Here is a 112728-nt window from a genome sequence, read left to right as displayed (position 1 = left end):
GAAGATGCCGAGCAGATGATCTGGTATCAGGGCGACTATGTGAAGGAACTGCTCGCCGAAACCGATTATCCCTCCTTCGACATCGAGGGGACCAACCAGACTTTCATGGAGTGGGAACATCACAAGGCCCACAACATCATGGGCTTCCGCGACCATGCCTACCGATCGCTGATGACCGGCAACCTGTCGCCGACGCACCACACGCCCTGGGTCGAGGCGCTCGACGATTCCATGGAAGAATATCTGCGCAACTGATGAGGCGGGCCTGCATTGCCGGAGGAGTGTGTTCGCGCTCTCTTCCGGCATTGTGACATGCGCCTTTCATCTGCAACTCTTCTCTTCGAATGTGGCCTTCATGGATTTTCAAACGAGCATTCTCGGGCGCATGAGCGGTTTTCTCTATCGCTGCCGTGCCGATGAAAACTATACGATGCTTGAGATGACCAATGGAATCGAGCGCATCTTCGGTTATCCCGTCGACGAAATCATCGGCAATCGCACGCGGACCTTTACCTCGATCATGTACGAGGAAGACGTGCCTCTGATGGACGAGATCGTCGGACGGGCGCTGGAGAAGCGCACAGACTGGACGATGGAATACCGCATCCGCCATGCCATGGGTCATCTCATCTGGGTCACCGAGACCGGCGGCGGCATCTGGGACGAGAAGGGTGAGCTTCTCTATCTCGAAGGCAGCATCATCAACATCGAATCACTCTACCAGCGAATCGATGACCAGACTGCCGACATGCGCATCACCGCCTCGAAGACCAATGAAATCCTGCAATCGCTGCGTTACCTGAAGCTGCTGGCCGTCAATGCCGGCATCGAGGCCGCCCGCGCCGGCACGGCCGGATCGGGATTTGCCGTGCTGGCCGCCGAGATGCGCACGCTCGCCAACTCCTCGGAAGAGGCCGCGCGCGCCATTTCCAACGCACAACGCAAGGCGGAAGGCTGAGCGTTAACCCGATTTGCGGCCCAAGTTCAAAGCCGCATTATTAACCGTTCCGTTCTTCCGGAGATTGCATCGCTTTTCCAATGGCTTACGGCAGTCCGGCGCTTGAAGAATCGGCTGTGATTGTGGGGAATATTAAGGCCGCGTTAACTTATTGTTAACCATAGCAGCGGTAGACATGGTCAACGATTTCTTCACATAGATGACCAAAGTGCTAACAGACGCTCGCTCCATCCGCATCAAGGGCCGCTCTTTCCTCGCGGTCATGCTGTCTCCGGATCTTCCGATCGATGATTGGTTGATCCGGCTGGACGATCTGGCCGCGCGTTCGGCCGGCTTCTTCCTCGGACGGCCTGTCGTGCTCGACCTCACGGACCTGCAAATCGACCGACCGCAGCTGAAGGACCTGATTGCCGAACTTGCCAAGCGCAATGTCAGCATCATGGGCATCGAGGGCGCACGGCCTTCGATCCTCGGGTCCGGCATGCCGCCGGCACTCAAAGGCGGTCGTTCGGTTTCCGATATCGAGGTTCAGGCAAAGGAGCCTGCCGATCAGCCCGGCAAACCGGTAGTGGCAGAGACCCGCCCAACCATGCAATCGATCGTCATCAGGGAGCCGGTGCGCTCCGGGCAATCGGTGATCTTTCCGGAAGGCGACGTCACCGTCATCGGTTCGGTCGCCTCGGGTGCCGAGGTCATCGCCGGCGGGTCCGTCCATATCTACGGCGCCTTGCGTGGCCGAGCCATGGCGGGGTCCATCGGAAACGCATCGGCGCGGATCTTTTGCCGCAAGCTCGAGGCCGAGCTGGTTGCAATCGACGGTATCTACAAGATGGCGGAAGACATGGCGCCCAATCTTCGCGGACAGGCTGTTCAGCTCTGGCTCGAAGACGACGCGATCATGGCAGAGAAACTGATCTGACAACAGCGCCGCGCGTCTCATCGAGAGCCGCAAAGGACGCTTCAACACTTCGAATTACTGGGGCCACGGCAAAGGAGAGACAATGATGGGGAAAGTGATCGTCGTCACGTCAGGCAAGGGTGGGGTTGGCAAGACGACCTCGACCGCCGCATTGGGAGCGGCGCTGGCGCAACGCAATGAAAAAGTCGTCGTCGTCGATTTCGACGTGGGCCTGCGCAATCTCGACCTCGTGATGGGCGCCGAGCGCAGGGTCGTCTACGACCTGATCAATGTCATCCAGGGCGACGCCAAGCTTACCCAGGCGCTGATCCGCGACAAGCGGCTGGAGACCCTGTTCCTGCTGCCGGCCTCGCAGACGCGAGACAAGGACAACCTGACGGCCGAGGGCGTCGAGCGCGTCATCAACGACCTGAAGCGCTATTTCGACTGGATCATCTGCGATAGCCCCGCCGGGATCGAGCGCGGTGCGACGCTTGCCATGCGCCACGCCGATGTTGCCGTGGTCGTCACAAATCCCGAGGTCTCGTCGGTGCGCGATTCGGATCGCATCATCGGCCTGCTGGATGCCAAGACCGCCAAGGCCGAACGCGGCGAACGGATGGAAAAGCACCTGCTGCTCACCCGCTACGACGCCAACCGCGCCGAACGCGGCGACATGCTCAAGGTCGACGACGTCCTGGAAATCCTGTCCATCCCGCTGCTCGGCATCATACCCGAAAGCATGGATGTTCTGCGTGCATCCAATATCGGTGCGCCGGTCACGCTGGCAGACAGCCGCAGCGCGGCTGCGATGGCCTATTTCGACGCCGCTCGCCGGCTCGCTGGTGAAGTCGTGCCGATCGCCATCCCAGAGGAAAAGCGCAATATCTTCGGTAAGATCTTCGGACGGAGGGCGGCATGAATATTTTCCGTCTTTTCAACAAGCAGAGAACCGCACCGGCCGCCCGCGAACGGTTGCAGGTCCTTCTCGCCCATGAACGTTCCTCGGCGGGGTCGGACCTGGTCTCCCTGCTGCGCGAGGAAATCCTTGCGGTGATCGCAAAGCACGTGCAGCTCGATCACGACAAGGTGCAGGTGACGATCGATCGCAACGAGTACGTTTCGACGCTCGAAATCGACGTCGAAATCCCGCTGAATGCAGCCGTGCAGGCTGCCTGAAAGACAGCGCTGCCTGTCCTGACGACAGGCGGCGCTGACGATCAGGACTGTCTGGCTTTGCGATTGGCGTAGCGCCGGTCGCGCTCGGCCTTTCGGGCGGCTTCGTCGGCAATCACGCGAGCGATCCGGTCTTTGTCAGCCGCTTCGCGGGCATCGGCATCGGCGCGTGCTGCGGCTTCGGCGGCAGCCTGACGTTCGGCTTCCGCGGCCCGTGCCCGCTCCTGCTCTTCGAGCTTGACCCGTTCTCGCTGAGCGCGACGTTCTTCCCTGGCCGCGGCAATGGCTTGACGCTCCGCCTGCTTTGCCAGCCTTGTGGGTTCGGCTGAATCCTTGGCGTTACGATACGCGTTGAGGAGAGCCGCCTTGGCTTCGGCAGCGGCGCTGCGGCGATCGGAAAGCTCGTTGTTTTTGGCGTTTTTCAAATCTGTTTCCTGACTGTTTGACTTCGACCCTAGAGCATGATGCCGAAAAATCTGCGCGGTTTTCGGACGAAATCATGTTCTAACTCTTTAATTTAGGACAAGATTCAGAGTTTAGGCCGATCCGGCGTAAACTCATCTTGTTCCGTGGCGCCGCACGCCATCAGACGCGCAAAGGCGCTGTAATACCTTGAACTGCACATGGCTTTATCCTGAAATCGAATCCGATTTAAGGAATTATGCCATAGGGGTCAGATTTTCTTTTTTCGCTTCGCGACAGGAGCAGTAACCCCTGTCAAGCGATCCTGCAATTCCTTGGCCTCACGCGCTTCGCGTAACCGCAAGGTTTTTTCCTCGCGGGCACGTACGGTCGGATCGATCTCTTCGACCGCGCGGCTTCGCGCCAGGAACTGCGATTGCACGTTTCCGAAGGCAATCTCCGCCTGCTTGCGTGATTTGCTATGTGACTCTGTCATATCAATCCTGGATTTTGTCACAGCGCCGCACGTCTTTCAGACGCGCAAAGGACGCTGTAACGCTTTGAATTACTGCACAATTCGTTAAACGGATTCCGCGTTTAAGAAATTGTGCAGCAGCCCGCTGGCCGACTCAGCAAAAAAGGCCAGGCAACGTGCCTGACCTTGATAGTATCATACTTTCGACAGTGCCGGTACATCCGCGGTCAAAGGAAAGCAGATTTCAGTTTAAGCAGCTTGGAGATTGCAAGCGGACATTTTGCCCGACTTGTTATCGCGCTCAAGCTCGTAGCCGATCTTCTGGCCTTCGACGATTTCGCGCATGCCAGCGCGTTCGACGGCAGAAATGTGAACGAAGGCGTCAGCGCCGCCGTCGTCAGGCTGAATGAAGCCGAAGCCCTTGGTGGAATTGAACCATTTAACTGTGCCAGTGGTCATAACAAACCCTTTCATAGCAATTGAACGACCGCACGTGCGGAAGCACGACGGATGATGATCTCGATTTTGAAGAGGGAAGTTCGTCCAGGGCACGTTGCCAGCGTGCGATAACAAAAGTCAAACAAGCAATATCGACTACCGAGATATAGTCACTCAACCCGAATTTGTCAACTTTTAGTTTTTCAGGGCCGTTCACTCATCATCAGGTTGCATCTCGGCCGCCTTGCATGCCGGGACGCCGATCGCCGGCCTCGACCTCAAAAGCAGGCATTACGAGCGCGGCCGCGTCTTCTGCGGGTCATAATGCGAAAGCGGCACGACCGTCGCCGGCAGGCGCTTCTGGTGGCCGTCAAGCTTGCCGATCTCGACCTCGGTGCCGGGGCTCGCATGCATCACGTCGATGCGGGCGAGCGCGATCGTCTTGCCGAGGATCGGCGAGCGCGTGGCGCTGGTGACAACGCCCACTTGGGCCCGGCCGATATGGATGCAATCGCCATGGCCGACGGCCTCGTTGGCCTTGATGTCGAGCCCGACGAGCAGATGGCGCGGATGCTCCTTGCGCCGGATCAGCGCCTCGCGGCCGATGAATTCGTCCTGCTTGGATTTCAGCGGCACCGTGAAGCCGATCCCGGCCTCGAACGGGTCGGTCTGATCGGTGAATTCGTGATGGGCAAAGATCAGACCCGCCTCGATGCGGACCATGTCGAGCGCCTCCAGCCCCATCGGCTTCAATCCGTGCGGCTGGCCCGCCTTCCAGACGGCGTCGAACACCGTCAGCGCATCCTTCGGATGACAGAAAATCTCGTAGCCGAGTTCGCCGGTGTAACCAGTACGCGAGACGACGATCGGGGTACCCTCGAAGCCGCCGATGCGGCCGACAGTGAAGCGAAACCATTCGAGCTCGCCGATGTCAGGCTGGCGCGGCGCCGTCCAGACGATTTCCTTGAGGATATCGCGGCTCTTCGGACCTTGCAGAGCGATATTGTGCATCTGGTCGGTCGAAGAGCGGACCCAAGCCTTGAAGCCCTTCTTCTCCGCCTGCTGACGCAGCCATATGCCGCTGAAATCATCGCCGCCGATCCAGCGGAAGTTCTTGTCGCCGAGCCGGAACAGCGTGCCATCATCGATCATGCCGCCGTTTTCGTAGCACATGGCGGAATAGACGACCTGGCCGGTCGACAGCTTGCGCACATCGCGCGTCAGGCAATATTGCAGCAACTCCTCGGCATCCGGCCCCGTCACCTCGAATTTCCGCAAGGGTGAGAGATCGATGACGGCGGCGCGCTCGCGGCAGGCCCAGTATTCCTCGACCGGCCCTTCGCTGGAAAAGCGGTTCGGCAGCCAGAAGCCGCGATATTCGGTGTAGTCCCGCGTCAACGCGGAGAGGCGAGGATGGAAGGCGGTTTCGCGTGTCAGTTCGGCGTCGGCATCTGGGGTCATGCGATAGGCTACCGCTCGTGAGAATTTCTCTTTTCCGGAAAAGGTGCGGACGTGGATATCCGTCGGATCCCAGCCGTTCGCCGCGTCGATATCGTCAGGGCAGGACGAGGAGACGCAGACGAGGTCGGTCAGCGCCCGCATCAGCACGTAATCGCCCGGGCGCGACCAGGGCTCGTCGAGATAGAGCTGGTTGTTGTGGTCGATATTGGTGTTGTAGAAATAGTTCAGCGCTTCCCACCCCTTGCGGCTGGCAATGCCGTAAGGTGCCAGCGCCGCGTTGAAATTATCCGTGCAATTGACGTGGCCGGGATAACCCATGTCGTCGTAATAGCGCGAATTGCAGGCGGTCGCGAAAGCGTCGTGACGTCCGACCGTATCCTGGACGATTTCGACCAGCGGCTCGAAGTCGCGGTCGAAGGCCTTGGAGGGGAGACCCGGCATTGGATAGCTGCGGCCGAGCAGCGTGCGGGTGACGGTGGAATCAAGCGCGAGGTCGAGACCCTTGTCGACCTTGCGGGCGGCAAAAGCCTGGAAATCGGTGCACTGGCGTCCATAGACGTCGATGATCTGGATGAATTCGCCGGCCCGCACGAAATAGGCTGCCGCGCTCGCCGCCCGGATGCGGATATCCTCGATCGGATCGGCGGCCGGTTCCGGCAAAGCGGAGGCATAATCGCGGATCAGCAGGCTGCGCTTGATCCTGATCTCGATCGGCGTCGCCGTATCCTGCGCCTCCGGCGACATGGCGCTGGCCGGTGCTGCGACGATCAACAGGCCCTTCATGGAAATCGTGAAATCCGCCTGGCTGCCCGGGGTCGATCCCGCCCCGAAGATGCAGAGCCCGCCGGCAACTGCCAGATCGGCGCCGCGACGCTGAAGCGCAGCACGCGTGCGGGCAGCACTCTCATCCTCCGCTTGAAGAATGGCCTTCAAACCATCGGCTGAATTGCTGAATGCGGTCCCGAGACCGGCCGCCAGGAAGCGACCTTTCTCGTCGAGGAAGGAGATCTCGCAGACCTGCCCGCCCTCGCTGTCGATGACGCTGACCCGGTCGCCCGGCTCGACGCGCATAACGACCGATCCGCCGCCCTTTGCCCTGTAGCGCTCAGTTCCCTCCGGCAGGGTGGGAATGCCGGGATAATGCACGAGGCTCGGAGCGGCCGGCCGCAGGCCTGTCATAGCAGGATGAAGTTCTCGCATTCTGCCCTCATGGGGATCGGGCATGCCCTCCGGCATGCGGACACAGGTTTACAAAATGGCTGTGGAAAGTAAAGCGATGTTGACTAAAAAGAAAATATCTTCACTATGCATAAAGAGTTGAGACTCGGGAATCCGTCGGGAACACGGATCGTCAAAATTATCCGGGCGGGCTTGAGACTGTCAGGGAGACACGTTCAGGGAGACGTACAAAGATACGTCCGGAACAAATAGAATGGGGAATTTCACTGATGACAGATATTGTGGAGGCCGGGATTGCATCCGGCACCGAAGGTAAGCTTGTACGCGCGCTCGACTGGAAGGGCGCATTCTGGGTGGCTGCGGGCGTGCCGCCGCTTGTTCTTTTCTCCATCGGCGGGATTGCGGGCACGACGGGCAAGCTCGCCTTCGTCGTCTGGATCATCTCGATGGTGATGGGTTTCCTGCAATCCTTCACCTATGCCGAGATCGCCGGCATGTTCGCCAACAAATCCGGCGGCGCCTCGGTCTATGGCGCCACCGCCTGGTTGCGTTATTCGAAATTCATCGCGCCGCTGTCCGTCTGGTGCAACTGGTTTGCCTGGTCGCCGGTGCTGTCGCTCGGCTGCGCCATCGCCGCCGGTTACATCCTCAACGCATTCTATCCGATTCCCGCGGCGGATTCACAAATGGTCCTCGACTGGATCTCAGCGCATGCCGCTTCCATCACGGCCGACAGCCCCCGCGTCGCCGAATATATTGCAGCCCATGCCGGCACGACGCCGGATGACGCCGTCAAGGCATTGCTCGGCACCGACGGTGTCGCCGCCCTGACGCCGGCGATCCGCAGCTGGTCGCTCTTGAGCTTCAACATTCCCTTCCTTGCCACCGCCAATATCAACGCCACCTTCTTCATCGGCGGCATCCTGATGCTGGTCATCTTCGCGATCCAGCATCGCGGCATTTCCGAAACGGCAAGCGTGCAGAAGTGGCTGGCCATCATTGTGCTGGTGCCGCTGCTCATCATCGGCCTCTATCCGATCGTCAGCGGCCATATCCTTGCCACCAACGTCACCGGTCTCGTGCCGCCGACAGCCGCCTATGCCGCTGTCGACGGCACCTGGAGCAACGGCGGCTGGACACTCTTCCTCGGCGGCCTCTATATCGCCGCCTGGTCGACCTACGGCTTCGAGACGGCCGTCTGCTACACCCGCGAACTCAAGAACCCGAAGACCGACACCTTCAAGGCGATCTTCTATTCCGGCCTTGCCTGCTGCCTGTTCTTCTTCCTCGTGCCCTTCGCCTTCCAGGGCGTTCTTGGCCACGCAGGCATGCTGGCCCCCGGCATCGTCGATGGCACCGGTGTTGCCGAAGCGCTCGGCGGCCTGATCGGCGCCGGCCGCGTGGTTACCCAATTGCTTGTCGTACTGATGATCATGGCACTCTTCCTCGCCATCATGACGGCGATGGCCGGTTCCTCGCGCACGCTCTACCAGGGCTCGAAAGATGGCTGGCTGCCGAAATATCTCGACCACGTCAACGAGCACGGCGCGCCGACCCGGGCGATGTGGACCGATTTCGCCTTCAATCTCTTCCTGCTGGCGATCGCCTCGGATGCCGGCGGCTACTTCTTCGTGCTCGCCGTCTCGAATGTCGGCTACATTATCTTCAACTTCCTGAACCTCAATTCCGGCTGGATCCACCGGATGGATTCCGGTCATATCGAACGCCCCTGGAAGGCGCCGACCTGGCTGATCGGCCTCAACACCGTGCTGGCCTTCGTCAACGCGCTCTTCCTCGGTGCGGGTGCCAAGGTCTGGGGTTATTCCAATGCCCTCTGGGTCGGCTTCATCTTCGCCGCCCTGATCCTGCCGGTCTTCGCCTATCGCCACTATGTGCGCGACGGCGGCAAATTCCCCGCAGGCGCGATGGAGGATCTCGGACTCGTCGGCCAGGATCTCGGCATCAAGAAAGCCGGCATCCTGCCCTATCTCGCACTCGCCGGCGGCCTGGCGATCGTTCTGATCGCCAACGTGATCTTCCAGCTTCCGGCCTAAAATCGCCTCCCAAGCAGATAGGCCGCCAAGCCGCCATGGAAACATGGCGGCTTTTTGCGTGGAAGCGGGGATCGAGCGATCGTCTCGCCGCCATCAACGGAGATCTGTCCGCTTCGGCGAGAAGCGGACAGGGTTTGTTCGGAGACAGAAGGAGGGCTCAGCGGCCGCCCTCGATCTTGCGATGGCGCTGGTTGATGCCACCCTTGCCATAGGGATAGTCGAAAGGCTGGGGCGCACTCACCTCGTTGAGCCGCGCCATGTCGTCGTCGGAGAGCTTCAGTTTCATCGCGCCGAGGTTGTCGGCGAGCTGTTCCGTCGTGCGGGCGCCGAGGATGACGGATGTGACCGCCGGCCGTGCCGCCGTCCAGCCGAGCGCCACCTGCGCCATGCTGACGCCATGCGCCTTGGCGATCTCCTCGACGACGGCGATGATCGCCCAGGTTCGTTCCAGCGCATTGCGCGGCGCATAGGATTCGCCGCCGCGATTGGGGTTTTCGCCGAGGCGGGTGGCGCCGGTCGGCATCTCATCGCGCTTGTACTTGCCGGTCAGCCAGCCGCCGCCGAGCGGCGACCACGGCAGCAGGCCCATGCCGGCATCCTGGCAGGCCGCGACAATCTCAAGCTCGATATCGCGCACCAGCAGGTTATATTGCGGCTGCAGCGTCACCGGACGGGTATAACCGCGCGCCTTGGCGATCTCCGAGGCCTTGGCAATATGCCAGCCGACATAGTTGGAGAAGCCGTAATAGCCGATCTTGCCGGAGGAAACCGCATCGTCGAGAAAACGCAGCGTCTCCTCGATCGGCGTCAGCGCGTCCCAGGCATGCATCTGGTAGAGGTCGATCTGCTCGAGACCGAGGCGGCGGAGCGAATCGTCGAGCGCCTGGCTAAGATGCCGGCGCGACAGGCCGATATCGTTGGGGCCGTTGCCCATCGGGAACCGCCCCTTGGTGGCAACGATCGCCTGGCGGGCCTCAGTCGGACGCGCCTTCAGCCAGCGTCCGATGATCTCTTCCGACTTGCCGGCACTATAGACATCCGCGGTGTCGATGAAATTGCCGCCCCAGGCGAAATAATCGTCGAGCAGCTTGTGTGAGGCGGCCTCATCGGCCTCTGCGCCAAAGGTCATGGTGCCGAGGCAATAGGCGGTGACGACGGTCCCGCTGGGACCGAGCTTGCGATAATCCATTTCTTCCTCCTCATGCGGATACCCGTAGCCGACACGCAAACGTCGGGGTAGAAGCCGGGGCTCCTGCAATCAATGACAATGACAATATTGTGCTTGAGGCGGCCGCTCGCCGCCGGATGACGTATAGCGCCCTGGGCTGGGAGCACAGGGGCGAGGGGGAGCATAACCAATCCCGTTCGCGCGACCAAGTGAGAAAAAAATATTCCTGCCTGCCATCGCGGCCGGCGAAGGTTACGGACTTTGCGAAAAAGACGCTGCGATCAGCTCGGCTGCAGCAACGCCGGTCTCGTAGGCGCCGTGCGCCGTCGAATAACGCGATGTCGAACAGGCTTCGCCGGCAAAGAAGATCCGCCCGTCATGCGGCGCAGCGAGACGGCCGCGTTGATCGGAGGCGCCGGGTTCGGCGTAGGAATAGGAGCCGCCGATATGGGGCGCTGCTGCCCAGGCCGACATCGCGGCGACCGACAGCTCCTTGCGGATGTCCGCGCCGAAATGTGCCGCCAGTTCTTCTCCAGCGAAGGAGAAGGCAGCCTCTCTACCTTGCCCCTCCAGATCATGTGCGAGGTCGCCGGCAAAATAAGCCTCGACGACGGGAGCGCCGAACGGCCGGAGCTGATAGGTGCCGGTCGCACCACGACGGGTAGAGCCCAACATATGCGTGTCCGCCGGCAGCACCTCCTGATTTGCGAGCTTCAAGAACAGCTTGTCGGCGAGCCCGAGCGGCAAACGGGCCGCTGCCTCGATCTTGTCAGGCAAAGGCGGGTCGAAGGCGATTTTGCCGGCGGCAAGCACGTTCGTCGAAACCGTCACCAGAACCGCACGGGCACTGAGCACACCCTGGTTCGTCTCGATGGCAATACGGCCGGCATGACGATGGTCGATGCGCATGACCTCGGTGCTGAGCCTTGCCCGAACCGGCTTGCCGTAAAGCGAGACCAGCGTTCCATAGCCCTCGCGCACCCGCCAGTCAGGGCCAGGGCCGGGATCGTATCTGTTGTAATCGACGACCGACGACCGCTCCAGTTCGGCGCCGGTGATATAGGTGCCGACCGCCCGGATCTGGCGGTTCCAGGGATTGCCGGGCTCGAGCATATCGGCCATGGCTGCGTCATTCCCCTCATGGCTCTCGAGACGCTCGAAATAGGCGCCCATCGCCTGCCTTGCGGCGCGCGCCGCCGCGTCATCCCGCAGAAGCCGCCGTCCGCCATCGTTCCAGGGCGCGGGCGTGCGGTCGACCGTCAGTCCGACCTCGCCGGCGATCGCAGTCCAGGCATTGGTCCTTGCGCCATGCAGCCAGCCGCAGCCGAGATCGAGCCCGATATCGGCGGCTTCAGGCAGTGCGACCGTCCAGGCGCGACCGCCGAGACGATCGCCGGCTTCAAGCAGGAGGATGGAAAGATCCGGGCGGATTGCCTGCAGGCGGCGGGCGGCGGCAATGCCGGCGGCACCGGCGCCGATGACGACGACATCCTCGTCGGCACCTTTGCTGTTGTCACCAGGCATACATTCTCCTTCGGTCGCGCGACGGTTAAGTGGAATGGGTCGCTCTCATGCCAGCCCCGCTTCGCTATTGCAGCTGTTCCAGCAGCCGCCGGAGTGCTGTTCGCAAATCGTCCATCTGCTGCTGGCTGGTCAGGGCCGCCCAGCTTTCATCGACGCGCCGGCCCGCCGCCATCGCTATCGGCCTGACCCCCTGGCCTTTTTCCGTCAGAAACACCAGCCGGCCACGCCGGTCATTCGGATCGGGCCGACGCTCGACATAACCCAAGCGCTCGAGTTCTTCCACGGCCTGCGTCATCGTCTGCTTGCGAACACGGGCGAGCCTGGTCAGCTCGCTGACCTGGATGCCCTCCGGCCGCGCGAAGGTGAAGACGTTGGCGTGCGGCGGGCGGATATCGCCGTAGCCGGCCTCATCGAGTGCCGCTTCGACGGCCTGCGTCCAATGCTGATGGACCAGACGCAACAACAGGCCAAGGGAAGAAGACGGCATGAAACCCCGCGCAGCGATATAGACAGCTACCTGTCTATATGATAAATGGACGTTACCTGTCTATATGATAAATGGACAGTCACCTGCCTATATAGCACGAAAGCGTGGAGCTCCATATGCCGACCATCGATATTCTCACCTCGTTCATCTCCTACGAGGAACTGGGGGAGGGCGACCCGATCGTCTTCCTTCACGGCAATCCCACCTCATCGCATCTCTGGCGGAACATCATGCCCGGCATCGGGCCTGGCCGCTGCCTGGCGCCCGATCTCATCGGCATGGGACGCTCCGGCAAACCCGATATCGGCTACCGCTATGGCGATCACATCGCCTATCTCGACGCCTGGTTCGATGCGCTTGACCTCGACGACGTCGTGCTCGTCGGCCACGACTGGGGCGGCGCCCTGGCATTCGACTGGGCCTCGCGCCACGCCGAGCGGGTGCGTGGCATCGCCTTCATGGAAACCATCCTGCGGCCGATGGACTGGGAGGATCTGCCGGGTGGAGGAAAGGCGCGTTATGAACTGTTGCGGAGTGCGGGAACCGGCGAGGCCAAGGTCCTCGACGAAAATTTCTTCATCGAACAGGCCTTGCGCGCGACCACGCTGAAAGGGCTCGGCGATTTCGACTGGGATGTCTACCGCGCACCCTATCCCGACCGTAACAGCCGACGCCCGCTGCTGGAATGGCCGCGCGCCATGCCGATCAACGGCGAGCCGGCCGACGTGGTCGCCAGGATCGAGGCCTATGACCGCTGGCTTTCCGCCAGTCCTGAGGTCCCCAAGCTGTTGCTGACCTTCGACGGTCCCTCCGAAACGCTGTTGATCGGCAGCGAGATGATTTCGTGGTGCCGCGACAACGTCGCCAGCCTGGAGATCAGAGGGTGCGGGCCGGCGCGCCACATTGCCCCCGAGGACCAGCCCGAGGCGATTGCCGCCGAAATCAAAAGCTGGATCGACAGGAGGGGGCTGAGAGCAACGCAGCGGAAGGTCGCGTCTCAGGCATAAAAATCTGTGTCTGCGTCACCGTGACTGCGACATGACAGACTGTTGCAATGTTGAGCCGGTTCATGGGCGGGATCAATCAGCCACCGTGAAGGTCCCATGCCACGTTTCGATCGCCGACCGAGCAGCGCCGTGCGTGACGATGAAATTATCCTCGGCCATGAGGGGGCGATCTTGCATTCGACGAACGACTGGCACCGCGGACATGCTTAGGTGATATGGTCCGCCTACGGACCGACCGTCGATAGGAATGGAGATGCGCATATTACTGATCGAGGATGAACCTCAAATGGCCGTGGCGCTCCGGGGTGCCCTGACCAGGCACGACATGGTGATGGACCACGTCTCGACCCTATGCGACGCCGAGCTAGTGATCGGCGACGGCGCTTACGACGCCGTGCTTCTGGATCGGCAACTGCCCGACGGCGATGGCCTCGAACTCATTCCGAAGATCCGTAAAGAGGGGCTGACGCTGCCGATCATCGTCATCACCGCCAAGGGAGAGGTTCCAGACAGGATCACCGGCCTTGAGACCGGCGCAGACGATTACCTCGCCAAACCCTTTGTCTTCGACGAACTTCTGGCGCGGTTGCGTGCCGTCATGCGCCGCTCCGAAACCTTGCGCCCGGCGCTGATCTCGATCGGCCGTCTTTCGTTCGATCCGACCTATTGCGACATCATCGTCTCCGGCCTGCGTCTGGAAATGCCGCGCCGGGAGGCGCTGGTGCTCGAATGCCTCATGCGCCGTGCCGGTCGTATGGTGCCGCGACCGGCCTTGATGGAAGCAGTTTTCGGCTTCGACGACGAGATCCAGTCGAATGCGCTCGATTCCCATATATCGCGGCTGCGTCGCAAGCTGCAAGCGTCGCAGGCGGGCGTGGTCATCAACGTTATCCGGGGCGTGGGTTATCTCCTGCGTGAAGCATCATGAGCAAACGATGCTCCTATTCGCTGCGCAAGCGCCTGTTCTGGCGGCTTCTTGCCGTGCAATCGGTCGTGCTCATCCTGGTGATGATCGTGCTGATTTCGGTTGGCAAGATATCCGAATTCAGATCGACGGAGGGCACGATCGAGATCCTGCGCCAGGCCGTCTTCCGCCAGCCCACCGGAGAGTTGAGCCTGAGGGAGACCGAGGATCTGCGACAGCTGCGGAAAGATGCGCCCGATCTCTGGTACACCATTCGCGACATGCAGGGACATGTTTTGACCGAGGGCCGGATTCCGGAAGAATATGCCACCATCGGCAATACGCTCGATCATGTCGGCCAGGCAAAGTTCGGCTCGGATCTCGGCGATCACGACCGTCCGGCTGCCCGGATGAAGTGGATTGCGACGGATTGGGGACGGGTGCAGTTTCTGACGGGCACCGACGGCCCGAACTCACTCGCCTTCATCCTGTTCCGCGTCTCATTGATCCTTGTGAAAATTGTTATCCCCATCGTCGCGGTGATGGCACTGGGCGCGCTGATCGCAACGCCGCTCGTCGTGCGACGATCGCTGGTCGGGATCGACCAGGCCGCGCTTCAGGCCGATACGATCGATATCGACCAGCGTGGCGGCCGGCTGTCGGAAAACGATATTCCCGAAGAGATCGCGCCGCTGGTGCACGCCGTCAACCGCGCGCTCGGCCGTCTCGACGAGGGTTATGAGCGGCAGGAACGGTTTCTGACCGATGCCGCCCATGAGTTGCGCACGCCGATCGCCATTCTGAATACGAGAATTGGATCCCTGCCGCACAGTTCGATCAAGACCGACCTCTTGGAAGATGCGGCGAGGCTTGCCGTTCTCACCGAGCAGATGCTCGACCTTCAGCGGCTGAAACAGGGCAAGGTCCAGTTCACCAAGGTCGATCTCGGCCAGCTGGCGAGGAAGGTCATCATCGAGATGGCGCCGCTGGCCTTTGCCGCCGGTTATACGGTGCAGTTCGATGTCGACGGCGCCGGCGAGATCGAGGGCGATCCTCTGGCGCTGCAGCGCGCCCTGATGAACATCCTGCAGAACGCAATCAACCACGGCGGCAGGAAAGGCACCATCTCGCTGACATCAGGCTGCAACTGGATCGAGGTCAGGGACGAGGGACCGGGCATCTCCGCCGATATGCGAGATCGCATATTCGAGCCGTTCTTCAAGCGCCATCACGACGGACGCGGCGCCGGCCTCGGCCTCAATCTCGTTCGCGACATCCTGCGCATGCACGGCGGCGAGGTGACCATCGACAACCACAGTCGCGGGGCGGTCTGCCGGCTGAGCTTCCCGACGGATAGGGCCGCAGGCGAGGATAGTCCACAGCGCCCGGCGCGAGTGATGGATTCAATCGCGTCTCCGTGACATATAGATTCGATGAGCGTGCACAGAGATTTGCAACTCGACATGTTTGCCAAAGCATCGCCCGCGACGCCCAAGGCCCGCGGTCCATCGCATCGGCGGCCGTCGCAGCCGGTCGTCCATTCCGATGAAGACATGGCGCGGGCGCTCGAAGAGAGCGGCAACTATCGCATCTTGAGAAAGCTGGCTGCCCGGCCGGTTGCGTCAGTCAGACGGCCGGGGTTTTCGCAACTCGGCGTCATTCTCGACACGGAGACCACCGGTCTCAACCACCGCAGCGACGAGATCATCGAAATCGGCGCTGTCGCCTTTACCTTCGACGATGACGGCGCGATCGGCGATATCGTCGGCATTTACGGCGGCCTGCAACAGCCGTCCCGGCCGATCCCGCCCGAGATCACCCGGCTGACTGGTATTACCGATGCGATGGTCGAAGGACAGCTTATCGATATCCAATCGCTGCGTACGCTGATCGAGCCGGCGGATCTGATCATTGCCCACAATGCCGGTTTCGACCGGCCGTTCTGCGAGGCCTTCTCGACGATTTTCACCGGCAAGGCCTGGGCATGCTCGGTTTCGGAGATCGACTGGAGCGCCCGCGGCTTCGAGGGTACGAAGCTCGGCTATCTCGTCGGCCAGGCCGGGTATTTCCACGAAGGCCATCGCGCCGTGGACGACTGCCACGCGCTGCTGGAAATCCTCGATCGAGAGCAGCGCGACGGTGAAAGCCCGTTCACCGAACTCTACCGTGCCAGCCAGCGCTCGCGCATCCGTATCTTTGCCGAACACAGCCCGTTCGAGATGAAGGATCATCTGAAGGCGAGGGGTTATCGCTGGTCGGACGGAAGCGACGGTCGCCTGAAGTCCTGGTGGATCGAAGTCGGCGAAGAGGATCTCGGCGACGAGCTTTCCTATCTGCGCTCGGATATTTACCGGTGGGCCGAGGCGGAGCCGCCGATGGTGCGGCTGACGGCCTTCGATCGTTTCAAACTCTGACCGCGAAGCGGTTCGGATCCAAAACATCGCGACCCATGCAAGCGCCGCATAGGTGCACTGATGCATTGGCGCTGCAATAATCGGCGGTCTCATATTATATACACCTCATCGAAGCGAACGAAGCGCCAAGGACTGGCAGCTAAGCTTCGAAAGCCCACGAAAGGGGATCATCATGAACGTAGCACGCTCTTTCAATAACTGGCGCAAGTATCGTCAGACGGTCGCTGAACTGGGTCGTATGTCCGCACGCGAACTGGACGACCTCGGCATCGGCCGCGGCGACATCCGCAACGTCGCCCGCGCAGCCATCGCCCGCTAACGGCAGCTTAGACCAAGCATCTTCAAGACCATGCCAGCGCCTGCTTCCTCCCGAGCGGGCGCTTTGCTTTTGTGCTTCCGGCAGATGGACCAGGTGAATCGAGCCTCCCGCTTTTCGCATAACGCATAGCTGCCCTGCAAAGAAATGCCTATCAACTGAGCAAGAAATAAGTATGATTATTTCTATCGAAGCGATGCACCTCCTCCCGCGTCCCTTCGATGTACAGGCGCCCCGTCCTCCTCCCAGGGTCGTCTGTGGAATGACAGCACTCCTCCTCCCAGCTGTCGTTCGGTTTTTTACGAAAGCCTGCCGCACCTCCTCCCGCGGCAGGCTTTTTCGTTTTGGCCAATAGCACTGCCGGATCGCGCCAAGAACGACCGCTTGCGATCCATTGCTTGGATGATGGCGTCATCATTTCCAGAAATTCTCCTGTCTATTCCCAGATTTTCTTTCGTGCTCTTGCGGACCTTGCGTCTCCTCGAGCGCCCACCGACAAACCTGTTGACACCAAACTTGTCGTACAACTATGTAACCAACTGGATACCGCCGCGGCGGGACCGGCCGGACAAGACTGGCTCCCGAGATAGAGACGACCCCTGGCGACAATGAAGCGGAAGGAAAATTGACATGCAGATCGACGTGAGGCACGCCTCCCATCCCGAGGCCGTGCGCAATTTCGACACGGAGACGCTGCGGCGTCATTTTCTGGTGGAAACCGTCTTCGCGAGTGGCGAGATCCGGCTCACCTATTCGCATTACGACCGGATGGTCATCGGCGGCGCGACGCCGCTCGGCCCCGGGCTAACGCTGACGGCTCCGACAGCGATCGGACAGGAAACCTTCCTTGCTGAGCGTGAACTCGGCGCCCTGAACATCGGCGGTGCCGGCCGCATCATCGTCGACGGCACGAATTACGATCTTGCCAAATATGATTGCCTCTATGTCGGCAAGGGCGCCAAGGACATCAGGTTCGAGAGCGCGGATGCTGCCAATCCGGCAAAATTCTATCTGGTCTCGACGCCGGCGCATCAAGCGCACCCGACCGTGTTGCTCACCCGCGAAAAGGCCCGTCACCTGACGCCGGGCGAAGCCGCAACGGCCAACAAGCGGTCGATCTACCAGTTCATCCATCCGGACGTCTGCCAGTCTTGCCAACTCACGCTGGGCTTCACCATGATCGAACCGGGCAGCGTTTGGAACACTATGCCTGCCCATACGCATGACCGCCGCATGGAAGCCTATCTCTATTTCGATCTGGAAGCGGAGCAGCGTGTGTTCCACTTCATGGGCGAGCCGCAACAGACCCGGCATATGCTTGTCGCCAACGAACAGGCGGTCATCTCGCCGCCCTGGTCGATCCATTCGGGCGCCGGCACCAAGAATTACAGCTTCATCTGGGCGATGGCCGGCGACAATAAGAGCTTCACCGACATGGACCATATCGCCATTGCGGATCTGAGGTGAGCGTCGTGGCAAATCCCTTCGACCTTTCCGGCCGGGTTGCCGTCGTCACCGGCGCCAATACCGGTATCGGCCAAGCCATCGCGGCCGCACTGGCAGAGGCTGGTGCGTCGATCGTCGCCGTCGGACGCTCCTCGATGGACGAAACCGAGGCGCTGGTGAAGGAAGCGGGAAGCCGCTTCCATGTCATCAAGGCCGATCTTGCCAGCATCGAACCGGTCAAGCGGATTGTCACTGAGACCATCCAGACCTTCGGCGGCCTCGACATCCTCGTCAACAATGCCGGCATCATCCGCCGCGCCGATGCGCTCGACTTCACCGAGGAAGACTGGGACGCGGTGATCGACGTCAACCTGAAGACGGCTTTCTTCCTGTCGCAGGCGGCCGGCCGCCACATGGTCGACAAGGGCAGGGGCAAGATCATCAACATCGCCTCGCTGCTCTCCTTCCAGGGCGGCATCCGCATTCCCTCCTATACCGCCTCGAAAAGCGGCCTCGCGGGACTGACGAAGCTGCTTGCTTGCGAATGGGCCGGCAAGGGCGTCAACGTCAATGCCATCGCCCCCGGTTATTTCGTCACCAACAACACCACGGCGCTGCGCGAGGATGCCGACCGCAATGCCGCCATCCTTGGCCGCATCCCGGCCGGTCGCTGGGGAACGCCTGATGAACTCGGCGGCGCGGCCGTATTCCTGGCATCATCGGCATCCGACTACGTGCATGGAACGGTGCTGCCCGTCGATGGCGGTTGGCTGGCGCGATAATCGCTCTTGGCGCAGCCGCCTCGACACCAGGATTTCGAAACAGGATGGAAAATAAGGACAACGCAGTCTTCAATACCATTCAGCAGGCGCCGAACCTGCGCAGCAACCTTGCCGATATGTTGACGGCGCAAATCGAGTCCGGCGACCTGAAGCCCGGCCAGCGTCTGCCGACCGAACAGGCGATCATGGCAACGACCGGCGTCAGCCGGACGATCGTTCGCGAAGCGCTCGCCGCGCTGCGGGCAAAGGGTTTGATCACCACGCGGCAAGGCCTTGGAGCTTTCGTCTCGAACGATCCGACGCCCAGATCCTTCTCCATCATTCCAGACGACCTGCAGTCGATCGACGAGGTTCTGCGCGTGCTGGAGCTGCGCATGGGGATCGAATACGAAGCCGCCGGCCTTGCGGCGCTGCGGCGCACGCAGGAGGACATCGACCGCATGCAGGACCGTCTCGATGCCCTCGACAAGGCGCTCGAGGAGGGCGGATACGGTGCGCAAGAGGATTACGCCTTCCACAGATCCATTCTGGTCGCGACGCACAACTCCTATTACGGCCGCCTCTTCGATACGTTCGGCAACATCATGGTGCCGCGGCAATGGGCGCGCTTGGACAAGATGACATCAGCCGAGCGCAAGCGCCATGCGGCGCGCATGCGCAGGGAACACCATGCCATCTTCGCGGCGATCCGCGACCGTGACGAGCCCGCCGCGCGCCGCGCCATCCGAAGCCACCTGTCGAAGAGCGCCGCGCGCTTCGAGGAGCTGCGCGACGCTACTGCATAGACAGCGCCTCGTCCTGAACTGTTACGCCTTGGGTTTCGGCTTCATCAGCCGCCGCCAGGCGGCGTGGTCGGTGTGCAGATCGGCCGAGGCATGGATTGCGGGCAGAAGCGGTTTGTGTTTGCGCCGGCCGAAGCGCCTTTTGAAGCCCAGGATATTTTCGACGAAGCTTCTGGTATAGAGCCCCGGGCCGCTTGAATAGATGCGCCATCCGCCGTCGACGGCGATCTCTCCCGCCTTGACGTGCTCCCATTCGGCCGCCGCCTGATAACGGTCATGAAAAGCCGCATCGCTGCTGCTGAAATAGGTATTGCGCTGGCGCAGCGATGCATGCGGCAGCGCTGATGTGACTGAAATCGGATTGACGACGGCGATCGCCTTCCAGAGCTCTTCCGCCTCGGCTTGGAGCGCCAACGTCTCGCAATAACGTAGATGCGCGTGCACATACATCAGCCCGATCTCGCGGCCGAAGAAGGAGGAGGATTCGGCGCGGCGAAACAGCGTCTCAGGCCCGCCGGCATAGGTCGCGGGCTTCTCCATCAGCCGCACGCCGTCGGGGAAGAGCAGATGCTCTCTAATCAGCTTCATATGATCGCGTCTCTGCGTCGGCGTGAACAGCCCGCCAAGCATCGCCTGCGTCATCGAGATCAGCGAGAAATGCAGGCCGGTGCGCTGGTCGCTCGGGTGCAACAGCAATTCGACGCCGTCATGGCTGGGATCGAAGATACCGTAGCCGGCAACGACGCCGCCACGCACGAGATGGCGGTTGAAATCCCGGCGCATCGCCGTTGCGATCTTCCTCAAGCCCTTGGCCTTGTTGCCATGACCGAGGCGGCGCAGGATCGCGGAATAACGGACGATCTGCTCGTAGAGCAGGGCAACGGTCCAACTGCTGACCATCCAATCGCGCAGATGCGGATCGGCCGGCTGCAGGGAATCGTTCCAGTCTCCCTCGCCATAACGGATCAGATGCGTTCCAGGGATGAAAGCTTCGCGAACGGTATCAAGCAGCTTCTCGACGTGGATGGCGATGGTGTCGGCCTGCAGCGTCCTGGCCTTCGTCTTTTCGTCGCGCCAGGAGACCTTCTCGTCGAGGATGGCGAGATCGCCGGTCGCTTCGATATAGTCGCAGAGCGCCTTCAGCGGCCAGACGACGATGTCGCCGTGCCTATCGCCCGCCCGGATGTTGGCATAGGGCTCCAGCATGAACCATTGCGGCCAGTCGCCTTTCTCCAGGTATTGTTCGCTGAAGACGGTCTTCAGCACCTCCTTGGCTTCGCGATCATGCTCATAGGCGAGCAGGAATTCGATCGGTCCTTGGCAGGCGTCGCGTGTGCCCCAGGCCGCACCGGTATATTGCTCGAGGCCGTGCGGCACGCTCAGATGCACGATCGCGTCATGCGCCAGCCACGGCAGCAAGGTCGTCTGCGCGGCAAGGTCGGGCGAGGTGCTGCCGATCGTCAGGCCGCGCACGGCGTTCCGCCAGAATTTCGATGCCGGGGCAAGCATGGCTTCATCGGTGACGCCGGCCTCATAACGCTGCGCCAGTCGGTCGGCCTCCGCCGCATCGGTCATCGAGCCGACGACAGCGAAGCAGAGCACCTGCGTCGGGCGGGATCTAAGCGCGACGAAGGGGCCGTTGCGCGCAATCCCATCACTGTAGAGCAGTTCGTCGCCGCCGATCTCATCGATGGCATCGGGCGTCGAACTCACCAGCCAATAGCCGGCATCGGGATAGCGCTCGCCCCAGAGCCAGGCCGGGTCCGGCCGGAAAAGCATGCGTTTGCCCGACGGATGGAATTCGATCTGCCCGCCCGCGTCATATTCGCGCTCGCCGAGGACGACGTGACCGAACACCAGAAAGCGGCACGGCTTGCCCTCGACGGAGACGGTCCACTGCATCGCTGCATCGTCGCCGGAGGCGACCGCCGACACGATGATCGTGCGTCCCGCGCAATGATAGATCCAGCGGCAATCGCTGAGCCCCATTTCGAAAGCCGACGGCACCGCCAGAAGCTGCCAGCCAACGCCGACATCCGCCATGATGCGCAGCCCGCTGGCGCGCGTCAGATTGTAGGGGTCGCGGGAGACGGAAAAGAGCTTGTGAAAGGACGTATTGCCAATCGTCAACTGGGCCGCGAAAATGCCCTGCATCCAGCAGGTCGCGGCAAGCGTCGCGTCGTCGAGCAGCATATTCTCACCGCTTCTGACGATCGCACCGTGGCGGCGCGCCACCAGGAGCTCCTTGTCGCGCAGGACCACGTGGCGGTTCAGAACGCCGTCCGGCACGAAAAACGAAAGAAGCTTTCCGTCGACGCGCTCTTCCAGGCTCCGCTCCGGATAGAGCTTGCCCATCGCCTTCTTTTTCAGCGCCTCGGCCTTCAGCAGGGCGGCATCCTGGAGCAGGCTGCGGACCGGCGCCGCCTCTGCTATGTCGGCTGCCGCACCTTTTATCGTTGCCAGCCCGTCGAGCCGCGAAAGGTCGGCATCGCTCGACGCTTCGGGATGATCGGCTGCGAAGACGGCAAAGAAAGTCGCGGTCGCGCCGCTTGCCAGGACGGAGATCGGTCTCGACTGGATGGCGGGACAGGCGGTCTCCTGCTGGCGCCGTTTGCTCGGCAGGCTGGTGCCGAAGGGGCCGACCAGCAGGTCGTCGAGGCGGTCGCTCGCCTGCACCAGCTGGATCGCGTCCGTGGCATAGGCCGCCGCCCCGTCGAGACAGCCCTGCACGAGCCAGGGGTTGCGGGCGCCCGACTGCTTCAGATTTTGACGGTGCATCACGACAGGGCCGAATGTCCCGTGATCGGCGATATGGTGGTCGACATATTGCGAGGCATAGGCTTCGCTGTTCATCAGGAAGCCGCGATCGCCGAGACCGACGTCCTGGACCAGCACCAGATCGGCCGGCAGCGTTCCATGCTTTCGATGCCGGATGGAGACACGCCAGAACCAAGCCGTTTCGGAAGGATGAAGCTCGAGGCGGACATTGTAGCCGATATCGCCTCTCTTGCCGCTCCAGGAGAAGCTCGTCGCATCGTGCCCGAAGCTGCCATCGGCACGAGGCCCGACGATCTCGACGACATCAGGTGCCGCACCGCCGATGCGCAGATAAAGGCGACTGACGCCGCCGGTGAGCGGCGAGCCCTGGATCTGGTTGATCTGCACCGATCCCTTGTCGTCGGCATATTCGATGGCAAACAGCGTGCCGTTCGGCAGGGCCGCTATCGACAGGCCGGACCCGTTGCTGATGGTGAAGAGGCCAAGCTCTTCGCGTCGTGGCATTTGAAAACTGCGCTTGAGGACCGGGGCCATTAAGATCTCGTCGATTGGCTTCAGAGGGGAACTGGAGGATGACGCAAAATGATTGAGAGAAATCTTACCGGCGACCGGAAGATCGGCAACTTGTCACCATGGCTTTCACGTTGACGCCGGCCGCCTGGCGAAGGGCACTGAGAGCAGGGCGCAGCCGGTCAGGGCGGCGACGATCATCCAGGCTTCGTTGATCGCCTGGACGCTGGCCGCGGTCTGGACCAGCGGATCGAGCATCGCCGTGGTATCCGCATCGAAGCCGCCACTATGCCCCGATATGGTTTGAAGAGGGGCGCCGACGAATGTCGCAGCCTCGATGTCGCCGGCTTGAAGGCGGGTCCAGAGGGTTTGTCCAAGCGGTTCCGAGCGCGTGTAGATAATGGTATCGATGAGGGCGATGCCGATCGCCCCGCCGAGATTGCGCATCAGGTTGAAAAGCCCGCTCGCATCGGGAATGCGCTCTGGCGGAAGTGTGCCGAGCGCCAGCCGCGTCGGCGGCAATAGGCAGAACATGATGGCGACGCCGCGCACGACCTGCGGCCAGAACATCGCGTCATAATCCGTACGAGGATCCTGAAAGGCGCTCATTCCGACACCGATCGCAAAGAGCGCGAAACCGACGGCCGACAGCAGGCGAGCATCCAAGCGCTTTTCCAGCGCGACCGCGATCGGCGCGGTGACCAGCTGCGCGATGCCGGTGACCAGCATCGTCATGCCGATTTCGAGGGCGTCGTGTCCCCTGATGAAAGCGAGAAAGACCGGCATGAGATAGACCGAGCCGAAGAGGCCGATGCCAAGGACAAAGCTCAGAACCGAGCCGACGAGAAAGTTCCGGTCGCCGAAATTGCCGAGATCGACGACGGGCCGGCGGCGGCGAAGCGTTCGCCAGACGAAGACGCCTCCCGCTGCAAGGCAAACCGTTAGCAGGCTGAGCACATAGGCCGAGATCCAGCCGCTCGTCGGCGCCTCTTTCAGGCTGAGTTCCAGGCTCGTCAGCGCAGTTGCCATCAGCAGAAGCGACAGCCCGTCAAGATGCTTGAGTTCGGACGGATCGGACGCCTGCCGCGGCAGGAACCGCGCAGCGACGATTGCCGAGACGATGCCCGGGATGACGTTGATCAGAAACAGCCAGTGCCAGGAATAGGTCTGCGTCAACCACCCGCCAACGATCGGTCCGACGGTCGGCGCCAGCACCGCCAGCACACCGGCGATCGTCGTCGCAAGCGCCTGCCGCTCGTTCGGGAACAGGATGAAGACGGCTGAAAACACCGATGGGATCAGGGTCCCGCCGGAAAAACCTTGCAGCACCCGCCAGGCCACCAACTCGCCGAAGCTGCCGCTCGCCGCACAGCCGGCGGAGGCCGCGACGAACAGGCCGATGGCGGTAACGAACAGCCATCGCATCGTCAGAAGTCGCGTCAAGAAGCCGGTGAGCGGGATCGCCACCACTTCGGCGATGAGATAGGCCGTTTGTATCCAGCTCATCTGATCCGGATCGATATCGAGCGCCGACTGGATGGTCGGCAGCGATGTCGCCACCACCTGGACGTCGAGGATCGCCATGAACATGCCGACGCACATCGCCATGAAGCCGAGCCAGACGATGGCGGGCGTTTCATCAGGGCGGGCAGATTCAAGTCGTTCCGACATGCGATATCCCGCGCGCTGCGTTCTCCGCCTCGGCTGCGAAGACTAAGGCCGATCGTGGTTGCGATCGAGACGACGGACAGCATGGCTCGGAAGTGAACCGCGATTTCGCCGATTGCGACACCATAGTTCGGATGAGGATGGAAGCGATAGGGACCCGCCGGCACAAATTTGCAGGAGTGAGTTGAACGCGATCGAGCCTGACCGGGAAGGCCAGGCTCGATCGTGATCAAAGGACTTGGTCCGGAAGAGCATGCCTAGCTAATGTCTGCCGAGAGCCGATCCGGAGGGCGCTACAGAAATTTCCAATCGGCAATTGACCTGTCGGCGGGAAACTGACTATCACTCTTAAATCAATTTGATTGACTTCAAAAACGATGGAATCGCGGGCGGCCTTCGACCAAAAGGCGGTTTGCGCCATGCTTACCCAAAATTGCGCTCCCGGTTATTACGCCGGGATACTCGTGATCCGATCTCCAAGAGGAATGAGCGACCATGTCCATACCGCGACCAAAAGCCCTGCGGCTTGAAACCCTTTGGAACCCGCCTGCGGACGGCAAGGAGTTTTCCTACGTCCTGCGCCTCAAGAACCTCGGCACCGAGTCGCTTTCGAATTTCTCGCTGTGCGTCAGTGGCCCGGGTCGTGTCGATCCGGCCGGGCGCGTCGACGGCGCCACAGTTTCGCAGCGGCTGTCGAATTTCACCGAGTTCCAGCCACCTGCCAATTTCGTTCTCGGCGCGGGCGAGACGTGGACGATCGCGGTCTATGCGTTGAGTTGGCAGTTTCGTCACTGGACGGACGGCGCAACCAGCGGCTATCTCGCGCTTTCCGACGGCAGCACGATCGTGCTCACCATAGAGCCGACGCGATCTTCGGTCAGCAACGCGCCATTGAAGCGTGGCGCGGAGATCTATCCGGTTCCCGTCAATGCGCCTGTTCAAGTGTCGATCATCCCCTGGCCGAACCATGTGTCCGTCACTTCCCGACGGCCGCTGCCGGCCGGTTTTGCGCCGCAGGCGCAGAGCGTGGAAGGAGAGGCGGCATCAAGAAGTTTCGCAACGCTGGTCGGGCATCTCTTCGCCGTCGAAGGCATCGTGCGGAGCGAGGCGGAAGGCGCGGTTCCGGTTGCCCTGAAGGATGCCGCCGGCCTCGGGTCGGAGGCCTATCGACTGAGCTTCGAGGGTGAGACGATCGTGATCGAAGCCAGCAGCCAGACCGGCTTCCTCTACGGCCTCGTCACGCTCGGCCAGATCTGGCGCGGTGCAAGGCTGCATCCCGAGGTCTTCCAGTTTCCGGCCGCAGGCGAGATCGTCGATGAGCCGTCGATGGGTTGGCGCGGCCTGCATCTCGACGTCGCCCGCCAGTTCTACGGCGCTGCCGAGGTCAAGAAATTGCTGGCGGTGCTGGCTTGGAACAAGCTCAACCGATTCCACTGGCACCTTTCCGACGACGAAGCATGGCGCGTCGAGATCGACGCCTATCCTGATTTGACCGCTGTCGGCGCCTGGCGCGGTCACGGTCTTGCCGTTCCGCCGCTGCTCGGTTCGAGCCCGGCCCGCACCGGCGGTTATTACACCAAGGCTGCGATCCGCGAGATCGTCGCGCATGCCAAGAGCTTCGGCGTGGAGATCGTGCCGGAGATTGATGTTCCAGGCCATTGCTACGCCATGCTGCAGGCGATCCCGGAGCTGCGCGATCCGGCCGAGGTCGGCAGCTACTATTCGGTTCAGGGCTTTCCCGACAATTGCATCAATCCGGCCCGCGAGAAGACCTATGAGATCATCGAGACGATCCTCTTAGAACTCATCGAGCTCTTTCCGTTCAAGACCGTCCATCTCGGCGCCGATGAAGTTCCGCTCGGCGCGTGGTCCGGTTCGCCGGAAGCGCTCGAGCGCCTGCGTAGGGTGGCGGGGACCGAGGTTGCCGATGCGCATGCCAAGCGGCTGAACGTCGTCACCAATACCCATGGCGCCGACGACATCCACGGCTCCGGCGCCGCCATCCTGCAAGCGGAGTTCCTGAACCGCGTCCAGCGCTTCCTTGCCAGCAAGGGCTGCATCACCGGCGGCTGGGAAGAGGCGGCCCACGGCGATGTCATCGACAAATCGAAGAGCTATCTCTGCAGCTGGCGCAATGTCGAGGTCTCGGCCGAACTCGCCGAGCGCGGCTATGACATGGTCGTCTGCCCCGGACAGGTCTATTACCTCGACATGGCGCTCAGGCCCGACTGGGACGAGCCCGGAGCCAGCTGGGCGGGGACTTCGGATGCCGAGAAGCTCTACAAATTCGATCCCATCGGCGGCTGGACGGCAGCTCAGAAACAGAAACTCCTCGGCATCCAGGCCTGCATCTGGTCCGAGCCGATGACGGATCGTACCGTTTTCGACCGCCTCGTCTTTCCCCGCCTTTCCGCGCTTGCCGAAACCGGCTGGACGAAGCCGTCATCCAAGTCGTGGGAGCGCTTCAGGGCGCTGGCAGGGCTGATGCCGCTGCTCTACGGGCTGCAGCAGTCGTAAGGTTCGGATCGGAACCCACAGGGTTGATCTGAGCATCATCTCTGCCATCGCTGGGCGGCGATGGCAGACAATGCTCAATCCGAGTTGGGAGCGGCGCTAGAGACCCTTGCCATTATCCTCGATTGCCAAAGCTTCATTTCTGAATGGGAGTTGCAGCGTTTGATTATATGGCGGCAAAACACGATCCAGCTTTTGCAAAAAGTCATACCATCCATCACTAAGCTGCATAACCGCAACATTTTTTGAAATCACGTCCCGAAGTCGGGGGTCTCCAACGTCGCTAGTTAGGAATCTATGCAGATGTGGTCTGCTAATTTCTGTTCCACTAGCTTTTACCTTCTTCTTCAACTCTGCCCATACGCCTGGAGCTAGTCGGTGATAGATAATGCTATTCGTAAGATGTCCGAAGTATGCTGGTCTTTTGACCGATGTCGGATCGTATGGAATGTCGCGGAGACGGCAGATTTCCTTGTAAAACTCTGGCGGGAATTTTGGAATATAAGGCTGCATTTCCTTGGCTACAAATTGCTCCAGTATGTGCCCAAAATCACGGGCCTTCTTTAGATCGTCGTAGCCTGTGACCCTATCTACAAGCTGGATAATTCCAAGTGTCGCGAAGCCGTGTTGAAGCATCGCTGCCTTTTCGGCAACATGTGCGTATCGCCTATCAAGTTTGCGCTTCCGGTCAGCGTGGATAAGAACTGCGCATATGTCGGGAAGAACGGTAGCATCATAGCCGTCCGCGATTACGCCGCTGGGCGTAATAAATCTAGTTGGTTCATTTGCGCGCACATCTAAGCCCATGATATCTATTCCACTTTGGGCCAATCTTGCCATCAATGCGGGGATTTTGCGCACGCCTCCCTTTCCCCCACCTTCCGACATTCCAATGCCCGATTGCAGCGATCTCAGGCTCAACACGCGCGTTTCATCGTCAAGCACGTAACACTGGATCTCTATTTGCCCTAGTACAAGCTTACGATCGTCTGATCCGCAAATAGCCTTGGGAAGCGCAGCCCTCTCTCTTTGGCCTGGACAGCACGCAACGAAATCTCTTTTCGCCGTTCAGCTGTTAGAGACTCGGCGCGCGCGTTAGCGCCGATTGCCTTTCCTGTCGCGTTCTTTCCGGATTTCATAACGAATCTCCTTGCAATCCGCATTTTGCAAGTAATTACCTTGCAAAATCTACGAATGCAAGCGCCATCTTATGAAGCCCCGCTGCCAATAACCTTTCCATATACGGCTGACTGGATGAGCAAGCGAACCGCCAAGCAGTGAGAAGGCATTCGCGCCATTCGAGCGGCGGCGGTGGTCTTCCATCCAAGCTGCGTGGTTTGGGTACTGGTGAAGGTATTTGTGCGTCTTTCGGCGCTTGCCGAAACGGGCTGGACAAACAAGTCATGGGAACGCTTCAAGGCACTCGCGGGACTGATGCCGCTGCTCTACGGCTGCCACAGTCGTAGGTTTGATCTGAGGACGATCTTGGCCATCGCCGGAGGCGGCGATGGCTGCGGGCGCGCCAGCTTTCAATGAGAGCTGTCAGGTGCTGCTTCATCGGCCGCGGGCAGCGCACATTCGGGTGCAGCGATACGAATAGGACGAGTTCCAATCGGCGCGCCGGTTGCGCGGTCGATGGTGACGGGATCGACCTCGGTTCCGGTCTCTGCGTCGAAGAAACGAGTGACTGCGCCGCCGCCGCGGTGCTTGCGGCCCCAGGCGCCGATTGCAAACAGCACCGGCAGAAAGTCGCGGCCGGCTTCCGTCAGCAGATATTCGTCGCGCGGCGGACGCTCGGAATAGCGGCGTTTCTCCAGCAATCCTTCCTCGGTCAGCGATGACAGCCGCCCCGTCAGCATTGTCGGGACGATGCCGAGGCTTTTGCGAAATTCATCGAAGCGGGTCAGCCCCGCATGGGCGTCGCGCATGATCAGCATGCTCCACGCGTCGCCGACGAGCGCTAGGCTGCGGGCGATCAGGCAGGGCTGTTCGGAAAGATTCTTCATGTCGATATCTTTTTAGTAGTGACTTGCTATCTTTTTGATAGTAACAGAATGCGCATGGATGTTCCACGACAAAAACGCAGGCAGACGTCAATGAGCAAGAAAGAACGCGGCATTGCCCTGGTCACCGGGGCTTCCTCCGGCATCGGGCTGGTAACGGCCAAGGCGCTGCGGCGGGATGGTTACCGGGTGTTCGGCACGAGCCGAAAGCCGATGGCCGACACCGCCGACGGCATCACCATGCTGGTCTGCGACGTCATCGACGATCAATCGGTGCAGAGCGTCGTCGACGAGGTTCTGAAACGCACGGGGCGGATCGATCTTCTCGTCAACAATGCCGGGATCGGCCTGCTCGGCGGCGCCGAGGAATCGACGACGGCACAGGCCAAAGCCATATTCGACGTCAACGTCTTCGGCACGATGCGTATGACCAATGCCGTGCTGCCGGTGATGCGGCGGCAGCGCAGCGGCCGGATCATCAACCTGAGCTCGATCCTCGGGCTGATCCCGGCGCCCTTCAACGCGCTTTACGCGGCGACCAAGCACGCGATCGAAGGCTATTCGGAATCCCTCGATCATGAGGTCCGCACGCAGGGCATCCGTGTCGTGCTCGTGGAACCGGGCATCACCCGCACCTCCTTCGAGGAGAACATCACGCGGCCGGACCGGCCGCTTGCCGTCTATGATGCGGTGCGCGCCGACGCGGAGAAGCTGATGCGCGAGATCATCTCGACGGGCGATGCGCCCGAGGTGGTCGCCGCAACCGTCATCCGGGCTGCCAATGCGGCCTCGCCCAAGAGACGTTACACAGCCGGGAAAGCAGCAGGGCAGATCCGTTTCATCCGCCGCTTCCTGCCCGAGTCCTTCGTCGACAAGAGCCTCCGGAAATTCAACAAACTTCCCGGTTAAGCCAGCGCCGGCGTTATCGGCCAAGAGATCAAGGCTGCCGTCCCGCCCGCCCAAAGCGAACAAACACGTGCCGAGCGAAGGCGCTTCACTGCCGTTGCCGGTAGGCGGAGGGTGTGACGCCTGTGCCCAATCTAAATGCCCGTGTCATATGGCTCTGGCTGCTGAAGCCGCAGGCCGAAGCGATCTGCGCGATCGGGTCACTGCCTGATAACATCGATTTGGCGCGCTCGATACGCCGGTGAGCCACCCAGCCATGTGGGGACACACCGTAGCTTGCCCGGAACATCCGCTGAAAATGAAAGGCGCTGAGCTGCCCGATCGCCGCCAGATCCTGCAAGCGGATTGTCTCACCGAGATGGCACTCGATATATTCCAGGATCCGGCGCCGCACGTGAGGAGCGAGCCCGCCGCTGATCGCACAGGGACGCATCCCTCCGTAACGTGGATCCACGAAGAAATCGTCGATCGTCTGCATCATGGCTTCTTCAGCCAGCAGATGATCACCCGCCAACATCGCTTCGGTCAGTTGCCGAAGCGTATGCGCCAAGACGGGTGCATCGGCGAAGGTCGCTTCGGCAAGAGCCATAAGCCTGGAATCGCGGTCGAACGTCTCGGCAAACATCCGGCGCATCTGGTCATCGGGAACGTAGAGATGGACGAATTCGAACGGATCGGTGATTTCCCATTCGGACGAGTGCCCCTGCGGCATGACGCACAAGGCGCCGGGCCGGCCTCGAGCGGTGGGGCTGCCATCCAGACGGCGGGTTCCGGCGCCACCGTTGAGATAAAGGCTGAACGTATGTCCGTCCGGGCGCTCATAGCTCATCCTGTCGCTGCCATTGCTCCAGAGGGCCGCAGATCGCCCGAACCCCAAATCGATGGTTTGCGACATCCGTGCAGAGGGAGATGCGGACAAAAATCTGAAAACCGAGAGACGGCTATCTTGCACCAATTCTTCCCCGCACCTGGCCACGCCTTGCGAACAATACCGGTGGGTGGCCCGCATGGCGAGCAGGGAAGTCCGGGCAAATCAATTTCATAGCAAGAATCTGCAAGAGACCTGTTCACGGTTCGCCTATCGGTCGGGAAAACGAGGATCACGCCATGGCAAATGCCGCTCTCTTCATCGCCACCGTCCTGATATGGGGAACGACTTGGATCGCCATTGCGATGCAGGTCGGTCCCGTGCCGGTCCTGGTCTCGGTCTTTTACAGATTTGCGGCCGCAGCAGTGATCCTCGTCGCCATCCTGGCTGTCATGCGGCGGCTCAAGCTCCCTGCCTTGCGCGATCAACCTTTCATCCTTGCCCAAGCGCTCTGCCTGTTCAGCCTCAATTTCATCTGTTTCTACAACGCCGCCGCCTCTATCCCGTCCGGGCTGATCTCGGTGATCTTCTCGCTCGCAACGATCTACAATGCGGTCAATGCGCGCCTCTTCTTCGGCGACCGCATTACCGGCCGCACGCTTCTCGCAGCGGCGCTCGGAGCAACCGGGCTCCTCCTCCTTTTTGGACAGGACGTTGTCGTCGATTTCGATATCGGCACGTTGAAAGGGATCGGACTCGCAGCACTTGGCACGCTGTTCTTCTCGCTGGGCAACATGGCATCGCGTCGAAACAGCGCGGCCGGAATCTCACCGCTGACCGCCAATGCCTGGGGCATGACCTATGGCACGATCATCCTCCTCTTCCTGATTGCCGTGACGCAAACGCCGATCGTGGCGCCGCCTGACATCACCTATCTTGCCGCGCTGCTCTATCTCGCGGCAATCGGATCGGTGATCGGCTTCACCACCTATCTCATGCTGGTGTCGCGCATCGGCTCCTCACGCGCGGCCTATGCCACCGTCCTGTTCCCGATCGTCGCCCTGTCATTGTCGACGGTCTTCGAGGGCTACCATTGGAGTGGTCTGGGCCTGATCGGCCTGGCGCTGACGCTTCTCGGCAACGTGGTCATCTTTGCGCGACCTCTAGCCCGTCGCCCGCCACAAGCAGAGGCGCGATTGCCGGCGCGCGGCTCAAGGATGGGCGAGGTTCGCTAAAGCGCGTCGCGATCTTTCAGATGGATCGCGCGGTCTTCGACCTTCTTCTTCCTGCGCATCTCAGGGCTTCCCGAAACCGGGTGGACGAAGCCGTCGGCAAAGTCATGGCTGCAACAGTCTTGAGGGCGATGATGCTGGTGTGGGAGTCTTAGACGAGTTGACTCTTCTGACGATCCGTTAACCACCTTCAATGGCGTAGAAGAGGAAGCAGAGGAAAACGCCTCATTCCACTTGCACGAGGATAAATTCGCGAGAAGGTGGGGGTATAAATGGACTGTTTTCTGGGGGCTGGGGCAAGGAATGACGCACGGTGAAATCAATTTTGCGATCCGCGTCACGCTGGGAATTGATTGTGTAATCATCTGCGCGCTGACCGCTTACTTTTATATGCGTAACGAAATGCTCGCGGCACGCGCTGCCCGCGTAGCGTACATAACTTACTACGCCGGAACTATTTTCACGGGAATCGCCTATGGTCATCCCGATTGCCCGCCCGAGATTTCCACAGAGTATCTATCACTAAGGCGTAAATTTCTCATAATAACTACAATCGCTTCTTCCCCAATAATACTCTACATCATTTTTCTTCCGCAATACTTTCACTAAATCAAATTTTCCGCGACCGTTGACCGACTCGCTAAGTTAATAGTTGAACTATCGGCCAACCTTTTAGCCCAGCGGCTTTTGCAGGACGTCGAAGCGCGGATTGGTTTCGGAAAAGATCGGCAGGGCAGCGGCGCCGAGGATCGCGGTATCTTTGCCGGTCATGCCGATCATCACGCGGGGGATGGTGCGCTGCTGGCTGGGGTCGATCGGAACGTGCAGCGGCTCCAGCCGTTCCGCAAGCCGAAGCATCAGCGATGTCGATATGCTGCCGCCGAGCACGATGGTCTGCGGATCGAAGGCCAGTTCCAGAAAATCGATGGTCTGCCGCAGCGGCTGCATGGCCTGATCCAGCCAGGCACCGAGTCCTTCGCCGCCCTTGGCTATCAGTGCATCGAGATCGTCGGGCGACAGCTCCTCGGCATTGGCAATGCCCATGAATTCGTAGGCGACCGCCGGTGACACATAGCGATCCAGACAGCCGCGCTTGCCGCAGCTGCAGAGCTTGCCATGCGGTTCGACGATGATGTGCCCGATCTCGCCGGCATTGTTGCGGCTGCCCTTGTAGAGGTGGCCGTCAAGGAATATCCCGGCACCGATGCCGCCGCCGCCGGCGAGGAACAGATAGACGAAGCTGCCCAAACCGCGGGCGACGCCATGCAGGCGCTCGCCGATCGCCGCTGCCGTCGCGTCGTTTTCGACGAGCACCGGCACCTTTACCCGCTGTTCCAGCTCATGCCCTACAGGAAAACCCTGCCAGCCGGGCAGGTTCAGCGGACCGAGCGACGTGGTGCCGCCATCGGCATAGCGGCCGGGCAGGGCCATGCCGACGCCGAGCAGCCTGTTCCGGTCGAAGGTGAAGGCCTGCTGAAGATCCTCGACGATGGACTGGAGAGCCGGAAGGGCCTGTTGCGGATCGGGATGTTCGACATGGCGCTCGATGCGCGCGCAAACGGCGCCGGAGAGATCCGTCAAGACCCCGCTTGCGCGCTGCCGGCCAAGTTCGAGGCCTATCGAATAGGCGCCGCGCGGATTGATGGTGTAAGGGATGATTGGTTGGCCGCGCGCCAGCTTCTGCGCCTCGGACGGAACGAGAAGGTGCGATCTCTCCAGTTCCTCGACGATGTTCGATACCGTCTGGGCGGTCAGCGCCGTCATCCGGGCGATCGCCGCGCGCGACAAGGGACCGTGCGTGCGGACAGCCTCGATCACCACACGCCGGTTGTGAGACTTGGCCTGCTCGAGATTCGTGCCGGAGATCGCCTTCATGTCGCCTTCAAAGGAAATGCAGCGTCACCCTTGTCACAAGACGAACACCGATGAAAGCTCCATTCTTCGCAACGTCTTATTTGCTCAATGGGCGCTGCGTTTTTGCAGGAGCCCGAGCAGCGTTATGCCCGACAATCCGGTGACGGCGCTGAGGATCGCGGTTCCCGAATAGCCAGTCACATAGGTGCCGGCGGCAAAGACCAGCGCGCCGATCCCGGCGCTGGCAAAGATATTGACGGAGATCAGTGCACTGCCGAGCCCCGGCCGGTCGGCGATGAGATCCTGCAGATAGGTGATGGGAAAGCTGATGATCGCCGCCGCACCGATGCCCGCGAGCATGGTGAGGGAATAGAGGTGCCAGGGCTCGGAGGCAAAGCCGAGCAGGCTGAGGAACACGGCGTAGATGATGGTGCCGGCGGCAAGTGCCGTCATCTGGCCGGTCTTCCGGGCGATCCGAGACCAGACGATGATGAAGACGACCTCGAGCAATGCGACGATGCCGACCAGAATGCCGACATCGCTCAGCCTGCCATGCGCAGCACCGGTGGCGATCAACGGCAGCAGGGCGTCATTGAGATGCAGCGTGCTGGTGATCAGCGCCACGCCGCAAATATGCGCCGATATGCGCGGCGAAACCACCTGGCGAAGCGCGCCGAGATAGGTGAGATGATGAACTGCAGCCATCTCCGTCGCCGCCCGCTTCGGCAGGGCGAAGATGATGATGCCTTGGCAGAGCAGACATGAGAGGCCGGCAAAGAGGTAGGCCGGCAGCATGCTCGATGCGCCGGACAGCAGCAGGCCGGTGATGCCGGGGATCAGCACCCAGGACAATGAGATCATGGCGCGCACGCCGGAGTTGGCCATCACCATGTCGCTTCGGCTCATGCCCTGCATCGCCGCACGCGCATTGGCAAACAGCAGCGAGTTCAGCGCCCCGTAGATCGGCAGGGGAAGCAAGCCGGCGATGACGAAGACGGCGGCGCTGGGAAAGGCGTAGACCATGCCGTAGCCGACGATGCCGAACAGGCAGGCGCCGATCATCGTCGACCGGTACTCGCCCAACCGGTCGGCGAGATTGCCGAGCAGGATGCTGATGACGACGTTCACCGCTGCGGAGAGGAAACTCAGGAAGGAATAGAGGCCATCGCTCAAGCCCAATTCGCGGATACCCACGACCGAACGATAGGGTGCAGTCATCGCCCCCGCCATGCCGAAGGTGAAAATGGCGATCATGCTGGCGCGGATCGCCGGATTGCGGAAGACGTCGGGGAAAAGGCGGCTCATGCGGGCATCTGAAGGTCAGTAGTGCTCCGATTGGGAGAAGGTCCGCGCGAGCTCGGCCTGGCCTGCCGTGAGGCCGCAATCGACGGGCAGGCAGACGCCGGTGATGGAAGCGGCCTGGGGACCGGCAAGGAAGGCCACGGCATTGGCAACATCTTTCGGATCGACGACCCGCTGCAGCGGATACCAGCGGCGTGCTTCCTCGAAAACGTTGGGGTTGACTGCCGCGCGCGCTTCCCAGGCCTGCGTCTTCACCGTGCCGGGTGCAACCGCGTTGGAGCGGATGCCGAACTTGCCGTATTCCACGGCGACCAGCCGGGTGAAATGCAGAAGGCCGGCCTTGGCGGCGCTATAGGCCGGATGCCCGAAGACATGCATGCCGTTGACCGAGGCGATGTTGACGACGGACCCCTTCGAAACCGTCAGCATCGGCTCGAACGCGCGGAAACATAAGAATGCCGCCTCGAGATTAAGCGCATTGTCCGCCCGCCAGATCTCGGGCGTCGTCTCGTGCAGGCTGGTGGCGCGGGCAGCACCCGCATTGTTGACCAGGGTTCGAACGACGCCGACGTCGGCGGCGCGTCTTGCCAATGCCGCAATGCTCGTCTCGCTGGTCACATCGCATTGGACGGCGACGAAGCGGTTGCCCGGTCCGAGCTTCGACGCCACCGCAGCCGCGGCCTTCGCATCGATATCGGCGAGCAACACGACGTCGTGGTCATCGGCGAGCCGTGCGGCGATCGCCGCGCCGATATCACCTGCAGCGCCGGTAACGATGGCTATCGACTGCGTCATTTTCCGTCGCTCCCATTCATGAACCTCAATCTCCAAGCAATTGCCGGTCATCGCCGTCGCGGTGAATGACCAGCTGCTGCTTGATGCGCCGAAGCGTGGTCGTCGCCTTCGGCTGAACGGCATAGGCGACCAGGCTCGACAGGATATCGACCGTGGCGATGTAGGCGATGCGCGTCGAGGTCGGGCGATAGATATTGCTGCCTTCGGGTAGATCGATCGGCACGACGATTTCGGCAGCCTTGGCGACCGGGCTTGCCGTCTGTGTCAAAGCGATCGTCTTCACCTTCGCGTGGCGGGCAAGCTCGAAAGCCCGCACCAGCTCCGTATTGCGCCCGGAGAAGGACGAACCGATCAACACGTCGCCCGGCCTTGCCGCGGCCGCCATCATCAGCTGCATGCTGTGGTCGGAACTTGCCGTGATGCGAAGCCCAAGACGGAAGAGGCGGTTCTGGAGCTCGTCGGCGATCATCGACGAATTGCCGCCTGACCCGAACGCATAGATCATATCGGCCTTGGCGATATGCGAAACGGCAGCTTCGATCGCGGCAAGATCGAGCGACCGATGCAGCAGGAAGAGCGCGTTCTGGGCCTTGGTGATGATATCCTGGGCGACATCGGCCGGATCGGTGCTTTTCGACTCTGGTTTCAGATAACGCACGCCGATATGGGCAGTGCGGGCGAGTTGCACCTTGAAGTCGGAAAAGCTCTCGCAACCGAGCCGCCGGCAAAAACGGGTGACGGTCGGCGGCGATACCTCGGCCCGTTCAGCGAGCTCGATGATCGAGGCATTCACGGCAAACTCGAAGTCGTTGACGATGATTTCCGCGATGCGGCTCTCGGAGGGAGAGAGCCGGCCCCTATCTTCCTGCAACGTCGAAAAGATATCCAAACCCGTCCCCCCGATGGCTCGCTATGCGTCCTTCTTCTTATAGGCCACGCAATCGATCTCAACCTTGCAATCGACCATCATCGACGATTGCACACAGGCGCGTGCCGGCGGATGTTCGCCGAAATACTCCTGATAGATTTTGTTGAAGGTCCAGAAGTCGCGCGAATCGTCGAGCCAGACGCCGACGCGCACCACATCCTCGACGCCGTATCCGGCCTCATCGAGAATCGAAAGGACATTGGCGATCGTCTTGTGGGTCTGGGCAATGATGTTGCCGTCGATGATTTCGCCATCCTCCATCGCAACCTGGCCGGAAACATACAGCCATCCGTCGGCCTCGACCGCACGCGCGAAAGGCAGCGCCTTGCCGCCGGCGCCCGTTTGAACAGTGCCATAGCGCTTGATCGGCATGCTGAAGTCCTTGCAAATTATTTTCTTGATAAGTTGACAAGTGACCATAGAAAGCAGAATTTGGCCAGTGAAAAACGCCGTTTATGAAAAGAATTTCAATCCGGGGCTGATATGCGCGATCCTTTCCAGAATCCTTTCCCGTCAGACAGCGCCCGGCATGCCATCTGGGAAATGCTCGTTCCGCGCGATGTCGATGCGTTTCTGGCCGCCGACTGGTCGAAGGTGGAGCATGACTTCGTCGAAGAGGGCTTCATCGGTATCGATGCCCAGAAGCAGGTCAGCCCCGACAGGTGGCGTCTGGCATTTCCGACGCTGTCGGCTTATCGCCAGGAATGGCTGAGGCAGGCAAAGGATTTCGCCGAGCAGAGTTTCGCAGAAGATGCGCGCACGGCGATCTTCACCACGACGACGCTTGAGGATATCGAGATCGAAGGCGACATGGCGCTGGTTCGCAAGAAATTCGACGGCAGCATTTCCAAGCCTGACGGCACCCGGGATGTCCTGCAATGGCAGACGCTCTATTATTGCAGGCTTCACCAAGGACGCTGGAAAATCTCAGGTTTCACCGGCTACCTGCCGAACCCGATGGGTTGACGCGGGGTCGACATCACGAAGGCCACTTTCTTGCGCATTTTCACGGCAGCATTGGCGACCGAGACCAACACCTTTTCCCCGATCTGCGTGGATCGTCGCGCATTCGAAGCCTCTCTTTATGCCCCGCCTGGCCAGCATCCCGAAACACCAACGCTTTGCACCGCGCCGATCACCGTGGGAAGACGCGTCACCCGAGAAAAGGGTTGGGAACTGATTGAGGGAACGGCCACCTGGGCCGACCCAGCAGGCCTCGTCAACCGGGCAACCTACGAGGAGTTACGTGACGAAATCCTCGAGCAACTCAGCGGGGCAATGCCTGTCGACGCCGTCGTCATGGGCCTGCATGGCGCCATGGTGGCTGCCGGATACGAGGATACCGAAGGCGATCTTCTCTCACGCATCCGCGAGATCGTCGGGCCCGAGGTCCTCATCTGCGCTGAGCTCGATCCGCACAGCCATCTCACCGCAAAACGCGTCGCTGCGCTCGATTTCGCTGTCTATTTCAAGGAGTTTCCGCATACGGACTTCGTCGACCGCGCCGAGGATCTCTGGCGCATTGCGGTCGAGACGCTCGAAGGCCGCATCAAGCCTGATATGTCGGCGTTCGACTGCAAGATGATCGACGTCTTCCCGACATCGCGCGAACCGATGCGTTCCTTCGTCGACAAGATCATGCGGATAGAAAAGGATGATCCGGACGTCTTGTCGATCTCGGTGATCCACGGTTTCATGGTCGGCGACGTTCCCGAAATGGGAACGAAGCTGCTTGTCGTGACGGATAATAAGCCCGAAAAGGGCGCGGCTTTGGCGCGCGAACTCGGCCTCGAGCTGTTTTCCAAGCGCGGTACCTTCATGGTTCCTCAGATCGACGAGAAGGAAGCCGTCACGCGCGCGCTTGCCGCAACCGCATGGCCGGTAGTCATCGCCGATGTCTGGGATAATCCGGGCGGCGGCACGGCAGGGGACGCGACCGTCATTCTCGCGGAGCTGATCGCCCGCGGCGTCACCAGTGCTGCGATCGGCACCATCTGGGATCCGGTGGCCGTCCAGATTTGTTTTGCGGCGGGCGAGGGGGCAGAAATTCCGTTGCGCTTCGGCGCCAAGTCGGCGCCTGGCACCGGCAATCCCGTCGATGGCACCGTGAAAATCGTCAAGCTGGTCAAGAATGCCGAGATGCAGTTCGGCGAGAGCCTCGCGCCTTTCGGCGATGCCGCCCATATCGTGCTTGACGGCATCGACATCATCCTCAATTCGACGCGCGCTCAAAGCTTCGATCCCAGCCTGTTTTCGGCGATGGGCATCGATCCCGCCCGGCAGAAGATCCTGGTGATCAAATCCACCAACCACTTCTTCGCGTCCTTCTCGAAGATCGCGGCCGAGATCCTTTACTGCTCGGCCGGAACGCCATATCCCAATAATCCGGCGACGACGCCGTACCGGCGGGCACCGAAGACCATATGGCCGATCGTCGCCGATCCACATGGGTTAGAACGCGGAGCCGCCTAGATGCATGACAACAGGTTTGCCGTCATCGCCAAGGCAGGCGACAGGATCGCCGATCTCTCGACGCCGCGTCCCGTGATCGACGAAGACCGGCTGGCTGCAAACATCAACCGCGTTCAATCCTATATGGATCAGCACGGGCTGAATTTTCGCCCGCATATCAAGACGCACAAGATCTCGGCCTTGGCCGTCGCGCAGATTGCCGCCGGCGCCAAGGGCATCAATTGCCAGAAGGTCACGGAAGCCGAAGTCTTTGCCGAAGCCGGCTTCGAGGACATCCTCATCACCTTCAATATCCTCGGACAGCAGAAGCTCGAGCGGCTGGGAAAATTGAACGAGAGAATTTCGGCCCTCAAGGTCGTCGCCGACAGCGAAGTGACGGTCGACGGGCTCGCGGCACATTTCTCCGGCCACAAGCCCCTGAACGTGCTTGTGGAATGCGATACCGGCGGCGGCCGCTGCGGCGTGCAGACGCCTGAGGAGGCCGCCTCGCTCGCCAAACGCATCGCCGCTGCCGACGGCCTCACCTTCGGCGGCATCGTCACCTATCCGAAGCCGCATTCGGCCGCCGCCGTCGAAGCTTTCATCACAGAGGCGCTCGCACAGCTGACATCGGAAGGCATAAGCTGCCCGATCGTCAGCAATGGCGGAACGCCAAGCCTCTTCGAGGCGCATCTCGTCAAATCGGCCACCGAGCACCGCGCCGGCACCTATATCTACAACGACCGCCAGATGGTGCGCATGGGCCATTGCACCGAGGACGATTGCGCCATGCACGTGCTGGCAACCGTCGTCTCCCGCCCCAACGCCGGCCGCGCCGTCATCGATGCCGGCTCGAAGGCGCTGACATCGGATCTTCAGGGTTTCAGCGATTACGGCCTGGTCGTCGGCTATCCCGAAGCGCGGATCAGCAGCCTCTCGGAAGAACATGGCGTGATCGACCTGTCGAACTGCACCGGCCCCCGGCCGCAAATTGGCGAGAAGCTCTTCATCATTCCGAACCACACCTGCGTGGTCTCCAACCTGTTCGATACGATGGTCTTTCATCGGGGCGGCATCGTCACCCGCGTCGAGAACGTCGCGGCCCGCGGTCTCGTCTGGTAGGGGCTGGTTCCGGTTGAGGGCGAAATGGCCTGACCGCCGAAGGCCACGATTGTCGGTGGATTGCTCGCGATCACCTATCAGCACGAATGCAGTCGCTGATATCGCACGACGTGCGTGAGGGGTGGCTCCCTTGCGCCAATCGCGCACATAGGCTCTATGGCGAACGTCCTCTTTGGGCCGAGCAGACGGAAGCGAATCCGGAACCGTTGAGCCAGCAGCAACCGGTATCGCTCCCACGCCATCCGGGTTACGATGGTAGCTGAGAATGGGCGCGGGCGCCCCGTCGGACCACCTGCGTCAGGAGGGCAGAATGAAATCTCCAACAGTGAGAGTGATGGCCGCGGCCGAGGAAGATCTGGCGATCGAAACGGTCATGCTAGCGTTTGCAGCGGATCCTATGGCGCGATGGACCTGGCCGCATGCACACCAGTACCTTGCGGCCATGGCGCGAATGATCCGAGCGTTTGGGAGCAGCGCATTTTCTAACGGAAGCGCCTTTTGCACCGACGACTACGCCGGAACGGCGCTATGGCTATCGCCCGGGGTGCATTCCGACGAGGAAGGGCTTGGTGCGGTGCTCGAGAGCACGGTTGTGGGCGCTCTTGCCCCCGAAACCACGGCCATATTCGAGCAGATGGCCGCGTACCACCCGACCGAACCACATTGGTACCTGCCCCTGATCGGCGTCGACCCGGCACATCAAGGCAAAGGACACGGCGACGCCTTGATGGCGTACGCACTCGCACGGTGCGATCGCGATCACGCACCAGCCTATTTGGTATCCTCGAACCCGCGTAACATTCCGTTCTACCGACGCTACGATTTCGAACCGCTCGGCGCGATCCAGGCCGGTTCGTCGCCGACGCTCGTCCCGATGCTGCGGCGGCCGCGTTGAGCAACTGACCCAAAGTCTGTCGTTCGGCGTGTGTCCGCACCGGAAAACAGGCGTGCTCGCCGTGTTCAGTGCGCTGCTGTGCCGAGCGCTGCGGCTAATACGTCGGCCAGGCCGCGCCCAGCGCTGCCGTCCTCATCAAGGCGCGGATTGTAGATGGTGATCTCGATACCGACTGCCTTGCCGCTCGCCAAGGCAACCCGAAGCGCGGTTCCTAGCTCGTCCCATGACAACCCGTCCGGCACGCGGAAATCGACAGCCGGCATGATGACGTCGTCGAGGCAATCGACGTCGAGATGGATGAAGAAGCCGTCCAATTCCTCTCGCGTCAGGTGGTCGACCGCTTCGCGCGCGGCGGCCTCGATGCCGATTGCGCGCACGGCGGGAAGGTCAATCGCCCTGAGTTCTTTGGGAAGCGACTGGCTTCCGTACTCCTCCTGATCCTTATGATCGCGATATGCGAACGCGACAGCGTCTTCGGGACGGACCAGAGGACCTCCACCTTCGAGGTCGGTCAGGAGCGACGGGCCGTGGCCGGTGACCAAGGCAAGATCCATCGAGGCGCCTTCACCATTGGGTTCCGCCTCGGGTTGAAAGAAATCGGCGTTGCCGTCGATGAAGAACAGGCCGTAGCGACCGCGCCGTCGAAACGCGAGCATCGAGCCCATTAGGATCGTGCAATCGCCGCCGAGTACAACCGGAAAACTGCCCGAGTCAAGCACCGCTTCTACCGCGTCGGCGAGCTTGGGCGACCACGTCGCGATTGCCCTGGCATTCAGGATGCCGGTCTCGGGATCGGGCACAGGGTCCTTCGGAGGCACCGCCAGCCGCTCGGCTCGGTGCGCATGGATGCGCTCCGCAAGTCCGAGGCCCAACAGTTGGTTGGGCAAGCGCTCCACACCATCGGTCGCCAAGCCCAGCGTAGATGGGGCTTCGAGAATTGCATAGGGAAGGGTCGGCATGAGCGCCTCCGTTAGCGGGTCATTTTGCGGAGTAGGTCACGGCCTCGATCTTGTGACCGTCCGGATCGCGGACGAACGCTCCATAATAGTTCGCATCGTAATTCGTCCGCAGCCCCGGAGCGCCATCGTCGCTGCCACCATATTTTAGTGCTGCTGCGTAAAATCGATTGACCATCGAACGGTCCTCGACGGCAAAGGCGATATGAGTGCCATTGCCCACGGTCGCTGGTTTTCCATCAATCGGAACCTGGACACTGAAATGAAACGTACCACTGCCGTAACCAAGTCCACCCTCGTCCTCGGCCATCGGCACAATTCCGACGATGGGTAAAACGGCGTCGTAGAAGCGCTTCGAACGCGCAACATCATTCGTCCCAACCGAGACATGGTGGATCACAACTACCTCCGAGCTTTGTCCCCCTAGAGCGGGATTGTTTTAGTCGGAATCGGAACAGGGATTCCCTTTCTGGTGCAAATCAGATTCACCATTCTGGCCGGTGCAGGAGGCCGGTCTGGATGGCGAAACCTTTTTCGGATGATCTTCGGGAACGCGTTGTTGGCGCAGTAACGCGCGAGGGCCTGTCGTGTCGAGCGGCGGCAAAGCGCTTCGGCATTGGCATCAGCACCGCGATCGACTGGGTCCGGCGCTTGCGTGAGACGGGCAGCGCGGCTCCCGGCCAGATGGGCGGGCACAAGCCACGGGCGATCTCAGGTAAACATCGGGTCTGGTTGATCGATCGCTGCCACATGCAGGCGTTCACCTTGCGCGGGTTGGTGGCGGAACTCGGAGAGCGCGGCCTGAAAGTGGATTACAGCGCCGTCCGGACCTTCGTGCATGAGGAAGGGCTGAGTTATAAAAAAAGACGTTGGTCGCCAGCGAGCGCGAGCGGCCCGATGTTGCCGCCCGGCGGGCGCGCTGGCTGAAGCATCGCCATCGCATCGATCCATCTCGCCTTGTCTTTATCGACGAAACCTGGACGAAGACGAATATGACGCCGCTCAGGGGCTGGGCGCCGCGCGGCGAACGGCTGTTGGGCCATGCGCCCTTCGGCCACTGGAATACCATGACTTTTGTCGCAGCCCTCAGGGCCGACCGCGTCAGCGCACCGTGGATCATCGACGGCCCGATCAATGGCGAACGCTTTCGCATCTATGTCGAGAGGGTGCTGGTACCGGAGCTCAAACCCGGCGACATCGTCGTCATGGATAATCTCGGCTCGCACAAGGCCGGCGCTATCCGTGCCGCCATCCGCAAGGCCGGCGCCAGATTGTTCTTCCTGCCGCAGTATTCCCCCGATCTCAATCCGATCGAAAAACTCTTCGCCAAGATCAAGCACGAGCTGCGCAAGGCGCAGGCTCGAACCCGACAGGCCATCGACGACGCGCTGGCAGCCACCCTTCAAACCGTCTCGCCGAAAGAGTGCCAAAACTACTTCAAGGAAGCCGGATATGAACGGACATAAAACAATCCCGCTCTAACGGCAGCTTTTGGTCATTGTTCCCTCAAAGCCAACCGTTGTTTGTTCGGAAACTGGTGGCACCGACAACCAACATGAGGACGCAATGGGCCGGACTCTGGTATCTGGAGAGATGATTGCCCAACGACGTTCGTTGACTGAAAATTACCCGAACTCTACTGGCGGGCGGGCGCAATCGCTTCGCGTGGCATGTCGCCCCATGGAACCGACCCTGGCAGGACGAACCGCTGAAACGGAGCAGGTCGGTTCAAGCCGCCGTCGGGTTGATCACGTTCATATCGATTTCGGTCAGTTCGACGCGCCGCTCAAACGCCATGCCCGCCTCGTCGAAGAGATGGCAGTCCGCAGCATTGATGCCGGTCGCGACAGGCGCGTCCGCGCGGATGCCGACGCTGCCAGGCAGCATGGCGCAGAAATTCTCGGCCTCTCCGTTGAGCGAGGCGTAAGCGACCGTATTGGCCCCGAGCCGCTCGATCACCGTCGGCGTCACGGTAAAGACGATATCGCCGCCGCCAAGCTGGATATGCTCCGGCCGGATGCCGAGCGTCAAAGCCTTGCCGACGATGCCGTCGCGTGGTGTCACGGGCAAAAGGCCTGTCTGGCCCTGATAATCCACCTCGACGCCATTGGCGCTGACGCTTTTACAGGTCACAGGCAGAAAATTCATTTTCGGATTGCCGATGAAGCCGGCGACGAACTGGTTCGCGGGCTTGTGGTAAAGCTCCAGCGGCGCGCCCGTCTGGGAGATATCGCCGGCGTCAAGCACGACGATACGGTCGGCCATGGTCATCGCCTCGACCTGGTCGTGCGTTACATAGATCATCGTCGCCTTCAGCTGCCGGTGCAGCTTGGCAAGCTCGATGCGCATGTCGGCTCGGAGTGCTGCGTCAAGGTTGGACAGCGGCTCATCGAACAGGAAGATCTTCGGCTCGCGCACGATGGCGCGGCCGATCGCGACGCGCTGGCGCTGGCCGCCGGACAACATGCCGGGTTTCTGCTGCAGCCGCTGTTCGAGATGCAGGATGCGCGCCGCGTTTTCGACCTTGGCCTTGAGCTTTTCCTCTTCCATCTTTTCGACGCGAAGCGGGAAGGCAATGTTCTCGAAGACTGTCATATGCGGATAGAGCGCGTAGGACTGGAAAACCATAGCGATGCCGCGCTTGACCGGCGGTAGGTCGTTGACCCTGACGCCATTAATGACGATGTCGCCGGCGGTCGTCGCGTCGAGACCGGCGATCATCCGCAGCAGGGTGGATTTGCCGCAGCCCGACGGGCCGACGAAGACGACGAATTCGCCGTTCCTCACTTCGAGCTGCACGCCCTTCAGAACTTCGTAGTCGCCGTAGAATTTCTGAACTTTGTTGAGAAGGAGCTGTCCCAAAAATCTGTCTCCGCCGGCGGTCTTCGCACATTCGATATAGGGGAGGGGTCGCAGCTTATGCCGCGACCCCAGGAGCCTCGGGAGAGTTTACTTGAAGGCCTCGATTTCGCCGGCAGCCTTCTTGAGTGCGGCTTCTGGCTCGGCCTTGCCTGTTACAACCGACTGGATCATTTCGATCATCGAATTCTGGAAGCCCTTATAGTCGGTGAAGAGCGGCTCGGGACCACCATAGCTGATGCCGTCGATCAAGGGCTTCCAGTAGGGATCCTTGGCGACGAACTCGTCGACCTTTGCCGAGGGGCGCAACGGGGTGAGGCCGGCGCCGCCCTGCAACTCGTATTCCGACTGGACATCCGGAGAGGTGATGAACTTGGCGAATTCCGTCGCCTTGTCCTCGACGCCCGAACCCTTGAAGATCGCCAGGCTGTCGGTGATCAGCAGCGTGCCCGGACCCTTGGCGTTCGGACCGAGCGGCAGCGTCGTAATACCCCAGCTGATCTGCGTCTTCTTCAGACGGTCGGCGGCACCCGAACCGGCCTGGATCATGGCGACCTTGCCATCGAGGAAGATGGCGCGGACTTCGTTCTGCTCATAGGCCGTCGGGCCTTCTTCAGCGTAGGGGACGATGTCCTTGTAGGCCTTCAGCGCAGCGAGGATTTCGGGGCTATCCAGCGTGACCTTGCCTTCAGCATCGGTCACCGCACCATTATTGGTGTAAACCCAATGCATGAACTGGTGCATCGTGTTGTCGAAGGTCTTGGCGGAGAGACCGAAGCCCGGAATGCCGGTCTTTTCCTTGATGGTCTTTGCCATCTGGATTTCTTCGGCCCAGGTCTTCGGCGGCGTCTCGGGGTCGAGGCCGGCCTTCTTGAAGAGATCCTTGTTCCAATAAAGCGCCTTGGTGGAGAAGGCGATCGGAACGCCCCACTGGTTGCCCTCGAAGGTCACCGTGTCGACGATGTGGGGGTAATAGGTCTTCTTTTCATCGTCGGTCATCGGCACCGGGACGATAAGATCGTTCTGGGCGAATTCCTTCAGCGTGCGCGAGCCGACATAGGCCATCGCCACCGGCGTGCCGGCGGCGGCGAGCGTCGTTGCCTTGTCCTGGCACTGTGCCCATCCGACGACCTCAGGAGTGATCTTCCAGCCTGTGTTCTTTTCTTCCCACTGCTTGATATATTTCGTGTGGACCGGGTCGATCGTGTCGCCGCAATAGATCCAGCTGATTTCCTTGTCGGCCGCCTGGACAGTGACCGTGGTCAGTGCCGTCGAACCGAGCAGGGCGAGCGCCATAAGGCCTGTCTTGATTGATATGCTCACGTCGTGACTCCCATTCTTGTGTTAGCTGTTCACTCGTTTTTTGGTCTTATTGTTTCACCGCACCGGCGGTCAGTCCGCCGACAAGGTAGCGCTGAAGGAAGAAGATGACGACCATAGCCGGCGCGATACCGACGAAGGAAGCCGCCATCAGTTCGTTCCAGATGACCTCCTGCTTGCCGAAGTAAGCAAAGAGCCCCACCGGCAAGGGCATGTATTCGGTCTTCGAGTTGAACGTCAGCGCGAAGATGAATTGCTGGGCGTAGGCGCCGATGAAGGTGGTGATGGCGACGACGATGATCCCCGGCATCGCAATCGGCAGGATGACCCGGCGCAGCGTGTAGAAATGGCTGGCGCCGTCCATGTAGGCCGCTTCGTTGAGTTCCTGCGGAATACGGATCATGTAGGTGCGCAGCAGCCAGATCGCCGAAGGGATCAGGAAGGCGACGCCAGGCACGATCATGGCGAGATAGGTATTGAGCACGCCGATGCTGCGCATCAGCCGGAAGAGCGGGATCAACAGCACCGCGCCGGAGAACATGTTCACCGTCAGGAAGGCGCCGAGCAGGATGCCCATGCCCTTGAATTCGAACTTCGCGAAGGCATAGGCCGCCGGAATGACCAGACCGAGCACGATCAGCGTGACGATGACCGAGATGAAGAACGAGTTGAAGATATAACGCCCGAAGCCCGGCACGCTGATCCACATCGTCCGATAGGCTTCGAACGAGCCGTTCTCCGGCCAGAAGCGGTAGGGCGAGGAGAAGAGTTGGCTGAGCGGCTTCAGCGACACCAGGAAACCTTCGACGAAGGGCGACAGCACGAAAAAAAGAAACAGCGCGATGCCGCAATAGATCAGGATGATTTCCCACCAGCGGTAACGGTCGATCATGGCTGCATTGCTCATGCGCGCTTCTCCGGGTTGAGACGGCGGGTGACGCGGAAATAGGCGAAGCAGAAGAGCGACAGGAAGATGCAGATCAAAACGGCGCGCGCTGCACCTTCACCGTATTTCTTCGAGCCGATCGCGGTCTGGTAGGTATCGATGATCATCGTCGTCGTCTCGCCGCTCGGTCCGCCCTGCGTCAGGATCCAGATGATGTCGAACGAGTTGAAGGTGGCGATCAGCGACAGCATCGACATGGTGATGATCGCCGGAACCATCAGCGGCAGCGTGATGCGGCGGAAGCGGTACCAGCGGCCGGCGCCGTCGGTCCAGGCGGCCTCGTAGAGATCCTTCGGAATGGATTGGATCGCCGCCAGGAAGTAGATCGTCACCAGCGGCACGCCGATCCACACGTCGGTGACGATCGTGGCCCAGAAGGCGGTGCTTCCATAAGCGAGGAAGGCGACCGGGCCGTCGACCAGACCGAAGCGCTGCAACATGCCGGAGATCATCCCGAACTGGCCGTTATACATCCAGCCCCACATGAAGATGCCGATCGCCATCGGCACGATCCATGGCGGCATGGTCAGCAGCCGAAACAATGAGCGGCCGGGGACCGCGGCGTTCAGCATCGTCGCCCCGAAGGTGCCGATCACCATTTTCAGGGCGACCGAGAAGAAAGTCCAGATGAAGGTGCGGATGATGACTTCCGCAAACCGCTCGTTGAAGATCTTCTCGTAATTGACCCAGCCGACCCAATTTGTGGTCTTCCTGAGGGACGCGTCGGTGAAGGAGAGAATGAAGGTATCGACCAGCGGATAGGCGACGATCGCCAGAACATAGAGCACAGCCGGAAGAAGAAGGATGCAAGCGAAGATGAAGGTGCTTCTTTGAACACTCATCCTGCCGCCCTCCTCAAGCCGCTCTTGCGTGAAGGGCTTCGTCGAAGCGGTCCCAGATGGGTCTGAGATCGACGACCGCCTTCTTCATCCTCGCTTCGTCCATCGCCAAGGCGAGGATGCCGGCTTCGAGCGCATTCAGCGTGGACACGGGAAGTTCGAGCCCGGTGCGCACGCTTTCAAGCAGGTCGCTCGCCATCTGTTCGTCGGCGCCGTAATGCTGGGAGAGCTCGGTGGCGGCATATTTGTTTTCGACAATCTTGCTGCCGGTCAGTTGTTCGTGCACATCGAGATAACCGCGAACGAAATCGCCTTCGGCCATGCCGCGCGAGCCCATGATGGCGAAGCGGCGGAATTGGTCGGGCACATTCAGATTGGTGTGGAAGTTCATGCCGACGCCATTGGCATATTCGACGATCGCCACCTGATAATCGATAATATCGGCGTCGCTGTCGAACACCTTGTCCGAGCCCATCCAGCCGCTTGGCTTGCGATGGAAAAGCTCGAGGTCGTTGATGCCTTCGCGTGCTGGATCGTTCGCAGGAATGAAGCTCTTGCGGCCGCCGAAACTTGCGACCCGCTCCGGCCGCGCACCGACGACGCCATTATAGAGGTCGAGGTCGTGGCAGCATTTTTCCAGCATGAAGCTGCCGGAATAGCGTTCATAGCGGCGCCAGTCGCGCATGAAGAAGGCACCGTGATAAGGCTCGATATGTTCGGAGGCCTCGATCGATACGATCTGACCAAGCTTGCCCTCGGCCTGGATGGCGCGCAGATCCTTGTAGAGCGGAGAATAACGCAAGACGAGACCGACCATCAGTCGCTCGTGGCCGAATTTCGCCATGAGATGGGCAAGTTCGATGCTTTCAGCGATCGTCGTGACGATCGGCTTTTCGCAGAAGACCTTGAGACCGGCTTGAAGTCCGAGCCTGATATGGTCGAGATGCATGTGATTGGGGGAGCCGATCATCAGCAGATCGAGCTTTTCGGAGGCGAGCAATTCTTCCGGCGAACCATAGGCCTTGCCGACTGAAATGCCCTTTTCCGTCAATCCAGGAAGTCCGGCGGGTTCCGGATCCACATAGCCGACAATGTCGAAGCTGCTATCGATTGCCTTGAAAACATAGCCGAGATAGCCGAGCCGGAATCCTAGCCCGATGATTCCCACTTTCATGCCGATCAAGTTCCCATTTAGTAATTTATTTTCTTTAAGTTGGGACAAAAATCGGGAGGCGTCAATAGAAAACGGGCCTCGAAGCGCCAGTATGAAATTAATTTTCATAGATCGGTAGCCGGCGGTCGATTGCTGGCTGCGACCGGCCGGACGCCGATTGCAAAAGGGAAGAAGGCGCATCTCTTGACGCCGGGGCAGCGAATTCAGCGACTGTTGGCGCAGCCAATGATCGCCCCGGCAAGCTCACGCAGAACTCGCGAAATGTTGAAAAGAGCCGCGAGTTTACGTGTGTAGGATAGTGCGAGACCCGAAGGCAAGGAGGAGCCATCATGACCCGCATGACAGCCAAGGATTTCCCTCAGGAACTTCTCGAACTCTACGATTATTACGCGCACGGGAAAATTACCAAGCGCGAGTTTCTCGACCGAGCCGGCAAATTCGCTGTCGGCGGCGTGACGGCAGCCACCATTCTTTCTTCGCTGAGCCCTGATTATGCGCTGGCGACACAGGTCGAGTTCACCGATCCCGATATATTAGCCGAATACATCACCTATCCCTCTCCAAAGGGAAATGGCGATGTCCGCGGCTATCTCGTCCGCCCCGCAAAAGCGGCCGGCAAAGTCGCGGCCGTGGTGGTCGTTCACGAGAATAGAGGTCTGAACCCCTACATCGAGGATGTGGCGCGGCGCGTGGCAAAGGCAGGTTTCATTGCACTTGCGCCGGATGGACTGACGTCGGTCGGAGGCTACCCTGGCAACGATGAAAAGGGGCGGGAACTCCAGCAAAAGGTCGACCCGGAAAAGCTGATGAACGATTTCTTCGCAGCCGTGGAATTCCTGATGCATAGCGAACTCACCACCGGCAAAGTCGGCATCACCGGCTTCTGCTATGGCGGCGGCGTGGCCAACGCGGCGGCAGTGGCCTATCCGGAACTTGCCGCGGCCGTGCCCTTTTACGGCAGGCAGCCGCGCTCCGAAGACGTGCCGAAGATCAAGGCGCCGCTGCTTCTCCATTATGCCGGGCTGGACAAGGACATCAACGAAGGCTGGCCGGCCTATGAAGCTGCACTGAAGTCAGCGGGAAAGACATTCGAGGCCTACATCTACCCTAACGTCAATCACGGCTTCCACAATGATTCCACGCCCCGCTACGACGAAGCAGCAGCCAAGCTCGCCTGGCAGCGAACGGTCGACTGGTTTACGAAATACCTCGCCTGAGATTGCAGTTAACGGGGGCCGGGGGTGATCACCGCCGACGGGCAAATGTCCTGTCCGGCTATTGCGAGCGGCCGGTTTTGCGTCGTCCCCGACTGACCATCATTCCGCCGACGATGAGAACAATTCCGGCCGCGTTCGCCCAAAATGATGCTGGAACGGCGCTGATATAATCAAACGCCACCCCTGTCACCATCTGGCCACCGATGATCAGCAGAGCCGAATTGACCGCGCCTATTCGAGCAATGACCCAACTGCCCGCCGCCACGAAGATGACGCCGATGGGACCACCCAGATAGGCATACCAAGGCGCATCGGCAGCGCCTGCAGGAAGCAGGCCCCCGACAAAGAGACCAAGGCAGGTGAGGACGGCAAAGCCCACGGCATGGTTCCAGAAGGATGCGATCAGCGGTGTGGTGGATATGCTCAACCGCCCATTGAGCTGACGACTGAGACCGACGAGCACACCGCCCAGGCAAGCCAGGAGAATGAACACCGTCATGCCGCACCTCGCCCAAGCAGGATAATCAGCGCAGCCCCCATGACGACCAAGCCGAGTGCTACGATGTCTCGTCTATCTGGACGGCGCCTTGGCAGACCAAACAATCCCCAACTGTCGGCTGCGACGCTGAAGGCGACCTGGCCTGCCAAACCCAAAGCCAAGGTGCCTGAGAGCCCGAGCGGTGAGTTGACCGCGGTCGAGGTCAGCATGACCGTTGCCGCGCCGGATATCCCACCGAAATAGGCCCATAAAGGCGCGCGCAAGGTTTGTTCCGGCTTAGGTCTGCGGCGCCGGTGGATCAGCAAAAGAAGAATGACGGCTGCGATGATGCCCGTGCCGTGGGCGGTCCAAGATGAGAACAGGGGATTCCCATAACGGGCCAACTCGCCGTTGAGGTGCACCATAAAAGTCAGGAGCCCGCCCGTGGCAAAAGCTCCGGCAAAATAGATCGGATGCGGATTTCGTGAGGCTTCGATGGTCATGAAGATCCCGTCAAAGAATCGATTGCAGCGGATATTTTCAGATTGTCACTACCGCATCGCGCGTCTTTTGAGAGCCGCAAAAGACGCTGTGCACTTTGAATGGCCGCATAATTCCTGAAATCGATTCCGATTTCAGGAATTGTCCGGTAAGACCATTCATCGACATTTCCAGCAACATGATTAGCACTGCGTGTCTGTTAGACCGGCCTCTTCTTGACGGTGTTCAGGAAGCTCGTTTCGATCGACGCACGGTTGGTATATTTGACAGGCTTAATTCGAGCGATATCCCATAATGCAAGATGATGCCACATCCGCAAACCTCAACGGCCCAGGCGACCCCATGATGCCAAAAGCCGAATTGTCGGAAATCCTCACTCCTGGCCTTTCCGTGGTATTCTGCGGATTGAATCCTGCTCTGTCCGCGGTTCGCGACGGCCATAATTTCTCGAACCCGAGCAACCGTTTTTGGCGCGTCCTGCATCTGGCCGGATTTACACCGCGCCTGCTGCGGGCGGATGAAGAGCGCGCGTTGTTGCAATATGGCTGTGGTCTGACATCCGCGGTTTCACGTCCGACAAAAAGCGCAAGCGAGCTTAAGAAGCAGGATTACCTTAGCGCCGCGCCCGTCCTGGAAACCAAGATACGAAAGTTCGCGCCAGCCAATCTGGCTTTTCTTGGAAAGGCGGCATACGCGGCTATCAGTCTTCGAGCCAATGTTGAATGGGGTCGACAGCCGGAGGAATTTGCCGGCGCAGGTGTCTGGCTGTTGCCAAATCCGAGCGGCCTCAACAGAGCCTTCACCTTGACGACTTTGACCGAACACTATCTCGAACTGAGATTGACGCTGTAGTCATCCTGCGCCGATCTGGAAATTGCGATCATCGTCATTCGGGAGAAATGTCATGGTACGCTTGCTTTCGGTCAATGTGGGCCTGCCGCGCGACGTCACCTGGCAAGGCAAGATCGTCAACACTGCCATTTGGAAGACGCCGGTCGACGGCCCGCGCATGGTGCGGCGCCTGAACGTCGACGGCGATGGACAGGGCGATCTGGCTGGCCACGGCGGCGAACGCCGCGCAGTCTTTGTCTATCAGATCGATTCCTATCGGTACTGGCAGGAGCAATTGCGCCGAGACGACTTCGTTTACGGTCAGTTCGGCGAGAATTTCACCGTCGATGGGTTGCCGGATGCAGAGGTTTGCATTGGAGACCGTTACAGGATCGGCGGCGCTTTGTTCGAGGCGACGCAACCGCGCGTCACCTGCTACCGGCTCGGCATACGCATGGACGAGCCAGAGATGGCCGCGCTGGTGGTCAAACATGGTCGACCTGGTTTCTATTTCCGTGTGCTGGAGGAAGGCGAAGTGCAGGCCGGCGACGAGATCACGAAGGTGGCGTCCGGGCCCGAGGGCATGAGCGTTTTCGAGATCAACGCGCTGCTTTATATGCCGGGTCACCCGCGCGATCAGTTGGAGCGAGCGCTGCGCGTCCCAGCGCTGAGCCCAGGCTGGCGTCATTCTTTCGAGGCCCTGCTCAAGCAGGAGCGGAAGGAGGGCGCGACGACAGGAAATGCCGGGCTGACAGCCGCGCCCGGCCCACCTCCGGCATGGCGCGGGTTCCGCCCGCTGCGCGTGTCGCGCAAAGTGCGCGAAAGCGGCAGTGTGGTCTCCCTCGTGCTCGAACCGGCAGATGGCCAGCCTGTTGCCGCCGCACTCCCCGGGCAGTTCGTGGTGCTGCGGCTCGGACTGGATTCGGCGCCTGCGCTGATGCGCAGCTATTCGCTGTCGGGCGAGCCCAGCGCCACGCATTATCGCGTCAGCGTCAAGCGGGAGGTCCATGGCGCAGCCAGCGGCTACATCGACGACGAGCTACAGGTCGGCGACATCGTGCAGGCAAGTGCGGCGCGCGGCAGTTTCATATTGCGGCCGGGCGATACACCGGTTGTTCTGTTGAGTGCCGGGATCGGAGTGACGCCGGTGCTGGCGATGCTTCATGTTTTGGCGGCCGAAGCATCGCCCCGGGAAGTCTGGTGGTTGTATGGAACCCGCAATGGCCGCGAGCATCCCTTTGCCGAGGAGGCGCGCGGGCTGCTTAAGGCGCTCGCTCACCATCACAGCCACATTTGCTACAGCTCTCCCGACCCCAAGGATCGGCCCGATATCGATTTCGACGCTCGCGGCCATCTGGATGCGGAGGCGCTCAAATCGCTCAACCTACCGCGCAATTGTGACGTCTATGTCTGCGGACCATCGAGCTTCATGGGCGATCTCACCGTCGGCCTTGCAGGCTTGGGCATCGCGCCGGATCGCATCCACACCGAGATGTTCGGCGCCGGTCCGTCGATCACACCCGGCATAGCTGCCTCGCCCCGCCGGCCACCACATTTGCCGGCAGGGCTTCCAGGCTCGGGGCCGCTGGTGTCGTTTGCCCGCACCGGTCTCAATGTGCGCTGGGAGCCGACATTCCAGAGCTTGCTCGAACTGGCCGAGGCCTGCGACGTGCCGGTGCGATGGTCGTGCCGAACCGGCGTCTGTCACACTTGCGAGACCGGACTTGTGGAAGGAAACGTCGGCTACCGGCCGGACCCTGTCGATGCGCCGGCGGATGGCAATGTGCTGATTTGCTGCGCAAAACCTGAGGGCGATATCGTGATTGATTTGTAATGCCTGGACGAACGCGCCGACGGTGATTCTTGCTCACCACGCACGGCGCGGTGATGGCTTGGAGGCGAGCAGGGGCTGCATTTATTGGATGACAAGCTCGAAGTAGAGGCGCAGAGTGCAAGCACGTTGGTCGCGTTTCTGCTCGACCCGAACGCATCTATCACCAGACAGGGGACTGTCGGCGACCACAAGAAGATCCCGCCGGCAATTATCATTCGCGCGTTCCTGCGATGGAGGAAATTTCGCCATATATGTGGCGTCATTCTTTCGCTTGGCCGCTCGAAGACCGAAAAGGCGATATGAATGGAACAAGGATGCCCCTAACGGGTTTCGAACCTTAGCGTTCAATAGGAGGAGCATTTCATGCCTACGGTTGCCGCCACACCCATCACCCCACCAGACCAGCACGTTGTAACAGCGCGCGAAGCCATCGAGCCGCTTTATGAGAAGCTCGAGCTTCAAACGGAATCGCTGGTCCTGTCTGCGGCGTTGGAAGCGGGATGGTCTTCGGATGAGGCAACCGAAGCATTGGCGGCACTCAGACTGCAGGATGCACTTTCGACGCTTGGACGAACGACCTGACCGAGAAAGCTCCGAGAAACCGGTGCGCGGGGCAGATTCACCTGAATTCGGTGAATGTCTGGGCGCCTCCGGCAACGCGTGGCATCATTGCAGACAACGTGCCATCATGAATGATTGGCGGGGTTTATTAGAGAGGCGGTTCTCGGTGGTTGTAAAGCACCTTTTTGTTCCATAATGTTGATTACGCCACTTTTACAATCATAAGTTGCTCAACTATAAACGCGCCCTCACGGTTGGTGCCGATGCGTGGGAGGTCAAATACCGTTTGATGACCGCAGTTCATAGAGCACGTGATGGCGCAACGGATGCCCTTCGGCGAAATTGGGATGGTCGAACTCACCGATCCGGTTCATCCCCAGTCGTCTCATCAAACCCCAGGAATTGCTGTTTGCGGGCACCGTGAAGCTGACGATGCGGTCAAGCTTCAGATCGTTGAATGCAAAATCGAGAGAGCGTTCCGCGGCCTCGCGCGCATATCCGGCGCCGTGCCGCGACGCTGAAAGCCGCCAACCGATTTCGACTGCAGGCGCAAACGGCAAAGCCGGCGAAACCTTGGCGAGGCCGCACATACCGATCAACGCGCCGCTTTCCTTCTCCTCCAGCGCCCAAAACCCCCAGCCATGGTCCTCGAAGTGCCGGTCGATGCGGTCGAGCATCGCATTCGACTGTTCGTCGGTCAGAGGATTGAGATATCTGACGACGTCGGGCTCGGCATTGATCGCAGCGAAGGGTTTGCGATCCTGCTGTCGCCAGGGTCTCAAAATCAGACGTTCGCTTTCGAGCTTCATCGTTCCTTCGCCCAAGCAATTCCAGGAAGAGTGCAAAGCGGTTTTCCGTCCGGAATTGCGATAAAACAAAAGGTTAGAGCGGTTCTGCATTTCCATGAAAAGCTGAACCGCTCCAGATCCTACCAGAGCGTCATGTGACGGTTGACGTCCTTGTAGAGCAGGTAGCGGAAACGGCCGGGGCCACCGGCGTAACATGCCTGCGGGCAGAAGGAGCGCAGCCACATGAAGTCGCCGGCCTCGACCTCGACCCAATCCTGGTTCAGCCGATAGACCGCCTTGCCCTCCAGCACATAGAGACCATGCTCCATGACATGGGTTTCCATGAAGGGGATCACGGCGCCCGGCTCCAGAGTCACGATATTCACGTGCATGTCGTAGCGGACATCGGCTGGATCGATGAACCGGGTCGTCCCCCAGCGTCCATCGGTATCGGGCATTGCCGAGATGGGGTGCTGGTCCTCATGCGTGAAGATAGCCGGCGGCGGCTCCAGCCCCTCGACCTCCTGAAAGGCCTTTCGAATCCAGTGGAATTTTGCCGCCGTCGAGCCGCTATTTTTCAGGCGCCAGACCGAGCCCGCCGGAAGATAGGCGAACGAACCGGCGCGCAGCGCATGACTGTTGCCGTCGAGCTCCACCGTCATCTCGCCTTCGACGACGAACAGGACCGCTTCGGCCCGTTTGTTGGGCTCCGGCCGGTCGCTTCCGCCGCCGGGCTGGACCTCCATCACATATTGCGAGAAGGTCTCGGAGAAACCGGAGAGCGGCCGGGAGAGAACCCAAGCCCGCGTTCCCGTCCAGTGAGGAAGGACGCTGGTGACGATATCGGTCATGACGCTGCGCGGGATGACCGCGTAGGCTGTGGTGAAAACGGCTTTGCTGGAAAGCAGCTCGGTTTGCGGCGGCAGTCCGCCGAGTTTGGAATAATAATCTCTGTTCATTGGTCCAGATTTCGCGGCATGTAGCACTGCATCTGATTTATGCGCCGCTCACCTTGCAGGCAACTCTTAATTCGTCGCGTGAAAGTCGATGCGGAGCCGCACCGCCGCGTTCCGGTCAGAACTCGACTTCCAACTCGACGATCTCATCCGGCTCGACCATCGCTCCCTCCGTCCATTCACCCATCAGCGGCCAGGACAGCACCGTCTCGACATAGGCTTCGAGCTGCGGTTCGAGTTCCACCGCGTAGGTGCGGAATCGGGTGCAGACCGGCGCAAACATCGCATCGGCCACGGTCGGCGTGATCCCGAACAGCCACGGGCCGCCGCTTGCCTCGAGGCATTCGGTCCAGATCGCCTTGACACGCTCGACATCGGGCCGCGCGCCCGAAAATATCTTGAAGCTCGCATGCCGCGCCTTGAGGTTCATCGGCAATGCCGAGCGCAGATTGTGGAAACCCGAATGCATCTCGCCCGAAACCGACCGGCAGCGGGCGCGCGCCGCGCGCTCGGTGGGCCAGAGCCCGGCAGTGGGCGCGACCTCATGGAGATATTCGGCGATCGCCAACGTGTCCCAGACCGTCACATCGTCATGGGTCAGCCTCGGCACCAGAACCGACGGTGAAAGCAGAAGCAGTTCCTGGCGCGCCTCGTCATCCAGTTCCACAAGGACTTCGGCGAAGTCCAGCCCGGCCATCCGGCACAGCAGCCAGCCGCGCAGAGACCATGATGAGTAGTTTTTCGAGGAAATCGTCAGTGCCGCCTGCGACATCGGGCTCGTATCCTTGTCGGACAATGTTGCTTCTTCCTCGATAATCTTCTCGCATGGCAGGAGATATTCCACTAGCATTTTTTGCACTGCCGCATCGATGCGGCAGTGCGGGAGATTTCGGCCATGCTCTACCAGGCCTATCAGTTCCAGGATGATCTCATCGCGCCGCTCCGCGATCTGGCGCGCCGCCTGCAGATCTTCTCCGCGACAGCGCTCTGGGGATCCGGCAGCGAAATGGGACGGCACTTCGCCGCCGCGCTGGAGATGATCTCACGCTTCGAGATCACTCACCAACGTCCGGATTTCGCTATTACGTCGGTCATGATCGGCAATCGCGTGAGGCCCGTCACTGTCGAGACCGTGCTCGACATGCCCTTCGGCACGCTGCTGCGCTTTGCAACGGACACCGATGCAAAGCGGCCGCGGGTGCTGGTCGTCGCACCGCTGTCCGGCCATTTTTCGACGCTGCTGCGCGGCACCGTGCAGACCCTGCTGCGCGACCACGACGTCTATATCACCGACTGGGCCAACGCCCGTGACGTGCCGCTGTCGGCCGGACGCTTCGGCATGGACGACTATGTCGATTATATCATGCATTTCCTGGAGGAGATCGGTCCGGGCGCTCATATCCTTGCCGTCTGCCAACCCTGCGTGCAGGCGCTGGCCGCCGTCGCCGTGATGTCGGAAGAGCGGCATCCGGCCACCCCGCGGACCATGACGCTGATGGCCGGTCCGATCGATCCGCGCGAGAGCCCGACGAAGGTCAACGAGCTTGCCGTATCGCAATCGCTCGCCTGGTTCGAAAACTCGCTGATCACGGACGTCCCCTGGCGTTATCGGGGTGCGGGACGGCGCGTCTATCCCGGTTTCCTCCAGCTTGTCGCCTTCATGTCGATGAACATGCAGCGCCACCAGGACGCCCATCGCAAGCTCTACGACCATCTGGCGAAGGGCGAGACGGCCGAGGCCAGCAAGATCAAGAATTTCTACGACGAATATTTCGCCGTGCTCGACCTCACCGAAGAATTCTACATCGAAACCATCGAACGCGTCTTCCAGAAGGCGGAAATCGCGACCGGCGACCTGACCCATCATGGCCGCAAGGTCGATCCCGGCCAGATCCGCAACACGGCGCTTTTGACCGTCGAGGGCGGGCGCGACGATATCTGCGCACTCGGCCAGACCTCGGCCGCGCACGATCTCTGTCGGGCGCTACGCCCACATCTGAAGCGCCATCATCTTCAGGCCAATGTCGGACATTACGGCGTCTTCAGCGGCCGCCGCTGGGAGGGGGAAATCTACCCCGTCGTGCGCAACATGATCCTGGCGATGGAATAGCGCCCGTCAGATCCGAAACGCGATGGCAAGTCTAGCGATCCGCCATGACCAGGTGGCCCGGCCCGACTTCGCGATAAGACGTGCTTGCAGGCTGATAGTCGACCGGGCGCATTGGGCTCTTGATCTCGTCATTCGCCACCATCCGCTTTTCGTGGCGACGGTTGGGATCCGGCACCGGCACTGCCGCGATGAGTTTTTTCGTATAGGGATGCTGCGGATTTTCGAAGACCGCGGATCGCGGGCCGATCTCGACGATCTCGCCGAGATACATCACCGCTACGCGATGGCTGACGCGCTCGACCACCGCCATGTCGTGCGAGATGAACAGGAAGGCGAGGTTGAGGCTCTGCTGCAGGTCGAGCATCAGGTTGATGACCTGCGCCTTGATCGAGACGTCGAGCGCCGAGACGCTTTCGTCGGCGACAATGACCTTCGGCTGCAAGGCGAGCGCGCGGGCGATGCAGATGCGTTGGCGCTGGCCGCCGGAAAACTCATGCGGATAACGGGCGGCCATATCCGAGGACAGACCGACCTTCACCAGCAGATCGGCGACGACATCCTTTGCCTGTTTCGCGTTGCCCATCCTGTGCTCGAGATAGGGTTCGGCGATAGCTGCGCCGACCGTCATGCGCGGATTGAGGCTGGCAAAGGGATCCTGGAAGATCATCTGCACGGATTTGCGCATCTCGCGCAGGTCCTTCCGGTCGAGGCCGAGCACCTCCCTGCCCTCGACGAGAACGGAACCGGCCTGCGGCTCGATGAGGCGCATGATGGCGCGGCCGGTCGTCGATTTGCCGCAACCGGATTCGCCGACGAGCGACAGCGTCTCGCCAGCGTGAAGATCGAATGAGACGTTTTCGACGGCATGCACCCGGCTGGTCAGCCGGCCGAACAGGCCGGAATGAATATCGAAGCGCTTGGTGAGGTTCTTCACCTGCAGGACTGGCGTCAATGCCACCGTATCGGTGACCTCGGCGGGAATGTCCGATTCACCCGTTGAGGTATTGACCACGGGAAAGCGCAGCGGCCTTTGCCTGCCCTGCATCGAGCCGAGCACCGGCACGGCTGACAGTAGCGCTCTCGTATACGGATGTTTGCCGCGGTGGAAGATATCGGCGGTAACGCCGCTTTCCACCTGTTCGCCGCGATACATCACCACCGTCCGGTCGGCGATCTCGGCAACGACGCCCATGTCATGGGTGATGAACAGAACGGAGGTTCCCTCCTCGTCCTGCAGCATCTTGATGAGATCGAGGATCTGGCCCTGGATCGTCACATCCAGCGCCGTTGTCGGCTCGTCGGCGATCAACAGTTTCGGCCGGCTGGCAAGCGCCATGGCGATCATCACCCGCTGGCGCATGCCGCCGGAGAAACGATGCGGATATTCGCCGAAGCGCGAGGCGGCCGAGGGAATGCGGACCTTTTCCAGCAGCCTTATCGTCTCGGCTTTGGCATCGGCCCTGCTCATATCGGAATGGCAGAGCAGCGCTTCGGATATCTGGTCGCCGATGGTGAAGAGCGGATTGAGCGATGTCATCGGCTCCTGGAAGATCATCGCCACCTCGTTGCCGCGAACCTGCCGCATGGCATTTTCCGGCAATGCCAGAAGGTCGCGTCCACCGAGCATGACGCGGCCCTCGACGCGGCTCGTATCCGCCTGCAGCAGCCGCATGATCGAGAGCGAGGTGACGCTCTTGCCCGAGCCCGATTCGCCGACGATCGCCACCGTTTCCGCCGGAGCGACGGTGAAGGAGACGTCGCGCACCACCGGTTTCCAGACGCCGTCCACCAGGAAGGATGTCGTCAGCCCTTCGACGGAAAGAACGTCGGTGGTCGTCTGGATCGGTTGCGTTTGGGCGCTGGCCATGGTGGTTCCTCTTGCGGGTAAGCGGTGGTTCAATCCGGCCAGCGCAGCGCACCGTCGAAGCGGTGCCTGCTACGGTTCTCGATCGGCGTTGCGATGATCTCGTTGGAGGCGCGCGCCTTATCGAGTTCCTGCGCCAGGCGCTGCGCGACAATCGTCTCTTCGCCCGGGTGCAGATTGCACGGGTCGAGGTAGAAATAGCGGTGCTCCACCTCGTGATCGCGCGCGATGATCGGCGGGCTGCCCTTGGCGAGCGCATCGGCCAAATCCCAGGCGGTGATATGGGCTTGCTCAGGATCGACGATCAGGCGCAGCCGATCGAGCGGATTGTTGGTCGGGTCGGGCTCGATCAGCGCGGTGACGCCCGGGCGACCGTCGAGCGTGCGCTTCCACAGGTTGAGATAGCCGGTCTCGCGTTCCCGGATGCCGGCATGGTCGCGGTTTTCCCATGCTTCAAGTGCTGCCATGACTCCGAAGATGCTCTCCTTGCCGACCTTCATGCCGCGGCCGATGCCCATGTTCTGCAGGAAGGCGTGGCGCACCAGCTCCTTTCTGCCGGCAACGATGCCCGAGGTCGGGCCGCCGAGGAATTTGTGGCCGGAGTAAAGGGCGATGTCGGCCCCCTGCTCCAGGAAAATCCTGAGATCATATTCCGAGGCGGCATCGACGATGACGGGCACGCCCTTGGCATGGGCAATCTCGACGAATTCCTTGAGGTTCAGCAGGCCGTAATCGACAACATGGTGGGAGACGACATAGACGGCAGCGGCGGTCTTGTCGGTGATGGCGTTTTCCATGTGGAAGCGATGCGTCGAGGTCGCCTGCCCGACAAGCACGACCTTGCCGCCGGCAAGCCGGATCGCCTGGTCGACCGGGGCGCCGTAGCTGACCACATGGCCCATCTGCACCAGCACTTCGTTCTTCTCCGGCACGACATCCGGCAGCTTCTCGATCGCCAGCAGGTTATTGCCGGTGATCGCGCCGGCGACGGCGAGCGAAATACCGGCCGAGCAGGAGGCAGTGACGAAGCCCGCCTCGCCGCCGGTCAGCCTTGCGATGACGGCGCTTGCCTTGCGCTGCAGGTCGTTGATCTCGACGAAGTGCGGAAGGATCGATGCCATCGCGCTGATCGCTTCGGGAACGACGATCGAGGCGCCGAGGCTGGTCATGGTGCCCGATACATTGATGACAGGGCGAAGGCCAAGCGACGGGCGGATATCAGTGAACATGGAGATCTCCAGGATTCTGGGTCGAAAAACGAAACATGGGGCGGTCGATCAAATGTGTCGAGCTTCCATCAGCCGTGCAAGGCGACGATCGCCTCGATCTCGACGGTGATGTTGCCGGGCAGCGAGCCGAAGCCGACGGCCGAGCGGGCATGTTCGCCGGCCGGCCCGAAGACTGCGATCAGCAGATCCGAGCAGCCGTTGATGACGCTCGGATGATCCTCGAAATCAGGCACGGCATTGACCATGCCGAGCAGCTTGACCACCCGCTTGACCCGGGAGAGATCGCCGAGCGCATCCTGCATGACGGCAAGCAGGTTGATGCCGGTCAGCCGCGCATGGCCATAGGCCCCCTCGACACTGATGCCACCGCCGACCTTGCCGGCATGCAGGAAGCCGTCGGCCTCGCGCGGGCCCTGGCCGGAGAGGTAGAGCATATTGCCTTCGATCACGTGCGTGACGAAATTGGCGATCGGCGGCGGCGGCGGCGGAAGCGTTATGCCGAGGGCAGCAAGCCGTTCGTAAGGCGAGTTCTCGACCTTGCCGGCGGCGGTGGGAAACTGATTCACGCAAACTCCTGTCATGCAATTTTCGATTTAGCGAATTTCGATTGGGCCGACGCTTGGTCGGCGGATTAAAGATCCTTGCGAAGTCTCGGATCGAGCATGTCCCTGAGGCCGTCGCCGACCATCTGCAGCGACAGCACGGAGAGGATGATGGCGACGCCCGGAAACAGCGTCATCCAGTCGGCCTGGCCGATATACTGGCGGCCGGCGGCGATCATCGTTCCCCAGGTCGGGATTTCGGGGCTGACGCCGAGGCCGAGGAAAGACAGGCCGGCTTCGGCAAGCATGGCGCTGGCGAAAAGGAACGTCGCCTGCACCAGGATCGGCGACAGCAGATTGCGCAGCACATGCCGGGTCATGATATGGAAGGTCGAAATGCCAAGCGCCCTCGCCGCCTCGACATAGGGCAGCTCGCGAATGACCAGCGTCGAAGCGCGCACGATCCGGGCAAGGCGCGGCGCATAGACGATCGACAGCGCGATGATCACCGTCGTCAACGACGGGCCGAGGGCGGCGACGAGCGCGATCGCCAGCAGAATATCGGGGAATGCCATCATCGCATCGATCAGCCGGGCGATCGGCGTATCGAGCTTCTGGAAGAAGCCGGCAAGCAGACCGAGCGTTACGCCGATCACGGCCGACAAGGTCACGACCGCAACACCGACGAGCAGCGACAGGCGGCCGGCGAAGATCGTGCGCGAGAAGACGTCGCGGCCGAACTCGTCGGTGCCGAAGACAAAGGTGCCGCTCGGCGGTTTCAGCCGGTTGACGATGGAAAGCTTCGACGGCGAATAGGGCGCGACAAGAGCCGCCAAGATCGCCAGAAGCACGAAGATCGTCAGGATCAGCAGGCCCAAGGCGACCGTCTTGCGCTTCAGCAGCCGCCTGGCGAATTTGCTGCCCTCGCCTTCCGCGGGTTTGATTGCGATATCGGCCATCAGTAGCGCACCCTTGGATCGATCAGCAGATAGAGCATGTCGATCGCAAAATTGATCAGCACATAGAGGGCGGCGATGACGAGCAGCGCCCCCTGGATGACGGGATAGTCGCGGCGCAGGACCGCCGAGACGACGAGATTGCCGACACCCGGCAGGCCGAAGACGGTCTCGGTGACGACGGCGCCCGAAATCAGCACCGCTGCCGTCAGACCGATCACCGTCAGAATCGGGATCAGCGCATTCTTCAGAGCGTGCTTGAGAATGACCCGGCGCTCGATCAGCCCCTTGGCGCGGGCCGTGCGGATATAATCGTCGCCAAGCACATCGAGCATCGACGCGCGGGTGAAGCGCAGGATCAGCGCCGAAGAGACAATGCCGAGCGCAAAGGCAGGCAGCGTCAGGTGATACATGCGCTCGAAGAAGGTCGAGCCGGGACCGCCATAACCCGAGACCGGGAAGAGGTTCAGCCTGACGGCGAAGGACTGCATCAGGATCAGGCCGAGCCAGAAGCTTGGAATGCTGGCGGCAAACATCGCGAGCGTCGTTGCCGCCTGATCGATGAAGGAACCGCGCCGATAGGCGGCATAGATGCCGATCGGCAGGGCGATGATGCTGGCGATTGCGAGCGAAAACAAAGTCAGGAAGAAGGTCGGCTCGGCGCGGTCGAGCAAGGCCGAGGTGACGGGCATGTTGAGGAAGATCGACTGGCCGAGATCACCTCTCAGCATCTGGCCGATATAATAGACATATTGCAGGCCGAGCGACTGATCGAGGCCGAGCCGGGACCTGAGGTCGGCAATATCCTGCGGCGTCGCATCCGGCCCGAGCATGACGGCGGCCGGATCTCCCGGTGTCACACGCACGATGACGAAGACGATCGTGACGACGAGAAACATCACGACGATCATGCCGAACAGGCGCTGGAGGATGTAGCGTATCATGAACGTCTGGCAAACCCTTGCAGATGCTGCAAAAAGAAGACTGATACCGGCCACGACGGGCCGGTATCGCTGGCGATGTTTACTTCTTGATCGAAGCATTCCAGAAATACGGCCACGGAGCCGGATCGACGCCTTCGAGCTTGGTCGATTCCGCCGAAACCGCGTTGAAGTCGCCGATCTTCATGAAGGGTGCATCGGCATAGATCACCTTCTGGACATCGGCCCAGAGCGCCACGCGCTTCTTCGGATCGACTTCCGATGTAAAGGCATCGACGGCGGCCTTGCGGGCCGGCGTATCCCACCAGCCCGGCGAACTGGTCGAGAGCGAGCCGATCAGCGCCGGCTCCGGCAGGAAGGGGCTATGGGTGATGTAGATATCCCAGAGCTTCGGATCGGTGCGCCGCTGCGTCAGCGTCGCCCAATCCACAACCTGCATATCGACGGTGAAGCCGGCAAGCTTCAGATATTCGGCGGCGACCTGCGCCATCTTGTAATGGAATTCGTACTGGCGGCTGGTCAGGATGCGGATCGGCTCGCCATTATAGCCGGCCTTCTTGGCGGCGGCCGCCGCCCCTTCCGGATCGGCGACATTATAAGCGCCTTCGACGCCGGCATCGGTCGACCAGGCAAAGGTCTTCGGATAGATCGCGCCGTCGAGCGCATAGAAATCCTTGCTGCCGAAGGCGGCGGCCAGCATGTCTTCCATGCTGAGCGCCTGGCGGATCGCCTTGCGGACCTCGACATTCCCGGCAATACCTTCCTTCGTGTTGAAGACGAAGACCGGATAACCGAAGGGCTTGAGGATGATCGGCTGCGAGGCGGTCGAAGCCTTCAGCTTGTCGTAGGATTCGACGGGGATCGAGTCGACATAATCATACTGGCCGGAAACAGCGGCTTCGACGCGGGTGTTCGGATCCGGCACCGGCACGAAGCGGATCTCATCGAGATATTGATGACGGGCGCCGCCATAACCATTGCTGTCGCCTTCGCGTGACTTATAGGCATCGAAACGGACGAGCTGGATATACTGGTCGGCCTTGCGCTCCTTCAGCATGTAGGGACCGGTGCCGATGAAGTCCTTCATCGGCTCGTCCTGCTTTTCCGACGGGATGATGATCGCGGCCGAATTGTTGAAGGCAAGCAGCGAGGTCAGCGGCGCATAGGGCTGCTTCAGCGCAATCTTGACGGTCGCCGGATCGACGGCGGTGACGGATTCGATGAAGCCAGCCACCTGCTTGCCGCGCGAAGCGATCTTCATCCAGCGGCCAAGCGAGGCGACGACATCTTCCGAGGTCATATCGGTATTGTCGTGGAACTTGATGCCGGTTCTGAGCTTGATCGTATAGGTTTTGCCGTCGGCGCTGATCTCAGGCAGGCTTTCGGCCAGAAGCGGCGTGACGTTCCAGCTCTTGTCGAAGGTGTAGAGCGTTTCGAAAATGTGCTGCGTGACGATGCCGACCAGATCGGCCGTCGACGACATCGGATCGAGCGTCGGCGGTTCGCCAATCGTCGCGACGTTGATGACGCCACCCTTTTCCTGGGCAAGGAGTGTCGAAGGCAGGGCGACGAGTGCAGTGCCGAGAAGGAATGCGACCAGTCTTTTCATGTGAGAGCTCCCGTTTAGTTCCACAATTATGTAATTCATCTTTTTGTAACAGAATAGGAGATGGATCGATCCTGTCAAGCACGAGCGACGGATTATGCTAGGGCGGATAGCCGGACGCCGGAAAAACACACAATCTTCGGCTGCGCCGGCCTGCACCACGGCCGCGCATTATGCCAAGGTGAGGCGATCGCCCTGCGGTGAGGCTTCAACGGAACGGGAGAACAGGATGAGCATCGACTTCAATGACGGCAAATGGCTGAACGAGCCCGCACACTGGCAGGCGAACGAAGCCGGCCTTACCTTGACCACCGATGAGAAAACCGATTTCTGGCGAGAAACCCATTACGGCTTCACCCGCGACAGCGGCCATTTCCTCGCCTTTCCCACCACCGACGGCTTCACCGCGCAGATCCGCGTCCAGGGCGAATTCCGCACCCTCTACGACCAGGCCGGCCTGATGGTGCGCATCGACGAGAAACGCTGGATGAAAACAGGCGTCGAGTTCACCGACGGCGAAGCCTTCCTCAGCACCGTCGTCACCGACGGCAAATCCGACTGGTCCGTCGCTCAGCCCTTCCGCGAATTGGAAGATTTCCGCATCCGCGTGACGGTCGCCAACGGCGCGATGCGCATCCAGGCTTCACGCGACGGACGCCGCTGGCCGCTACTGCGGTTAGCGCCCCTCCCGGCTGCCGAGCGCTACGAAGTCGGCCCGACCGCCTGCACGCCGGAGCGCAGCGGGCTGAGGGTGCGGTTTTCGGAGTTTTCGATTGGGCCGGCGATTACCACCGATCTTCATGACTTGAGCTAGCGGATTTCGATGTCGTATTCTCGACGGCAATATACGAATCCAGATAGTGGAGTCCAAGAGGCACCCCGGCAGAGATTATCCGCGGGGTGCGCATCTCTTAAAATCGTTCATCGTCATCGCGCGGCGCAGCCGCAGGACTGTCATTTTCGAGATGACATCCGCCCCGTTCTCTGCGAAAAAGGGCGTGATGAGAGACAGGGGCGTTCGTCGACAGACGGGCTGAGAAGCACCCTTCGAACCTGAACCGGATAATGCCGGCGGAGGGAGTCGCTCGGGGCCGCGGCACCGTCCGCATGAACCGCCCCGTGCCCGCCCCCGCCTGAAAGGGGCCATATGCAGACCAGGACCACACCAGGAGCGATGCTGAAGGCGATGCGCGAGAAGCCGCCGCTCGTTCAGTGCATCACCAATTACGTCGCCATGAACATCGCCGCGAATGTCCTGCTTGCATCAGGCGCCTCGCCCGCCATGGTGCATGCCGCGGAAGAAGCCGGCGAATTCGCCGCGATCGCCAGCGCTGTGACAATCAATATCGGCACGCTGTCGACGCAATGGATCGACGGCATGCAGGCGGCTGCGAAGGCGGCGACATCAGCCGGCAAACCCTGGGTGCTCGATCCGGTCGCCCATTATGCCACCGCCTTCCGCCGCAATGCGGTCGCCGAACTGCTGGCGCTGCGCCCAACCATCATCCGCGGCAACGCGTCCGAGATCATCGCGCTTGCCGGCGGAGAAAGCCGCGGCCAGGGGGTCGACAGCCGCGACCCGGTCGAGCAAGCGGAAGGTTCGGCGCGATGGCTTGCCGAGCGGCAGCGGGCGGTCATCGCCGTAACCGGCGCCGTGGATTTCGTCACCGACGGCGAGCGGGCCGTGCGCATCGAAGGCGGATCGGTCCTGATGCCGCAGGTCACGGCACTCGGCTGCTCGCTCACCTGCCTCGTCGGCGCCTTTGCCGCGACGGCACCTCAGGATATCTTCGGCGCGACGGTCGCAGCCCTTGCAACCTTCGCCATCGCCGGCGAGGAGGCCGCCCTTGGGGCGGCCGGCCCCGGCTCCTTCTCCTGGCGCTTCCTCGATGCGCTGGCCGCGCTCGACGCCGAAACGCTGGATGCCCGGGCAAGGATATCAGCCGCATGAAGGCTTTCGACCTTTCGCTCTATCTCGTCCTCGACCCCGATCTCTGCGCCGGGATCGGCATGGTCGAAACAGCGCGCCTTGCCGTTGCCGGCGGCGCCACCATGGTGCAGTTGCGTGACAAAAATGCCGGCACCATCAGGATGATCGAGACCGGCCGCGCCTTGAAACAGGCGCTGGATGGGACGGGCGCGCTTCTCATCGTCAACGATGACGTCGAGGCGGCCATCGCCATCGGCGCCGATGGCCTGCACATCGGCCAGGAGGATATGGATGCGCGCAGAGCGCGGGCCATGGTCGGTGCCGAGATGATCCTTGGCCTGTCGGTCGAGAGCGAGGCGCTTGCGAACGCCGTCGATCCTGGCTTGGTCGACTATACCGGCGTCGGGCCGGTGTTTGCGACACCGACCAAGGCCGATCACAAGCAGCCGATCGGCTTTGACGGCCTTGCAAGGCTGGTCAAGGCCTCGCCGGTGCCATCCGTCGCGATCGGCGGGCTCAAGGTAGATCATGTCGGCCAGGTGTTCGCCGCCGGCGCCCGGGGGCTTGCCGTCGTCTCCGCCATCTGCGGTTCGCCCGACCCCGAAGCGGCCACCCGCCGCATCGCCGCAGAAATTCGAAAGGCCCGCGCATGATCCGCAACGTTCTCTCGATCGCCGGCTCCGATCCCTCCGGCGGCGCCGGCATCCAGGCCGACCTCAAGGCCTTTTCCGCCCGCGGCGTCTACGGCATGGCGGTGCTGACCGCGCTGACGGCGCAGAACACGCAAGGGGTGAGCGGCGTGCATCTGGTGCCGCCGCAATTCGTCGCCGATCAGATCAATGCCGTCTTTGCCGATGTGCGCGTCGATGCCGTCAAGATCGGCATGATCGCCAATGCCGGCATCGCCGACGCCGTTGCCGGTGCGCTGACCGACCACCGCGACATTCCGATCGTCATCGACCCTGTCATGATCGCCAAGGGTGGAGCCGCCCTACTGGCGCCCGAAGCGGTCGACGTCCTGACCCGCCGGCTGCTGCCGCTTGCCACGCTTCTGACCCCGAACCTGCCGGAAGCCGCCGCCCTGCTGCACCAGCCGGTCGCGACAAACCGCGCTGACATGGCGGCGCAGGCCGAGCGCCTGCTGGCGCTTGGCCCGGTCGCGGTGCTGGTCAAGGGCGGCCATCTCGACAGCGACGAGAGCCCTGACGTGCTTGCTACCGCCGCCGGTCTGCACTGGTTCGAAGCCAGGCGCGTGCCGACCAAGAACACCCACGGCACCGGCTGCACGCTGTCCAGCGCGCTGGCGGCCGAGCTTGCCAAGGGCGCTTCGGCGCGGGAGGCCGTCGCCATCGCCAAGGATTACCTCGCCGGCGCGGTCGCGGCTGCCGGCTACCTCACCGTCGGCTCCGGCCATGGACCTGTCCAGCATTTTCATGCACTCTGGAAAGGCGGCGAATAGGCACTCGCTCAACCAAACATGCCGACCGAAACGGCCGGCCATTGGGCGAGCTTTACAAGAGCTGGGCGGACCCGTCGGTGCGGATGATCTGAAGCCGGCTTGCTGGCCTCGTCGCCTGCCCTATGCTAGGGGACAGTCCCTTTCATAAGAGGCGAAGCCGTCATGCTGCCATGGATCCAGCTCGATTCCGCGACCATTCCCGGTGAATACGGCGAATTGCGGCTGAAGCGGCGCGGCAGCGAGTTCTCGATCATGCTCGGCGCCAACGAGCTGATGAACAGCCGTCTCAGCGGCTCGGAGGAGGCACTGGCGACCCTTTCCTGGGATCGGATCAAGGCGCACCCGAAGCCGCGGATCCTGATCGGCGGCCTCGGCATGGGCTTCACCCTGCGCGCCGCCCTCGCCGTCCTTCCCGAAGATGCCGGCGTCACCGTCGCCGAACTGGTGCCGGCCGTCGTCGCCTGGGCACGCGGGCCGATGACCGAGGTCTTCAAGGGCTGTCTCGACGATCCGCGGGTCGGCATCCATCAGGGCGATGTCGGCGACGCGATCCGCACCGGCAAGGCCGCCTATGACGCCATTCTGCTCGATGTCGATAACGGTCCTGATGGCCTGACCCGCAAATCCAACGACCGGCTCTACGATTTTGCCGGCCTTCGCGCCGCCGGCGACGCGTTGCGCCCAGGCGGCGTGCTCGCCGTTTGGTCGTCCGGTCCGGACCCGGATTTCACGCGGCGTCTCAAGGATAGCGGTTTTTCCGTCGATGCGGTCAACACGCGCGCCAACGGCAAACGCGGCGGCGCCCGCCACGTCATCTGGCTGGCCGTCAAATCGGTGAAATGACGCTCAAGCAGAAGCGATCCTGCGGGCGGCATTGATGGCGCGGCGGGCGCCGGAGCGCAACTGCGCGGTCTCGGCGCCGGCAATGACCAGATCGAAGCCGAACTTCAGCAGTTCGCCAGCCCGCTCGCCGTCACCGGCGAAGGCGCAGGCGAATTTGCCATGGGCACGGCAGCGCGAAACCGCATGCTGCATGGCGCTGTCGATCTCGGCGGCGTTCGGCGCCACCTGATCGCCGTTCGACAGCGCGATCGAAAGGTCGGAAGGGCCGATGAAAATGCCATCGATGCCGGCAACGCCGAGGATGCCGTCAATCGCCTCGAGGGCTGCCCGGGTCTCGATCATGGCGACGGCGACGGTGAGCGCATTGGCGTTCTTCAGATAATCATCGGCCGACAGGCCTGTATGGTTGAGCGCCAGCGACGGTCCCCAGCTGCGTTCGCCGAGAGGCGGGTATTTGGTGGTCTTGACGAAGGCTTGCGCGTCTTCGGCCGAATTGATCATTGGCGCGATGATGCCAGAGGCGCCGGCATCGAGCAGGCGCGAGGCGGACGCGAAATCACCGACCGGAATGCGCGCCAGCGCCGGCTTGCCGGCAAGGCGCACCTGGGCAACGGCGTTCGCTGCCGAGGGCATGTCCCACATGCCGTGCTGCATATCCAGCACGATGGTGTCGAAGGCCTCCTGCGCCAGGTGATTGGCGAGCGTAGCGTCGGGAATACCGATCCAGGCGGAGATCATGCCGCCCCGGTGCTGCCTGATCCTGTCCGCAAATCCGTCGATATCAGCTGCGCTCATGCCATTCTCCTCAATTCGACAGGCCGCCAGCGGCCAGATATTTCACCTCGAGGAACTCGTCGATGCCGAATTCCCTCAAAGCCGTGCACGGGTTGCCGGCTCATCCTCTCCGGCGCAGCCGTGAAATAATAATTGTCACAGCGAGCCCGGCGACGACCATGATGCTTCCCCAGAGAACCCAGATGCTTTGGTTGATCATGAAACTGGACGCGGGATAGGGAAAATAGCCGCTTCCCTGGGCGATCCAGATCAGTCCCAGGAGGATCATGAGCAGTCCAACGATGTATCCGACGGTTCGCGACATGTTTCGGCCCTTCCTTATGAATCGATGCCACAATGTCGATCGACGCCAGTCATGACAAGGCTTCTCTCCTGAGCGCTAGCATATTCGCGATGCAATGACGCGCCGGCCTCGGTCCGAATGTCATGTCCTGCCGACTTCATCCACCAGCCAGGTGCTGAGCCTCTCGCTGTGAATATTTGCCGATCGCGGCGGTATCAGCCAGTATCCGCGGTCGGGTGCCTCGAGCGGCCGCCCGGCTTCCACCAGCATATGTGTGGAGAGAAGCGTATCGACCAGGCCCATCCAGCCGATCGCCACGCCCTGCTCGCTGAGAGCGGCCTGGACGACCAGCGAATAGGTGTTGAAACTGACATCGCCGCGGCCGGCATGGAGATCGCGAATGACGGAGAATTCGGCAAAATAGCTTCGCCAGTCGAACCAGGGCGATGGCATTGGCGAGTCGAGATGGATCAGGATCGCTTTGGCAAGCTGCTGCGGATCGTCGAACGGGCCGTTGCGATCGAGAAAGCCTCGCGTGCAGACGGGCACGACCTTTTCCTGCAGCAGAAGCGATCCGATGGCGCCGAATTCCGCCCGCGTCCCGAAAACCACAACCACATCGGCGTCGTCACGAAGGCCGGGCTCAAGCCTCTGGGTGGCGACGATCTGTATATCCGTTTCGGGGTGAAGCAGGCGAAAGCCGTGCATGCGCGGGATCAGCCAAAGCGCTGAAAAAGCATAGTCGGTTCTCAGTCTGACGACCGGCCTTTGAGCCTCAGTGCGGAAACTGCGCGCCAGGGCATCGATGTCACCGACCGCCTTGGCCGCGACCTGGAAAAGCCGCTCCCCCTCCGCGGTCAACTCGACGCCGCGGTGTTGGCGGCGCAGCAGGGCAACGCCGAACTGCTCTTCCAGCCGCCGAATCTGATAGCTGACGGCCGGCTGCGTAAGGCCGAGACCTGCCGCTGCGGCCGAAAAGCTGCCGAGCCTTGCGACCTCCGTAAAGATGCGCATCGATCCCAGCTCAGGCGGGCGATCTCGCATAAAAATTCCTTTTGGCAACTATCGAAAAAAGCCAGCTTTACAGGCATGACAATACTGGCTTTGATAAGATCTGCAAATAGCAAGGGGCGACGTGCGCCTCAGCGGGACCTTCCCGGCCTTTGAGACCACAGGAGACAATTTCACATGGCGCGTCCGAATATTCTCATCCTGATGGTCGATCAGTTGAATGGCACTTTCTTTCCCGATGGCCCGGCCGATTTTCTGCATGCGCCGCATCTGAAATCATTGGCGGAGCGTTCCGTGCGTTTCACCAACGCCTATACCGCAAGCCCGCTCTGCGCACCGGCGCGGGCCTCCTTCATGTCCGGACAATTGCCAAGCCGAACCCGCGTCTATGACAATGCGGCGGAATTTGCCTCTGACATGCCGACCTATGCGCATCACCTGCGCGCGGCCGGGTACCAGACCGCACTTTCCGGCAAGATGCATTTCGTCGGCCCCGACCAGTTGCATGGTTTCGAGGAGCGTCTGACGACGGACATCTACCCGGCCGACTTCGGCTGGACGCCGGATTATAGCAAGCCCGGCGAACGCATAGACTGGTGGTATCACAATCTGGGTTCGGTCACCGGCGCCGGCATTGCCGAGATCACCAACCAGATGGAGTATGACGACGAGGTCGCCTACCACGCCGCCCGCAAGCTGTTCGATCTCTCGCGCGGACACGACGAGCGCCCCTGGTGCCTGACCGTCAGCTTCACCCATCCGCACGACCCCTATGTCGCGCGCCGCAAATTCTGGGACCTCTATGAGGATTGCCCGGCACTTGACCCGGCGGTAGCGCCGATTGCCTTCGAGCGCCAGGACCCGCACTCTCAGCGCCTGATGATAGCCTGCGATCACGATGCTTTCGACATCAGCGATGAGCAGATCAGGCGGGCAAGGCGCGGCTATTTCGCCAATATCTCCTATGTCGACGAGAAGATCGGCGACATTCTTGGCGTCCTGGAACGGAGCCGCATGGCTGAAAACACCATCGTCCTCTTCGCCTCCGACCATGGCGACATGCTCGGCGATCGCGGCCTCTGGTTCAAGATGAACTTCTTCGAAGGATCGGCCCGCGTTCCGCTGATGATTGCAGCACCCGGCTGGAAGGCCAGACGGATCGACCAGCCCGTCTCCACGCTCGACGTGACGCCGACGCTGGCAGGACTTGCCGGGATCGATATCGCCTCGCTGAAGCCATGGACCGAGGGCGAGAATCTCGCAGCGCTTGCCCAAGGCACCGGCAGCCGCGGCCCGGTCCCGATGGAATATGCCGCAGAGGGTTCCGAGGCGCCGCTCGTCTGTATCCGGGACGGACGATACAAACTCTCGCTTTGCGAGAAGGACCCGCCGATGCTGTTTAATCTCGAGGCCGATCCGCAGGAGCTCGACAATCTGGCGGCCGATCCGGCGCATGCCGAGATTTTGGCAAGGCTTGTCGAACAGGCCGGCCGGCGCTGGAACCTTGCCGATTTCGACGCAGCCGTGCGCGAAAGCCAGGCGCGCCGCTGGGTGGTTTACGCGGCGCTGCGCAATGGGGCCTATTATCCATGGGACTATCAGCCGTTGCAGAAAGCCTCGGAACGCTACATGCGCAATCACATGGATCTGAACGTGCTGGAGGAAAACCAAAGGTTCCCGCGCTAGAACAGGATGATTTTAGGCCGGGTCGGCCTAAAATCTGAATCCTGTTCTACATTATGTCGTTAGAGCATGATGTCGTCCGAAAACCGCTCATACTTTTCGGCATCATGCTCTAGGGATGAGCGAGAAGTGCTTCTGATTTAAGCCGTCCTGCGCGCCGGCGACTCGCGCAGGAAATCCTCGATGAACGTCTTTTGCAGCAGGATGCCGTCCCATTCATCCGGGAAGAAGGACGAGTCGTAGATCAGCGTGAAGGGACCGGCATAACCGGCCCTCTCGCACATCTCCAGGCACGTGCGGTAGTCCTCGGCGTCGAGGCCGCTAACGCCGTAATCGGCCTTGGCATGGCAGATTTCCGCCCGGCCCATGATATCGGCAAGGCCCTGATATTTCGCCGGCGCCGCCCAGTTGCCGAGGTCACCGTTGAGGCCGACCCTGCCATCCAGCCGGTCCAGCAGCCAGTTCATCTCGACGGGTGACGGCAGCAGGTCGAACCAGTTCTCGACGACGACACGCACGCCGCTGCCTTCCGCCTTTTCGGCCAGCCAGTTCAGATGGCGGGCGGCGCGGGCGAGGTTTTCTTCCGTCGGCTTCTGCTTGCCGGCTATGACGCGCATCCTCTGCGCCCCGAGGGCTGCAGCGATGTCGATCCACTCCGCCATCCATCTGACGTCGCGTTCGGCGGTCTCGGGATGGCTCGGATCGCCGTCCTCGACCAGCAGCGTCTGGAACAACACGTTCGAGGCCGCCATCGCCTCGCGCAATTCGCTTATATAGGCGGCGTCGAGGCTCGGCAGATGGAAGGAACAGACCTCCAGCCGGTTGACGCCACGTGCCGTAAGCGCCGCCGGCACGTCGATCAGCACCGCGCCGCCTGGGCCATAGGGCTCTTTCGGCGCAGCGCTTTTGTCGGGATCGGGACTATAGGCGTGAACGGCGCCAAGCAGCCGATGCAGCGACCATGTCGAAACCGCGAAACGTCCGTTTTGCAAAACCTGCACTTGCTTTCCTCCGGGATCTCCTCACGCCATCAATGGCAACTAATTCCCGGCGGTTCAATTGCCAATTCAGGCAAAGTCGTCGCGGATGACCGGCTCGGCGGCAAGGGCGATCCCCAGGAGCGCCTCATCGCGATGGGCCGTGGCGGAAAGCAGCAGTCCAACAGGCATGCCAGCCTCGCCGGTGCCGCACGGAATGGAAACGCCGCACCAGTCGAGGAAATTGCCGAGCGCGGTGTTGCGCAACATCTTGTTGTTCGTCGCGAAGAACAGCTCGTCATCCTGCACCAGCGGCCCGATCGGCGGCGCGACATGGGCGACAGTGGGAAAGGCGAGCAGCCGGTCGCCGACCAGGAGCTCGACATCGGCGATCAGGCGGCTGCGCGCCTCGAGGATTCTGAGGTAATCGGGCAGCGTCGTCTTGCTTCCGAGACGGGTACGCAAGACGACACGGTGATCCATCCTGTCCGCGTCCGGTCCGGCCAAGCGTTCCTGATGAAGTGCGAAAGCCTCCGCCGTGACCAGCGGACCATATCTCGTCATCAGCTCGAAGATTTCGTCGAAGGCGGGGATGACGGTGCGGGCAACCTTGGCGCCGGCCTTTTGAAGACGTTCCAAAGCCGCCTCGAACGCGGCGACGACGCCGGGTTCCGCTCCGTCGAAGACGACATTTTCAGGCACGATGAGTTCCAGCCCTTGCAGGGGATGCGCAACGACATCAGGCGCGGTCAGGCCACGCATCGCCGCATCGATCCAGACCGCGTCCGTGACGTTGCGGCAGAGCGGTCCTAGCGAATCCAGGCTCTTTGCCAACGGATAGACGCCTGCCATCGCGTGGCGGCCACGCGTCGCCTTGTAGCCGACGATGCCGTTCAAGGCGGCGGGAATACGCACCGAGCCGCCAGTATCGGTGCCAATGGCGACCGGAACCAATCCGGCAGCGACGACGACACCAGCGCCCGAGGACGAGCCGCCCGGAATGCGCGGGAGATCAGTGCCGCGCGGATTTACCGGCGTGCCGTAATGCGGATTGATGCCGAGGCCGGAAAAGGCGAATTCGCTCATATTGGTGCGTCCGACGGCGACCATGCCCGCCTGCCTGAGCAAAGCGACGACAGCCGCATCGCGCTTGGCCGGCATATCCTTTGCCAGTACGACGGAACCGGCCGTCGTCGGCAAGCCTTCCATGTCGAAAAGATCCTTCCAGGCGATCGGAATGCCGTCCAGCAATCCAAGCGAGCGCCCCTCCCGCAGACGTCGCGACGAAGCGCGTGCCTCCGCCATCGCCCGGCTTTCGAGCAGTGTGGTGAAGACGGCCTTGTCGGCATAATGCGCGATGGAATCGAAGACCGCCTCCGCCACCTCGACCGGATCGGCCGCGCCAGCTTGAATGAGGACGGAAAGCTGCGCGACCGACATCGCGCCGAAGGATTTGCTCATGGGACTATCCAGAAAAAAGATGTTCCTCTCTGGACTACCCCGGATCATTCCGGTGAACCAGAGGTTCACGATATTTTGCATTTATTGGTACGATTTTTTGAACACTGAGTTTGAATATCGCCCCTTCAATTACCACGATCGAAGACACACATGCTGCACGCATGCGGAAGCGGTTCGGCGCGAGGGTAAGAGTCTGCTCTTAAGAGACCGGCTCCGCATGTGTTGCAGGAGTAATTAAAATGACAGATTGTGAAACTTTGACCCGTCGCCAGGATATGGTGACCCTTCATGTAAAAGAAGACGAAACAGCCGGTTTAGGCGAGCGTGATTATGTAGACCATGTCAGCGCCCAGAAACTTTCGGCCTTCGAGCGCATTGTCGTGGTCGGAGCGCTGGTTCTCTTGAGCTTTGCGGGTTTTGCCGCCTATTCTTCCGGCAATACGGACCCGATGACGACATCGGCCATTGCCGTCACGGGCGGCGATAACATGCCGCCGCATCCGGCCTACGGCCATTGCCGCGACAGCAGCCCCTACGCTGAGAGGGTCTGCTAACAGGAAAGCTAGCTCGCCGGGCATGGAGACCTTGGCCCAGGCTGCATCGACAGCAGGAAAAGGGAAAAGGACCATGGCCGGTGAAATTGACTATAATCTCGATCGGTTCATCGATGCCCAAAACGGCGTCTACGAACAGGCGCTTTTAGAGCTGAAAGCCGGACGCAAGACGTCCCACTGGATGTGGTTCATCTTCCCGCAGATCGCCGGTCTCGGCACGTCGGCGATGGCCGAAAAATATGCGATCCGCTCGGCCGAGGAAGCCGCCGCCTATCTCGCCGATCCCATTCTCTCAAGCCGGCTGCTGCGCTGCGTCGAGGCGATCCTGTCCGTGAACGGCCGATCGGCGCACGAAATCCTGGGCTCACCCGACGACCTCAAGCTGCGCTCGTCGATGACCTTGTTTGCCGCGATCAGCGACCATGGTTCGCCCTTCCACCGGGTGATCGAGCATTTCTATCAGGGAAAATTCGACGCTCGGACGATGGAAATCCTTAGCGCCAGCACAGGATGATTTTAGGCCAGGCCGGCCTGGAATCTGAACACGTTCCAAAATGAAACAGTTAGCGGCCCGGCCTGCTCTCCAGCGTAGCGATTTCCTCGGAAATCTCGCTCAACCGCTGACGCAGATCGCTGTCGGTGCCATCATCGACTTCTTCCTCGCCGAAACAATAGCGCGCATCATGGAGCTCCAGCTTGGCTTCGAGCTCGGCGCGTTTGGCATACAGGCGTTTGAGATAGACGTAGTTCATCTCCCTGCCTCCACATCGCTCTCGGGTTAGTGTGAAAACGGCATGGAAGCAGTAAGGTTCCCCTCCCACACACTTGCGGTGGTCAGGCGAAAGAAGCGATTGCCGCATGGCAGGCCTTGGCGAAATGGCCGCAGCAGCCGGCAGCACCCATAGCCTGGCGGCTGACACGCGCGCCTTCGAGCAGCAGCGTCAACGTATCGGCAAGAAGCTGGGGTTCGCGCGCGCCGGCCGCCGAACAGAGCGCGGCCAGGCGATCACGCTGTTCGGCCTTGTGCCGCTCGATCATTTCATGGGCGGGATGGCCCTCGCCCTTCAGCTCGATGGCAGCATTGGCAAGATCGCAACCGGCGGGCTCGCCGTTCAGACATTGCGCCCGCAACTCCACCCAGGCGTCCAGCTGGGCGCGCGGATTGCCGGGATAGGCCGCTTCCAGATCGCGCCAGATGGTACCCGCCTTTTCGGAGGCCCGGCGCAGCGTCTCACAGACGAGTTCGTCCTTCGAGCCGAAATGCCGGTAGAGCGTCATCTTGTTGGTCAGAGCCGCGTCGGCAATGGCATCGACGCCGATACCGCGGATGCCGCGCTCGCGGAAAAGCTCCGAGGCGGTCGAGACGATACGCTCCCGCGGCGGGATGCGATCTTCTGGAACGGCTGCGGAGATTTCATTCGAAGTTTCTGATTTTTTTGCGGACGTAGTCCTTGACATCAATGTGACCGATCGGTAACAAATGCATTGTTACTTACCGGTAACACCACAAAACGCGAAAGTCAATGCCGAGGGCATGGCAGCGGAAAGTGGAACACGGGCGACCGCCCACGAAAGGAGGACAACCATGAGAAAGACCAGAGACGACCTGACGATATCCGAAGCCCTTCACGACCCCCTGATCGCCATGGTGTTGCGCGCCGACGGCGTAAAGCTTGAAGACTTCAAGCAACTCCTGGAGACGGCCGCCCGCAAACGCGAACCGCGCTCGACTTCGGTGGGCAATATGATCGGAGCGCTTGCAAGCCGCGCCAATCTGCCGGCAATGCCCTGCTTCGGCTGAAGAAGCCGCCTGAACAGCTTGGGGATCTCTCCCTGCCCCCGTCAAGGGCTGCCGTCACAACCAGACGGCGGCCCTTGCCGCTTTAAAGCATGTCGCGCAGAAGGATCGCGACGCGCTTTAGAGGATCGGCTTGCCGCCGGTGACCGCGATCGTCGTGCCGGAGATATAGCTCGACAAGGGATCGGCCAGCATCACATAGGCTGTCGCAAGCTCGGCCGGCTGTCCCGGCCGTTTCATCGGCACTTGCTTGCCGAAATTGCTGACGCTTTCTTCAGGCAGTGTCGAAGGGATGAGCGGCGTCCAGATTGGCCCGGGCGCCACCGCATTGGCGCGAATGCCTTTCTCGGCCAGAAGCTGAGCAAGGCCGGCGGTGAAATTCTGGATCGCACCCTTGGTCGTCGCATAGGCAAGCAGCGTCGGGTTCGGATTGTCCGAATTGATCGAAGCCGTATTGATGATGGCGCTGCCGGGCTTCATATGGGCGACGGCTGCCTTGGTCAGGTAGAACATCGAATGAATATTGACCTTGAAAGTCAATTCCCATTCCTCGTCGCTGATTTCGTCGATGCTCTTGAAGCTTGCCTGATGCGCGGCGTTGTTGACGAGAATGTCAATGCCGCCGAGCTCCTTGACCGCCGTCTCGACGATCTGCCTGCAGTGGGCGGGATCCTGGATGTCGCCGCTGACGAGAATGGCCTTGCGCCCAGCCTGCTCGACGAGCCGCTTGGTCTCGTCGGCATCCTCGTCCTCGTCGAGGTAGGAGATCACCAGATCGGCCCCTTCACGGGCATAAGCGATCGCCACGGCCCGGCCGATGCCGCTATCGCCGCCGGTGATAATCGCACGCTTGCCCTTCAGCCGCTCGGAACCGCGATAACTTTTTTCGCCATGATCGGGAACGGGGTCCATCTGTGCCGTGAAACCCGGCATCGGCTGTTTCTGAGAGGGAAAAGGTGGTGTGGGATAATTTGGCATCATGACCTCCTGGGTTGAGGGGGTCAAACTCGGACTGCGGCTTGTTGTTCCACGCCGAGCTGTCGCATCTGCCCACACGATCAACCTACAAGATGTTGCGATTTGCCATAGCCACCTCTATGCCATAGTAATGTAACATAACGGCGTTTTTCATGAGGTGCGTGGAATTGGACGGAAAGACATCCCCCCCGGTTTACTCCGAAGATGAGGGCGTTGCCGACGAGGCTGCTGGCAAGGGCGCGCGCCGCGCGCGTGTCAGCGGTATCGACCGGGCGCTTCAAGTGATCGACCATCTTTACGAGACCGGATCGCCTGCCGGCGTCTATGCCATCGCCAAGGCGGTGAAGGCGCCGCTATCGACCGTTTACGTCATCGTTGACGATCTCGTCGAGAAGAACATGCTGACACGTCAGGCGGACGGCTCGATCTGGCTCGGCGCGCGGCTCTACCATTACGGCCTTGCGTATGCCAGGTCGCTGGATTTCATGAGCATCGCCACCCACGAAATGCACGATCTCTGCCGCCAGGCCGGCGAAACCGTGCAGGTCTGCGGCCGCGACGGCGACTATATGCTGGTGCTGGCCATGGCCGACGGCCCGAGCCATTTTCAGGTGGCGTCCCGCGTCGGCACAAGGGTGCCGCTGAACTGGACGGCCTCCGGCCGCCTGCTCGTCGGCCACCTGGCGGAGGAGGAGCGCATCGAACTGTTCAAGCGCTGCGCCCGCTCTTCACCGACCGGCCGCGCCGAGATCGATCCGGGCACGTTGTCGGAAGCCGCCGGCAAGGCCTTCGAGTCTCGCCTGTCGATCCAGGCGGGGAATCCGATTATGCGGTTGCCTGCATCGCCTCGCCGATCTGCGATCGCGACGGCCAGTGCGTCGCCACCATTTCCATCGTGCTGCCGGAACAGAAGGCCTTTTCCGACGAAAACCACTATACCGCCCATGTCCGCAGTTCAGCGGAACGGATCGAAAAGCTGATGGGCTGGCGCAACCGCTGAGCATTGCGCCCTTCGGTGGATCCTACCTATAGGAATAGCCGTGGCTGTGCCGCACCAGCTTGCGCGCCCGCGGCACATAGCGGCTGGCGGTAAAGGCATCCGCGCCCATCACCGCATAGCGCGGCTCGAACAGCTTGTTGAGGACCGACACGTCGCCGTTGGAATCCGTCGCCTCAAGATCGGAATCGACCAGGTCGAAAATGGTGAACTCCGCTTGCGAGCCGACCGAAAGCCCGTTCTCCATCGACAGCTTGATGACGGATGCCGGCGCATGGGTGACGGCTTCCACCACCTTGACGAAAGGCATGCCGACGCTGAGCAGCTTCGACATCGTGGTCGCCAGGTCCCAGACCGGGAAATTCATCGAGTGGCCGTGCAGGTCGGTCGAAATCGAGAACGGCAGAAGCCCGCGTGCGATCGCCGCCTCGGCGACCTTGAAGGAGAAGGAGGCGCCGCCATGGCCGATGTCGAGACGGATGCCCTCGGAGGCACAGCGCTCGGCGAGGTTGAAGAGGTCCTCGTCTTCCATGATGCTCGACCCGGCCTTGCCGTTGAAGCAATGGGTGACGACGTCGCCGGGTCGGAGGATCTCAAGCACCTCGTCATAAAGCGCCGGCGGCTCGCCGACATGCACCATCATCGGCACTTTCAAGATCTTGGCGATCTTCTTGCCGAGCTTGACCGGGGTGACGCCCCAGGACCCGGTGATGACATGGCTGGCGCGCACCTTGATGCCGACAATGTGCTCGCTGTTTGCCGCATAGACTTCGAGAATGCGGTCGAGATCGATATCACGGATATCCCGCAATTCCGCGACGCGGTTGCACGCGACGAGGCCGATCGAGCCGAGATTGAGGAAGGCCTTGATGCGCTCGCGCGAGGGCTCGATGATATATTCGCGGAAGCCATGGAAATTCGCCTCACCGGCCGAACCGGCATCGACCAGCGTGGTGACGCCGCGCTCGACGCCGCATTCGGACGGACGTATAGAAATATCGGTGCCGCCGTGCCAGATATGCACGTGCAGGTCGACCCAGCCGGGCGAAATGAAGGCGCCCTTGCCGTCGATGCGCACAACATCCTGCGAGACAGAAAGCGACGGACCGGTCTCGGCGATCCTGCCGTCGGCATTGACGAGAATGTCGATTGCCCCCTCTTGTGTGCCCGCACCAAAAGCCATCGGTTTGACATTGGTGAGGAGAAGCGGCTTCTTCGCCTGGTCGCCGGGCATGATATGCATTCCTTTCGAAGTCTCGGACCGGGATCACGCCTCGGCCATCCGTGCGGGTCATTATGGAAGAGCAATGGGGAAGCTAGAGATGGCCTCTCAGGGCGCCGTATCGGAAATTCCATAACTATGATACATAAGGCTTTATAATAGAATAAAGCCGAAGAGGAAGCTGTCAAGGAAAATGACGCGGTCGTCGCGATAGACGAAACGTAAGCGGTGCGCTCCTTGCGAAGCGCGCCTTTTTCGAAGATCCGGTAAATTCGCCTTTATTTTCAATCCCGAAGAATCGAATAGTCAAGCCGTTCCAAGTGATCCGGATCGGCGATGGCGTCGATTGCGGCGATCCTGCCCTCGGCGATCGTCAGCGCCACCACCACGCGGAGCTGGCCCTTGATCTCCACGACGAATCCGAGCTCGCCGTCGACCATGGCGATTTCTGCCGCCTGCGCCCGCCCCTTGAAGGCTTCGGCCACGTGAGCCGCTCCGCGCGTTTCGCCAATGGTGCCGAAGCGGGCCGCCGTCGCATCCGGCCGGAAGACGACGTCAGGGGCAAGCACTGCGATCAATCCCTCCAGATCGCCGTTGCGCGACGCCGTGAGGAAGGCTTCGGCGATCGTCCGTTTGCGGCCGAAATCGACATCAGGCGTTTCGTCCACCCCCTGCACCCGGCGACGGGCGCGGCTTGCGAGCTGGCGGGTGGCGCCGGACGAGCGGCCGATGATCGGCGCGATCTCGTCGAAGGGCAGATCGAACATGTCGTGCAGCACGAAGGCGACACGTTCGGCGGGCGCCAGCGTCTGCAGCACGACGACCAGCGCCAGACCGACCGAATCGGCAAAGGCGGCTTCGCGCTCGGGATCGTTCGCGGGATCGGCGATCCCGCCATGAACAGGCGCCTCCAGCGGCTCCTCGCGCCGGGTCTTGCGGGTGCGCAGCATGTCGAGACAGATGCGCGCCACCACCGTCGTCAGCCAGCCGCCGAGATTGCCGACCCCTGTCGTGTCCGTGCGGCTGAGCCGCAGCCAGGCCTCCTGAACGGCGTCCTCCGCCTCGCTGCGCGAGCCGAGCATGCGATAGGCTGCGGCCCTCAGATGCGCTCTGTTCGCCTCGAACTCATCGGCCAGCCATTTTTTCTCGTCCATTTGTCACATTCCTCCGCTGCGTTCCGTCAAGGCCATGACGAATGAAACCCGGCCGATGTGACAACGCCGCCGGATCGTCGAACCATAAACGCATCAAGGAGACATACCATGCAGGAAAAAATGGTCATGCAGGAGCGAATGGGAAATCCCGCCCTCGTCCTTCCCGCAGCCATGCAGGCGCTCAATGCTCTCAGCAAGGTGCCGGCCGAAACCGGCCTTTCACCGAAGCTGCTCGAACTCGTCAACCTGCGCGCCAGCCAGATCAACGGCTGCAGCGTCTGTGTCGACGGTCATCCCCGTATCGCAAAGAAGCTCGGCGAAACCGACGAAAGGCTCTTTGCCATCGGCGCCTGGCGCGACTCGCCCTATTTCAGCGATGCCGAGCGGGCAGCCCTTGCGCTGACCGAGGCGGTGACCCGCATCAGCGACCGCGCCGACCCGGTGCCGGATGATATCTGGGACGAGGCGACCCGACATTATAACGGCAGGAGCCTTGCGGCACTCGTCATCGCCATCGCCAACATCAATGTCTGGAACCGGCTGAACATCGCCACCCGCCAGATCGCCGGGGCCTGGAAGCCGTAAACGGCGAGGTTGCCGGCAGCGCGTCACCCCTGCGCTGCCGGCAACCCACATCCCTAATCAGCATGGCTTCAGGCCATGCGAGACAATCAGCCGTTCAAATGATGCCGCCGCCGCCGGCAGCGGATGCCGGACGTTCGGCCGCCACTTGTCTGCGATAGCCGCTGGCGCGGTAGACGGCGATCGGGTCGATCGCGCCGCCGGCCCTGCGGCGGGCTTCGGCCAGAATCGGTTCGACATCGGCGCGATAGGCGCGCTTCAGAGTTTCCGACGCCATCAGCGCGTCGTTGTCGTCCTGGTAACCGGAGAGCGCCTTGCGATCGACGAGCAGCGCCTGCGCATAGGCGCGGCGGATTTCGTTGGCGCTGTTGATCAGGCTTTCGATCGGGTCGGTGACATTGTGCGACTGGTCGATCATATGGGCCGGGTTGAAGTCGTTGACGCCGCGCTGCTCGGCGTCGACCAGCTCGTTGAAGACGAGGAACAGCCGGTAGGGATCGATTGAGCCGGCGTCGAGATCGTCATCGCCATATTTCGAATCGTTGAAGTGGAAACCGCCGAGCTTGCCGAACTGGATCAGCCGGGCGACTATCATCTCGATATTAGTGTTCGGCGCATGGTGGCCGAGATCGACGAGGCAATAGGCCTTGGGACCGAGCGTCTGGGCGATCAGGTAGTTGGTGCCCCAATCCTGGACGATGGTGGAATAGAAGGCCGGCTCGTACATCTTGTGCTCGGAGAACAGCTTCCAATCATCGGGCAACGCCTTGTAAATGTCAGCCATCGAGGCGAGGTAACGCTCGAAAGCCTTGGTGAAATGGCTCTGGCCGGGGAAGTTCGAGCCGTCGCCGATCCAGACCGTCAGCGCCTTGGAGCCGAGCGCCTTGCCGATCTCGATACATTCGAGATTGTGCTCGACCGCCTGCGCCCGTGTCGCCGCGTCGGTGTGGCTCAGCGAGCCGTATTTGTAGGAATGGGCCTGGCCGGGCGCATCGGAAAAGGTGTTGGAATTTATCGCGTCGAAGCCGAGGCCGAGCGCGTCGCCCTTGGCCTTCAATTCGCTAGCATCCGCCTTGTCCCAGGGGATATGCAGCGAGACGTTCGGCGTCGCCTGCGTCAGCTGGTTGATGACGGCGCAATCGTCGAGCTTGTCGAAGATGCCGCGCGGCTCGCCGGTGCCGGGGAAACGGGCAAAACGCGTGCCGCCGGTGCCGACACCCCAGGAGGGAACGGCAACGAAGAATTCCGCAACCTTGCGGGTGACCGCCTCGATATCGACGCCGCGACGGGCAAGCGTCGCGCCCAGCGCTTCATAGTCGGCTTTCAGCGCCGCTACCCGCTTGTCGTTATCCGTCGCAACCAGATCCTGCGCGATCCTGAATTCGGCCATGTCTTCCTCCCGATTATGCAATTTAAACATTGGGACTTTGTCGTGGGACAGCCCCTCATCCGCCTGCCGGCACCTTCTCTCCGTTCAGACGGGGAGAAGGGGATATGCCGCACCGTCTCCGTCTCACTCCAACATTTCGTTGGGCAAATCCCCTCTCCCCGTCATGACGGGGAGAGGGTTAGGATGAGGGGCAGACGCACCCGCCCCATCAAAAATCACCGCGTAAAACTCTGCACGTTGCCGGCATCGACGTTGATGATGTTGCCGGTCGATTTTGCCGAGAGGTCCGATGCGAGGAAATAGATCGCCTCGGCGATATCTTCCGGAAACACGTTGAGTTTCAGCATCGAACGCTTGCGGTAATGCTCCTCGAGATCGTCCACCTCGATCTTGGACGAGGCGGCGCGCTGCTCGCGCCATTCGCCGCTCCAGATCTTCGAACCGCGCAGGACGGCATCCGGGTTGACGGTGTTGACACGGATGCCGGCATCCGCACCTTCCAGCGCCAGGCAGCGGGCAAGATGGATTTCGGCAGCCTTTGCCGTGCAATAGGCAGATGCATTCGGCGAGGCGGCAAGACCGTTTTTCGAAGCGACGAAGACGACGTTGCCGCCGAGCGCCTGGCGGCGGAAGAGCCGGAAGGCTTCGCGCGAGACGAGGAAATAGCCGGTCGCGAGAATATCGATATTGCGGTTCCACGTCGACAGTTCGGTCGCTTCGATCGGTGCGGAGGAGGCAATGCCGGCATTCGAGACGAGGATATCGATGCCGCCGAATTCGACGCAGGCTTCCGCGAAGGAGGCGATCACCGCATCTTCCTTGGTGACGTCGAGCCGGACGCTACGCACGGCGTCAGCGCCGAACTTCTTGACGAAATCGGCTTCGGTGCCTTCGAGCGCTGCCTGGTCGATATCGGCAAGCACCACGCAGGCGCCTTCGCCGACGAGGCGCGCGGCCGTCGCGCGGCCGATGCCACCGGCGCCGCCGGTGACGAAGGCGACGCGGCCGGCAAGGCCCTTCGGCTTCGGCATGCGCTGCAGCTTGGCTTCTTCGAGCAGCCAATATTCGATGTCGAAAGCTTCCTGCTCGGGCAGTCCCTGATATTCGGAGACCGTCGAGGCGCCACGCATGACGTTGATGGCGTTGACGTAGAATTCGCTGGCAATGCGGGCCGTCGCCTTGTCGCGGGCAAAAGACAGCATACCGACGCCGGGTACCAGGAAGATGACGGGATTGGCGTCGCGCATGGCGGGCGAATTGTCATGCTTGCAGTCGTTGTAGTAGCGGGCGTAGTCGGCGCGGTAGTCCTCCAGCGCCTTGTCGAGACCGGCGACGATCGCGTCGACATCCGGCTTGGCCGGGTCGAAATCGACGATCAGCGGGCGGATCTTGGTGCGCAGGAAATGGTCAGGGCAGCTGGTGCCGAGCGCGCCGAGCGGGCGCAGATCGCTGGAATTGACGAATTCGAGCACGGCGTCCTGATCGTCGAAATGACCAAGCTTGCGCTCCTGCTTGCCGATGCGGCCGCGGATCTCCGGCATCAGCCGGGCGGCGATGGCGCGGCGTTCGGCTACAGCCAAGCTCTGCGTGACCGCGCCGCCGAAAATCGTCTTGCCTTCGGTCTTTTCAGCGAACCAGACGATCGCCTTGTTGATGATATCGAGCGTTAGCTCGTAGCAGGCTTTCGCATCGTTCGCCCAGGTAAAGAGGCCATGGCTTTCGAGCACCACGCCCTTGGCATTCGGATTTGCGGCAACGAAAGCGCCGAGATCGAGGCCGAGCTGGAAGCCCGGACGGCGCCAGGGCAGCCAGCCGATCTCGTCGCCGAAGATCTGCTGCGTCAATTCCTTCGAATTCCTCGATGCAGCGATCGCGATGATCGCATCGGGATGCATGTGGTCGACATGGGTGAAAGGCACGAAACCGTGCAGCGGCGTGTCGATTGAGGCAGCGCGGGCATTCAGGTTGAAGGTGCAGTGCGGCAGGAAGCCGACCATGCGGTCCTCGTCCTCGACACCCTTGTAGATGCCCTTTAGCGATTCCAGCTTGTCTTGGTAGAGCGTCGCGAAACCGTCGAGCTTGATCGTGCCGACGTCGCCGCCCGAGCCCTTGACCCAGAGCACCTTGACCTTGCCGCCGGTCAGCGGATCGGTTTCCATCACCTTCGCCGAGGTGTTGCCGCCGCCATAATTGGTGATGCGCTTGTCGGCGCCGAGCAGGTTGGAGCGATAGAGCAGTTTGCCAGGCTCATCGAGGCCTGCCGCGTAAGCCTCATCCCACCGGTTTTCCAGAAGCCGGACGTTCGCCGCCATGTCATCCTCCCATATGAAATCTTCATCGAGACGCAAAGTTCGCGCCGCTTTTCGCTCACGGTATCGCGCATTAAAATGGAGGTTGTCAATCGAAAACGATCAAATTCGATTATTGTGCAGCGCAATATGAAAATTTATGATCGTTTTTGATTGACACATTGTCATATGTGCGAAATAAACGGTTCAAGGAGGAGCCCCATGCACGAACGCGAACGCCATCGCATCATACTGAGCGCCGTTCAGGAAAAGTCCGTCGTGACGGTTCAGGATATTTCCGAACTGACCGAGGCTTCCGAGGCGACGATTCGGCGCGACATCGCGGCTCTTCATGTCCAGGGCAAGATCCGGCGTGTGCGCGGCGGCGCCGAAGCGGTGCATCCGCCGCAGCTCGGAAATCTCGCCGGGCGCCCCTTCCGCGTTTCGGAATCGGTCAATATCGATAAGAAGCGCGCAATCGCACGCCAGGCGGTCGAGCTTTGCGATCCGGGCGACGCGATCATCATCAACGGTGGCACGACCACCTTCCAGATGGTGCATTTCATGGCGGCGCACCGCCTGCAGGTGATGACCAATTCTTTCGCGATCGCCGAACATCTGGTCAAGCACTCGAAGAACACGGTGACGGTGCCGGGCGGCGCGATCTATCGCGAGCAGAGCCTGATCCTCTCCCCCTTCGACAATGACGCGATCCGCAATTTCTACGCCCGCCGCTTCTTCATCGGCGCGCAGGGCATCGGCCCGCTCGGCATCATGGAAGCCGACGCGCTGATCATCCAGAGCGAGCAGAAGCTGATGCATCAGGCCGACGAACTGGTCGTCATGGCCGATTCCAGCAAATTCCATCGCCGGTCGAGCCTCATTCTGTGCCCGCTCGAGCGTGTGTCTACCATCATCACCGATGACGGCATTCCAGAGGAAGCCGCCAGGATGATCGAGAATGCCGGCATCAGGCTCATTGTCGCGAGCCCGGTCGCCCAGGCAATCAAGGAGGATTCCTCGTCGGTCGCATAAGGCGCCGGGGAGGTGTGAAGAGTGTCAATCAAGTGGGAGGATGAAAGCATGAAACTCGCAAAGAAACTCGCAATAGGCGTGGCATTTGCCGTCGGCATGATGGCCGGAACGGCAAGTGCTGCCGACATCAAGATCGGTCTCGTCGTCAAGTCGCTCGGCAACGGCTTCTTCGATGCCGCCAACAAGGGTGCGCAGGAAGCCGCCAAGGAACTCGGCGGCGTCGAGGTCATCTATACCGGTCCGACGACGACGACGGCCGAAGGCCAGATCGAAGTCATCAACTCGCTGATCGCCCAGGGCGTCAGCGCCATCGCGGTCTCGGCCAACGATCCCGACGCGCTCGTTCCGGCGCTGAAGAAGGCTACACAGCGCGGCATCAAGGTCATCTCCTGGGATTCCGGCGTCGCACCTGAAGGCCGTATCCTGCAGCTCAACCCGTCGTCCAACGAGTTGATAGGCAAGATGTGCCTGACGCTGGTCAAGGACCATCTCGACGGCGGCAAGGGTGACTTCGCCATCCTGTCAGCCACGACCACCTCGACCAACCAGAACATCTGGATCGACCAGATGAAGAAGCAGCTCAAGGATTTCCCGGGCCTCAACCTCGTCACCACCGTCTATGGCGACGACCTTTCGGACAAGTCCTATCGTGAAGCCGAAGGCCTGTTGAAGGCGAACCCGAACATCAAGGTCATCGTCGCTCCGACGACGGTCGGCGTTCTCGCCGCGTCCAAGGTCGTCGAAGACAAGGGCCTTATCGGCAAGGTCTACGTCACCGGTCTCGGCCTGCCATCCGAAATGGCCGGCGCGATCAAGTCGGGCGCGACGAAGGAATTCGCCATCTGGAACCCGATCGATCTCGGTTACTCCGCAACGCAGATCGCCTATCGCCTCGTCAAGGGCGAGACCGACGGCAAGCCGGGCAGCGAGATCGAAGCCGGCCGCATGGGCAAGATCAAGGTCGGCGCCAATGGTGAAGCCGCCATGGCCGATCCCTTCGTCTATAATGCTTCGAATATCGACCAGTTCTCCAAGGTCTTCTGATCTAGAGCCATCGCATAAAAGCCCGGCGGCTTGATGGCCGCCGGGATTCTCATTCGACACTGGTAGAAGCTTGATGAACGCCGCCTTTCAACAAACCGCCACGGACAGCAAAACCGGTGATGCGCCCGCCATTCTGGAAATGCGTTGCATCTCCCAGATCTTTCCGGGCGTGAAGGCGCTCGACAATGTCAGCATCGCGCTGCATCCCGGCACGGTGACCGCGCTGATCGGCGAAAACGGCGCCGGCAAATCGACGCTGGTCAAGATCCTCACCGGCATCTACAGGCCGAACGAAGGCGAGATCCTGGTCGACGGCCAGCCGGTGACCTTTGCCAGCGCCCAGGCCGCAATCGACGCCGGCGTCACCGCCATCCATCAGGAAACCGTGCTGTTTGACGAACTGACGGTTGCCGAAAACATTTTCCTCGGCCATGCGCCGCGCACGCGTCTGCGCACCATCGACTGGCAGGCGATGAACAGCCGCGCCAAAGCGCTGCTGACCGCGCTCGAAAGCAATATCGACCCGACGATCCGCCTGAAGGACCTTTCGATCGCGCAGCGCCACCTGGTGGCGATTGCGCGCGCTCTGTCGATCGAGGCCCGCATCGTCATCATGGACGAGCCGACGGCAGCGCTTTCCCGCAAGGAGATCGACGATCTCTTCCGCATCGTCCGGGGCCTGAAGGAAAAGGGCAAGGCGATCCTCTTCATCAGCCACAAGTTCGACGAAGTCTACGAGATCGCCGATGATTTCGTCGTCTTCCGCGACGGCCGCGCCGTCGGCCAGGGCCGGCTCAAGGAAACGCCGCAGGACGAGATCGTCCGCATGATGGTCGGCCGCGACGTCGAGAACGCTTTTCCCAAGGTCGACGTCGCCATCGGCGGCCCAGTTCTGGAGATCCGCAACTACACCCATCGCACCGAATTCCGCGACATCTCCTTCACCCTGCGCCAGGGCGAGATTCTCGGCATATACGGCCTGATCGGTGCCGGCCGTTCGGAACTGTCCCAATCGCTCTTCGGCATCACCAGGCCGCTCTCCGGCACCATGATGCTCGAAGGCCGCGAAATCACCATCCATTCGCCGCAGGACGCGATCCGCGCCGGCATCGTCTATGTGCCGGAGGAGCGCGGCCGCCACGGCTTAGCGCTGCCGATGCCGATCTTCCAGAACATGACGCTGCCTTCGCTTAGCCGCACCTCGCGCCGGGGCTTCCTCAGGGTGGCAGAAGAATTCGCCCTCGCCCGCAAATATGCCGAGCGCCTGGATCTGCGCGCAGCCGCCCTTTCCGTCCCGGTCGGCACGCTGTCGGGCGGCAACCAGCAGAAGGTCGTCATCGGCAAATGGCTGGCGACGGCGCCGAAGGTCATCATCCTCGATGAACCCACAAAGGGCATCGACATTGGCTCGAAGGCAGCCGTGCACGGCTTCATCAGCGAACTCGCCGCCGAGGGCCTGTCGATCATCATGGTCTCGTCCGAACTGCCCGAAATCATCGGCATGTCGGACCGCGTCCTGGTGATGAAGGAGGGTCTCGCCGCCGGGATATTCGACCGCGCCGAGCTATCGCCGGAAGCGCTGGTGCGCGCCGCCACCGGCAATGCATAAGGTAAAAGCATGGCAAGACTGATCAGAAAACGCGAAACCCTGCTGTTCCTCATCATCGTGGTGATGATCGCGATCTTTTCGACGCGCGCCGCCGATTTCGCAACGCCGGAGAATCTCGCCGGCATTTTCAACGATACCTCCATCCTGATCATCCTGGCGCTCGCGCAGATGACGGTCATCCTGACGAAATCGATCGACCTGTCGGTTGCCGCCAATCTCGCCTTCACCGGCATGGCGATCGCGATGATGAATGCCGCCTATCCCGACCTGCCGCTCATCGTGCTCATCCTTGCCGCGATCGTCATCGGCGCCTGCCTCGGCGCCATCAACGGCTTTCTCGTCTGGGCGCTCGAAATCCCGCCGATCGTCGTCACACTCGGCACGCTTACCATCTATCGCGGCATGGCCTTCGTGCTTTCGGGCGGGGCATGGGTCAACGCCCACCAGATGACGCCGATCTTTCTGTCGGTGCCGCGCACGCCGATCCTCGGCCTGCCGGTTCTCGGCTGGGTGGGCATCGTCATCGTGCTTCTGATGTATGTCCTGCTCAGATACACCCAGTTCGGCCGCTCGGCCTATGCGACCGGCGGCAATCCGACCGCGGCCGTCTATGCCGGCATCGATACCGGCTGGACGAAATTTTTGGCGTTTGTTCTGTCGGGCGCGCTGGCCGGCCTCTCGAGCTATCTCTGGGTGTCGCGTTATGCCGTCGCCTATGTCGATATCGCCAACGGCTTCGAGCTCGACAGCGTCGCGGCCTGTGTCATCGGCGGCATTTCGATTGCCGGCGGCGTCGGCTCGGTCGCCGGCACCGTGCTCGGCGCGCTCTTCCTCGGCGTCATCAAGAATGCGCTGCCGGTGATCGGAATTTCACCCTTCACGCAAATGGCGATCTCCGGAACCGTCATCATTCTCGCAGTCGCCTTCAACGCCAGGCGTGAGCGCAACCGCGGCCGAATCATCCTGCGCGACCGCGCCGCGGCCGAGATCAGAACGGAGGCCGCAGCATGAGCGCCGTGTCCACACACGAAAAGCGGGTCATTCCCGACCGCCTCGGCACGCCCTTCCGCCGCATCCTCGCGAGCTGGGAAGTGCTGCTCTTTGCCGTCGCCGTGCTGATCTTCATCTTCAATTCGCTCGCCTCGCCCTATTTCCTCGATGCCTGGAACCTCTCGGACGCTACCTTCAACTTCACCGAAAAGGCAATGATTGCCTTCGCCATGGCGCTGCTCGTCATATCAGGCGAAATCGACCTCTCGGTCGCCGCGATCATCGCGCTCGCCTCGACGGCGATGGGCGCGGCAGCGCAGGTCGGCATCGGCACACCGGGGCTGGTCGCGATCGGCATCGGCACCGGCCTTGCCTGCGGCATCTTCAACGGCGTGCTGGTCTCGGTGCTGAAACTGCCGTCGATCGTCGTCACCATCGGTACGATGAGCCTTTTCCGCGGCATTTCCTATATCGTGCTTGGCGACCAGGCCTATGGCAAATACCCGGCGGATTTCGCCTATTTCGGCCAGGGCTATGTCGTCTGGGTATTCTCCTTCGAATTCGTGCTCTTCATTGTGCTGGCGATCCTCTTCGCCATCCTGCTGCATGCGACGAATTTTGGCCGGCAGGTCTATGCGATCGGCAACAACGACTTCGCCGCCCGCTTTTCCGGCATTCCGGTCGAACGCGTCAAATTCATCCTCTTCCTGCTGACCGGCGTCATGAGCGGCATCGCCGCCGTCTGCCTGACCTCACGCCTCGGCTCGACCCGGCCGTCGATCGCCCAGGGCTGGGAACTCGAGGTCGTCACCATGGTCGTGCTCGGCGGCATCTCGATCCTCGGCGGCTCCGGCACCATCGTCGGCGTCGTCATCGCCGCCTTCGTCATGGGTCTCGTCACCTTCGGCCTCGGCCTGTTGAACGTGCCCGGCATCGTCATGTCGATCTTCATCGGCCTGCTTCTGATCATCACCATCGCCATCCCGATCATCGCCCGCCGTATCAAGCTCATGAGCTCCCGATGACATCAGAAAAACACGCCTTCAAGATGCAGCTCAACCCCGGCATGGAAGCCGAATACCGCAGGCGGCATGACGAGATCTGGCCGGAACTGGTCGATCTCCTGCGCAAGTCAGGCGCCAGCGACTATTCCATCCATCTCGACCGCGAGACCAACACGCTGTTCGGCGTGTTGACGCGGTCCACTGATCACACGATGGCGAGCCTGCCGGAGCATCCCGTCGTGAAAAAATGGTGGGCTTATATGGCCGATATCATGGCGACCAATCCCGATAATTCACCGGTCCAGAGCGACCTGGTCACCGTCTTCCATATGCCATGAACGCCACCTCCTATCGCCGCATCGCCGTCCTCGACATCGGTAAGACCAATGCCAAGGTCGTCGTGCTCGACAGCGAGACGGGCGCTGAGATCGCCGTGTTGAAACGGCCGAATATCACGATCAAAACCGGCCTCTATCCGCATTACGACGTAGAGGCTCTCTGGTCCTTTGCGCTCGATGCGCTGAAGAACCTTGCGCGCGCGCCCGGCTTCGACGCCATTTCGATCACCACCCATGGCGCCTCTGCAGCACTGCTTGCCCGGGACGGCACGCTTGCCATGCCGGTGATCGACTATGAACACGAATATCCGCAGGACATCCGCGATGCCTATACGCGGCTGCGCCCCTCCTTCGATGAAACCTTCTCGCCGCGCCTCGCGATGGGTCTCAATGTCGGCGCGCAGCTGCACTACCAGAAGAGCGCCTTTCCCGAGGAATTCGCCGAGGTGGCGACCATCCTCACCTATGCGCAATACTGGACGGCGCGGCTGACCGGTGTTGCCGCCAATGAGCTGACTTCGCTCGGCTGCCACACCGACCTCTGGAACCCGAGGGCCGGCCGCTATTCCTCACTCGTCGACAGGCTCGCCATCCGCGGCCTCATGGCGCCGATCCGCTCCGCCTTCGATGCGCTCGGCCCGGTCCTGCCCGACATCGCCGCTGAGCTCGGCCTTGCCGCGCCCGTGCCGGTCTATTGCGGCATTCACGATTCCAATGCCTCGCTGCTGCCGCATCTGGTTCATCGGGAGGCACCCTTTGCCGTCGTCTCCACAGGCACATGGGTCATCAATTTCGGCGTCGGCGGCGATCTCGATCATCTCGATCCGAAACGCGATACCCTCGCCAATGTCGATGCCTATGGCCGGGCCGTCCCCTCTTCCCGTTTCATGGGTGGGCGGGAATTCGAGATCCTTTCGGCCGAGATCGGCCCTGTCGACGCAGAAGCCGCTCAGGCAGCAATCGGTCCAGTCATCGCCAAGGGCATGATGCTGCTGCCAAATATCGCCCTCGGTTCCGGGCCTTTCCCAGGAAAGGCAAGCCGCTGGATCGGTGCCGAAGAAGCAAGCCGCGAGGAGCGCTTTGCCGCTGCCTGCCTCTATCTCGCTTTGATGACCGATGCCTGCCTCGGACTGATCGGCGCCAAAGGCCCGGCTATCGTCGAAGGGCCGTTTGCGCTGAATGAGACCTATCTCCAACTGCTGGCGGTCCTGACCGGCCGCGAGGTCATGGCGCTTCCAGGTTCGACCGGCACCAGCCAGGGTGCCGCCCTTCTGACCGGCATCCGGCCGGTGTCGAGCGCCGAGACGCATATTCCGCCGACCGATATCCCCGGACTGACCGCCTATCGCACCCGCTGGCACGCGGCGATGGAATAGGAGCTTTTCCAAGAACAGACCTTGTTCATCCCTGTCTTGTGATTAGTGTGCACCTCGAAAATCAGGTCGAGGAGATAGCATGACAGAGACATTCGATCCGCGCGCGCTTGCAGCCGGGCTTCACAGCCTGCGACAGGCCGGTCGTCAGGAGGCAACGGACACTTTCGCGCTGCCAGCCGATCTCCATCAGGCGATGGAGGCGCAGGACTTGCTTGCCGCCGCGAACGGTATTTCGAGCAATGCCTGGAAGGTGACGGTCTCGCCGCAGGGCCAGGCGGTCACCGGCCCGCTGCATCCCTATGCCGAAGCCGTCTCAGGCGCTGACATTCCCTGGTATCCGGGCCTGAAATTCGAAACCGAGATCGCCGTCCGTCTTGGCAGGGACCTGCCGATCCGCACAGGCGTTCCCTACAGCCGCGCCGAGGTGGTCGAGGCGATCTCCGCTGTCTATCTCGGCGCCGAACTGTTGATCAGCGCTGTCAAGGAAAGCGGCAGCGTATCGTTTCTGCTGTTCCTCGCCGACCGGCTCGGCAATAGCGGCTATGTGCTCGGCCCGGAGGTCGAAAAAAGCGTCGTCGACACCGTCGCCGGCACGCCGCTCAAGGTCACCCATGCCGGCCGCACGATCTATGATGGTCCAGCACAGCATCCGAAGGGCGACGTTCTCACCTGGCTCGTCGATTACGCGAATGACGGCTTGCGCCCTGAGACATCGCTGAAGACGGGTGCGCTCATCACCACAGGCACGTTGAGCGGCGCGATCGAACTGACCGAACCCGGCGAGATCGACATCCTGCTCGGCAATAGCAGCCTCAGCTTCTCGGTGTCGAAGGTCTGATTTGACGCCGCGGTGCCTACGCCTTGTCGCGGAACATCTCGATGATAGCGGAAAAATCCCTTCCGCCATTGCCCTGCTTTTCGAAAAGCGCATAAAGCTGTGCTGCTTCCGCGCCGAGCGGGGTGGAGGCGCCGCTCGCCAGGGCCGCCTCCTGCGAGAGCCTGAGATCCTTCAGCATCAGTGCCGCGGCAAAACCCGGTTTGTAGCCATTGTTCGCAGGCGAGTTCGGCACCGGTCCGGGCACCGGACAATAGGTATTGATCGACCAACACTGGCCTGACGAGGTCGAGGCAACGTCAAACAATGCCTGATGCGAGAGCCCAAGTTTCTCGGCGAGCACGAAGGCTTCGCAGACGCCCACCATCGAGATACCGAGGATCATGTTGTTGCAGATCTTCGCCGCCTGGCCGGCGCCGGCCTCGCCGCAATGGACGATCTTCTTTCCCATGGCCTCGAGGATTGGTTTTGCCCTGGCGAAGGCGTCTTCCGTGCCGCCGGCCATGAAGGTCAGCGTGCCCGCGGTCGCCCCGCCCGTGCCGCCGGAGACGGGAGCGTCGAGCGACAGGCAGCTGGCGGCCTTGGCCATTTCATGCGCCTTGCGGCTGCTTTCGACATCGATGGTCGAGCAATCGATGACCAGCGTGCCTTGCGCCGCGGACTGCAGGATATCGGTCCAGGCCGTCAGCACGTGCCTGCCCTGCGGCAGCATTGATATGACAATGTCGGCGTCCTTGACCGCCTGGCTGGCATGGCTTGCCGGCTTGACGCCACTCTCCTCGGCCGCCTTCAGCACCGAAGCCGCGAGGTCGAAGCCGAAAACCTCATGACCTGATTTGACCAGATTGGCGGCCATCGGCCCGCCCATGTTGCCGAGGCCGATGAATGCGATCTTTGCCATGGTCTTCTCCTATCAATTGTCTTCGAGGATCATCGCTGCCGCCTTTTCGGCGATCATGATGGTCGGCGAATTTGTGTTGCCCGAAGTGATCGACGGCATCACCGAGGCGTCGGCGATCCTGAGCTTGCCGAGCGCCCGGAGTCTCAGCCTGGGATCGACGACGCTGTCCCTGTCGGCACCCATGCGGCAGGTGCCGACGGGATGGAAGATCGTCGTGCCGATCTCGCCTGCCGCCCGCTCCAGATCGGCCTCCGTCTGATAGGCTGGCCCCGGCTTGAATTCCTCCGGCCTGAAACGGGCAAACGAAGGCTGCGCGACGATCTTGCGCGTCAACCGTATTGAACGGACAGCTATGTCACGATCGCGCTGCGTCGAGAGGTATCTAGGGCTGATCGTCGGCTGGGCGGCGAAATCCGGGCTCGACAGGTGGACAGAACCGCGGCTTTCCGGCCTGAGGTTGCAGACGCTCGCGGTGATCGCCGGAAAAGGATGGATGGGATCGCCGAACTTTTCCAGCGAGACCGGCTGCACATGATATTGCAGGTCGGGCGTTTCCCGGTCCGGGCCCGATCGGGTGAAAATGCCGAGTTGGCTCGGCGCCATCGCCATCGGTCCGGAGCGACGGACGAGATATTCGAGCCCGATCGCCGCCTTGCCAATCAGCTTCGTCGCCTTCTCGTTCAGCGTCGGAACGCCCGTGACTTTGTAGGCCAGACGCAGTTGCAGATGGTCCTGCAGGTTCTCGCCAATGCCCTTGACCTCGGTGACGACATCGACGCCCGCTTGGCTGAGAACCTCGCCCCGGCCGATGCCCGACAGTTCCAGGATATGCGGAGAGCCGATCGAACCGGCCGAAAGGACGGTTTCTTTCGCGGCATAGGCGCGTTTCGCCAAGCCCCGATGCTGGAATTCGACGCCGGCAACGGCGCCTTCCTCCACCAGCAGCCGCCGGACCTGCGCCTTGGTGAGCACGGTCAGGTTGGAGCGTTTCATCGCCGGGCGCAGGAAGGCCTTCGACGTGTTCCAGCGAATGCCGGAACGCTGATTGACGTCGAAATAGCCGGAGCCCTCATTGCTGCCGCGGTTGAAATCCGCGGTCTCCGGAATGCCGGCTTCCTTGGCAGCCTGCTGGAAGGCATCGAGCACGGCCCAGCGCACGCGCGCCTTCTCGATGCGCCATTCGCCGCCGGCACCATGCATCTCGTCTTCGCCGCGATAAAAATCTTCGGACTTGCGGAAGAAGGGCAGAACATCGTCCCAGCCCCAGCCGCTGCATCCCATCTGCCGCCAGAGGTCGTAGTCGCGCGCCTGACCGCGCATGTAGATCATGCCGTTGATCGACGAACAGCCGCCGAGCACCTTGCCGCGCGGATAGCTCAGCGCCCGGCCGTTCAGCCCCGCTTCCGGCGCCGTGGTGAAGCACCAGTCGGTGCGCGGATTGTTGATGCAATAGAGATAACCGACTGGAATATGGATCCAGTGATAATTGTCGCTGCCGCCGGCTTCGAGCAGCAGTACCCGGCTCCGGCCATCGGCCGACAGCCGGTTGGCGAGCACGCAGCCGGCGCTGCCTGCCCCGATGATGATATAGTCGTAACGATCCATGCCCCGACGAGACTCCAGATGCTTGCCGCTTCCCCCTCCCCGCAGCCCGGGGAGAGGAAGAGTCGCAGCGTCGCCGCCCGTCTCTTTTCTGGGGAAAGAGTAATTCTTCCCGGAAAGAGAGAGGTCCGCCCGTTCAGCGGCGATAGACGAAGCCCAGTTTCCGCCCCAGCCGAGAGGCGTAGAATTCACCGATGATCCCACGGCGGAAGATCAGCACGCAGACCATGAAGACGATGCCGGTGATGATCGTCACCGGGAATTCCGACGTGGCGAGGTAGTTTTCCAGCGCCACCACCAGCCCGGCGCCGAAGAGCGGGCCGATCAGCGTGCCGATGCCGCCGAGCAGCGTCATCAGGATCACCTCGCCCGACATCTGCCAGGCGACGTCGGTCAGCGTTGCAAACTGGAAAACGATCGATTTCACCGCGCCCGCGAGCCCGGCAAGCGCTGCCGACATGACGAAGGCGCCGAGCTTGTAGCGCGCCACGGAATAGCCAAGCGAGATCGCCCGTTGCTCGTTCTCACGGATCGATTTCAGGATCATGCCGAAGGGTGAATTGATGAAGCGCCAGATGATCAGCACGCCGATGATGAACACGGCCAGCACGAAATAATACATGTTGGTCGAGCTGTTCAGATCGATGAAGCCGAAGAGATGACCGCGTGGCACGGACTGGATGCCGTCCTCGCCCTCGGTGAACTTCGCCTGCAGGCAGAAGAAGAAGAACATCTGCGACAGCGCCAGCGTGATCATCGCGAAATAGATGCCCTGCCGGCGGATGGCGAAGAAACCCATGACGAGCCCCAGAAACGCCGCCCCCGCCACGCCGATCAGGATGCCGAGTTCCGGCGGCAAGCCCCATGCCTTCACCGTATAGGCGGTGAAATAGGCAGCACCGCCGAAGAATGTGGCGTGGCCGAAGGAAAGCAGGCCGGTATAGCCGAGCAGCAGGTTGAAGGCGCAGGCAAAGAGCGCGAAGCAGAGCAGCTTCATCAGGAAGATCGGATAGAAGAAAAACGGCGCCAGTAGCAGGAGCAGCAGCCCGGCCAGCAGGAAACCCGCCTGCACCGAAAGGGCGGTTCTGTTTTTTTCCGTTCGGATGGTGTCGGTGATGTCGGCCATGTCAAGCATCCCGTCCGAAGAGGCCCGCGGGCCTGATGAGAAGCACGATCGCCATGATGACGAAGATCACGATGTTCGACGCCTCGGGATAGAAGACCTTGGTGAGGCCCTCGGCGATGCCGAGCACATAACCGGTGATGATCGCGCCCATGATCGATCCCATGCCGCCGACGACGACGACGGCGAAAACGACGATGATCATATTCGAGCCCATCAGCGGCGAGACCTGGTAGATCGGCGCCGCCAGCACGCCGGCAAAGGCGGCGAGACCGGCGCCGAGCGCATAGGTGAGCGTCAACAGCACCGGCACGTTGACGCCGAAGACCTGCACCAAAACGGCATTTTCGGTGGCGGCCCTGAGATAGGCGCCGAGCTTGGTCTTTTCGATCAGCAGCCATGTGCCAAGGCAGACGACGAGCGAGACGACGACCACCCAGCCGCGATAGATCGGCAGGAACATGAAGCCGAGATTGGCCCCGCCGGCAAGGGCCGCCGGTGTCGCATAGGGCTGGCCGGAAGAGCCGTAGAGATAACGGAAGGTGCCCTCGACCGCGAGCGCCAGTCCGAAGGTGAAGAGCAGGCCGTAGAGCGGATCGAGATCATAGAGCCGCCGCAGGAACAGCCGCTCGATGATAGCGCCGGCAAGGCCAACGATAACGGGCGCCAGGATCAGTGACGGCCAGTAGCCGATGCCGGCATAGGTCAGCAGCAGGTAGGCGACGAAGGCGCCGAGCATATATTGCGCGCCATGGGCGAAGTTGATCACCCTAAGCAGGCCGAAGATGATGGCGAGGCCGAGGCTGAGCAGCGCGTAGAACGAGCCGTTGATCAGGCCGATCAGCAGCTGGCCGAGCAGCGCCTGCAGGGGAATGCCGAAGATCATCGTCATCTGGTCACACTCCCAGAACCTTGTGCAGCGTATCCATGCGCTGCGGCAGTTCACCGACCGGGAATTCCGACACCATCTGCCCATGATCCATCAGATAGAAGCGATCGGCAATACGGCTGGCGAAGCGGAAATTCTGCTCGACCAGCAGGATCGTCATGCCGCGCTCCTTCAGCGTCTTCAGCACCTCGCCGATGCGCTGGACGATCACGGGGGCAAGCCCCTCCGTCGGTTCGTCGAGAATGAGCAGCCTGACGCCGGTACGCAGGATCCGGGCGATCGCCAGCATCTGCTGCTCGCCGCCGGATAGTTTGGTGCCCGGGCTGCCGCGGCGCTCGTGGAGATTGGGGAAGAGCTCATAGATCTCGTCGAGCGTCATGCCGCCCGCTGCCACGACAGGCGGCAGCAGCAGGTTTTCCGAAACGGTCAGCGTCGAGAAGATGCCGCGTTCCTCCGGCACGAAGCCGATGCCCCGATGCGCCGTCTTGTGCAGCGGCACCTGCATCATATCGCTGCCGGCAAAGCTGATCTTGCCCCTGCGGGCCCCCACGATGCCGGTGATGGTGCGCAGCGTCGTCGTTTTGCCGACGCCGTTGCGGCCGAGAATGGTGATCGTCTCGCCTTCGGCCACACGCATGTCGACGCCGTGCAGGACGTGGCTTTCGCCGTACCAGGCATTGAGCCCCTGGACTTCGAGGAGAGCGGCCATCAATGCTCCTCCGTGCCCATATAGGCCACGCGCACGCGCTCGTCCTGGCTGACGGTGGCATAGTCGCCCTCGGCGAGGATCTCGCCGCGCTGGAGCACGGTGACATGCTGGCAGATATCGGCGACGACGGAGAGATTGTGTTCGACCATCAGCACCGCCCGGTCGCGGGCGACGTCGCGTATGATCGACGAGACGACGCCGACATCCTCCTGCCCCATGCCGGCCATCGGCTCGTCGAGCAGCAGCACTTTCGGATCCAATGCCAGCGTGGTGGCGATCTCCAGAACGCGCTTGCGGCCATAGGAAAGATCGGCGGCGATGTGATCGCGCTCCTTGGACAGCCCGACGCTCGCCAGCAGTTCGTCGGCGCGCTCGTTCAGCCGGCCGAGCGCGGACAGCGGCTGCCAGAACTGCGTGGAAAGATTGTTCGGCCGCTGCAGCGCCACGCGGACATTGTCGAGAACGGTCAGGTGCGGAAAGACCGCCGAGATCTGGAAGGAGCGAACGAGCCCCATGCGCGCCACTCTGTCGGGCGGCGTCTTGGTGATGTCGGTGCCCATCAGCGTGATGGTGCCGGAGGTCGGCTGCAGGAACTTGGTCAGCAGGTTGAAGACCGTCGTCTTGCCGGCGCCGTTCGGGCCGATCAGTGCATGCACGCTCGCGTCATGCACGTCGAGATCGACGTTCTTGACGGCCGTGAAGCCACCGAAATCGCGGCGCAAGCCGCGGGCGGACAATACCACCCGCGGCTTTTCCTGAGTTTCAATTGCGGAGACCGCCATCGTGCTTACTTCACCAGATCGCAGCCGCTCTTGGCGGGATCGATATAGGCTTCCTTGCCGGGAATGGTGGCGAGAACGTTGAAGTAATCCCACGGCTCCTTGCTTTCGGCAGGCTTCTTGACCTGCAGCAGGTACATGTCGTGGATCATGCGGCCATTGGCGCCGACCGTGCCGCCGCGGCCGAAGACGTCGTCGACCGGCAGTTCATGCAGCTGCTTGGCGACGGCTTCCGTCTCGTCGGTGCCGGCCTTCTGCACCGCCTTCAGATATTGCGTCACTGCTGAATAGGTACCGGTGTGGATCATGTTCGGCATCTTGCCGGTGCGGGCGAAGAATTTCTTGGCGAAGGCGCGGCTTTCGTCGTCGCGGTTCCAGTAATAACCTTCCGTCAGCGTTAGCCCCTGCGCCGCATCGAGGCCGAGACCGTGGACTTCGGCCAATGTGAAGAGTAGTGCCGCCAGATGCTGGCCGCCTTGGGTGATGCCGAATTCGGCCGCCTGCTTGATGGCGTTCGAGGTGTCGAGGCCGGCATTGGCAAGGCCGATCACCTTGGCGCCGGACGATTGCGCCTGCAGCAGGAAGGACGAAAAGTCCTGGGTCGACAGTGGGTGGCGGACGGCGCCGACGACCTTGCCGCCACTCGCCTTGACGTAATCACTGGTCTGCTGCTCCAGCGAATAGCCGAAGGCATAGTCGGCAGTCAGGAAGAACCAGCTGTCGCCGCCCTGCTTGACGAGCGCGCCGCCGGTGCCGACAGCTAGCGCATGGGTGTCGTAGGCCCAATGGAATCCATAAGGCGAGCAGGCCTTGCCGGTGAGATCCGTAGTGGCCGCACCTGTGACGATGTCGATCTTCTTCTTCTCCTTGGCGATCGCCTGCACGGCGAGCGCCACCGACGAGGTCGTCAGTTCCATGATCGCATCCACCTGCTCGGTGTCGTACCACTGGCGGGCGATGTTGGAGGCTATATCCGGCTTGTTCTGGTGGTCGGCATCGACGATCTCGACCGGCACATCAAGCACCTTGCCGCCGAAATCTTCGACCGCCATCTTGGCGGCTTCGACAGAAGACTTGCCGCCGAAATCGGCATAGACACCCGACTGATCGTTCAGGATGCCGATCTTGACCTTGCCGTCGGTCGCGCTCTGCGCGAGTACCGCAGTGCTGCTCGCGAGCAGAAATGCAACTGATACAATGAAATTCTTACGCATATTCTCTCCTCCCAGAGATTGGCCAGATTGCGGATCTGTTCAGATTTGGCCAGCCGCACTCCTCAGAGCGGCGGACCCTGCCCTTACGATCACGGAAATTCCCCGTTGAAGCAACGGGTGGTTTACAACTAATTCCAAACAGTATCTGTTCGTTTTTGAACAGATGAGGATCGCGATGAAGAATCCACCGCAGTTTACTTGGGACGATCTGCAGTTTTTTCTAGCCGTCGCCCGCACCGGACAGCTGTCGACCGCCGCCAGGCAACTGCGCTCCAGCCATGCCACCGTCTCGCGCCGCATCGACCGGCTGGAGTTCACCCTCAAGGTCAAGCTGTTCGAGCGCAATCCCCGCGGCTACGTGCTAACCGCCATGGGCACGCGCTTCGTCGAGACGGCCGAGAGGATGGAGCAGGAGACCGAACGGCTGCGCGCCGACCTCGCCGACGGCTCGATGGCGCAGCGCGGCCTTGTGCGGCTCAGCGCGCCGGAGGGTTTTGCCAATTTCTTCTTCGCAACCGTGCTGCCGCAGTTTGCCGCCCAGCATCCGCACCTGGCGCTGGAACTGGTGACGATCCAGCAGATCATGTCGCTGTCGCGCAAGGAGGCCGATCTTTCCGTCGTGCTCGACGAACCGAAGGGCGGGGCGTATTTCGCCGAGAAGCTGACGGATTACCACCTGCAGGTATACGGCTCGTGCGATTATCTGGCCAAGGCGCCTGACATCAACTCCCGCGAAGACCTGCTCAGCCATCCCTTCGTCAGCTATATCGAGGAAATGATCTTCGCGCCGGGCCTGGATTATCTGGGCGATGTGCACCCGCGCATCAAGCCGCAGTTCCAGAGCTCCAGCATCTTCGCGCAGCTGACTGCCACGAGAAACGGCCTCGGCCTCTGCATCCTGCCCTATTTCTTCGCCAGCCGTTATCCCGAACTCGTGCGCGTGCTGCCAGACGAGATCGACCTCAAGCGCCATTACTGGATCACCTGCCATCGCGACCTGAAACAGGCGCCCCGCGTGCGCGCCGTCATCGATTTCCTCCGTGAGGCGGTGCGCGGCGAGGATGCGCGCTTCGTCCCGCCCTATGTCACCGCCGCCGGCCCCGCGCGCCGGGCAAGAGCGGATGTTTAGATCATGAGTGGCATGATGCCAGCTCTTTCAGGAATTCGGCCCGGTGCGGGGTGAATGCATCGATCAGTCGGCCCTTTTCCAGCGCCTTGACGCCATGGACCAGATTGGGGGGCACGATGAAGCTGCCGCCCTGCTTGAGCACCTCGGTCCGGCCATCGATCGTCACTTCGAAACTGCCTTCGGCGACATAGCTCGCCTGGATGTGCGGATGCGAATGGGCGGCACCCACGGCACCGCTTTCGAAGGCCACTTCCACCATCATCATCTCGGGCAGGTAGGTCATGATGCGCCGGACGACGCCGGGCTCGGGATTGACCCATTCGGCGCCTTCGGCCGATACGAACAGATCGCTTGACGACATTTCCGCCTCCTCGTTCCAGAATCGATCGCGGGCAAAGTGGATCATGCCGACGCTTTTGAAAAGATGGCGTGGCCCGTCTTTTCGGCGCGACGACCTTCTGTTGACGCGGTCGGCTGGCGGGTCTATGGCCAACTTGAGCGAGGCAAGCCTGAACCATGAGGAGACGCCGCCATGCAGCATACGCGCGAAGTTTTCGACTGGGCCGATCCGTTCCGCCTGGTGGAGCAACTGACCAGCGAAGAGCGCATGGTGCAGGATACTGCCCACGCCTATGCGCAGGAAAAGCTTGCGCCCCGCGTTCTCGACGCCTTCCGTAACGAAAAGACCGATCCTGAGATCTTCCGCGAAATGGGCGAACTCGGCCTGCTCGGCCCGACGGTCTCGCCGGATTATGGCGGCGCCGGCCTCGGTTACACCGCCTACGGCCTGATCGCCCGCGAGGTCGAAAAGGTCGATAGTGGTTATCGTTCGATGATGAGCGTCCAGTCATCACTCGTAATGGTGCCGATCGAAACCTTCGGGTCGCAGGCACAGAAGCTGAAATACCTGCCGAAACTCGCCACCGGCGAATGGATCGGCTGCTTCGGGCTGACCGAACCGGATCACGGCTCCGACCCCGGCTCGATGGCTACACGTGCCAAAAAGGTCGACGGCGGCTACAGCCTGACCGGCTCGAAGACCTGGATCTCCAACGCACCGATCGCCGATGTCTTCGTCGTCTGGGCAAAGACCGAGGATGGCCTCATCCGCGGCTTCATCCTCGAAAAGGGCTGGAAAGGGCTTTCGGCTCCCGCCATCCACGGCAAGGTGGGCTTACGCGCCTCGATCACCGGTGAAGTGGTGATGGACGGGGTCTTCGTGCCTGAGGAAAACCTTCTGCCTGATGTGACAGGCCTCAAAGGGCCGTTCACCTGCCTCAACTCGGCCCGCTTCGGCATCGCCTGGGGCGCACTCGGTGCTGCCGAGGATTGTTATGCGAGAGCCCGGCAATATACGCTCGAGCGCAAGCAGTTCGGACGGCCGCTTGCCGCCAACCAGCTGATCCAGAAGAAGCTCGCCGACATGGCGGCGGAAATCGCGCTCGGCCTTCAGGGTTGTCTGCGGCTTGGCCGCATGAAGGAGGAAGGCCATCCGCCGGTGGAACTGACCTCGATCCTCAAGCGCAACAGCTGCGGCAAGGCGCTGGAGATTGCGCGGGCGGCCCGCGACATGCTCGGCGGCAACGGCATCTCCGACGAATTCGGCATCGCCCGTCACCTCGTCAACCTCGAAGTGGTCAACACCTATGAGGGCACGCACGACATCCACGCGCTGATCATCGGCCGGGCGATCACCGGCATTGCCGCCTTTGCGAACTAGCCTCTTGGCGCGAAAGGGCGAATTGCCACGCGCCTGACAATGTGCAACCTTCGCTGAAGGCGGCAAGAGCCGGCAAAAAGGGGGACCATGCATGTTTCTGCTTGTTGCATTGCTGATTGGTGTCATTGCCGGGCTTCGCGCCATGACCGCGCCCGCCGCCGTCGCCTGGGGCGCGGCGCTTGGCTGGTTTGATGTCTCGCAGACGCCGCTTGCGTTCATGGCTTACCAATGGACGCCGTGGATCTTCACGCTTCTCGCCGTCGTCGAACTGATTACCGACCAGCTGCCATCTACGCCTTCGCGCAAGGTGCCGGTGCAATTCGGCGCTCGCATTGTCATGGGCGGGCTGGCAGGTGCCACGATCGGCGCCGCCAACAGCCTGCTCTTCGGCGGGCTGATTGTCGGGGTGATCGGCGCCGTCATCGGCACATATGGCGGTGCTGCCGTCCGCGGCAGGCTCGCAGCGTCCTTCGGCAAGGATCTGCCGGCTGCTCTCATCGAGGATGCCGTCGCCGTCATCGGCGCGCTGCTGATCGTGGCCGTGTCATGAAGAGCTTCGACGCCATCGTTATCGGCGCCGGTCAGTCCGGCCCCTTCCTCGCTGCCCGGATGGTCGAAAAGGGCATGAAGGTGGCGCTGATCGAGCGCAAATTCCTCGGCGGCACCTGCGTCAATGCCGGCTGCATGCCGACGAAGACGCTGGTCGCCAGCGCCCGCGCCGCCCATGTCGCGAGAAACGGCGCCGTTTACGGCGTGAATCTCCAGGGCGAGATCGCCATCGACATGAAGGTGGTCAAAGCCCGTGCCGAAACCGTGACCATGAACGCCCGCAACGGCTTGATCAGCTGGTTCGCCGGCATGGACGGTATGACCGTGATTTACGGCCACGCCCGTTTCGAGGGCCCGAAGACCGTCAGCGTCAACGGCGAGACGCTGACCGCACCGCGCATCTTCCTCAATGTCGGCGCGCGGCCCGTCATCCCCGACCTGCCCGGGATCAACGATATCGACTATCTCACCAGCACCTCGATCATCCATCTCGACACGCTGCCGCGGCATCTGGCCGTCATCGGCGGCAGTTATATCGGGTTGGAATTCGCACAGATGTATCGCCGCTTCGGCGCCGAAGTCAGCGTCATCGAGCATGGCCCGAAGCTCGCATCGCGCGAGGACGAGGATATATCCGACGCGATCGCTGATGTCCTGCGCTCGGAGGGCATCGACATTCATACCGGCGCCAGCGACATCGCCTTCGCCAAGAGCAGCGACGGAATAACGGTCGCCACCGATTCAGCGAGAATCGATGCGAGCCATGTGCTGATCGCCACGGGCCGCAAGCCGAATACCGACGATCTCGGCCTCGATACCGCCGGCGTCATCACCGACAAGCACGGCTATATCACAGTCGACGACAGGCTTGCCACCAATGTCGACGGCATCTTAGCGCTCGGCGACTGCAACGGCCGCGGCGCCTTCACCCACACTTCCTACAATGATTTCGAGATCGCCGCCGCCAACCTGCTCGACGGCGACGATCGCAAGGTCTCGAGCCGCATCCTGGCCTATGCCCTTTATATCGACCCGCCGCTTGGCCGCGTCGGCATGACGGAGAAGCAGGCGCGTGCCTCGGGACGCAAGATCATGATCTCGACCCGGCCGATGAGCCGCGTCGGCCGCGCCAACGAGCGCGGCGAGACCAAAGGCTTCATGAAGGTGATCGCCGACGCCGAGACCAAAAAAATCCTCGGTGCGGCGATCCTCGGCATCGAAGGCGACGAGGTGATCCACGGCATCATAGACGCGATGAATGCGGGAACGACCTATCCGGCCTTGCAATGGTCGGTGCCGATCCATCCGACGGTGTCGGAGCTGATCCCGACGCTGCTTGGGGATTTGAAGCCAGTTTAGCTGTAGAAACCCCGGGCCGAGGACAGCTGCGTGTCTATCGAACTGCTGATCGAGCACTACGGCCTGTTGGCGATATTTCTGGGTTCAGCCTTCGAAGGCGAAACAGCCGCCTTCCTTGGCGGCGTGATTTCCCACCGCGGGCTGCTGACCTATTGGTCGGCGTCGCTTGCGGCAACGGCAGGATCGTTCGCCGGCGATCAGTTCTGGTTCTTCGCCGGCCGTTATGCGGCTCGATGGGGTCTCGTCCGCCGGCTGATGGAGACACCGGCGCTGGCGCGTGCAACCCGGCTCCTGGAAAGATATCCCACAGGCTTCATCCTTGCGTTTCGTTTCCTGGTGGGATTGCGGACGATCAGCCCGATCGTCATCGGCACGACGCGAATAGCGACCGGGAAATTCATGATCCTGAATGCCGTGGCCGCGCTGGTGTGGGGGCAGCTCTTCACGGCGCTGGGCTATTTGTTTGGGCACGGCCTTGAACAGACATTGGGCCGCCTTCCGCTTCACCGCCATCTCCTGATCGCAGTCGGAGCCGCGGCTGTCGTCGCAGCCGCGGCTCTTGCCTTTCGCAAGATGAAACTGAACGCCAAGCACTCATAGAGGTATGGCGTCCTATTCCATCACAATCTGCAGCTTCACGTCGCTCGGCCGCGCCTCGACGGCGCGGTCAAACGCCTTGATGGAATCCTCGAACTTGAACGTCTCTGATATCAGCGGCTTCAGATCCACGCGACCCGAGCCGAGCAGCGCGATCGAGCGCTCATACTGGTGCGCGTAGCGGAACACCGTCTCGATGCGGATTTCCTTGGTGGATGCCGTCGAGACGTCGAAGCCGATCGGGTTGACCGGCAGGCCGACGACGACGATGACGCCGCCCGGGCGCGGCAGCGCCATGATCGTCTCCCAGGCCTTTGGCGAACCGGAGCATTCGAAGACGACATCGGCGCCCCAGCCGTCGGTCAGCCGGGCAACTTCTTCGGCCAGGTTCTTCTCGCGGATATTGACCGGGATGACGCCCTGGTATTGTGCGGCGATATCGAGCTTCGGCTGGGCAAGATCAGCCACGATCGCGCGGGCGCAGCCGCCGGCAAGCGCCGCGATCGCCACCATCGTGCCGATCGGCCCGGCGCCGAGAACGACGGCAGTATCACCAGGCGTAATCTTCGCCTTGGCAGCCGCCTGCATGCCGACGGCGAAGGGCTCGACCATGGCGCCTTCGGCAAAGCTGACACTGTCGGGCAGCTTGAAGGTGTAGTTGGCGGGATGCACGACCTCTGGCGTCAGCACGCCATGGATCGGCGGGGTCGCCCAGAAGGTGACAGCCGGGTCGATATTGTACATGCCGAGCCGGCTTGCCTTCGAATTCGGATCGGGAATGCCGGGCTCCATGCAGACGCGGTCGCCCACTTTCAGATGCGTGACGCCGGTACCGACCTCGACCACCGTGCCCGCCGCCTCATGGCCGAGCACCATCGGCGCGTTGACGATGAAGGGGCCGATCTTGCCGTGGGTGTAATAATGCACGTCCGAACCACAGACGCCGACCGTGTGGATCCTGATCTTCACCTCGCCGGGGCCGGTTTCGAGCGGCAGATCGATATCGCGGAGCGCAAGCTCATGCTGGCGCTCGAGGACAAGCGCGCGGACTTTGGTCATCGTCGGTTTCCTTCCCTAATGGCTTGCCCATGACTCCATCGGGCAGCGTTGCAGCCGACTATAAAGCCCGAAGCCTTCCCAATTCAACCAGATTGCGAAGGCTTTTGCTCAACAAATGAAAAAATGCTCACTCGTACTTGCCGAGGCTCAGTGCCGGCAGCGGCCCGTCCGAAAACTGCGCCAACCTGGTCCGATGGTGAGCGGCCTCGCAAGCGCATTTATAAGATTTTTATATTGATGGCCTGTCGTCCGTCTCGAACCTTTATGCTCTTCGGCTCCATATTGACGTCCGAGAGATCGAAAGATCGTCTCCACGCCAGAAAGCATGAAAGGCGGCCTCCCAGCGCCCTTTGTCTTGTCTGACTCCAAGAAGAACGACAGGAGTCACGATCATAATGGATATCATTCTACTCGGCACGGCGATCATATTCTTTGCGCTGTGCTTTGCCTACACCCGAGCCTGCGACAGGCTTTGACAGGAGAAACGACGATGACCCTCGATTATGTCTTGAGCGGTGCCGTAACCGTGTTTCTCACCGTTTACCTCACCTACGCTCTCCTTCGCCCAGAACGCTTCTGAAGAGAACTGGCGCTTCTGGGGTCGCGCATGCGCGACCGAGAAGCAGCCGGGTATTGAAAGTTTACCTCCATGACCCTCAACGGATGGCTTCAGATCCTGCTTTACTGCGGGATCGTCCTCGTGCTCGTCAAACCGCTCGGCGGTTATATGACGCGTGTCTATAACGGAGAGCGCACATTCCTCTCCCCGGTCCTCGTCCCGATCGAACAGGGGCTTTACCGTATTGCCGGCACCAGCGAGCGCGAAGAGCAGCACTGGACCTCCTATGCCTTCGCGATGCTGATGTTCAACCTCCTCGGCGTCCTCGTCCTCTACGCGCTCCTGCGCCTGCAGGACGTCCTGCCCTATAATCCGGCCGGCATGGCCGCCGTCCCGCCGGAGCTTTCGTTCAACACCGCCGTCAGCTTTCCCACAAATACCAATTGGCAGAATTATGGCGGCGAAAGCACCATGTCGTATCTGACCCAGATGGCCGGCTTCACGGTGCAGAACTTCCTGTCGGCCGCGACCGGCATGGCGATCGCGGTCGCCTTCATCCGTGCCTTCGCACGGGCGTCGGGCAAGGCGATCGGCAATTTCTGGGTCGATATGATCCGCGGCACGTTCTATATCCTGCTGCCGATCTGCATCGTGCTGACCATCGTCTACGTCTATCTCGGCGTGCCGCAGACGCTTGGCGCTTATGTCAATGCGACCACGCTCGAAGGTGCGCAGCAGACGATTGCCGTCGGCCCGGTCGCCTCGCAGCTTGCGATCAAGATGCTCGGCACCAACGGCGGCGGCTTCTTCAACGCCAATTCGGCCCATCCGTTCGAAAATCCCAACGCGATCTCCAATCTCATCCAGATGGTCTCAATCTTCGCGATCGGCGCGGCTTTGACCAACGTCTTCGGCCGCATGGTCGGCAACCAGCGCCAGGGCTGGGCGATCCTTGCCACGATGGGCGTGCTGTTCCTCGCAGGTGTCGGTGTCACATATTGGGCGGAAGCTGCCGGCAACCCGCTGATGCACGTTTTCGGTCTCGGCGGCGGCAATATGGAAGGCAAGGAAGTCCGCTTCGGCGTTGCCTTGTCTTCGCTCTTTGCGGTCATTACGACGGCCGCTTCCTGTGGCGCGGTCAATGCCATGCACGGCAGCTTCACCGCGCTTGGTGGCCTGATCCCTTTGATCAACATGCAGCTCGGCGAAATCATTGTCGGCGGTGTCGGCGCGGGTTTCTACGGCATCCTTCTCTTCATCATCGTCGCCGTCTTCGTCGCCGGCCTGATGGTCGGCCGGACGCCGGAATATCTCGGCAAGAAGATCGAGGCGAAGGAAATGAAGATGGCCGTTCTCGCCATTCTCTGCCTGCCGCTCGCCATGCTGGTCTTTACCGCAATCGCCACCGTGCTGCCCTCCGCCGTCGCCTCGATCGGCACCGCCGGTCCGCACGGCTTCTCCGAAATCCTCTATGCCTATACCTCGGCTGCGGCCAACAACGGTTCGGCTTTCGGCGGCCTGACCGGCAACACGCCCTGGTACAACGTGACGCTCGGCATCGGCATGCTCGCCGGCCGCTTCCTGGTCATCATCCCGGCGCTTGCCATCGCCGGCTCGCTGATCGCCAAAAAGACGGTTCCGGCTTCGGCAGGCACCTTCCCGACGGATGGACCGCTCTTCGTCGGCCTGCTGGTCGGCACGATCCTGATCGTCGGCGGCCTGACCTTCTTTCCGGCCTTGGCGCTCGGCCCTATCGTCGAGCACTTGGTCATGATCGCCGGCCAGACCTTCTGAGGTGATGCCATGATCCTCCGTCACAGGCTTCGCAACGCCTCCCACCCTCGTCCCGGTGCGCCGGGACGAGGGAATGGCCCGACGACCCGCGCCCCCGACGTCATCCTGGTGATGATGGCAGGCCTCCTCGTCATCGCCGCCATCTTCAAAATCCTACAGGGCTGACCGGCCGCCGGTTCGCCATCCTCGTTTCAAAGCTGGAGTCTCTTATGAGCCAGGCAAAATCCGCGAGCATCATGGATTCTCGCATCCTCATTCCGGCCGTGGGCGCCGCTTTCAAGAAGCTGAACCCGCGCGCGCTTGCCAGAAACCCGGTCATGTTCGTCGTGGCCACGGTCTCCGTGCTGACCACCGTCCTCTTCCTGCGCGATTTCGTAGCAGGCAACGGTAATCTCGGCTTCTCGTTTCAGATCAATCTTTGGCTCTGGTTCACCGCCCTCTTCGCCAACTTCGCCGAAGCCGTCGCCGAAGGCCGCGGCAAAGCGCAGGCGGATTCGCTGCGCAAAGCGCGCACCGAAACCCAGGCGAAGCTACTCACCGCCAACAACGGCAGCGGCTACCGCATGGTGCCGGGCACCAGCCTTAAGGTCGGCGATATCGTGCTCGTCGAGGCCGGCGACATCATCCCGTCGGATGGCGAAGTGATCGAAGGTGTAGCCTCCGTCAACGAAGCGGCGATAACAGGCGAATCCGCCCCTGTCATCCGCAGATCCGGCGGCGACCGCTCGGCCGTCACCGGCGGCACGCAGGTACTCTCCGACTGGATCCGTGTCCGCATCACCGCCGCTGCCGGCTCGACCTTCATCGACCGGATGATTGCGCTCGTCGAAGGCGCCGAACGCCAGAAGACGCCGAATGAGATCGCACTCAACATCCTGCTTGCCGGCATGACGCTGATCTTCGTGCTTGCCACCGCGACGATCCCGAGCTTTGCCATCTATGCCGGCGGCTCGATCCCGATCAT

General features: G+C 61.4%; 110 protein-coding genes, 2 pseudogenes and 1 riboswitch (2 of these 113 only partly in view). Of the genes and pseudogenes, 56 read left to right on the top strand and 56 right to left on the bottom strand.

Going from position 1 to position 112728, the window contains the following annotated elements:
- From ACS4RR_RS32495 to minE, 5 genes are all read left to right on the top strand, one after another.
- Positions 1–255 carry the 3' end of a trimethylamine monooxygenase gene (locus ACS4RR_RS32495; RefSeq protein ID WP_456190631.1) on the top strand. It extends 1083 nt beyond the left edge of the window, so 255 of the gene's 1338 nt are visible here — the last part of the coding sequence; its start codon lies beyond the left edge, outside the window; the stop codon is at positions 253–255.
- A 100-nt stretch (positions 256–355) separates the two neighbouring features.
- Positions 356–958, top strand: a complete 603-nt coding sequence (locus ACS4RR_RS32490) for a methyl-accepting chemotaxis protein (RefSeq protein ID WP_017968473.1) — start codon at positions 356–358, stop codon at positions 956–958.
- 199 nt (positions 959–1157) lie between these two features.
- Positions 1158–1877, top strand: a complete 720-nt coding sequence (gene minC, locus ACS4RR_RS32485; protein WP_017968472.1) for a septum site-determining protein MinC — start codon at positions 1158–1160, stop codon at positions 1875–1877.
- A gap of 85 nt (positions 1878–1962) precedes the next feature.
- Positions 1963–2778: a septum site-determining protein MinD gene (gene minD / locus ACS4RR_RS32480; RefSeq protein ID WP_025397600.1), complete on the top strand. Its 816-nt coding sequence runs from the start codon at positions 1963–1965 to the stop codon at positions 2776–2778.
- Positions 2775–3035 (top strand): cell division topological specificity factor MinE, encoded by a 261-nt coding sequence (minE, locus tag ACS4RR_RS32475; protein WP_003574994.1) that lies wholly within the window; start codon positions 2775–2777, stop codon positions 3033–3035. The genes minD and minE overlap by 4 nt, the downstream gene beginning before the upstream one ends.
- Positions 3036–3076: 41 nt before the next feature.
- Here minE and ACS4RR_RS32470 read toward each other — a convergent pair whose 3' ends face one another.
- The 4 genes from ACS4RR_RS32470 to ACS4RR_RS32455 form a co-directional block, all read right to left on the bottom strand.
- Positions 3077–3457: a DUF6481 family protein gene (locus ACS4RR_RS32470; protein WP_456190630.1), complete on the bottom strand. Its 381-nt coding sequence runs from the start codon at positions 3455–3457 to the stop codon at positions 3077–3079.
- Between the two features lie 248 nt (positions 3458–3705).
- Positions 3706–3930 carry a hypothetical protein gene (locus ACS4RR_RS32465; protein ID WP_456190707.1) on the bottom strand — a complete coding sequence of 75 codons (225 nt, stop codon included), beginning with the start codon at positions 3928–3930 and terminating at the stop codon, positions 3706–3708.
- 228 nt (positions 3931–4158) lie between these two features.
- Positions 4159–4368 carry a cold-shock protein gene (locus ACS4RR_RS32460; RefSeq protein WP_003548109.1) on the bottom strand — a complete coding sequence of 70 codons (210 nt, stop codon included), beginning with the start codon at positions 4366–4368 and terminating at the stop codon, positions 4159–4161.
- A gap of 270 nt (positions 4369–4638) precedes the next feature.
- A complete protein-coding gene (locus ACS4RR_RS32455) occupies positions 4639–7008 on the bottom strand; it encodes a trimethylamine N-oxide demethylase (protein WP_017968469.1) in 2370 nt (789 codons plus the stop codon).
- A gap of 248 nt (positions 7009–7256) precedes the next feature.
- Between ACS4RR_RS32455 and ACS4RR_RS32450 the strand changes: the two genes are divergently transcribed.
- On the top strand, positions 7257–9041 hold the full coding sequence (locus tag ACS4RR_RS32450) for a trimethylamine N-oxide permease (RefSeq protein ID WP_017968468.1): 1785 nt from the start codon (positions 7257–7259) through the stop codon (positions 9039–9041).
- Between the two features lie 157 nt (positions 9042–9198).
- Here the strand turns inward: ACS4RR_RS32450 and ACS4RR_RS32445 are convergent, their stop codons facing one another.
- From ACS4RR_RS32445 to ACS4RR_RS32435, 3 genes are all read right to left on the bottom strand, one after another.
- On the bottom strand, positions 9199–10230 hold the full coding sequence (locus tag ACS4RR_RS32445) for an aldo/keto reductase (protein WP_222280315.1): 1032 nt from the start codon (positions 10228–10230) through the stop codon (positions 9199–9201).
- A 231-nt stretch (positions 10231–10461) separates the two neighbouring features.
- Complete coding sequence (locus ACS4RR_RS32440) at positions 10462–11733, bottom strand: flavin monoamine oxidase family protein (RefSeq protein WP_260111868.1); 1272 nt, start codon at positions 11731–11733, stop codon at positions 10462–10464.
- Between the two features lie 64 nt (positions 11734–11797).
- Entirely contained in the window at positions 11798–12220 is a 423-nt protein-coding gene (locus tag ACS4RR_RS32435) for a MarR family winged helix-turn-helix transcriptional regulator (RefSeq protein ID WP_456190629.1), read from the bottom strand.
- Positions 12221–12336: 116 nt separating this feature from the next.
- Between ACS4RR_RS32435 and ACS4RR_RS32430 the strand changes: the two genes are divergently transcribed.
- The 8 genes from ACS4RR_RS32430 (at position 12337) to ACS4RR_RS32395 (ending at position 19874) form a co-directional block, all read left to right on the top strand.
- Entirely contained in the window at positions 12337–13227 is an 891-nt protein-coding gene (locus ACS4RR_RS32430; protein WP_456190628.1) for a haloalkane dehalogenase, read from the top strand.
- A 253-nt stretch (positions 13228–13480) separates the two neighbouring features.
- The gene (locus ACS4RR_RS32425; protein ID WP_456190627.1) at positions 13481–14155 is read left to right on the top strand and encodes a response regulator transcription factor; all 675 of its coding nucleotides are present in this window, start codon (positions 13481–13483) and stop codon (positions 14153–14155) included.
- Positions 14152–15552: an ATP-binding protein gene (locus tag ACS4RR_RS32420; RefSeq protein WP_260111865.1), complete on the top strand. Its 1401-nt coding sequence runs from the start codon at positions 14152–14154 to the stop codon at positions 15550–15552. The genes ACS4RR_RS32425 and ACS4RR_RS32420 overlap by 4 nt, the downstream gene beginning before the upstream one ends.
- A gap of 12 nt (positions 15553–15564) precedes the next feature.
- Positions 15565–16545: a 3'-5' exonuclease gene (locus ACS4RR_RS32415; RefSeq protein ID WP_456190626.1), complete on the top strand. Its 981-nt coding sequence runs from the start codon at positions 15565–15567 to the stop codon at positions 16543–16545.
- A 172-nt stretch (positions 16546–16717) separates the two neighbouring features.
- Positions 16718–16864: a DUF1127 domain-containing protein gene (locus ACS4RR_RS32410; RefSeq protein WP_003594835.1), complete on the top strand. Its 147-nt coding sequence runs from the start codon at positions 16718–16720 to the stop codon at positions 16862–16864.
- Between the two features lie 627 nt (positions 16865–17491).
- The gene (gene kduI / locus ACS4RR_RS32405) at positions 17492–18328 is read left to right on the top strand and encodes a 5-dehydro-4-deoxy-D-glucuronate isomerase (RefSeq protein WP_170256414.1); all 837 of its coding nucleotides are present in this window, start codon (positions 17492–17494) and stop codon (positions 18326–18328) included.
- A complete protein-coding gene (gene kduD / locus ACS4RR_RS32400; RefSeq protein WP_311202860.1) occupies positions 18325–19089 on the top strand; it encodes a 2-dehydro-3-deoxy-D-gluconate 5-dehydrogenase KduD in 765 nt (254 codons plus the stop codon). The genes kduI and kduD overlap by 4 nt, the downstream gene beginning before the upstream one ends.
- A gap of 44 nt (positions 19090–19133) precedes the next feature.
- Positions 19134–19874: a FadR/GntR family transcriptional regulator gene (locus ACS4RR_RS32395; protein WP_456190625.1), complete on the top strand. Its 741-nt coding sequence runs from the start codon at positions 19134–19136 to the stop codon at positions 19872–19874.
- A 21-nt stretch (positions 19875–19895) separates the two neighbouring features.
- On the opposite strand, the gene ACS4RR_RS32390 is transcribed toward ACS4RR_RS32395, so the two are convergent.
- Together ACS4RR_RS32390 and ACS4RR_RS32385 are read right to left on the bottom strand one after the other, a co-directional pair.
- The gene (locus ACS4RR_RS32390; protein WP_456190624.1) at positions 19896–23183 is read right to left on the bottom strand and encodes a GH36-type glycosyl hydrolase domain-containing protein; all 3288 of its coding nucleotides are present in this window, start codon (positions 23181–23183) and stop codon (positions 19896–19898) included.
- A 105-nt stretch (positions 23184–23288) separates the two neighbouring features.
- On the bottom strand, positions 23289–24830 hold the full coding sequence (locus ACS4RR_RS32385) for a DHA2 family efflux MFS transporter permease subunit (RefSeq protein ID WP_456190623.1): 1542 nt from the start codon (positions 24828–24830) through the stop codon (positions 23289–23291).
- 492 nt (positions 24831–25322) lie between these two features.
- On the opposite strand from ACS4RR_RS32385, the gene ACS4RR_RS32380 reads away from it, so the two are divergent.
- Positions 25323–27344 carry a beta-N-acetylhexosaminidase gene (locus tag ACS4RR_RS32380; RefSeq protein ID WP_456190622.1) on the top strand — a complete coding sequence of 674 codons (2022 nt, stop codon included), beginning with the start codon at positions 25323–25325 and terminating at the stop codon, positions 27342–27344.
- 96 nt (positions 27345–27440) lie between these two features.
- Here the strand turns inward: ACS4RR_RS32380 and ACS4RR_RS32375 are convergent, their stop codons facing one another.
- Together ACS4RR_RS32375 and ACS4RR_RS32370 are read right to left on the bottom strand one after the other, a co-directional pair.
- A complete protein-coding gene (locus ACS4RR_RS32375) occupies positions 27441–28286 on the bottom strand; it encodes a P63C domain-containing protein (protein WP_456190621.1) in 846 nt (281 codons plus the stop codon).
- 584 nt (positions 28287–28870) lie between these two features.
- On the bottom strand, positions 28871–29347 hold the full coding sequence (locus ACS4RR_RS32370) for a winged helix-turn-helix transcriptional regulator (protein ID WP_456190620.1): 477 nt from the start codon (positions 29345–29347) through the stop codon (positions 28871–28873).
- 90 nt (positions 29348–29437) lie between these two features.
- Here ACS4RR_RS32370 and ACS4RR_RS32365 point away from each other — a divergent pair, with 90 nt between their 5' ends.
- Entirely contained in the window at positions 29438–30253 is an 816-nt protein-coding gene (locus ACS4RR_RS32365; protein ID WP_260111860.1) for an oxidoreductase, read from the top strand.
- Between the two features lie 85 nt (positions 30254–30338).
- Here ACS4RR_RS32365 and ACS4RR_RS32360 read toward each other — a convergent pair whose 3' ends face one another.
- Positions 30339–31202 (bottom strand): helix-turn-helix domain-containing protein, encoded by an 864-nt coding sequence (locus tag ACS4RR_RS32360; RefSeq protein WP_510177802.1) that lies wholly within the window; start codon positions 31200–31202, stop codon positions 30339–30341.
- A gap of 155 nt (positions 31203–31357) precedes the next feature.
- Between ACS4RR_RS32360 and ACS4RR_RS32355 the strand changes: the two genes are divergently transcribed.
- Complete coding sequence (locus ACS4RR_RS32355) at positions 31358–32293, top strand: DMT family transporter (RefSeq protein WP_456190619.1); 936 nt, start codon at positions 31358–31360, stop codon at positions 32291–32293.
- 669 nt (positions 32294–32962) lie between these two features.
- Here the strand turns inward: ACS4RR_RS32355 and ACS4RR_RS32350 are convergent.
- The 5 genes from ACS4RR_RS32350 to ACS4RR_RS32330 form a co-directional block, all read right to left on the bottom strand.
- A complete protein-coding gene (locus tag ACS4RR_RS32350) occupies positions 32963–34165 on the bottom strand; it encodes an ROK family transcriptional regulator (protein ID WP_456190618.1) in 1203 nt (400 codons plus the stop codon).
- An 84-nt stretch (positions 34166–34249) separates the two neighbouring features.
- Positions 34250–35449 carry an MFS transporter gene (locus tag ACS4RR_RS32345; protein WP_456190617.1) on the bottom strand — a complete coding sequence of 400 codons (1200 nt, stop codon included), beginning with the start codon at positions 35447–35449 and terminating at the stop codon, positions 34250–34252.
- A gap of 15 nt (positions 35450–35464) precedes the next feature.
- A complete protein-coding gene (locus tag ACS4RR_RS32340; RefSeq protein ID WP_162115082.1) occupies positions 35465–36241 on the bottom strand; it encodes an SDR family oxidoreductase in 777 nt (258 codons plus the stop codon).
- A 25-nt stretch (positions 36242–36266) separates the two neighbouring features.
- Positions 36267–37130: a MurR/RpiR family transcriptional regulator gene (locus ACS4RR_RS32335; protein WP_017968441.1), complete on the bottom strand. Its 864-nt coding sequence runs from the start codon at positions 37128–37130 to the stop codon at positions 36267–36269.
- 21 nt (positions 37131–37151) lie between these two features.
- Complete coding sequence (locus tag ACS4RR_RS32330) at positions 37152–37541, bottom strand: RidA family protein (RefSeq protein WP_017968440.1); 390 nt, start codon at positions 37539–37541, stop codon at positions 37152–37154.
- Positions 37542–37652: 111 nt separating this feature from the next.
- On the opposite strand from ACS4RR_RS32330, the gene ACS4RR_RS32325 reads away from it, so the two are divergent.
- From ACS4RR_RS32325 to ACS4RR_RS32310, 4 genes are all read left to right on the top strand, one after another.
- Positions 37653–38135 (top strand): hypothetical protein, encoded by a 483-nt coding sequence (locus ACS4RR_RS32325; protein ID WP_456190616.1) that lies wholly within the window; start codon positions 37653–37655, stop codon positions 38133–38135.
- A gap of 30 nt (positions 38136–38165) precedes the next feature.
- Positions 38166–39641 (top strand): M81 family metallopeptidase, encoded by a 1476-nt coding sequence (locus ACS4RR_RS32320; RefSeq protein ID WP_456190615.1) that lies wholly within the window; start codon positions 38166–38168, stop codon positions 39639–39641.
- Positions 39642–40742: a D-TA family PLP-dependent enzyme gene (locus ACS4RR_RS32315; protein WP_456190614.1), complete on the top strand. Its 1101-nt coding sequence runs from the start codon at positions 39642–39644 to the stop codon at positions 40740–40742.
- A gap of 310 nt (positions 40743–41052) precedes the next feature.
- Positions 41053–41637 (top strand): GNAT family N-acetyltransferase, encoded by a 585-nt coding sequence (locus ACS4RR_RS32310; protein ID WP_456190613.1) that lies wholly within the window; start codon positions 41053–41055, stop codon positions 41635–41637.
- 65 nt (positions 41638–41702) lie between these two features.
- Here the strand turns inward: ACS4RR_RS32310 and ACS4RR_RS32305 are convergent, their stop codons facing one another.
- Complete coding sequence (locus tag ACS4RR_RS32305) at positions 41703–42596, bottom strand: arginase family protein (protein ID WP_456190612.1); 894 nt, start codon at positions 42594–42596, stop codon at positions 41703–41705.
- 19 nt (positions 42597–42615) lie between these two features.
- Complete coding sequence (locus ACS4RR_RS32300) at positions 42616–42993, bottom strand: VOC family protein (RefSeq protein ID WP_456190611.1); 378 nt, start codon at positions 42991–42993, stop codon at positions 42616–42618.
- 119 nt (positions 42994–43112) lie between these two features.
- Between ACS4RR_RS32300 and ACS4RR_RS32295 the strand changes: the two genes are divergently transcribed.
- Positions 43113–44059 (top strand): IS630 family transposase gene (locus ACS4RR_RS32295; RefSeq protein ID WP_222282285.1). Its coding sequence is split into 2 segments (ribosomal slippage): positions 43113–43451 and positions 43454–44059, totalling 945 coding nucleotides; the frame shifts between segments, so codons are not numbered across the junction.
- 262 nt (positions 44060–44321) lie between these two features.
- On the opposite strand, the gene ACS4RR_RS32290 is transcribed toward ACS4RR_RS32295, so the two are convergent.
- The 5 genes from ACS4RR_RS32290 to ACS4RR_RS32270 form a co-directional block, all read right to left on the bottom strand.
- The gene (locus tag ACS4RR_RS32290; RefSeq protein WP_456190610.1) at positions 44322–45455 is read right to left on the bottom strand and encodes an ABC transporter ATP-binding protein; all 1134 of its coding nucleotides are present in this window, start codon (positions 45453–45455) and stop codon (positions 44322–44324) included.
- Between the two features lie 87 nt (positions 45456–45542).
- Positions 45543–46748 carry an ABC transporter substrate-binding protein gene (locus tag ACS4RR_RS32285; protein ID WP_170256535.1) on the bottom strand — a complete coding sequence of 402 codons (1206 nt, stop codon included), beginning with the start codon at positions 46746–46748 and terminating at the stop codon, positions 45543–45545.
- Positions 46749–46821: 73 nt separating this feature from the next.
- Positions 46822–47679 carry a carbohydrate ABC transporter permease gene (locus ACS4RR_RS32280; RefSeq protein ID WP_017968431.1) on the bottom strand — a complete coding sequence of 286 codons (858 nt, stop codon included), beginning with the start codon at positions 47677–47679 and terminating at the stop codon, positions 46822–46824.
- Positions 47676–48560, bottom strand: a complete 885-nt coding sequence (locus tag ACS4RR_RS32275) for a carbohydrate ABC transporter permease (RefSeq protein WP_017968430.1) — start codon at positions 48558–48560, stop codon at positions 47676–47678. Before ACS4RR_RS32275 ends, ACS4RR_RS32280 begins: the two co-directional genes overlap by 4 nt.
- Before the next feature lie 13 nt (positions 48561–48573).
- Positions 48574–49731 carry a Gfo/Idh/MocA family protein gene (locus ACS4RR_RS32270; RefSeq protein WP_017968429.1) on the bottom strand — a complete coding sequence of 386 codons (1158 nt, stop codon included), beginning with the start codon at positions 49729–49731 and terminating at the stop codon, positions 48574–48576.
- A 329-nt stretch (positions 49732–50060) separates the two neighbouring features.
- On the opposite strand from ACS4RR_RS32270, the gene yghX reads away from it, so the two are divergent.
- Positions 50061–50948: a YghX family hydrolase gene (yghX, locus tag ACS4RR_RS32265; RefSeq protein ID WP_222280295.1), complete on the top strand. Its 888-nt coding sequence runs from the start codon at positions 50061–50063 to the stop codon at positions 50946–50948.
- A gap of 58 nt (positions 50949–51006) precedes the next feature.
- On the opposite strand, the gene ACS4RR_RS32260 is transcribed toward yghX, so the two are convergent.
- Together ACS4RR_RS32260 and ACS4RR_RS32255 are read right to left on the bottom strand one after the other, a co-directional pair.
- The gene (locus ACS4RR_RS32260; RefSeq protein WP_162115342.1) at positions 51007–51447 is read right to left on the bottom strand and encodes a DMT family transporter; all 441 of its coding nucleotides are present in this window, start codon (positions 51445–51447) and stop codon (positions 51007–51009) included.
- Positions 51444–51929 carry a DMT family transporter gene (locus ACS4RR_RS32255; protein ID WP_456190609.1) on the bottom strand — a complete coding sequence of 162 codons (486 nt, stop codon included), beginning with the start codon at positions 51927–51929 and terminating at the stop codon, positions 51444–51446. The genes ACS4RR_RS32260 and ACS4RR_RS32255 overlap by 4 nt, the downstream gene beginning before the upstream one ends.
- Positions 51930–52272: 343 nt before the next feature.
- On the opposite strand from ACS4RR_RS32255, the gene mug reads away from it, so the two are divergent.
- The 4 genes and pseudogenes from mug (at position 52273) to ACS4RR_RS32235 (ending at position 55174) form a co-directional block, all read left to right on the top strand.
- Positions 52273–52779 carry a G/U mismatch-specific DNA glycosylase gene (gene mug, locus ACS4RR_RS32250; RefSeq protein WP_456190705.1) on the top strand — a complete coding sequence of 169 codons (507 nt, stop codon included), beginning with the start codon at positions 52273–52275 and terminating at the stop codon, positions 52777–52779.
- A gap of 52 nt (positions 52780–52831) precedes the next feature.
- Positions 52832–54592 carry an MOSC domain-containing protein gene (locus tag ACS4RR_RS32245; protein ID WP_456190608.1) on the top strand — a complete coding sequence of 587 codons (1761 nt, stop codon included), beginning with the start codon at positions 52832–52834 and terminating at the stop codon, positions 54590–54592.
- A gap of 63 nt (positions 54593–54655) precedes the next feature.
- Positions 54656–54895, top strand: a pseudogene (locus ACS4RR_RS32240) (pirin family protein); the annotation flags it as partial.
- A 60-nt stretch (positions 54896–54955) separates the two neighbouring features.
- Positions 54956–55174, top strand: coding sequence for a hypothetical protein (locus ACS4RR_RS32235; protein ID WP_017968423.1), 219 nt, complete (start codon positions 54956–54958; stop codon positions 55172–55174).
- Between the two features lie 254 nt (positions 55175–55428).
- Here ACS4RR_RS32235 and ACS4RR_RS32230 read toward each other — a convergent pair whose 3' ends face one another.
- The 3 genes from ACS4RR_RS32230 to ACS4RR_RS32220 form a co-directional block, all read right to left on the bottom strand.
- The gene (locus ACS4RR_RS32230; protein WP_260111851.1) at positions 55429–55962 is read right to left on the bottom strand and encodes a GNAT family N-acetyltransferase; all 534 of its coding nucleotides are present in this window, start codon (positions 55960–55962) and stop codon (positions 55429–55431) included.
- Positions 55963–56081: 119 nt separating this feature from the next.
- Entirely contained in the window at positions 56082–56900 is an 819-nt protein-coding gene (locus ACS4RR_RS32225; RefSeq protein ID WP_162115337.1) for a bifunctional allantoicase/(S)-ureidoglycine aminohydrolase, read from the bottom strand.
- A 115-nt stretch (positions 56901–57015) separates the two neighbouring features.
- Positions 57016–57669 carry a glutathione S-transferase gene (locus ACS4RR_RS32220; RefSeq protein WP_260111999.1) on the bottom strand — a complete coding sequence of 218 codons (654 nt, stop codon included), beginning with the start codon at positions 57667–57669 and terminating at the stop codon, positions 57016–57018.
- Between the two features lie 123 nt (positions 57670–57792).
- Between ACS4RR_RS32220 and ACS4RR_RS32215 the strand changes: the two genes are divergently transcribed.
- Positions 57793–59007, top strand: coding sequence for a polyhydroxyalkanoate depolymerase (locus ACS4RR_RS32215; RefSeq protein ID WP_162115336.1), 1215 nt, complete (start codon positions 57793–57795; stop codon positions 59005–59007).
- A 31-nt stretch (positions 59008–59038) separates the two neighbouring features.
- On the opposite strand, the gene ACS4RR_RS32210 is transcribed toward ACS4RR_RS32215, so the two are convergent.
- From ACS4RR_RS32210 to ACS4RR_RS32185, 6 genes are all read right to left on the bottom strand, one after another.
- A complete protein-coding gene (locus ACS4RR_RS32210; RefSeq protein ID WP_260111850.1) occupies positions 59039–60874 on the bottom strand; it encodes an ABC transporter ATP-binding protein in 1836 nt (611 codons plus the stop codon).
- 29 nt (positions 60875–60903) lie between these two features.
- Positions 60904–62100: an aminotransferase class V-fold PLP-dependent enzyme gene (locus ACS4RR_RS32205; protein ID WP_260111849.1), complete on the bottom strand. Its 1197-nt coding sequence runs from the start codon at positions 62098–62100 to the stop codon at positions 60904–60906.
- Between the two features lie 68 nt (positions 62101–62168).
- A complete protein-coding gene (locus tag ACS4RR_RS32200) occupies positions 62169–62681 on the bottom strand; it encodes a RidA family protein (protein ID WP_170261597.1) in 513 nt (170 codons plus the stop codon).
- A gap of 50 nt (positions 62682–62731) precedes the next feature.
- Positions 62732–63601, bottom strand: coding sequence for an ABC transporter permease (locus ACS4RR_RS32195; RefSeq protein ID WP_260111848.1), 870 nt, complete (start codon positions 63599–63601; stop codon positions 62732–62734).
- Positions 63601–64542 (bottom strand): ABC transporter permease, encoded by a 942-nt coding sequence (locus ACS4RR_RS32190; RefSeq protein WP_456190607.1) that lies wholly within the window; start codon positions 64540–64542, stop codon positions 63601–63603. The genes ACS4RR_RS32195 and ACS4RR_RS32190 overlap by 1 nt, the downstream gene beginning before the upstream one ends.
- A gap of 79 nt (positions 64543–64621) precedes the next feature.
- Positions 64622–66148, bottom strand: coding sequence for an ABC transporter substrate-binding protein (locus tag ACS4RR_RS32185; protein ID WP_170279495.1), 1527 nt, complete (start codon positions 66146–66148; stop codon positions 64622–64624).
- A 226-nt stretch (positions 66149–66374) separates the two neighbouring features.
- Here ACS4RR_RS32185 and ACS4RR_RS32180 point away from each other — a divergent pair, with 226 nt between their 5' ends.
- The 5 genes from ACS4RR_RS32180 (at position 66375) to ACS4RR_RS32160 (ending at position 70377) form a co-directional block, all read left to right on the top strand.
- The gene (locus ACS4RR_RS32180) at positions 66375–66959 is read left to right on the top strand and encodes a DUF1349 domain-containing protein (protein ID WP_260111847.1); all 585 of its coding nucleotides are present in this window, start codon (positions 66375–66377) and stop codon (positions 66957–66959) included.
- 186 nt (positions 66960–67145) lie between these two features.
- Positions 67146–67242: riboswitch (TPP riboswitch) on the top strand.
- Positions 67243–67292: 50 nt separating this feature from the next.
- A complete protein-coding gene (thiM, locus tag ACS4RR_RS32175) occupies positions 67293–68096 on the top strand; it encodes a hydroxyethylthiazole kinase (RefSeq protein ID WP_260111846.1) in 804 nt (267 codons plus the stop codon).
- On the top strand, positions 68093–68728 hold the full coding sequence (gene thiE / locus ACS4RR_RS32170) for a thiamine phosphate synthase (protein ID WP_260111845.1): 636 nt from the start codon (positions 68093–68095) through the stop codon (positions 68726–68728). The genes thiM and thiE overlap by 4 nt, the downstream gene beginning before the upstream one ends.
- Positions 68725–69534 carry a bifunctional hydroxymethylpyrimidine kinase/phosphomethylpyrimidine kinase gene (thiD, locus tag ACS4RR_RS32165; RefSeq protein ID WP_260111844.1) on the top strand — a complete coding sequence of 270 codons (810 nt, stop codon included), beginning with the start codon at positions 68725–68727 and terminating at the stop codon, positions 69532–69534. Before thiE ends, thiD begins: the two co-directional genes overlap by 4 nt.
- Positions 69535–69696: 162 nt before the next feature.
- Positions 69697–70377, top strand: a complete 681-nt coding sequence (locus tag ACS4RR_RS32160; protein ID WP_456190606.1) for a spermidine synthase — start codon at positions 69697–69699, stop codon at positions 70375–70377.
- Between the two features lie 3 nt (positions 70378–70380).
- On the opposite strand, the gene ACS4RR_RS32155 is transcribed toward ACS4RR_RS32160, so the two are convergent.
- From ACS4RR_RS32155 to ACS4RR_RS32145, 3 genes are all read right to left on the bottom strand, one after another.
- Positions 70381–71172: an HpcH/HpaI aldolase family protein gene (locus ACS4RR_RS32155; RefSeq protein WP_162115326.1), complete on the bottom strand. Its 792-nt coding sequence runs from the start codon at positions 71170–71172 to the stop codon at positions 70381–70383.
- A 100-nt stretch (positions 71173–71272) separates the two neighbouring features.
- Positions 71273–71476, bottom strand: a complete 204-nt coding sequence (locus ACS4RR_RS32150; RefSeq protein WP_026154593.1) for a hypothetical protein — start codon at positions 71474–71476, stop codon at positions 71273–71275.
- Positions 71477–71596: 120 nt separating this feature from the next.
- Complete coding sequence (locus ACS4RR_RS32145; RefSeq protein WP_170260461.1) at positions 71597–72499, bottom strand: choline sulfate utilization transcriptional regulator; 903 nt, start codon at positions 72497–72499, stop codon at positions 71597–71599.
- 144 nt (positions 72500–72643) lie between these two features.
- Here ACS4RR_RS32145 and betC point away from each other — a divergent pair, with 144 nt between their 5' ends.
- Positions 72644–74152, top strand: a complete 1509-nt coding sequence (gene betC / locus ACS4RR_RS32140) for a choline-sulfatase (protein ID WP_260111843.1) — start codon at positions 72644–72646, stop codon at positions 74150–74152.
- Positions 74153–74289: 137 nt separating this feature from the next.
- Here the strand turns inward: betC and ACS4RR_RS32135 are convergent, their stop codons facing one another.
- Both ACS4RR_RS32135 and ACS4RR_RS32130 read right to left on the bottom strand, forming a co-directional pair.
- On the bottom strand, positions 74290–75150 hold the full coding sequence (locus ACS4RR_RS32135) for a sugar phosphate isomerase/epimerase family protein (RefSeq protein WP_456190605.1): 861 nt from the start codon (positions 75148–75150) through the stop codon (positions 74290–74292).
- A 66-nt stretch (positions 75151–75216) separates the two neighbouring features.
- Positions 75217–76587 carry an amidase gene (locus ACS4RR_RS32130; RefSeq protein WP_260111841.1) on the bottom strand — a complete coding sequence of 457 codons (1371 nt, stop codon included), beginning with the start codon at positions 76585–76587 and terminating at the stop codon, positions 75217–75219.
- Positions 76588–76862: 275 nt separating this feature from the next.
- Between ACS4RR_RS32130 and ACS4RR_RS32125 the strand changes: the two genes are divergently transcribed.
- Together ACS4RR_RS32125 and ACS4RR_RS32120 are read left to right on the top strand one after the other, a co-directional pair.
- Positions 76863–77141 carry a hypothetical protein gene (locus tag ACS4RR_RS32125; RefSeq protein WP_017968391.1) on the top strand — a complete coding sequence of 93 codons (279 nt, stop codon included), beginning with the start codon at positions 76863–76865 and terminating at the stop codon, positions 77139–77141.
- 73 nt (positions 77142–77214) lie between these two features.
- Positions 77215–77655, top strand: a complete 441-nt coding sequence (locus ACS4RR_RS32120) for a DUF1810 domain-containing protein (protein WP_162115321.1) — start codon at positions 77215–77217, stop codon at positions 77653–77655.
- A gap of 49 nt (positions 77656–77704) precedes the next feature.
- Here the strand turns inward: ACS4RR_RS32120 and ACS4RR_RS32115 are convergent, their stop codons facing one another.
- Positions 77705–77893: a hypothetical protein gene (locus ACS4RR_RS32115; RefSeq protein WP_003547852.1), complete on the bottom strand. Its 189-nt coding sequence runs from the start codon at positions 77891–77893 to the stop codon at positions 77705–77707.
- Positions 77894–77975: 82 nt separating this feature from the next.
- A complete protein-coding gene (locus tag ACS4RR_RS32110; RefSeq protein ID WP_017968388.1) occupies positions 77976–78599 on the bottom strand; it encodes a TetR/AcrR family transcriptional regulator in 624 nt (207 codons plus the stop codon).
- Between the two features lie 127 nt (positions 78600–78726).
- On the opposite strand from ACS4RR_RS32110, the gene ACS4RR_RS32105 reads away from it, so the two are divergent.
- Positions 78727–78942 (top strand): hypothetical protein, encoded by a 216-nt coding sequence (locus ACS4RR_RS32105; RefSeq protein ID WP_222360358.1) that lies wholly within the window; start codon positions 78727–78729, stop codon positions 78940–78942.
- Positions 78943–79059: 117 nt separating this feature from the next.
- On the opposite strand, the gene ACS4RR_RS32100 is transcribed toward ACS4RR_RS32105, so the two are convergent.
- Positions 79060–79917 carry an SDR family oxidoreductase gene (locus ACS4RR_RS32100; protein WP_170260465.1) on the bottom strand — a complete coding sequence of 286 codons (858 nt, stop codon included), beginning with the start codon at positions 79915–79917 and terminating at the stop codon, positions 79060–79062.
- 152 nt (positions 79918–80069) lie between these two features.
- Here ACS4RR_RS32100 and ACS4RR_RS32095 point away from each other — a divergent pair.
- A pseudogene (locus ACS4RR_RS32095) lies at positions 80070–80917 on the top strand (IclR family transcriptional regulator).
- A gap of 22 nt (positions 80918–80939) precedes the next feature.
- Here ACS4RR_RS32095 and ACS4RR_RS32090 read toward each other — a convergent pair.
- Together ACS4RR_RS32090 and ACS4RR_RS32085 are read right to left on the bottom strand one after the other, a co-directional pair.
- Positions 80940–82148, bottom strand: coding sequence for an amidohydrolase/deacetylase family metallohydrolase (locus ACS4RR_RS32090; protein ID WP_260111840.1), 1209 nt, complete (start codon positions 82146–82148; stop codon positions 80940–80942).
- A gap of 272 nt (positions 82149–82420) precedes the next feature.
- The gene (locus ACS4RR_RS32085) at positions 82421–83290 is read right to left on the bottom strand and encodes a sigma-70 family RNA polymerase sigma factor (RefSeq protein ID WP_260111839.1); all 870 of its coding nucleotides are present in this window, start codon (positions 83288–83290) and stop codon (positions 82421–82423) included.
- 126 nt (positions 83291–83416) lie between these two features.
- Between ACS4RR_RS32085 and ACS4RR_RS32080 the strand changes: the two genes are divergently transcribed.
- Positions 83417–83875: a carboxymuconolactone decarboxylase family protein gene (locus ACS4RR_RS32080; RefSeq protein WP_260112011.1), complete on the top strand. Its 459-nt coding sequence runs from the start codon at positions 83417–83419 to the stop codon at positions 83873–83875.
- 94 nt (positions 83876–83969) lie between these two features.
- Here ACS4RR_RS32080 and rhaI read toward each other — a convergent pair whose 3' ends face one another.
- Positions 83970–85262, bottom strand: a complete 1293-nt coding sequence (gene rhaI, locus ACS4RR_RS32075) for an L-rhamnose catabolism isomerase (RefSeq protein ID WP_260111838.1) — start codon at positions 85260–85262, stop codon at positions 83970–83972.
- 215 nt (positions 85263–85477) lie between these two features.
- On the bottom strand, positions 85478–87574 hold the full coding sequence (locus ACS4RR_RS32070) for a bifunctional rhamnulose-1-phosphate aldolase/short-chain dehydrogenase (RefSeq protein ID WP_170258345.1): 2097 nt from the start codon (positions 87572–87574) through the stop codon (positions 85478–85480).
- Positions 87575–87772: 198 nt separating this feature from the next.
- On the opposite strand from ACS4RR_RS32070, the gene ACS4RR_RS32065 reads away from it, so the two are divergent.
- The 8 genes from ACS4RR_RS32065 (at position 87773) to ACS4RR_RS32030 (ending at position 95784) form a co-directional block, all read left to right on the top strand.
- Entirely contained in the window at positions 87773–88585 is an 813-nt protein-coding gene (locus tag ACS4RR_RS32065) for a DeoR/GlpR family DNA-binding transcription regulator (protein WP_170277693.1), read from the top strand.
- A gap of 48 nt (positions 88586–88633) precedes the next feature.
- Positions 88634–89629 (top strand): rhamnose ABC transporter substrate-binding protein, encoded by a 996-nt coding sequence (rhaS, locus tag ACS4RR_RS32060; RefSeq protein WP_260111837.1) that lies wholly within the window; start codon positions 88634–88636, stop codon positions 89627–89629.
- Positions 89630–89702: 73 nt separating this feature from the next.
- Entirely contained in the window at positions 89703–91238 is a 1536-nt protein-coding gene (locus ACS4RR_RS32055; RefSeq protein WP_260111836.1) for a sugar ABC transporter ATP-binding protein, read from the top strand.
- Positions 91239–91247: 9 nt separating this feature from the next.
- Positions 91248–92249: an ABC transporter permease gene (locus ACS4RR_RS32050; RefSeq protein ID WP_170258347.1), complete on the top strand. Its 1002-nt coding sequence runs from the start codon at positions 91248–91250 to the stop codon at positions 92247–92249.
- Positions 92246–93253, top strand: coding sequence for an ABC transporter permease (locus tag ACS4RR_RS32045; protein ID WP_130703870.1), 1008 nt, complete (start codon positions 92246–92248; stop codon positions 93251–93253). The genes ACS4RR_RS32050 and ACS4RR_RS32045 overlap by 4 nt, the downstream gene beginning before the upstream one ends.
- Positions 93250–93570, top strand: coding sequence for an L-rhamnose mutarotase (gene rhaM, locus ACS4RR_RS32040; protein ID WP_260111835.1), 321 nt, complete (start codon positions 93250–93252; stop codon positions 93568–93570). The genes ACS4RR_RS32045 and rhaM overlap by 4 nt, the downstream gene beginning before the upstream one ends.
- Positions 93567–94946, top strand: coding sequence for an FGGY-family carbohydrate kinase (locus ACS4RR_RS32035; RefSeq protein ID WP_222385260.1), 1380 nt, complete (start codon positions 93567–93569; stop codon positions 94944–94946). The genes rhaM and ACS4RR_RS32035 overlap by 4 nt, the downstream gene beginning before the upstream one ends.
- A gap of 79 nt (positions 94947–95025) precedes the next feature.
- Complete coding sequence (locus ACS4RR_RS32030; protein WP_170279519.1) at positions 95026–95784, top strand: fumarylacetoacetate hydrolase family protein; 759 nt, start codon at positions 95026–95028, stop codon at positions 95782–95784.
- Between the two features lie 16 nt (positions 95785–95800).
- Here ACS4RR_RS32030 and mmsB read toward each other — a convergent pair whose 3' ends face one another.
- From mmsB to ACS4RR_RS31995, 7 genes are all read right to left on the bottom strand, one after another.
- Positions 95801–96682, bottom strand: coding sequence for a 3-hydroxyisobutyrate dehydrogenase (mmsB, locus tag ACS4RR_RS32025; protein WP_222385259.1), 882 nt, complete (start codon positions 96680–96682; stop codon positions 95801–95803).
- Positions 96683–96694: 12 nt separating this feature from the next.
- A complete protein-coding gene (locus tag ACS4RR_RS32020) occupies positions 96695–98287 on the bottom strand; it encodes a GMC family oxidoreductase (protein WP_222385258.1) in 1593 nt (530 codons plus the stop codon).
- 133 nt (positions 98288–98420) lie between these two features.
- Entirely contained in the window at positions 98421–99410 is a 990-nt protein-coding gene (locus tag ACS4RR_RS32015) for a branched-chain amino acid ABC transporter permease (RefSeq protein WP_170279521.1), read from the bottom strand.
- A gap of 1 nt (position 99411) precedes the next feature.
- Positions 99412–100299: a branched-chain amino acid ABC transporter permease gene (locus ACS4RR_RS32010; protein WP_003553893.1), complete on the bottom strand. Its 888-nt coding sequence runs from the start codon at positions 100297–100299 to the stop codon at positions 99412–99414.
- Positions 100300–100303: 4 nt separating this feature from the next.
- Positions 100304–101005, bottom strand: coding sequence for an ABC transporter ATP-binding protein (locus ACS4RR_RS32005; protein WP_260111834.1), 702 nt, complete (start codon positions 101003–101005; stop codon positions 100304–100306).
- Positions 101005–101787, bottom strand: a complete 783-nt coding sequence (locus ACS4RR_RS32000; RefSeq protein ID WP_456190604.1) for an ABC transporter ATP-binding protein — start codon at positions 101785–101787, stop codon at positions 101005–101007. The genes ACS4RR_RS32005 and ACS4RR_RS32000 overlap by 1 nt, the downstream gene beginning before the upstream one ends.
- A 5-nt stretch (positions 101788–101792) precedes the next feature.
- A complete protein-coding gene (locus ACS4RR_RS31995) occupies positions 101793–102998 on the bottom strand; it encodes an ABC transporter substrate-binding protein (RefSeq protein WP_170279524.1) in 1206 nt (401 codons plus the stop codon).
- Positions 102999–103173: 175 nt separating this feature from the next.
- On the opposite strand from ACS4RR_RS31995, the gene ACS4RR_RS31990 reads away from it, so the two are divergent.
- Positions 103174–104127: a LysR family transcriptional regulator gene (locus tag ACS4RR_RS31990; protein WP_456190603.1), complete on the top strand. Its 954-nt coding sequence runs from the start codon at positions 103174–103176 to the stop codon at positions 104125–104127.
- Between the two features lies 1 nt (position 104128).
- Here the strand turns inward: ACS4RR_RS31990 and ACS4RR_RS31985 are convergent, their stop codons facing one another.
- On the bottom strand, positions 104129–104488 hold the full coding sequence (locus tag ACS4RR_RS31985; protein WP_260111833.1) for a cupin domain-containing protein: 360 nt from the start codon (positions 104486–104488) through the stop codon (positions 104129–104131).
- A gap of 171 nt (positions 104489–104659) precedes the next feature.
- On the opposite strand from ACS4RR_RS31985, the gene ACS4RR_RS31980 reads away from it, so the two are divergent.
- The 4 genes from ACS4RR_RS31980 (at position 104660) to ACS4RR_RS31965 (ending at position 108355) form a co-directional block, all read left to right on the top strand.
- The gene (locus ACS4RR_RS31980) at positions 104660–105847 is read left to right on the top strand and encodes an acyl-CoA dehydrogenase (RefSeq protein ID WP_260060262.1); all 1188 of its coding nucleotides are present in this window, start codon (positions 104660–104662) and stop codon (positions 105845–105847) included.
- A 91-nt stretch (positions 105848–105938) separates the two neighbouring features.
- Positions 105939–106397, top strand: a complete 459-nt coding sequence (locus ACS4RR_RS31975; protein WP_162115298.1) for a DUF4126 domain-containing protein — start codon at positions 105939–105941, stop codon at positions 106395–106397.
- Positions 106394–107755 carry an FAD-containing oxidoreductase gene (locus ACS4RR_RS31970; protein ID WP_222280270.1) on the top strand — a complete coding sequence of 454 codons (1362 nt, stop codon included), beginning with the start codon at positions 106394–106396 and terminating at the stop codon, positions 107753–107755. The genes ACS4RR_RS31975 and ACS4RR_RS31970 overlap by 4 nt, the downstream gene beginning before the upstream one ends.
- A gap of 30 nt (positions 107756–107785) precedes the next feature.
- Positions 107786–108355 (top strand): DedA family protein, encoded by a 570-nt coding sequence (locus ACS4RR_RS31965; RefSeq protein WP_260111832.1) that lies wholly within the window; start codon positions 107786–107788, stop codon positions 108353–108355.
- Between the two features lie 12 nt (positions 108356–108367).
- Here the strand turns inward: ACS4RR_RS31965 and ACS4RR_RS31960 are convergent, their stop codons facing one another.
- On the bottom strand, positions 108368–109411 hold the full coding sequence (locus tag ACS4RR_RS31960; protein WP_260111831.1) for an NAD(P)-dependent alcohol dehydrogenase: 1044 nt from the start codon (positions 109409–109411) through the stop codon (positions 108368–108370).
- A 490-nt stretch (positions 109412–109901) separates the two neighbouring features.
- Here ACS4RR_RS31960 and ACS4RR_RS31955 point away from each other — a divergent pair, with 490 nt between their 5' ends.
- From ACS4RR_RS31955 to kdpB, 4 genes are all read left to right on the top strand, one after another.
- Positions 109902–109991, top strand: coding sequence for a K(+)-transporting ATPase subunit F (locus ACS4RR_RS31955; protein ID WP_003547774.1), 90 nt, complete (start codon positions 109902–109904; stop codon positions 109989–109991).
- A gap of 69 nt (positions 109992–110060) precedes the next feature.
- The gene (gene kdpA, locus ACS4RR_RS31950) at positions 110061–111764 is read left to right on the top strand and encodes a potassium-transporting ATPase subunit KdpA (RefSeq protein ID WP_170277682.1); all 1704 of its coding nucleotides are present in this window, start codon (positions 110061–110063) and stop codon (positions 111762–111764) included.
- A 9-nt stretch (positions 111765–111773) separates the two neighbouring features.
- Positions 111774–111929, top strand: a complete 156-nt coding sequence (locus ACS4RR_RS31945; RefSeq protein ID WP_456190602.1) for a hypothetical protein — start codon at positions 111774–111776, stop codon at positions 111927–111929.
- Between the two features lie 44 nt (positions 111930–111973).
- Positions 111974–112728, top strand: the start of a protein-coding gene (gene kdpB, locus ACS4RR_RS31940) for a potassium-transporting ATPase subunit KdpB (RefSeq protein ID WP_456190601.1). It continues 1306 nt past the right edge of the window; 755 of the gene's 2061 nt are visible here — the first part of the coding sequence; the start codon lies at positions 111974–111976; its stop codon lies beyond the right edge, outside the window.

Source organism: Rhizobium zaerense (assembly GCF_051810725.1).
GTDB classification, from domain to species: Bacteria; Pseudomonadota; Alphaproteobacteria; order Rhizobiales; family Rhizobiaceae; genus Rhizobium; species Rhizobium leguminosarum_I.
Note: the sequence above shows the minus strand (reverse complement) of the source record. Positions and strands in the feature narration are given on the sequence as shown.

Bases quoted from the DNA above. Each gene is read 5' to 3' on its own strand.
- kduI (WP_170256414.1), top strand. From the start codon at position 17,492: ATGCAGATCGACGTGAGGCACGCCTCCCATCCCGAGGCCGTGCGCAAT.
- ACS4RR_RS31995 (WP_170279524.1), bottom strand. From the start codon at position 102,998: ATGCGTAAGAATTTCATTGTATCAGTTGCATTTCTGCTCGCGAGCAGC.
- ACS4RR_RS32130 (WP_260111841.1), bottom strand. From the start codon at position 76,587: ATGAGCAAATCCTTCGGCGCGATGTCGGTCGCGCAGCTTTCCGTCCTC.
- ACS4RR_RS31980 (WP_260060262.1), top strand. From the start codon at position 104,660: ATGCAGCATACGCGCGAAGTTTTCGACTGGGCCGATCCGTTCCGCCTG.
- ACS4RR_RS32420 (WP_260111865.1), top strand. From the start codon at position 14,152: ATGAGCAAACGATGCTCCTATTCGCTGCGCAAGCGCCTGTTCTGGCGG.
- rhaS (WP_260111837.1), top strand. From the start codon at position 88,634: ATGAAACTCGCAAAGAAACTCGCAATAGGCGTGGCATTTGCCGTCGGC.
- ACS4RR_RS32120 (WP_162115321.1), top strand. From the start codon at position 77,215: ATGGCCGGTGAAATTGACTATAATCTCGATCGGTTCATCGATGCCCAA.
- ACS4RR_RS32380 (WP_456190622.1), top strand. From the start codon at position 25,323: ATGTCCATACCGCGACCAAAAGCCCTGCGGCTTGAAACCCTTTGGAAC.
- ACS4RR_RS32195 (WP_260111848.1), bottom strand. From the start codon at position 63,601: ATGGCCGATATCGCAATCAAACCCGCGGAAGGCGAGGGCAGCAAATTC.
- ACS4RR_RS32210 (WP_260111850.1), bottom strand. From the start codon at position 60,874: ATGGCCAGCGCCCAAACGCAACCGATCCAGACGACCACCGACGTTCTT.
- ACS4RR_RS32105 (WP_222360358.1), top strand. From the start codon at position 78,727: ATGAGAAAGACCAGAGACGACCTGACGATATCCGAAGCCCTTCACGAC.
- ACS4RR_RS32450 (WP_017968468.1), top strand. From the start codon at position 7,257: ATGACAGATATTGTGGAGGCCGGGATTGCATCCGGCACCGAAGGTAAG.
- ACS4RR_RS32280 (WP_017968431.1), bottom strand. From the start codon at position 47,679: ATGAGCAATGCAGCCATGATCGACCGTTACCGCTGGTGGGAAATCATC.
- ACS4RR_RS32235 (WP_017968423.1), top strand. From the start codon at position 54,956: ATGCCTACGGTTGCCGCCACACCCATCACCCCACCAGACCAGCACGTT.
- ACS4RR_RS32395 (WP_456190625.1), top strand. From the start codon at position 19,134: ATGGAAAATAAGGACAACGCAGTCTTCAATACCATTCAGCAGGCGCCG.
- ACS4RR_RS32330 (WP_017968440.1), bottom strand. From the start codon at position 37,541: ATGCCGATCAAGCGCTATGGCACTGTTCAAACGGGCGCCGGCGGCAAG.
- ACS4RR_RS32150 (WP_026154593.1), bottom strand. From the start codon at position 71,476: ATGTCGCGAACCGTCGGATACATCGTTGGACTGCTCATGATCCTCCTG.
- yghX (WP_222280295.1), top strand. From the start codon at position 50,061: ATGACCCGCATGACAGCCAAGGATTTCCCTCAGGAACTTCTCGAACTC.
- ACS4RR_RS31970 (WP_222280270.1), top strand. From the start codon at position 106,394: ATGAAGAGCTTCGACGCCATCGTTATCGGCGCCGGTCAGTCCGGCCCC.
- ACS4RR_RS32350 (WP_456190618.1), bottom strand. From the start codon at position 34,165: ATGAAGGCGATCTCCGGCACGAATCTCGAGCAGGCCAAGTCTCACAAC.
- ACS4RR_RS32160 (WP_456190606.1), top strand. From the start codon at position 69,697: ATGCTGCCATGGATCCAGCTCGATTCCGCGACCATTCCCGGTGAATAC.
- mmsB (WP_222385259.1), bottom strand. From the start codon at position 96,682: ATGGCAAAGATCGCATTCATCGGCCTCGGCAACATGGGCGGGCCGATG.
- kdpA (WP_170277682.1), top strand. From the start codon at position 110,061: ATGACCCTCAACGGATGGCTTCAGATCCTGCTTTACTGCGGGATCGTC.
- ACS4RR_RS32205 (WP_260111849.1), bottom strand. From the start codon at position 62,100: ATGTTCACTGATATCCGCCCGTCGCTTGGCCTTCGCCCTGTCATCAAT.
- ACS4RR_RS32310 (WP_456190613.1), top strand. From the start codon at position 41,053: ATGAAATCTCCAACAGTGAGAGTGATGGCCGCGGCCGAGGAAGATCTG.
- ACS4RR_RS32080 (WP_260112011.1), top strand. From the start codon at position 83,417: ATGCAGGAGCGAATGGGAAATCCCGCCCTCGTCCTTCCCGCAGCCATG.
- ACS4RR_RS31960 (WP_260111831.1), bottom strand. From the start codon at position 109,411: ATGACCAAAGTCCGCGCGCTTGTCCTCGAGCGCCAGCATGAGCTTGCG.
- ACS4RR_RS31945 (WP_456190602.1), top strand. From the start codon at position 111,774: ATGATCCTCCGTCACAGGCTTCGCAACGCCTCCCACCCTCGTCCCGGT.
- ACS4RR_RS32245 (WP_456190608.1), top strand. From the start codon at position 52,832: ATGGTACGCTTGCTTTCGGTCAATGTGGGCCTGCCGCGCGACGTCACC.
- ACS4RR_RS32225 (WP_162115337.1), bottom strand. From the start codon at position 56,900: ATGAACAGAGATTATTATTCCAAACTCGGCGGACTGCCGCCGCAAACC.
- ACS4RR_RS32020 (WP_222385258.1), bottom strand. From the start codon at position 98,287: ATGGATCGTTACGACTATATCATCATCGGGGCAGGCAGCGCCGGCTGC.
- thiE (WP_260111845.1), top strand. From the start codon at position 68,093: ATGAAGGCTTTCGACCTTTCGCTCTATCTCGTCCTCGACCCCGATCTC.
- ACS4RR_RS32325 (WP_456190616.1), top strand. From the start codon at position 37,653: ATGCGCGATCCTTTCCAGAATCCTTTCCCGTCAGACAGCGCCCGGCAT.
- ACS4RR_RS32010 (WP_003553893.1), bottom strand. From the start codon at position 100,299: ATGACGATGATCTTCGGCATTCCCCTGCAGGCGCTGCTCGGCCAGCTG.
- ACS4RR_RS32100 (WP_170260465.1), bottom strand. From the start codon at position 79,917: ATGCCAAATTATCCCACACCACCTTTTCCCTCTCAGAAACAGCCGATG.
- thiM (WP_260111846.1), top strand. From the start codon at position 67,293: ATGCAGACCAGGACCACACCAGGAGCGATGCTGAAGGCGATGCGCGAG.
- ACS4RR_RS32460 (WP_003548109.1), bottom strand. From the start codon at position 4,368: ATGACCACTGGCACAGTTAAATGGTTCAATTCCACCAAGGGCTTCGGC.
- ACS4RR_RS32085 (WP_260111839.1), bottom strand. From the start codon at position 83,290: ATGGACGAGAAAAAATGGCTGGCCGATGAGTTCGAGGCGAACAGAGCG.
- minC (WP_017968472.1), top strand. From the start codon at position 1,158: ATGACCAAAGTGCTAACAGACGCTCGCTCCATCCGCATCAAGGGCCGC.
- ACS4RR_RS32370 (WP_456190620.1), bottom strand. From the start codon at position 29,347: ATGAAGAATCTTTCCGAACAGCCCTGCCTGATCGCCCGCAGCCTAGCG.
- ACS4RR_RS32365 (WP_260111860.1), top strand. From the start codon at position 29,438: ATGAGCAAGAAAGAACGCGGCATTGCCCTGGTCACCGGGGCTTCCTCC.
- ACS4RR_RS32030 (WP_170279519.1), top strand. From the start codon at position 95,026: ATGACAGAGACATTCGATCCGCGCGCGCTTGCAGCCGGGCTTCACAGC.
- ACS4RR_RS32050 (WP_170258347.1), top strand. From the start codon at position 91,248: ATGGCAAGACTGATCAGAAAACGCGAAACCCTGCTGTTCCTCATCATC.
- ACS4RR_RS32285 (WP_170256535.1), bottom strand. From the start codon at position 46,748: ATGGCGCTCGCCCTGCTCGGTTCGACGGCACTGACCACGGTCACTGTC.
- ACS4RR_RS32345 (WP_456190617.1), bottom strand. From the start codon at position 35,449: ATGAGCCGCCTTTTCCCCGACGTCTTCCGCAATCCGGCGATCCGCGCC.
- ACS4RR_RS32035 (WP_222385260.1), top strand. From the start codon at position 93,567: ATGAACGCCACCTCCTATCGCCGCATCGCCGTCCTCGACATCGGTAAG.
- ACS4RR_RS32455 (WP_017968469.1), bottom strand. From the start codon at position 7,008: ATGCGAGAACTTCATCCTGCTATGACAGGCCTGCGGCCGGCCGCTCCG.
- ACS4RR_RS32435 (WP_456190629.1), bottom strand. From the start codon at position 12,220: ATGCCGTCTTCTTCCCTTGGCCTGTTGTTGCGTCTGGTCCATCAGCAT.
- ACS4RR_RS31985 (WP_260111833.1), bottom strand. From the start codon at position 104,488: ATGTCGTCAAGCGATCTGTTCGTATCGGCCGAAGGCGCCGAATGGGTC.
- ACS4RR_RS32000 (WP_456190604.1), bottom strand. From the start codon at position 101,787: ATGGCGGTCTCCGCAATTGAAACTCAGGAAAAGCCGCGGGTGGTATTG.
- ACS4RR_RS32275 (WP_017968430.1), bottom strand. From the start codon at position 48,560: ATGAGTGTTCAAAGAAGCACCTTCATCTTCGCTTGCATCCTTCTTCTT.
- ACS4RR_RS32015 (WP_170279521.1), bottom strand. From the start codon at position 99,410: ATGGCCGACATCACCGACACCATCCGAACGGAAAAAAACAGAACCGCC.
- betC (WP_260111843.1), top strand. From the start codon at position 72,644: ATGGCGCGTCCGAATATTCTCATCCTGATGGTCGATCAGTTGAATGGC.
- ACS4RR_RS32180 (WP_260111847.1), top strand. From the start codon at position 66,375: ATGAGCATCGACTTCAATGACGGCAAATGGCTGAACGAGCCCGCACAC.
- ACS4RR_RS32070 (WP_170258345.1), bottom strand. From the start codon at position 87,574: ATGGCGGCGAACGTCCGGCTTCTGGAAAACCGGTGGGATGAGGCTTAC.
- ACS4RR_RS32305 (WP_456190612.1), bottom strand. From the start codon at position 42,596: ATGCCGACCCTTCCCTATGCAATTCTCGAAGCCCCATCTACGCTGGGC.
- minE (WP_003574994.1), top strand. From the start codon at position 2,775: ATGAATATTTTCCGTCTTTTCAACAAGCAGAGAACCGCACCGGCCGCC.
- rhaM (WP_260111835.1), top strand. From the start codon at position 93,250: ATGACATCAGAAAAACACGCCTTCAAGATGCAGCTCAACCCCGGCATG.
- ACS4RR_RS32200 (WP_170261597.1), bottom strand. From the start codon at position 62,681: ATGACAGGAGTTTGCGTGAATCAGTTTCCCACCGCCGCCGGCAAGGTC.
- ACS4RR_RS32230 (WP_260111851.1), bottom strand. From the start codon at position 55,962: ATGAAGCTCGAAAGCGAACGTCTGATTTTGAGACCCTGGCGACAGCAG.
- ACS4RR_RS32385 (WP_456190623.1), bottom strand. From the start codon at position 24,830: ATGTCGGAACGACTTGAATCTGCCCGCCCTGATGAAACGCCCGCCATC.
- ACS4RR_RS32215 (WP_162115336.1), top strand. From the start codon at position 57,793: ATGCTCTACCAGGCCTATCAGTTCCAGGATGATCTCATCGCGCCGCTC.
- ACS4RR_RS32255 (WP_456190609.1), bottom strand. From the start codon at position 51,929: ATGACCATCGAAGCCTCACGAAATCCGCATCCGATCTATTTTGCCGGA.
- ACS4RR_RS32045 (WP_130703870.1), top strand. From the start codon at position 92,246: ATGAGCGCCGTGTCCACACACGAAAAGCGGGTCATTCCCGACCGCCTC.
- ACS4RR_RS32145 (WP_170260461.1), bottom strand. From the start codon at position 72,499: ATGCGAGATCGCCCGCCTGAGCTGGGATCGATGCGCATCTTTACGGAG.
- ACS4RR_RS32270 (WP_017968429.1), bottom strand. From the start codon at position 49,731: ATGAAAGTGGGAATCATCGGGCTAGGATTCCGGCTCGGCTATCTCGGC.
- ACS4RR_RS32065 (WP_170277693.1), top strand. From the start codon at position 87,773: ATGCACGAACGCGAACGCCATCGCATCATACTGAGCGCCGTTCAGGAA.
- ACS4RR_RS32415 (WP_456190626.1), top strand. From the start codon at position 15,565: ATGAGCGTGCACAGAGATTTGCAACTCGACATGTTTGCCAAAGCATCG.
- ACS4RR_RS32055 (WP_260111836.1), top strand. From the start codon at position 89,703: ATGAACGCCGCCTTTCAACAAACCGCCACGGACAGCAAAACCGGTGAT.
- ACS4RR_RS32125 (WP_017968391.1), top strand. From the start codon at position 76,863: ATGGTGACCCTTCATGTAAAAGAAGACGAAACAGCCGGTTTAGGCGAG.
- ACS4RR_RS32410 (WP_003594835.1), top strand. From the start codon at position 16,718: ATGAACGTAGCACGCTCTTTCAATAACTGGCGCAAGTATCGTCAGACG.
- ACS4RR_RS32355 (WP_456190619.1), top strand. From the start codon at position 31,358: ATGGCAAATGCCGCTCTCTTCATCGCCACCGTCCTGATATGGGGAACG.
- rhaI (WP_260111838.1), bottom strand. From the start codon at position 85,262: ATGGCCGAATTCAGGATCGCGCAGGATCTGGTTGCGACGGATAACGAC.
- ACS4RR_RS32190 (WP_456190607.1), bottom strand. From the start codon at position 64,542: ATGATACGCTACATCCTCCAGCGCCTGTTCGGCATGATCGTCGTGATG.
- ACS4RR_RS32430 (WP_456190628.1), top strand. From the start codon at position 12,337: ATGCCGACCATCGATATTCTCACCTCGTTCATCTCCTACGAGGAACTG.
- ACS4RR_RS32090 (WP_260111840.1), bottom strand. From the start codon at position 82,148: ATGCCCGGCGACCAGGCGAAGAAGCCGCTTCTCCTCACCAATGTCAAA.
- ACS4RR_RS32340 (WP_162115082.1), bottom strand. From the start codon at position 36,241: ATGACGCAGTCGATAGCCATCGTTACCGGCGCTGCAGGTGATATCGGC.
- ACS4RR_RS32185 (WP_170279495.1), bottom strand. From the start codon at position 66,148: ATGAAAAGACTGGTCGCATTCCTTCTCGGCACTGCACTCGTCGCCCTG.
- ACS4RR_RS31955 (WP_003547774.1), top strand. From the start codon at position 109,902: ATGACCCTCGATTATGTCTTGAGCGGTGCCGTAACCGTGTTTCTCACC.
- mug (WP_456190705.1), top strand. From the start codon at position 52,273: ATGCCAAAAGCCGAATTGTCGGAAATCCTCACTCCTGGCCTTTCCGTG.
- ACS4RR_RS32390 (WP_456190624.1), bottom strand. From the start codon at position 23,183: ATGGCCCCGGTCCTCAAGCGCAGTTTTCAAATGCCACGACGCGAAGAG.
- ACS4RR_RS32490 (WP_017968473.1), top strand. From the start codon at position 356: ATGGATTTTCAAACGAGCATTCTCGGGCGCATGAGCGGTTTTCTCTAT.
- minD (WP_025397600.1), top strand. From the start codon at position 1,963: ATGGGGAAAGTGATCGTCGTCACGTCAGGCAAGGGTGGGGTTGGCAAG.
- thiD (WP_260111844.1), top strand. From the start codon at position 68,725: ATGATCCGCAACGTTCTCTCGATCGCCGGCTCCGATCCCTCCGGCGGC.
- ACS4RR_RS32005 (WP_260111834.1), bottom strand. From the start codon at position 101,005: ATGGCCGCTCTCCTCGAAGTCCAGGGGCTCAATGCCTGGTACGGCGAA.
- ACS4RR_RS32260 (WP_162115342.1), bottom strand. From the start codon at position 51,447: ATGACGGTGTTCATTCTCCTGGCTTGCCTGGGCGGTGTGCTCGTCGGT.
- ACS4RR_RS31990 (WP_456190603.1), top strand. From the start codon at position 103,174: ATGAAGAATCCACCGCAGTTTACTTGGGACGATCTGCAGTTTTTTCTA.
- ACS4RR_RS32155 (WP_162115326.1), bottom strand. From the start codon at position 71,172: ATGAGCGCAGCTGATATCGACGGATTTGCGGACAGGATCAGGCAGCAC.
- ACS4RR_RS32220 (WP_260111999.1), bottom strand. From the start codon at position 57,669: ATGTCGCAGGCGGCACTGACGATTTCCTCGAAAAACTACTCATCATGG.
- ACS4RR_RS32110 (WP_017968388.1), bottom strand. From the start codon at position 78,599: ATGTCAAGGACTACGTCCGCAAAAAAATCAGAAACTTCGAATGAAATC.
- ACS4RR_RS31975 (WP_162115298.1), top strand. From the start codon at position 105,939: ATGTTTCTGCTTGTTGCATTGCTGATTGGTGTCATTGCCGGGCTTCGC.
- ACS4RR_RS32465 (WP_456190707.1), bottom strand. From the start codon at position 3,930: ATGACAGAGTCACATAGCAAATCACGCAAGCAGGCGGAGATTGCCTTC.
- ACS4RR_RS32425 (WP_456190627.1), top strand. From the start codon at position 13,481: ATGCGCATATTACTGATCGAGGATGAACCTCAAATGGCCGTGGCGCTC.
- ACS4RR_RS32315 (WP_456190614.1), top strand. From the start codon at position 39,642: ATGCATGACAACAGGTTTGCCGTCATCGCCAAGGCAGGCGACAGGATC.
- ACS4RR_RS32440 (WP_260111868.1), bottom strand. From the start codon at position 11,733: ATGCCTGGTGACAACAGCAAAGGTGCCGACGAGGATGTCGTCGTCATC.
- ACS4RR_RS32445 (WP_222280315.1), bottom strand. From the start codon at position 10,230: ATGGATTATCGCAAGCTCGGTCCCAGCGGGACCGTCGTCACCGCCTAT.
- ACS4RR_RS32115 (WP_003547852.1), bottom strand. From the start codon at position 77,893: ATGAACTACGTCTATCTCAAACGCCTGTATGCCAAACGCGCCGAGCTC.